The organism is Atlantibacter hermannii (genome assembly GCF_009907385.1).
In the GTDB taxonomy this organism is placed as follows: domain Bacteria; phylum Pseudomonadota; class Gammaproteobacteria; order Enterobacterales; family Enterobacteriaceae; genus Atlantibacter; species Atlantibacter hermannii_A.
In genome coordinates this window covers 57,672-173,014 of the sequence record NZ_JAAATR010000112.1, presented here as the reverse complement: position 1 = coordinate 173,014, position 115,343 = coordinate 57,672, and the positions used below count along the sequence as shown (strand labels likewise).

Genomic DNA, 115,343 nt, shown 5'->3' with positions numbered 1-115,343 from the left:
GGAATTTCCGCAGAGCATATTCCACGCCTCACCGAGCGTTTTTACCGGGTGGATAAAGCCCGTTCCCGCCAGACCGGCGGCAGCGGACTGGGGCTGGCGATTGTGAAGCACGCCCTCAGCCACCACGATGCGCGCCTTGAGATCGAGAGCCAACCCGGCAAAGGCACTACCTTTACGTTTGTGCTGCCGGAACGGCTTATCGCAAATCCTGCGCCGGTACGGCAAATCAGCTAATCCCGCTGTAAAACTTAGTTTCCATGGGCCAGTAAACTGGCCCTTTTGCCGTTTGGTTTCCTTAACGACTGTCTTATTTTTGACGTCTGTTTGTTTTTTGTTCGCATTAAAAGCCATAACATTTTTAAGATTCTGGTATGAATGTCTAACTCACTTCGCGAATGCGGAATAATCTACTGGTTTTTAGATCCCTTATTGCCTTCAAACGTTATAAGCGTTTAAATTGCGCACCTGATGTTGCCAGACTCACTGTAATTTCGTGGTAAACCAAAAAACTATTCTCCGCCACGGCATCAGGTAAGTGTTTTTCGCTGATTTATAACGAAACGACGCTATTTCGCTCATCGCTGGCAGCAAAAACGTCATTCTTTTCAACACCACATCCACAGGCAGTTAGACTTTATGACCCATCAATTGAAATCGCGTGACATCATCGCACTGGGCTTTATGACCTTTGCGCTGTTTGTTGGCGCTGGCAATATCATTTTTCCCCCTATGGTTGGCCTGCAGGCGGGCGAACACGTCTGGACGGCGGCGATCGGCTTTCTGATCACGGCGGTTGGTCTGCCTGTGTTGACCGTGGTGGCGCTGGCGAAAGTCGGCGGCGGCGTTGACAGCCTGAGCACGCCGATTGGCCGTGGCGCGGGCATTCTGCTGGCGACCGTGTGTTATCTGGCCGTGGGGCCGCTGTTCGCCACGCCGCGTACCGCCACCGTTTCGTTTGAAATGGGGATTGCGCCGCTGACCGGCGACGGCGCGATGCCGCTGTTCATCTACAGCCTGATCTACTTCGCATTGGTGATCCTGGTGTCGCTGTATCCGGGCAAACTGCTCGATACCGTGGGCAATTTCCTGGCGCCGCTGAAAATCATCGCGCTGACCGTGCTGGCGGTTGCCGCTCTGCTGTGGCCCGCGGGCGATATCAGCGTCGCTACCGACGCATACCAGAACGCGGCGTTTTCTAACGGCTTCGTTAACGGGTATCTGACTATGGATACTCTGGGCGCGATGGTGTTCGGTATTGTTATCGTTAATGCGGCGCGTTCACGTGGCGTCACCGAAGCGCGTCTGCTGACCCGCTACACCGTGTGGGCTGGCCTGATGGCGGGTATCGGTTTAACCCTGCTGTACCTGGCGCTGTTCCGTCTGGGTTCAGACAGCGCGACTCTGGTGGATCAGTCTGCTAACGGCGCGGCAATTCTTCACGCTTACGTACAGCACACCTTCGGCGGGGCAGGCAGCTTCCTGCTGGCGGCGTTGATTTTCATCGCCTGTATGGTGACCGCGGTGGGCCTGACCTGCGCCTGCGCCGAGTTCTTCGCACAGTATCTGCCGCTCTCTTACCGCTCGCTGGTGTTTATCCTCGGCGGCTTCTCCATGGTGGTGTCGAATCTGGGCCTGAGCCACCTGATCCAGATTTCCATTCCGGTGCTGACAGCCATTTATCCGCCATGCATCGTGCTGGTAGTGTTGAGCTTCACCCGCGGTTGGTGGCACAATTCCACCCGCGTTATCGCACCGGCGATGTTAATCAGCCTGCTGTTGGGCCTGATTGATGGCGTCAAAGCCTCGGCGCTGGGCGGCATGTTGCCGGCCTGGACGCAGAAAATGCCGCTGGCCGATCAAGGGCTGGCCTGGCTGATGCCGACGGTTGCGATGGTGGTGATTGCCGCTATTTGGGATCGCGCAGCGGGGCGTCAGGTGACCTCCACCGCGCACTAAAAAAGCCGGACAGTTTTTAACCACGGAGCCCGCTCCGTGGTTTTTTTATTGTGTAACCAGGTACTTAACAACATGGATAACGGGACTAAGCTCAAACGCGGTTTGAGTACGCGACATATTCGCTTTATGGCACTCGGCTCGGCGATTGGCACCGGGCTTTTTTACGGATCCGCCGACGCCATTAAAATGGCCGGTCCGAGCGTGCTGCTGGCGTATATCATCGGCGGCGTGGCGGCCTATATTATTATGCGCGCGCTGGGTGAAATGTCGGTACACAACCCTGCCGCCAGCTCGTTCTCCCGTTATGCCCAGGAAAACCTAGGCCCGCTGGCGGGCTACATCACTGGCTGGACCTACTGTTTTGAAATTCTGATCGTCGCCATCGCCGACGTGACCGCCTTCGGCATTTATATGGGCGTCTGGTTCCCTACTGTGCCGCACTGGGTGTGGGTGCTGAGCGTGGTGCTGATCATCTGCGCCATCAACCTGATGAGCGTTAAAGTGTTCGGCGAGATGGAGTTCTGGTTCTCGTTCTTCAAGGTCGCCACCATTATCATCATGATCGCCGCCGGTTTTGGCATCATTATCTGGGGCATCGGCAACGGCGGGCAGCCGACCGGCGTCAGCAACCTCTGGAGCCACGGCGGCTTCTTCGCCAACGGCTGGATTGGCACCGTGATGGCGCTGCAGATGGTGATGTTCGCTTACGGCGGCATCGAAATCATCGGCATTACCGCAGGCGAAGCCAAAAATCCGGAGAAGTCGATTCCGCGCGCCATTAATTCGGTGCCGCTGCGTATTCTGGTGTTCTACGTGGGTACGCTGTTCGTGATCATGTCTATCTATCCGTGGAACCAGGTCGGCACCCACGGCAGCCCGTTCGTTCTGACCTTCCAGCATATGGGCATCACTTTTGCCGCCGGTATTCTTAACTTTGTGGTGATCACCGCCTCCCTGTCGGCGATTAACAGTGACGTATTCGGCGTGGGCCGCATGCTGCACGGCATGGCGGAACAGGGCAGCGCGCCGAAAGTGTTCGCCCGAACCTCGCGTAACGGCGTGCCGTGGGTGACCGTGGTGGTGATGACCGCCGCGCTGCTGCTGGCGGTGTATCTCAACTACATCATGCCGGAAAACGTGTTCCTGGTGATTGCCTCGCTGGCGACTTTCGCCACCGTGTGGGTGTGGATCATGATTTTGCTGTCGCAAATCGGGTTCCGCCGTCGTTTATCCCCGGAGGACGTAAAGGCGCTGAAATTTAAAGTGCCGGGCGGCGTTACCACCACGGTGCTCGGTTTGATCTTCCTGGTGTTTATTATCGGTCTGATTGGCTACCACCCGGACACCCGTATCTCGCTCTACGTGGGCTTCGCGTGGATTGCCCTGCTGCTGGTGGGCTGGGTATTCAAGCGCCGCCACGACGCCCGCACGCGCTTAACCGCCTAATCTCTTCCCTCCCCGCCGCCTGGCGGGGAGGCTGTTTTCGCTCTACGCTCAGTGATCTCCACCTGTTAACTCCTCCCCGAAATAAACGCAAAATGAGGAAGGCGGCATGCTGCTGATATGGCATGGTGGCGTCAAAAATTGACCGAGGGGAAATACGATGTTGCAAGCCTGGCACCTTCCGGTGGCGCCTTTTATCAAACAAAACGCGCAGCGCCTGACCATCACGCTGTGGCTTTCCGGGGATGATTTGCCGCAGCGGGTCACGCTGCGCGCGGAACGCGATAACGAAGAGACCTCTGTTCCCATGACGCGCGTGCGCAAAGCGCCGCAGGAAGGCGTGACGGCCTGGCGGGCGACTCTCGCGCTGGACGAGGGGCAGCCGCGCCGCCGCTACAGCTTTAAACTGCTGTGGCCCAGCCGCCAGCGCTGGTTTACTCCGCAGGGGTTTAACGATTATCCCCCCGCGCGCCTGGAGCAGTTTGCGTTGGATGCGCCGGATAAGGGACCTTCATGGGTGGCGGACCAGATTTTTTATCAAATCTTCCCGGACCGTTTTGCCCGCAGCCTGCCGCGCGAGGCCGGGCAGGATAATGTTTACTATCATCACGCCGCCCATCGCGACATTATTCTGCGCGACTGGGACGAGCCGGTCACCGCTGAGGCGGGCGGCTCGACGTTTTACGGCGGCGATCTGGACGGCATCAGCGAAAAGCTGCCGTGGCTGCAAAAACTCGGCGTCACGGCGCTGTATCTCAACCCGGTGTTTACCGCGCCCAGCGTTCATAAATATGACACTCAGGATTACCGCCACGTCGACCCGCAGTTTGGCGGCGACCAGGCGCTGCTGCGCCTGCGCGATAACACCCGGCGCGCCGGGATGCGGCTGGTGCTGGATGGCGTATTTAACCACAGCGGCGATTCCCATCCGTGGTTCGACCGCCATAACGCCGCCACCGGCGGGGCGTGCCATAACCCGGAATCAACGTATCGCGACTGGTACAGCTTTTCTGAAGATGGCCGGGCGCTGGACTGGCTCGGCTACCCGAGCCTGCCAAAACTGGATTATCAGTCCCCGACGCTTATCGACGAAATCTACCAGGGTGAAGACAGCGTGGTGCGCCACTGGCTACGCGAGCCGTGGGGGATGGACGGCTGGCGGTTAGACGTCGTCCATATGCTCGGCGAAGCGGGCGGGGCGCAGAATAATCTGCAGCACGTGCGCGGTATTACCCAGGCGGCGAAACATGTCAACCCTGAAGCCTATATTGTCGGTGAGCACTTCGGCGATGCGCGTCAGTGGCTGCAGGCTGACGTGGAAGACGCGGCGATGAACTATCGCGGCTTTACGGTGCCGCTGTGGGGATTTTTAGCCAATACCGATATCTCCTACGACCCGCAGCATATCGACGCGGAAATCTGTATTCACTGGATGGAGCAGTACCGCGCCGGCCTTTCCCATCAGCAACAGCTGCGCATGTTCAACCAGCTCGACAGCCACGATACCGCACGGTTTAAAACCCTGCTGGGTAAAGACGTTGCCCGCCTGCCGCTGGGCGTGGTGTGGCTGTTCTGCTGGCCCGGCGTGCCGTGCATCTATTACGGCGATGAAGTGGGACTGGATGGCAATAACGATCCGTTTTGCCGTAAACCCTATCCGTGGGACCCTGAAAAACAGGACCGCGATCTGTTTGCGCTGTATCAGCGCCTGGCGCGGCTGCGTAAACAGCGGCGCGCATTACGCTATGGCGGCTGCAATGTGCTATACGCTAAAGGGGATGTGGTGGTGTTTATGCGTCTGTGGCGGCAGCAAAAAGTGCTGATTGCCATTAACCGGGGCGATGAAACGCGCATCGAGCTTCCCTGGTCGCCGTTAATGGCGGAAACCGAGTGGCGGCTGGAGGAAGGAAAGGCGCAGTTGACCGGACAATCGTTACTGATGCCTGCGATTTCCTGCGGGATCTGGCGTAACGATTAGCGGTAAATTCAGAAACGCCAGACTATTTCCAGAACGCGCTTTTTGAAAAAATAGACGGCAATCGCGTATGCCGATAACAAGGAAACGGGCATGGATGGACTGGTGTTTTGGGCGGGGCTGATACTTTTTTTGCTGGTGGTCGTCGCTCCAATCCTGTCAATAATGGCCTGGCGCAGAAGCCATGCCGCAATGGATGAACTGACGCGGCTGCGCCATCGCGTGACCGAACTGGAATCGAAACTGGCCGCCGCGCCGGTGCAGATTGCCGCGGTCGACGCGCCGGAGCCGCAGCGTGAGCCTGAGGACGATATTATCGCCCGGGTGCAGCGTTACCGGCAAAAACCGCCGCCTGTGGCGGAACAACCCTCTGCCTGGGCGCCTGCCCAGGCAGGGGGTGCTGAAACGCGCGCCGCCCCTGCGGCATCAGCGCCCGTTCAGGATCTCCCCCCTTCGCAGTTCGACGGCATGTTGAGTTCGCTGGCGCGCTGGTTTATGCAGGGCAATCCGCTGGCGAAACTGGGCGTACTGCTGCTGTTTCTCGGCCTCGCCTATCTGTTCCGCTATACCGTCGAGCGCGATATGTTCCCGCTGGAGCTGCGCCTGATGGCGGCAGCGGCGGGCTCAATGGGATTGCTGTTCTTTGGCTTTAAATTGCGCCACAAACAGCCGCTGTACGGCCTGATCTTGCAGGGCGGGGCCACCGGCGCGCTGTATCTCACCGTGTTCGGCGCTTTCCGGCTGTGGCAAATGCTGCCGATGACCCTGGCGTTTGGCCTGCTGCTGCTGATTTGCGCCGCCAGCGTCGGGCTGGCGGTGCTGCAAAAGGCGCTCAGCTTGGCCATGCTTGCCAGCATCGGCGGCTATCTCGCGCCGATCCTGCTGTCAACCGGTTCCGGCAACCACATTGCGCTGTTTTCCTTTTATCTGCTGCTCTCGGCGGGCATTCTGGCGATTAGCTGGTGGCAACACTGGCGGGTGCTGAATCTGCTGGGCATGGCGTTTACCTTTGGCGTCGCCGGGCTGTGGGGGCTAAACGGCTATCAACCGGAGATTTATCTCAGCAGCCAGCTGTTCCTGATCGCCAATATTCTGCTGTTCGGCGTGCTGTGCGTGGGGCTGTCGCTGCGTGCGCAGGCGAGTAAAGAAAAGATTATCGATGGAGTGCTGCTGTTCGCGCCGCCGCTGATCGGCTTTGGGATGCAATACGCCATTACCCGTCATTTTGAATACGGCCCGGCGCTGTCGGCGCTGGGGTTTGGTCTGGTCTATCTCGGCCTGGGCTGGGTCGTGCTGCGCCGCTATCCGGGGCAGGGGAAAATCCTGGTGCTGGCGGCGCTGGCGCTGGGCGGCGCGTTCACCACGCTGGCGATCCCGCTGGCGCTGTCGGCGCGCTGGACGGCGATGGCCTGGGCGCTGGAAGGGCTGGGGATCGTGTGGCTCGGTCTCCAGCAGCGCCAGCGGCGGATGAGCTACAGCGGCACCGGGTTACTGGTGCTGGCGCTGGGCAGTGCGGTTTACGCGCTGTCGCAGCACCTGACGCCGCTGTCGATGATGGTGATTTTCGCCGTTCTGAGCGCCGCCTGGCTGGCGGCGGCGTGGCTGTGGCGCGCCCATCAGTGGCTTATCAGTCATTTGTTGCTGGCGGGCGGGATTGCTTTCTGGATCGTCGCGCTGGTCGGTTTGGCCGACGCCATCAACCGTTCGCTGAGTCCCGAGGCTATCGTGCTGGCGCTGCTTTGCGCGTCGGTATGGGGATGGCGAGCCGCCAGCCAACGCCTGAACTGGCGGGAAATGGGCTATGCCCAGTGGCTGCTGTGGCCGGGGATCCTGCTGGCAATTCTGTTCACCGTGCAGCACGGCGATCGTTTGCTGAGCGCCGGCTGGACGGGGCCTGTCTGGATCGCGGCGTTTGCCTGTGCGGGCGTGCTGCTGCATAAAGACGGGGATTCGCTGATACCGCGGCTATCGCAGGCGGCGCATATCACACTGTTCTGGCTTCTGCTGCTGGTTATCGGGCTGGAAATTTACTGGTTTATCGATGGATTGCCGTGGGGCTCTGACGAATGGCAGGCGGGTATTGTGATGGCGAGCGCGGGGATGGCGATCCTGCTGGTTCACGGCGCGGTGCGTCGCGGCCTGTGGCCGGTGCGCGTCTGGCCGCAGTGGTACGCCAGCGTCGGCATCGCGCCGCTGATAGTGCTGGAACTCGCCATGTTGATTTTCAGTAACCTGCTGGATGGCGCGATGATCAACTGGCGTTGGGTGCCGCTGATAAACCCGCTGGACGTCGGCGCAGGGTATGGGCTGCTGGCGCTGTACGTCGCCGCCCGTTATCTCAATACCCATCGTCCGCCGGGCTGGAACACCCTTTCGCAGGGCGTGCCGTTAGCCATCGCCGGGCTGGCGTTCTGGTGGGCAAACGGCCTGCTGCTGCGCACCCTGGCTGGTTACGGTGACGTCGCGTGGCAGCCTGACGCGCTGTGGTCGTCTCGCCTGATCCAGACCAGCTTCGCGCTGTTCTGGATGCTGATCGCGCTGGTGGTGATGGTGAAAGCGACCCGCGCCGCCAGCCGGAATATCTGGATGGCGGGCGCGGCGCTGCTCGGCGTAGTGATCATCAAACTCATGCTGGTGGACAGCGCGGGCGGCGGCGGGCTGGCGCGGGCCATCGCGTTTATCGGCGTGGCGGTGCTGGTACTGATTGTCGGCTATTTTTCACCGCTGCCCCCGAAGGCGGCGGTTAACAAGGCGGAACCGGAATGAAGGGATTATTAAACGTTATCGTCATGGCTGCACTCTGGCTGCCGATGGCGGGATTCGCAAACGACACCGCGCCCGATGCGCCGCAGGATTACGCCTGGGGGATGCATCTCGAGAGCGAAAGCGCTTCACCGTTCTGGCAAATCGCGCTGCCGAGCCAGGTGTATGAGCAAACCGCCTGGCCCGATCTGCGCGACGTTCGGGTATTTAACAGCAAAGGCGAGGCCGTACCCTTTGCGTTGACGCCGCAGCGCCAGCCGCAGCGCGCGCCGCAGCCGGTGACGCTCAAAGTGTTCCCGCTGGATATCAAACACGTCAAAGAGGAAGGGCAGAACAGCCTGACGGTCAAAATGCCGGGCGGCGCGGAAGTGCATCTGGCGGGCGACGATGTGACGCGTATCAGCCAAAGTTTCCTGATGACGTTGCCCGACGGGCAGACAACGGCGCTGCCGGTGGGGCAACTGCGTCTTAACTGGTCGAAACCGGCGCAAAACTGGCAGGCGAAGGTCGATCTGTTTTACAGCGACAATTTAAAAGAGTGGTACAGATTGTCCGAAGATGCGCCTTTGATGGATCTGACCGCCGGCAGCGATCGGCTGAAGCTCAACACGTTACCGTCCAGCGTCACGCTCTCTGAAAAGGGCTATCGTTATCTGCTGATGACGGTTTCTGACGCGCCGCAGCCGCTCGCGCTGCAAAGCGTGGAAGCCCTCGCGCCAGTGGACGATTACAGCAATGTTTACGTGTATCTGCCAGCCCATAAAGAGAGCGGCGGGGCCAGTGAGGCGATTTACCGCTGGGCTAACCCGCAGCCGCTGGCGGGCCTGGCGATCAATCCAGGCGGTGAAAGCGCAGTGTTGCCGGTGGAAATCGACTATCGGCAGCGCGCAGAGGACCCCTGGCGACCTCTGGCGAAAACCGTGCTGTACCGGATTAACGATGCGCAGTCCGAGCCCACGCTGCTGAACGGCGAACACGTTCAGGCCATTCGGGTGAAGGGCATCAACGCCAGTTGGGGCGACACGCCGCCGGAGGTTCAGGGGCTGCGTGCCAGCCAGGCGCTGGTATTTATTTCACAGGGAACGGGGCCGTTTATGCTGGCCTGGGGCAACAAAGCCGCTAAACCGCAGGCGATGGCGCTGGATATGGTGATCCCCGAAAAGCTGCGCGGGCAATACACCCTGGATTCACTGCCGGTTGCCACTGAAGCCGACACCGTCACGCTGGGCGGCGAGGCGCGTTTAACGGCGGTCGATCCGGCGGAGCGCCGTAGCCAGTGGATGACAATGCTGATTTGGGGCGTGCTGGTGATTGGCGTACTGGCGCTGCTCGGCGTCGCGTACCGGCTGTGGCGGGAAGTGAAAACTAACGCCTGACGCCATAAAAAAAGGCCCGCATGCGGGCCTTTTCTCTGAATCTTTCATTACAGCTTAGCGACGTTCTCGCTCAGGTATTTTGCGACGCCGTCCGGAGAGGCGTTCATACCTTCTTTGCCTTTTTCCCACTGAGCCGGGCACACATCGCCATGCTCTTCGTGGAACTGCAGCGCGTCAACCATACGCAGCATTTCGTCGATGTTACGGCCCAGCGGCAGATCGTTAACCACCTGGTGGCGAACCACGCCCGCTTTGTCGATCAGGAAGGAGCCGCGCAGCGCAACGCCTGCGTCCGGATGCTCGATGCCGTAAGCCTGCTGGATTTCACGTTTGATATCGGCAACCATCGCGTACTGAACCGGGCCAATACCGCCTTTATCAACCGGGGTGTTACGCCATGCGTTGTGCACGAATTCAGAGTCGAAAGAAACGCCAACCACTTCCACGCCGCGTTTCTGGAACTCAGCGTAACGCTTGTCGAACGCGATCAGTTCAGACGGGCATACGAAGGTGAAGTCCATCGGCCAGAAAAACAGCACGGTCGCTTTACCGTTGATGTGTTGTTTAAAGTTGAAGTTTTCAACGATTTCGCCACTTCCCAGAACAGCTGCAGCGGTAAAATCCGGTGCCTGACGAGTTACCAGTACCATGAGGACTCCTTGGTGTTATTTAAGGTGAGTAGAACGCAACGCGGGCCAGTATAGAGACATCGCAGCGGTTCACAAAGATGAATAAACCGATTATTAAGATAGTTTTTGTCTATCAATAATTGGATTTACTGTGTGCAGCCCACAAGAATAGCCCTTTTTAGAAAAAGGGCAATGTTTACCTTAAGAGGTTGTGAGGGCTACAGGGTTTTCTGCTGCGCCATCGCCATCATGCGTGGATAGAACTGCCAGAACTGCTGCTCCAGCCGATCGTAATGGGCATCCAGGTCGCCCCAGCTTTGTTGCAGCGCCGCCAGTTTTGGTCTACGGCTTGCCATGCCGTTCAGGACGTTGCCGATAAACGCCATCTCGCTGTAGCGCTCAAGCCAGCGTTCGGACCACAGATACTGGTTCAGGTTGATAAAGCGCGGCGGCGTCAGCGGCAGATGCTGGCCGATTTCACGCTGGGCCTGGGCCACAAAGCGCGGCAGTTCAAGGTCGGGAGAGAGCGTATTCCAGTGGCGCGAGACAAAGTGATCCCACATCACATCCAGCGCAATGGGCGCGACGCGGCGGGTTTCCGGGCGAAACCAGGTTTTCGCCTCCAGGACTTCCGGCAGGCTGTCCGTCAACACATCCACCCGGCGATGCATATAAATGCCGGCCACCACGTCGGCCGTATAGTCGCCCGAGGGATCGCCGCGCACGAAGTCGGCCAGCAGATTGCCCAGCAGCGAGCTGTCTGAGAGCCGGGCGAGGTGAAGATGGGCGAGAAAATTCATGTATTGTCCCAATAAAAGCGTTAACAAGGTGAACGGGTTGCAGCTAAAGCGCCCCGGCACTAGACTATAGCGCCTGTTTTTTCGAGCCGGATTAACAGACTATTTTACTTGCTGGTGAGCAATAGCGCCTGTTCGCGCCCAAAACTCGCCAAGCGTTGACAAAAACCCCTGTTAAGCAGGCTCTACGTTTTAGTGTGAATTGCCATGCGCGTTGCCGATTTTTCCTTTGAATTACCTGAATCCCTGATTGCTCATTATCCGCTGCCAGGCCGGAGTTCCTGCCGTTTGCTGTCCCTTGACGGTCCCAGCGGCGCGCTGACGCATGGCACTTTCACCGATCTGCTGGAAAAGCTCAACCCGGGCGACCTGCTGGTCTTCAACAATACCCGGGTGATCCCGGCGCGCATGTTTGGCCGTAAAGCCAGCGGCGGAAAAATCGAAGTGCTGGTGGAACGCATGCTGGATGACAAACGCGTGCTGGCCCACGTTCGCGCCTCGAAAGCGCCGAAGCCGGGCGCGGAGCTGCTGTTGGGTGAAGACGAAAGCGTCAACGCCACCATGACGGCGCGCCACGACGCGCTGTTCGAAATTGAATTTCATGATGCGCGTCCGGTGCTGGATATTCTCAACGACATCGGCCACATGCCGCTGCCGCCGTACATCGATCGTCCGGACGAAGAGTCCGATCGCGAACTGTACCAGACGGTATACAGCGCCAAACCTGGCGCGGTCGCCGCACCGACTGCCGGGCTGCATTTCGATGAGCCGCTGCTGGAAAAACTGCGTCAGAAGGGCGTGGAGATGGCGTTTGTGACGCTGCACGTCGGCGCGGGGACGTTCCAGCCGGTGCGCGTCGACAGCATTGAAGATCACATCATGCATTCGGAGTATGCCGAAGTGCCGCAGGATGTGGTGGACGCGGTGCTGGCCTGCAAAGCGCGCGGCAACCGGGTGATCGCGGTGGGCACCACCTCGGTGCGTTCGCTGGAAAGCGCGGCCCAGGCGGCGAAAAATAACCTGATCGAACCTTTCTTTGACGATACCCAAATCTTTATCTATCCGGGCTACCAGTACAAAGTCATCGACGCGCTGGTGACCAATTTCCACCTGCCGGAATCCACGCTGATTATGCTGGTGTCCGCCTTTGCCGGGTATCGTCATACCATGAACGCCTACCAGCAGGCGGTAAATGCGCAGTATCGCTTTTTTAGTTACGGGGATGCGATGTTTATCACGTACAATCCGTCGGCGATGACTGAGCAAGTGGGTCAGGACCAATAAAAACTATTACCAAATAACGCCTTAACCGGGCGTTATTGATTTTCAGCGCGGAGCGAACGCCACGCTGTAAGCACAATCATCAGACTGTCTCTCTGATGCAGGAGATAACATGAACTTTGAATTACAGACCACCGATGGTCGCGCCCGTCGCGGTCGGCTGGTGTTTGAGCGCGGCGTGGTTGAAACGCCAGCGTTTATGCCCGTCGGCACCTACGGCACCGTTAAAGGCATGACGCCGGAAGAAGTCGAAGCCACCGGCGCGCAGATTATCCTGGGCAACACCTTCCACCTGTGGCTGCGTCCTGGCCAGGAAATCATGAAGCTGCACGGCGATTTGCATGATTTTATGCAGTGGAAAGGGCCGATCCTTACCGATTCCGGCGGTTTCCAGGTATTCAGCCTTGGTGATATTCGCAAAATCACCGAGCAGGGCGTGCACTTCCGCAACCCGATCAACGGCGACCCGATTTTCCTCGACCCGGAAAAATCCATGGAAATTCAGTACGATCTCGGTTCCGATATCGTGATGATTTTTGATGAGTGTACGCCGTACCCTGCCGACTGGGATTACGCCAAACGCTCGATGGAAATGTCGCTGCGCTGGGCGAAACGCAGCCGCGATCGCTTTGATTCGCTTGGCAATAAAAACGCGCTTTTCGGGATTATCCAGGGCAGCGTTTACGAAGATTTACGTGATATCTCCGTCAAAGGGCTAGTAGAGATTGGCTTTGATGGCTACGCTGTCGGCGGTTTGGCTGTGGGCGAGCCGAAAGAGGACATGCATCGCATCCTTGAGCACGTTTGCCCGCAGATCCCGGCAGATAAACCACGATACCTGATGGGCGTAGGTAAACCGGAAGATCTGGTGGAAGGGGTGCGTCGCGGCATCGATATGTTCGACTGCGTTATGCCTACGCGTAACGCCCGCAACGGTCACCTTTTTGTCACCAATGGCGTAGTGAAGATCCGCAATGCGAAGCACAAAAGCGACACATCGCCGCTGGATGAAGAGTGTGATTGCTACACCTGTCGCAATTATTCACGTGCTTACTTGCATCATCTCGATCGTTGCAACGAAATACTGGGTGCCCGTCTCAATACTATTCATAATCTTCGCTACTATCAGCGCTTAATGGCTGGTTTACGCAAGGCTATCGAAGAGGGTAAATTAGAGCACTTCGTTGCGGATTTTTACCAACGCCAGGATAGACCGGTTCCACCTTTGAATGTTGATTAATTAAATAATGAGGGAATTTTAATGAGCTTTTTCATTTCTGATGCGGTAGCGGCAACTGGTGCTCCGGCGCAGGGCAGCCCGATGTCACTGATTCTGATGCTGGTGGTGTTTGGTCTGATTTTCTATTTCATGATCCTGCGTCCGCAGCAAAAGCGCACCAAAGAGCATAAAAAGCTGATGGACTCCATCGCCAAAGGTGATGAAGTGCTGACTAACGGCGGTCTGGTTGGTCGTGTGACGAAAGTGGCTGAAAGCGGCTATATCGCTATCGCACTGAACGACACCACTGAAGTGGTCATCAAGCGTGACTTCGTCGCAGCCGTCCTGCCGAAAGGCACCATGAAGGCGCTGTAATCTTTCGTTTTCCCAAAGGGAACTGCCGTGTTAAACCGTTATCCTTTGTGGAAGTACATCATGCTGGTCGTCGTCATTGTCGTCGGCCTGCTTTATGCCCTTCCCAACCTGTATGGTGAGGATCCGGCTGTTCAGATCACTGGCGCGCGCGGCGTCGCCGCCAGTGAGCAAACGCTGAATCAGGTCCAGAACACCTTAAATCAACAAAAAATTACCGCGAAGTCTGTCGCGCTGGAGCAAGGCAGTATTCTTGCGCGCTTCGATTCCACGGACACCCAGCTACGCGCGCGTGAAGCGCTGATGGATGTACTGGGTGATAACTATGTCGTCGCACTTAACCTCGCGCCAGCAACGCCGCGTTGGTTAACGTCTATTAATGCTGAGCCGATGAAGCTGGGTCTCGACCTGCGCGGCGGCGTTCACTTCCTGATGGAAGTGGATATGGATACTGCGCTGGGCAAGCTCCAGGAGCAGAACATGGACAGCCTGCGTAGCGATCTGCGTGAAAAAGGCATCGCGTACACCAACGTGCGTAAAGCCGATAACTACGGTTTGAACATCGTCTTTCGCGACAGCAATGCGCGCAATGAAGCGATTTCTTATCTCTCGCCGCGCCATCGCGATCTGGTGATCTCCAGCCAGGGCGATAACGCGCTGCGTGCGGTGATGACCGACGAACGTCTGAAAGAAGCGCGTGAATACGCGGTGCAGCAGAACATCAACATTCTGCGTAATCGTGTTAACCAACTGGGCGTGGCGGAACCGCTGGTTCAACGCCAGGGCGCTGACCGTATCGTGGTCGAACTGCCGGGCATCCAGGACACGGCGCGCGCTAAAGAGATTCTGGGCGCTACCGCGACGCTGGAATTCCGTCTGGTTAATACCAACGTTGATCCATCCGCTGCGGCGGCTGGCCGCGTACCGGGCGATTCCGAAGTGAAGCAAACCCGTGAAGGGCAGCCGGTTGTGCTGTTCAAACGCGTGATCTTAACCGGCGACCATATCACCGACTCCACGTCCAGCACCGATGAATACAACCAGCCGCAGGTGAATATTTCACTGGATAGCGCGGGCGGTAACATCATGTCGAATTTCACCAAGGACAACATCGGTAAACCGATGGCGACCCTGTTTGTGGAATATAAAGACAGCGGTAAAAAAGACGCCAACGGTCGTGCGATTCTGGCTAAGCAGGAAGAAGTCATCAACGTGGCGAATATTCAGTCGCGTCTGGGCAACAGCTTCCGCATTACCGGCATCAACAACCCGAACGAAGCGCGCCAGCTTTCGCTGCTGCTGCGTGCCGGTGCGTTGATTGCGCCGATTCAGATTGTTGAAGAACGCACCATCGGCCCAACGCTGGGTATGCAGAACATCACCCAGGGTCTGGAAGCCTGTCTGGCGGGACTGGCGGTCTCCATCCTGTTTATGATCGTCTTCTACAAGAAGTTCGGTCTGATTGCCACCACGGCGCTGATTGCTAACCTGGTGCTGATTGTCGGGATTATGTCGCTGTTGCCGGGGGCAACGCTCACCATGCCGGGTATTGCGGGGATCGTGTTAACCCTTGCGGTCGCGGTGGATGCTAACGTACTGATCAACGAACGTATCAAAGAAGAGTTGAGCAACGGGCGTTCAGTGCAGCAGGCGATCGACGAAGGCTATAAAGGCGCATTCAGTTCCATCTTTGATGCGAACGTGACCACGCTGATTAAAGTGCTGATCCTGTACGCAGTGGGTACCGGGGCGATTAAAGGCTTTGCAATTACCACCGGCATTGGCGTGGCGACTTCGATGTTTACCGCAATTGTCGGTACTCGTGCCATCGTGAACCTGCTGTACGGCGGCAAACGCATCAAGAAGCTGTCTATTTGAGGAGTGCGTTGTGGCACAGGATTATACTGTTGAACAATTAAACCACGGCCGTAGAGTCTATGACTTTATGCGCTGGGATTACTGGGCCTTCGGCATCTCAGGTCTGCTGCTTGTCGCCTCGATGATTATCATTGGCGTGAAAGGTTTTAACTGGGGTCTCGATTTCACCGGCGGTACGGTCATTGAAATTTCGCTGGAAAAACCGGCGGATATGGATCTGATGCGTGAATCGCTGGTGAAAGCGGGCTTTGAAGATCCATTGCTGCAAAACTTTGGCAGCAGCCGCGACATCATGGTGCGTATGCCGCCTGCGGAAGGCGCCACCGGCGGCCAGGTGCTGGGTAGCAAAGTGGTGAGCGTGATTAACGACGCCACCAGCCAGAACGCCGTGGTGAAGCGTATTGAGTTCGTCGGCCCGAGCGTGGGCGCGGAACTGGCGCAAACCGGCGCGATGGCGCTGCTGGTGGCGCTGCTTTCCATCCTCGTGTACGTCGGGTTCCGCTTCGAGTGGCGTCTGGCTGCGGGCGTGGTTATCGCGCTGGCGCACGACGTGGTGATCACCATGGGCGTACTCTCGCTGTTCCATATTGAAGTGGATCTGACGATTGTCGCGTCGCTGATGTCGGTTATCGGTTACTCGCTGAACGACAGCATCGTGGTATCTGACCGTATTCGTGAAAACTTCCGCAAGATCCGTCGCGGGACGCCTTACGAAATCTTTAACGTGTCATTGACCCAGACGCTGCACCGTACCTTGATCACTTCCGGTACGACGCTGGTGGTGATCCTGATGCTGTACCTGTTTGGCGGCACCATGCTGCAGGGCTTCTCCCTCACCATGCTGATCGGTGTTTCCATCGGTACTGCGTCATCCATCTACGTGGCGTCCGCGCTGGCGTTGAAACTGGGTATGAAGCGCGAGCATCTGATCCAGCAGAAAGTGGAGAAAGAGGGCGCCGATCAGCCTTCGATTCTGCCTTAATGCTAAGCGCATGAAAAAATCCCGGCCAGCTGGTCGGGATTTTTTTTGCCTGTTGGCGGCGCAATGTTTACTGTGGAGCGGCCAGGATCATCAGACCCGATTACAAGGAGCGATTGCCATGACCGAACCACGCCGCATCGTTGTTAAAACACTTCCCCAGCCGGACTGCTGGCAGGGCGTGCCGTCCGTAACGCTGACGGATGCTACGCTGAAATTACGTAAAGCCCGGGTGCTGGCGCGTATGGCGCAGCTGTCGCTGGAGACGCTGATTGTCTATGCCGATAAAGAGCACGGGGCCAACTTCGAATACCTCACCGGGTTTATCCCGCGCTTTGAGGAGGCGCTGCTGGTGCTCCATCAGGATGGCGAGGCCGTGCTGGTGCTGGGTAATGAAAACCTTAAACTGGCGGCCCACGCCCGTCTGGAAAACCGTGTGGTGCATGCGCCGTGGTTCTCGTTGCCCAACCAGCCGATGACTAACGCCGTCTCGCTGCCGGACACGCTGCGTTTAGCGGGCCTGGCAGCTCAAAAGCGCATCGGCGTAGCGGGCTGGAAGCTGTTTACCAGCGAGCACGATGACAATACTCAGCTCTTTGATATGCCGTCATTTATTATTGATTCGCTGCGTGCGGCGGTGACGCCGGGTTGCGTGCTGACCAACGCCACCGGCGTGTTTATCTCCCCGGCCAACGGGGCGCGCATCATCAACAACGCCAATGAACTGGCGCATTATGAATACGGCGCAAACCTCGCCTCAACGGCTATCCTTCAGGCGCTCAACGCTATTGAACCGGGTAAAACCGAAAAGCAGATCGGCGCGCTGCTGGCGGCGGAAGGGCAGGCCAATAACGTGATTATGATCGCCGCCACGGGCGATCGCTTCGCCAGCGCCAACCTGTACCCGAGCGATAAAGTGATCCAGCGCGGGGATAAATTTTCCTTAACCACCAGCTATAAAGGCGGATTGAGCAGCCGCGCCGCTTACGTGGTCGCGAATGAAACCGAGCTCAATCCGGCCGTAGCGGACTATCTCGACGTGGTGGCGATCCCTTACTATCGCGCGGTGGTGGGCTGGCTTGAGGGGATGCGCGTTGGGATCACCGGTGGGGAAATTTATCAGCTAATCGAAACCCTGCTGCCGAAAAGCGAGTATCACTGGCACCTCAATCCCGGTCACTTAGTGGCGGATGAAGAGTGGATGTGTTCGCCGATAATGCCTGATTCCGCCATTCCTTTAGCCAGCGGGATGCTGCTGCAAATCGACATTATCCCGTCACGCGCAGGGTACGCCGGCGCCAGCATTGAAGATACCGTGGCGCTTGCCGATGCGGCGCTGCGCGAAGAGTTGGCAAGGGATTACCCGGTGATGTGGGCGCGCATTATCGCACGGCGTAATTACATCCAACGTAATCTGGGAATCAGGCTTTCTGAGGACGTTTTGCCGTTATCCAATACCGTCGGGTATTTGCGCCCTTGGCTGCTGGATCAAACGCTGGCGTTAGGCTGCGCAGAGTGAAGAAACGCCGGTCATAGTATGACCGGCGTAACAACTTAGAAGTTATAACCTACCACCAGGTAGCCACCCCAGCCGGTGGAACGGACGTTGTAGTTGGTAAAGGCTAACTCAGCATCATCCGCCCATTGACCGCCATTGTGCCAGTAACGCGCTACGAGCGCGTAGTGGAAGTGATCGTAGTTCAGCGACAGGACGTGGCTGGACGCAATCGAGTTGTTGGTACGGGCTTTGTTGCCGTTCAGATCGCGGAAATCTTTGTCGCCCAGATCGGAACCCCAGTCAAAGTTGGTGAAGCCGATATAGTTCAGGTTGCCGCCCCACAGCGGGGTGATTGGCACAAAGTATTTCACTTTGAAACGGTAGCCGTCCCACTCGTTTTCGTTCGCCGCGCCGTAGTTCTGCCACTGGTATTTAGCATACACGTTCATGGACAGGCTCATCGGCAGACCGGTATCGATATCGGTGCCTAAACCCATGTACCAGGTGCTCTGACGGCCAGAGGCGTTACGGCCCATATCGTAAATATAGTTGTTAGCGAAATACCACTCTTTAAACGGACCGAACGCCAGGCTGGTGTCGGTCAGTTTGTCGATGGAGAAGCGCGGTTCGATTTCCATAAACAGCGGAGAACCGTGGTTCCAGATACCTTTGGCGTCGGTGTTGCCGCCGAAGAATACCGGCGCATCCACATAACCGTAGAAATCAAACCAGTCTTTTTTGGCGAAAGCCTCGTATTCCAGGTAGGTATCGTTGCGGATCAGGGGTCCGAAACGGGTGTGATAGCTGCCCACCACGTTGACGCTCTGGTGCCACCAGTCGGACAGGTATTCAGGTTTATTGGTTTCTTCCGCGCTGGAAGAGAAAGAAGCGGAAAGCGCCAGTGCCGCACCGGCAGCTAAAACAATTTTTTTCATGGTTATTGCCACTTTTAGATGAAATCCCCAACGGGAGATAAGGTATGTCGTGCTCTCCCAACGGCCTGAAGGGGAGATGTTATTCTGGTCACTATTATAGAAATCATTGCTCACAAAAATATGTGTTGTTTCACATTCCTGTCTTATGCGTAAACGATTGCGTTCACGTTTATACACATTCGGCAATGGATTCTATCTGAACATCGTTGTGATGAATAATAAAAAGCGGTTTTACATGTGAAAAAAGTAACAAGGCCGGGGTGACCCGGCCTGAGGGTTATTGCATGGCGGGAGCGTGCAGCGGCTGGATGTCGTGAATCCGCACAAAGCCCAGTTGGTCAGGCGTAATGCCGTTCAGCTTGACGGGAACAGACACATCGCTCGGCGCCAGAATGCTGGCAGGCGCGCTGAACTGCTGATTCTGGACGTCCACTTCCTGATAGTTTTCCGTGGAGCCTTGTAGCTGGCCCCATTCGATGGTGCCGGTAAACGCCGGGAACGGCGTGCTGGATTCGCCCTGAATGCGCAGCGTGGCGAGGGTTCCGCTGGCATCTGCCGTCACGTTCGCCAGCGACATTTTCATCATCCCCAACTGGCTGTTTAGCCGCGCCGGAGTATTGGCGCCGGGTAATAGATAAACGCCGCTTTGCGAACGGGCATTGAGCGCGTTTTGCTGGGTGATCTTAATGGTTTCTTGTTGCAGCTTGCCCATCTCTTTATTGAGCGTGCTGACGCTGTTGTGCATTTGGCGAACTTCACTTTGCGGTGCGCAGGCGGCGAGTAAAAACGGCGTAACGAGGAACAAAGATTGGTAAGCGGTTCTCATAGTGACGATCCTGTGTGTTTTTAATGCATTAATGCTAGCGCGCACGCATAAAAATTCCTTCATCCCTTGTCTCAAAAGCGCTTCATCTTTGTTGTACTGCCAGTTCAGGTTACACTAACCCTCAGTTAAATTATCTGTCAGGACGCGCTATGCATTGCCCATTCTGTTTCGCTGTGGATACCAAAGTCATTGACTCTCGTCTGGTGGGAGAAGGCTCGTCGGTGCGCCGTCGCCGTCAGTGCCTGGTGTGCCATGAACGCTTCACGACCTTTGAAGTGGCGGAACTGGTGATGCCCCGCGTAATCAAAAGTAATGACGTCCGCGAGCCGTTTAACGAAGACAAACTGAGAAGCGGCTTTCAGAAAGCGCTGGAGAAACGCCCGGTCAGCGCCGATGACGTTGAAATGGCGGTCAACCACATTAAATCGCAGCTGCGCGCCACCGGGGAGCGTGAAATCCCCAGCAAAATGATCGGCAATCTGGTCATGGAGCAGCTGAAAAAGCTCGATAAGGTCGCCTACATTCGCTTCGCTTCTGTGTATCGCAGTTTCGAAGACATCCGTGAATTCGGCGAAGAGATCGCCCGCTTGCAGGATTAAGCCTAATGCAGGATGAGATTTTCATGGCGCGTGCGCTGAAACTGGCGCAACGCGGTCGTTTTACCACGTCCCCTAATCCCAACGTCGGCTGCGTGATTGTGCGCGATGGCGAAATCGTGGGCGAAGGCTTTCACTATCGTGCCGGGGAGCCCCACGCTGAAGTGCATGCGCTGCGCATGGCGGGCGAAAAAGCCCGTGGCGCGACCGCGTATGTGACGCTTGAGCCGTGCAGCCATCACGGGCGCACGCCGCCGTGCTGCGAGGCGTTAATCGCTGCGGGCGTGAGCCGCGTGGTCGCCGCGATGCAGGATCCGAATCCGCAGGTAGCCGGGCGCGGGCTGTATCGCCTGAAGCAGGAAGGTATTGAGGTCAGCCACGGCCTGATGATGAATGAAGCCGAAGTCCTGAATAAAGGCTTCCTGAAGCGGATGCGCACTGGCTTCCCGTTTGTGCAGCTTAAGCTCGGCGCCTCCCTGGATGGCCGTACCGCCATGGCGAGCGGCGAAAGCCAGTGGATCACCTCTGCCGAATCACGTCGCGACGTGCAGCGCTTCCGGGCGCAAAGTAGCGCTATCCTTACCAGTAGCGCCACGGTGCTGGCGGATAACCCGTCGCTGACCGTGCGCTGGAAGGAATTAGACGCCGACACCCGGGCGCGGTATCCCGAAGACCAACTGCGGATGCCGACCCGCATCGTCATCGACTCGCAGAACCGGGTAACGCCTGAGCATAAAATTATCCACCAGCCGGGAGAAACCTGGCTGGCGCGCACCCGTCCTGACGATGCGCAATGGCCGGAAGGCGTGACCCAACTTCCGGTGCCGGAGCACAACGGGCATCTCGATCTGGTGGTGTTGATGATGCAGTTAGGCAAACGCCAGGTGAACACCCTTTGGGTGGAAGCCGGGGCCGAACTCTCCGGCGCGCTGTTACAGGCGGGCGTGGTAGACGAAATTGTGCTGTATATCGCGCCGAAGCTGTTAGGCAGCGACGCGCGCGGTTTATTTACCCTGCCAGGCCTTGAAAAGCTGGCGGATGCGCCCGCATTAACTTTCAGCGAGATACGTCCGGTTGGCCCGGATTTGTGTCTCCGGCTTACGCTGCAATAATGCCGAGTTTTAAAACGTAAGCAGCCCATAAAAAAACATGATAGAATCCGCCCCCCTGCGGGGCCACATAATGAACCCGTTAAGGAAGAGTATGAACGTTATCGAAGCTACTGTTGCTACCCCGGACGCTCGCGTCGCCATCACCATTGCGCGTTTTAACAACTTCATCAACGACAGCCTGCTGGACGGCGCTATCGACGCGCTGAAGCGTATCGGCCAGGTTAAAGATGAAAACATCACCGTGGTTTGGGTTCCGGGCGCTTATGAACTGCCGCTGGCGGCGGGCGCACTGGCGAAAACCGGCAAATACGATGCGGTGATCGCGCTGGGTACGGTGATCCGTGGCGGTACTGCGCACTTCGAATACGTTGCCGGCGGCGCCAGCAACGGCCTGGCGCACGTTGCCCAGGACAGCGAAATCCCGGTAGCGTTCGGCGTACTCACCACTGAAAGTATTGAACAAGCCATCGAACGCGCTGGCACAAAAGCCGGTAACAAAGGTGCTGAAGCAGCCCTTACCGCGCTTGAAATGATTAATGTATTGAAAGCCATCAAGGCCTGATTTTAAGGGGAATTCCGTGAAACCTGCTGCTCGTCGCCGCGCCCGTGAATGTGCCGTCCAGGCACTTTACTCCTGGCAGTTGTCCCAGAACGACATCGCTGATGTTGAATACCAGTTCCTGGCGGAACAGGACGTCAAAGACGTGGACGTGCTGTACTTTCGTGAACTGCTGGCCGGAGTGGCGACCAACAGCGCGTATCTCGATGGCCTGATGCAACCTTACCTGTCGCGTCTGCTCGACGAGCTGGGCCAGGTGGAAAAAGCGGTACTGCGTATTGCGCTGTATGAGCTTTCCAAGCGTCAGGATGTGCCTTATAAAGTTGCCATCAACGAAGCGATTGAGCTGGCGAAAACCTTCGGTGCTGAAGACAGTCACAAGTTCGTCAACGGCGTGCTGGACAAAGCCGCTCCGCAAATCCGCCCTAATCGCAAGTAAGCCAATCCTCTGGCCGGATGTTTATCCGGCCATTCTCTTTTTCTGCGAGGCATAACGCATGGCATGCGGCGAGTTTTCCCTTATTGCCCGTTATTTTGATCGCGTGAGAAGCTCTCGACGTGATGTGGAAACCGGTATCGGTGACGATTGCGCACTGCTGACGGTTCCGGAAAAACAAACGCTGGCAATAAGCACCGACACGCTGGTTAGCGGCATCCATTTTCTGCCGGATATCGATCCGCGCGATTTGGGCTACAAAGCGCTGGCGGTCAACCTCAGTGATTTAGCCGCAATGGGCGCTGATCCCGCGTGGTTGACGCTGGCATTAACCCTGCCGGACGTCGACGAAGCGTGGCTGGAAGCCTTTAGCGACAGTCTGTTTGAACTGTTAAATTATTATGATATGCAGCTGATTGGCGGCGACACCACCCGTGGGCCGCTTTCCATGACGCTGGGTATCCACGGCTTTGTGCCGAACGGTCGCGCCCTGAAGCGCTCCGGGGCCAAACCGGGCGACTGGATCTACGTCACCGGTACGCCGGGCGACAGCGCGGCGGGCCTGGCAATATTGCAGCAGCGCTTAACGGTGAAGAACATTACTCAGGCGAATTATCTGTTACAGCGCCATTTACGCCCCACGCCGCGCATTTTGCAGGGCCAGGCGCTGCGCGATATCGCCAGCAGCGCGATCGATCTCTCCGATGGGTTGATCTCTGACCTGGCGCATATTCTCAAGGCCAGCGACTGCGGCGCGAAAGTGGCGCTGGACGCGCTGCCGTTCTCGGATGCGCTGCGTGAAAACGTCAGCCCTGAACAGGCCGAGCGTTTTGCGCTAACCGGCGGTGAAGATTACGAACTGTGCTTTACCGTGCCGGAACTCAATCGCGGCGTGATTGACGTGGCGCTGGGCAGGCTGGGCGTTCCCTTTACCTGCATCGGGCAGATCACGGCGGATGTGGAAGGGCTGCACTTCACCCGCGACGGCGAGCCGGTTGAAATCACCGGCAATGGTCACGACCACTTTATTCGCGGTTAATCCGTTGATTCCCTCTCCTTAAGTGCAAGGAGAGGGAACGGCGTTATTTAAATCCCACCACCGGATGCGGCTGATAAGGCGTTTCCAGTTCGGCGATTTCGACATCGCTAAGCGTTAAATCCACGGCGCCCAGCAAATCATCCAGCTGCTCTTCGCGGGATGCGCCAATAATCGGCGCGGCAATCGCCGGTTTACTCAGCACCCAGGCCAGCGCCACCTGCGCCCGCGACACGCCTTTATCTTCAGCGATGGCGGCAACGCGTTCGGCGATTTTGGCGTCGTTCTCTTCGGTTTGTTGATACAGCGTTTTGCCGAATTCATCGGACACCAGCCGCGCGGTGGTTTCGCCCCACGGGCGCGTTAAGCGTCCGCGCGCCAGCGGGCTCCACGGGATCACCGCCACGCCTTCCTGAAGGCACAGCGGCAGCATGCCTTGCTCTTCCTCGCGGTTAATCAGATTGTAGTGATCCTGCATGGTGACGAAGCGCGCCCAGCCGTGTTGATCCTGCAACGCCAGCGCCTGGGCAAACTGCTCGCTGTGCATCGAGGACGCGCCGATATAGCGCGCTTTGCCGGACTTCACCACCTCGTTGAGCGCGTCGAGGGTCTCTTCAATCGGGGTGTTGTAGTCCCAGCGATGGATTTGCAGCAGGTCGACGTAATCCATTCCCAGACGTTGCAGGCTGTCGTCGATTGAACGCAGGATTTGCGCTCTGGAGAGACCCTCCGGCAGATCGCCGACCTGATGAAAGACTTTGGTGGCGACCACCACTTCATCCCGGCGGGCGAAATCTTTCAGGGCGCGGCCAAGGATCTCTTCGCTGCTGCCGTCGGAATAGCTGTTGGCGGTGTCGAAAAAGTTGATGCCTTTCTCTACGGCGTGTTTGATGATCAGGCGGCTGCTCTCTTCCGGCAACGTCCAGGCGTGCTTGCCCCGGTCCGGTTCGCCAAACGTCATACAGCCCAGGCAAAGACGGGATACCCTGAGATCGGTTTTTCCTAAATTATTGTATTGCATGCTTCCTCTCCTGCTTGCGGGTAACAAAGGTCATCCTTTAAGCATAGCAGGAGAGAAAAGGGGAGGGTGCGGCGCTTATCCCAGCCAGGCGCGGATTTTCGCTTCCATGCCGGCGGCGTTGAGGCCGATTTCGCCACGGGCTTCATCCTGGGTGCCCTGAGGAATAAAGAAGTCCGGCAGGCCGATATTCAGTACCGGCACCACTTTACGATGCGCCATCAGCACTTCATTCACGCCGCTGCCCGCGCCGCCCATAATGGCGTTCTCTTCGATGGTCACCAGCGAGTCGTGGCTGGCGGCCAGTTCGAGGATCAGCGCTTCATCCAGCGGTTTCACAAAACGCATATCCACCAGCGTAGCGTTCAGCGATTCCGCTACCGCGGCGGCGTCTGGCATCAGGGTGCCAAAATTCAGGATCGCGATTTTCTCGCCCTGGCGTTTCACCACGCCTTTGCCAATCGGCAGCATCTCCAGCGGGGTGAGCTCTACGCCCACCGCGTTGCCGCGCGGATAACGCACCGCCGTCGGGCCATCGCTGTAGTGATAGCCGGTATACAGCATCTGGCGGCATTCATTTTCGTCGCTCGGCGTCATGATCACCATCTCCGGGATGCAGCGCAGGAACGACAGATCGAACGCGCCCTGGTGAGTCTGTCCGTCTGCGCCAACAATGCCCGCGCGGTCAATGGCGAACATCACCGGCAGCTTCTGGATCGCCACATCGTGGATCACCTGGTCATAGGCGCGTTGCAGGAAGGTCGAATAAATCGCCACGATCGGCTTATAACCGCCAATCGCCAGCCCCGCCGCCAGGGTGACCGCATGCTGCTCGGCGATCGCCACGTCAAAATAGCGGTCCGGGAATTTACGCGAGAATTCCACCATGCCAGAGCCTTCGCGCATCGCCGGGGTGATCGCCATCAGCTTGCTGTCTTTGGCGGCGGTTTCACACAGCCAGTCGCCAAAGATTTTGGAATAGCTCGGCAAACCGCCGCTGCTTTTCGGCAGGCAACCGCTTTGCGGATCGAATTTCGGCACCGCGTGGAAGGTGATCGGATCTTTTTCCGCCGGTTCGTACCCCCGGCCTTTCTTGGTCATGATGTGCAGGAACTGCGGGCCTTTCAGATCGCGCATGTTTTTCAGGGTGTGCACCAGGCCCAGCACATCGTGACCGTCCACCGGCCCGATATAGTTAAAGCCCAGCTCTTCAAACAGCGTTCCCGGCACCACCATGCCTTTGATGTGTTCTTCCGTTCGCTTGATCAGCTCTTTGATCGGCGGCACGCCGGACAGCACTTTTTTGCCGCCTTCGCGCAGCGTTGAATAGAGCTTCCCGGAGAGCAGCTGCGCCAGATGGTTATTCAGCGCGCCGACGTTTTCCGAGATCGACATTTCGTTGTCGTTAAGGATCACCAGCATGTCGGGTTTGATATCGCCCGCGTGGTTCATGGCTTCGAAAGACATCCCGGCGGTGATCGCGCCGTCGCCAATCACGCATACGGTACGGCGGCCTTTATTCTCTTTGGCGGCAGCCACGGCGATGCCGATCCCGGCGCTGATTGAGGTGGACGAGTGGCCGACGCTCAGCACGTCATATTCGCTCTCGCCGCGCCACGGGAACGGGTGCAGCCCGCCTTTCTGGCGAATGGTGCCGATTTTGTCGCGCCGTCCGGTAAGGATCTTATGCGGATAAGCCTGATGGCCCACGTCCCAGATCAATCTGTCGAATGGCGTGTTATAGACGTAGTGCAGCGCGACCGTTAACTCAACGGCTCCCAGCCCCGAGGCAAAATGCCCGCTGGAGCGGCTCACGCTATCAAGCAAATAACGACGCAGTTCGTCGCACAGCTTCGGCAGATTCTCTTTCGGCAACAGGCGCAACTCTTGGGTCGAGTCCACCAGCGCCAGGGTTGGGTACTTTGAGATATCAAAACTCATCAGAGGCTCGTGGTAATTATGTTATTTGTCACGTTGGATGATGTAAGTCGCTAACGCTTCCAGTGTGCGGGTATCCATCTGTTTTAATGACAGTTCCCGAAGTGCGGCAAGGGCATCGTCGCACAGCGCCTGCGCTTTTTCACGGGCTTGCTCAAGGCCCAGCAGCGCAGGATAGGTGCTTTTCCCCAGGTGCTGGTCAGCCCCCTGGCGTTTACCCAGCGTGGCAGTATCCCCCACCACATCCAGAATGTCATCCTGAACCTGGAACGCCAGGCCGATACTTTCTGCGTAGCGGTCGAGGATCGGCAGCACATCGCGGCCCGGTTCACCGGCACACAGCGCGCCCATACGTACGGCGGCACGAATTAACGCGCCGGTTTTGTGACGGTGAATGCGCGCCAGCGCTTCCAGCGACACCTGTTTACCTTCGGCTTCCAGATCCAGCGCCTGGCCGCCGCACATCCCTGCCACGCCGCTGGCCATCGCCAGTTCGGAGACCAGACTGAGGCGGTCGGCTAAAGCCACGCCGGGCATGGGGGCATCACTCAGTATAGAGAACGCCAGCGTTTGCAGGGCGTCTCCGGCTAAAATTGCGCTCGCTTCGCCATATTTAATGTGGCAGGTCGGCTGGCCGCGACGTAAATCGTCGTCATCCATCGCCGGGAGATCGTCATGCATTAGCGAATAGGCGTGAATACATTCAATGGCCGCAGCGGGGGCATCCAGCGCCTGTGGAGCGACGCCAAACATCTCGCCGGTGGCGTACACCAGAAACGGGCGTAACCGCTTGCCGCCTAATAGTGTGCCGTAGTGCATGGTCTCAACCAGCGGAGTGTTCTGAAACGGCAGCGCGCTAATAAACTGGCGCAGCGCGTCGGTGGCCCGTTCCGCCTGGGCCTTCATGGTGGCGTGAAAATCCATTTATTCCGCATCCGGTTTGAAAGGAGAGAGCGGGGCGTCTTCATTTTCGGACAGCAGGATCTGCACGCGCTGTTCCGCCTGTTGCAGTTTGACCTGCCCCTGGCGTGCCAGCTGCACGCCCCGTTCGAATTCGTTAAGCGCCTCTTCCAGCGGCAATGCGCCACTTTCCAGACGGCTGACAATCTGCTCAAGCTCCTGCAACGCCGTCTCAAAGCTGGCGGGGAGTTCGTTTTTCTTCGGCATAGTGAATGTCTGACTCTATCGTTATGGAATCATTTCCATGGTAGCGGACTCAAAATGATTAGCAAATGACGCTGAATGGGTTGGTTATGTGCGCAGTCTCACAGCGATGGTGATATACTCTCGCGCTCACGATGCAAGCGCGATTGTTGCCTTGCGGTACTTCTCTCAATGCCCTCGGGGCTTGCCAACGAACCATTGCCGCCATGAAGTTTATCATTAAATTGTTCCCGGAAATCACAATTAAAAGCCAATCTGTGCGTTTGCGCTTTATTAAAATCCTGACCGGAAACATCCGTAACGTACTCAAACATTACGACGAAAACCTCGCCGTTGTCCGCCACTGGGACCATATCGTGGTCCGCGCCAAAGATGAAAACCAGCGTATTGAGATCCGCGACGCGCTCACCCGCATCCCCGGTATTCACCATATTCTGGAAGTCGAAGATACGCCGTTCACCAGCCTGCACGATATTTTCGAGCAAACCCTGGCGGCATGGCGCGACCAGCTGGAAGGCAAAACGTTTTGCGTGCGCGTAAAACGCCGCGGCAAGCACGAGTTTAGCTCTATTGAGGTCGAGCGCTACGTCGGCGGCGGTCTGAATCAGCATATCGAATCCGCGAAAGTGAAGCTGACGCACCCGGACATCACCGTCAATCTGGAGATTGAAGACGATCGCCTGCTGCTGGTGAAAGGCCGTTACGAAGGCCAGGGCGGCTTCCCGATTGGCACCCAGGAAGACGTGCTGTCATTGATTTCCGGCGGGTTCGACTCCGGCGTTTCCAGCTATATGCTGATGCGTCGCGGCTGCCGCGTACACTACTGCTTCTTTAACCTCGGCGGCGCGGCGCATGAAATCGGCGTCCGCCAGGTGGCGCACTATTTGTGGAACCGTTTTGGCAGCTCGCACCGCGTGCGTTTCGTGGCGATTAACTTCGAACCGGTGGTGGGCGAAATTCTCGAAAAAGTTGATGACGGCCAGATGGGCGTGGTGCTGAAGCGCATGATGATCCGCGCGGCCTCCCGCGTCGCAGAGCGTTACGGCGTTCAGGCGCTGGTGACCGGCGAAGCGCTGGGCCAGGTCTCCAGCCAGACCCTGACCAACCTGCGGTTGATCGACAACGTCTCCGACACCCTGGTGCTGCGTCCGCTGATCGCCCATGACAAAGAGCACATTATCGATCTGGCGCGTAAAATCGGCACCGAAGACTTTGCCCGCACCATGCCGGAATACTGCGGCGTGATTTCGAAAAGCCCGACCGTGAAAGCGGTGAAGGCGAAGATCGAAGCGGAAGAAGCTAACTTTGACTTTACGATCCTCGACCAGGTGGTGGAAGCGGCGACTAACGTGGATATCCGCGACATCGCCACACAAACCCAGCAGGACGTGGTGGAAGTGGAAACCGTCACCGGGTTTGGCCCGAATGACGTGATCCTGGATATCCGTTCGGTTGATGAGCAGGACGACAAACCGCTGAAGGTAGAGGGTATCGACGTGGTGTCTTTGCCGTTCTACAAACTGAGCACCAAATTCGGCGATCTGGACCAGAACAAAACCTGGCTGCTGTGGTGCGAGCGCGGCGTGATGAGCCGCCTGCAGGCGCTGTATCTGCGTGAGCAGGGCTTTAACAACGTCAAAGTGTATCGCCCGTAATCCCGCCTCAATGAAAAATGCCGGTCATCACGACCGGCATTTTTTTATCTTTCGCGGAACGCCTCGGCGCGGGCGCGCAGAATCGGCTTCATCAGGTATTCAAGGATCGTTTTCTTACCGGTGATGATATCCACCGACGCCACCATGCCCGGAATAATCAGCAGCGGCTTTTCATTGCTGCCCAGATGGTTTTTATCGGTGCGCAGGCGGATCACGTAGAAGCTGTTGCCCTCTTTATCGGTCACCGTGTCCGGGCTGATCTGTTCCAGCTTGCCTTTCAGCCCGCCGTAGATGGTGTAGTCATAGGCAGAAAACTTCACCACCGCTTCCTGGCCCGGATGCAAAAACGCGATATCCTTCGGACGGATTTTCGCTTCCACCAGCAGGCTGTCATCCAGCGGAACGATCTCCACCAGGTCGTTGCCCGGCTGGATCACGCCGCCGATGGTGTTCACCAGCATCTGCTGGACGATGCCGCGCACCGGCGACGTCACCAGGGTACGGTTGACCCGGTCTTCAATCGCCTTGCCGGAGGCTTCCAGCTTGCTGAGATCGGTGCGCGCTTCGTTTAGCTGCGCCAGCGCTTCGCTGCGGTAGCGGCCACGGGTTTCCGCCACCTTGCTTTCAATCTCGTTGATCGCCGCCTGGGCGCGCGGAATGGCTAACGCCACCGAATCCAGCTGTCCACGGGTTTCCACCTCGGAGCGCCGCAAACGCAGCACTTCGACTTTGGATATCGCCCCTTTAGCCACCAGCGGTTCGGACATGTTGATCTCCTGCTGAAGCAGGCCAAGGCTGTTGCGGTACTGCACTTTCTTGGCTTCGAAATCCAGCAGCTCCTGTTTCTTCTGGATCAACTGCTCATCCAGCCCGGCGATTTCGCTCTGGATGCGCTTTTTCATACTGGCGAACAGCTCCAGTTCGCCCTGGGCGATATCCGGCGCGCGCTTCTGGATGTCGTCGGAAATCGTCAGGCTCTCGGCGTCGTTTAGCTGGGCGGTCAGCCGCTGAATACGGGCTTCCAGCGCCATGCGGTCGGCTTCGGTTTCGCCTGCGTTGGATTTAAAACGCGTATCGTCGAGACGCAGCAGCGGCGCGCCCGCCTGGACCACTTCGCCTTCGCGGGCATACACTTCCGCCACGATGCCGCCTTCCAGGTTCTGGATTTTTTGCAGGCGCGAGGAGGGGATAGCTTTGCCTTCGCCGCGCGTCACTTCGTCAATATCCGCCAGCGAGGCCCAGGTAATGGCGGCGATAAAAAACGCCAGAATCGCCCACAGCGTCAGGCGCACCACGCGCGGCGTGTCGTCCAGCAGCGCTTTGTTCACTTCGCTGGTGGTGAACTGATTGCTGTGTTTGTCGCCCAGCAGCCAGCGATTCAGGCGGCGTAACCCCTCAGCGATTCGCATGGATCTGCCCCTTTTTCAACGCACTCATCACGGTCTCTTTCGGGCCATCGGCAATGATTTTGCCGTTATCGAGAATAATTAACCGGTCCACCAGCGCCAGCATCGAGGCGCGGTGGGTCACCAGCAGCACGGTTTTATCACTGATGATGGGCGCAAGCGCCTTCTTGATCAGGTCTTCGCTGGTGTTGTCCATGGAGCTGGTTGGCTCGTCCATCAGTAACACCGGCGGATCGAGCAGCAGCGAGCGGGCGAGGGTGATCGCCTGGCGCTGGCCGCCGGAGAGATTCATCCCGCGTTCGCCCACCTGCATGTTGTAGCCGGAAGGGTGGCGGCGCGCGAATTCATGGACTCCGGTGGCTTCGGCGACCCGCAGCATGGTTTCGTCGTCCACGTAGCTGGCGCCGCACAGCAGGTTGTCGCGCAGCGTCCCGTTGAACAGGTGGATGTCCTGCGGGGCATAGCCGATGTTATGGCGTAAATCGTGCACATCGATCTGGCGCGCGTCGATGCCGTCGATCAGCACGCTGCCTTCGTCCGGCTGGTAAAAGCCCACCAGCAGCTTCGCCAGCGAGCTTTTACCGGAGCCGCTGCGGCCAATGATGCCGATTTTTTCGCCTGGCGTAACGGTCAGGGAAATCGTATTCAGCGACGCCTGCTGGCTTCCGGGGTAGCGGAACGTCACGTTGCGAAACTCAATCGCGCCGGTCAGGGTTTCGCGCTTCAGCGGCACTTCGCCCTGCTGCACTTCCTGCTCCAGCTCCATCATGCCGTCGATGGTGTGCTTAGTCATTTTGGCGCGCTGATAACGGGTGATCAGGCTGCACAGCTGGCCGACAGGCAACATGGCGCGGCGGTTAAGCAGGTAGCAGGCGATCAGCCCGCCCATGCTCAGATGGCTGTTGATAATCAGATACACGCCGCCGACGATCATTATCACGCCGCAGGCCTGTTGCAGCCAGTGGGTGAAATTCACCGCCACATAAGAGAGGGACTTTACCCGCAGCTCCAGCTTGCTGAGGCTGCCGATGATGTGTTCCCACTGGTACTGGCGTTCGCTCTGGGCGTTATTCAGCTTGATGGCGTCCAGCCCGCTCAGGGTTTCAACCAGCATCGCCTGGCGTTCGCTGGATAACGTAAAGGTTTTCTGGATGGTGGCGATCAGCGGGCGCTGGATCAGCCAGTTCACCAGCATGGCGACCGGATAAGCCAGCAGCGGGATAAACACCAGCGGCCCGCCGATAACCCCTACCACCGCCAGGATCAGCAGGGTAAACGGGAAGTCAATCAGCGCGGTCAGCGTCAGCGATGAGAGGAAATCGCGCAGCGACTGATAGTCCTGGAAATTCTGCGCGAAGCTGCCGACGCGCGGCGGGCGCAATTTCATCTTCATGCCCAACAACCGCTCAAACAGCGCCGCCGACACGATCAGATCGGTTTTCTTACCGGCAATATCCAGGCAGATGCTGCGCAAGATTTTCAGGATCAGATCGAACACGTAGGCGATGGTGATGCCGATCGCCAGCACCCACAGTGTGGCAGTGGCCTGATTAGGCACCACGCGATCGTAGACGTTCATGACAAACAGCGGCGAGCACAGGGCGATCAGGTTGATCAGGAAACTCGCGACCACCGCATCAAGATACAGGAATTTCGATAGCTTCAGGGTATCCTGGAACCAGGCTTTGGTGCGTGGAATCAATGCTGTCGGCTGGCTGTCGAATTCATGTTTCGGCTGAATAAAAACGGCTTTGCCTGCGTAGAGTTTTTCCAGCTCGGCAATCTCCAGCGTGATAGCGCCGCCTTGTTTCGCCAGGCATCAGCCGGGCCTTATCGCCCTCCAGCGCCGTCAGCACCGCCGCCTGGCCGTTATGTAATACCAGGATCGCGGGGAGCGACAGCGCCGTGATTTTCGTCACCGGGCGTTGGATCACCCGGGCTTTTAATCCGGCACGCTGCGCGGCGCGCGGCACGGTGCTCAGCGTCAGGCAACTGGACTGCAACGGCAGACCGGCGGTCAACACATTGCGGCTGGTAATAATACCGTGCAATTTGCAGACAACCATCAGGCAATCCAGCAGCGGATCGTCATGATTGAGTCTTGGGTCGTGACGGAACGTCTCGTCAGACGAGAGATCCTGAATATCAGTAATGTCGTTGATCAGTGCCATATATGCCGTACCTGATGACAGGCAAAGTAAGAAGCGCTATTTCATCCGCAACAGATGAAATAGCGCCTGGTTCAATGGGTTACCGGTTCGTCTTAATGAAGATCGGGTAAGTCCGCCTGGGTGGTTTGTTGTCCGTCCAGCGGCTGTGCGGCAGTCGGCGGTTGAATCGACATGGATTTCAACAGTTCGCCCATCCGCGCATTAATGCGGTAGGTCGAAAACATTTCAACAAACTGCAATTCTACATATCGGCGCTGGGCGCTGAAAACTTCATTTTCACTGTCCAGCATATCCAGCAGCGAGCGATCCCCCAGGCTGAACTGCTCCTGATAGGCGGTACGCACCGTCATACTGCGATCGGCGTATTCTTTGGCGATCGGCACCTGCTGTTCTGCATTGCGCAGGGCGTTCCATGACAGGCGCAGCTCTTCATTCAGCTGGCGCAGCGCATTGCGCTTCACGTCCTGGGCTTCTTTGGTGCGGTAAGCGTAAGAGGAAAGGGTGGCTTTATCGCTGCCGCCGTTGAACAGGTTGTAGCGCATACGCATCATCGCCTGCCACTCCTGGTTGTGGCCGCGCGTTCCGTCAATGTTGTTATCCATCGTGCGGCCCACTTCCACATTCACTTCCGGGTAAAAGCGGGATTTGGCCGCTTCGTACTGCTGACGGGTGGCTTCGATATCGGAATCCGCCAGTTTCAACAGCGGGCTATTATCCAGCGCGATTTTACGGGCGTCTTCCAGCGACGCGGGCACCGCGAATTTCGCCGGCAGGGAGAGGTTTTCCGCTTCCATGCCGGTGACGCTCTGGTAATTGGCGCGGGCGTCTTCCAGGTTAGTTTGTTCGGTCAGCAGGTTATTGCGCGCCTGTGCCAGACGCGCTTCCGCCTGTTCGTGATCCGCCAGACGGCCTACGCCCTGCTCGGTACGCAACGTGATCTGATCAAAAATGCGTTCGTGGTTGGTCAGGTTTTCCTGGGCCAGCGCCACCATTTTTTCGCGCATTAGTACATCGAGATAGCTCTGTACCACCTGCAATGCCGTGGTTTCGCTGGTGTCCATCACGTTATACGCGCGGGAGTTCACGGTGGCCTTCTGACGCGCCACTTCGCTGGTAGTGGCGAAACCGTTAAAAATATTCTGGCGCAGGTTAATACTCGATTCGCTGCGATTCAGATCGCGCTTGTGATCGCCTAACGCACGGGTCGTCGCGTTATCGGTTTGCTCCCAGCCGGTGCCTGCTTCAAGATTCAGCGTCGGCAAATAACCGCCTTTCGCCGCCTGCAATTCGTGTTCGGCGGAGTAACGGCTATTGGCGGAAGCGCTAATTTCAGGGTGGGAAGCCAGCGTTTGTTTAATCGCATTTTCAAGCGTGGTGGCATGAGCCAGGCTTAATGTCATCAGAGGCAGCGTAAGCCCTAACATTAAGTTCTTGCGGTAATTCATGATTCTTCCTTTGTGGTACTTATTCCCTGTTGTTGGATAAGCAATAACAGAGCGTTTTTATCTAAAAAGCCCTCCTCGCAGTTAACGTTTTGAAAATTAACTGAAGAAAAGAGGACGCTTTAAATAACGTTATATTCGATTATCAGGAAAACATCCCTCGCAGCGCGCCACGAGGGATGTCCATATTTACATTTACGACACAGGATCCGGTTTGGCGATCAGGCTGTCCATCAGCGACTCATCGCCGCCATGGTAGCTATCGGCCGCAGGATTGACCGGCGCGATTTCCGCAACTGGCGTGGCATGGCCCTGGGCCGCGTCATTGACGGTCTGGGTGCCGTTGCCCTGTTCAACCACCTTGATCAGCGAGCTCAGATCCTGGCTGCTACCGGTATCGGCCAGCACTTCGCTCAGCACGATAGGTTCCGCACTGCTGCTGGTTTCGGGCGCGGTCGCCGTGCTTGTTTGTGCCGGGGCCGTCTCCGCCGTCTCCGCATGCGTCTCTTCCATATCGCCCAGCAGATTGCTGAGTGAGGCGTCAGGCTGCGGTGTTAACGTAGTGGTCTGTGTACTGGTCTGGTCGCTGTCGATATGGCTGAGGTTGAACTCATCTTCCGCGACCAGCAACGTCGGGGCGGCATGATCATCGGCAACCGGCGTCGCGGCGTCATGCTGCACGTCGTGTTCCGTCGCGCTGTCATGGGTTTCGGCATCAGCACCGTCATGGTCCACCAACATCATCCGGCTGGACATCATCTCAGGCTCCGGCGCATTGGTCTGCTCGCCGGTTTCGCCATCAAAGGTGAAGTGGGTGTCGTGGTGTTCGCTGGCGGTAGAATCTACCTCCATCTTGATCTCGCCCAGATGATCGACGCCTTTTTCCAGCTCAACGGTGATGGTCCCTTTAAAGGTTGGGCTGTGCAGGTCGATGGTATAGGAGCCATCTTTATAACTCACCGTACTGCCATCGGAGACCACGACTTTCGCGCCTTCCGGAATACCGGTGAGCTTGATTTGCGTCAGCTGTTCGGCGTTATGGTCGCTGGACAGGTTAAGGTCAACATCCAGCGAAACCTGCTGAACTTTGGTTTCCACAACGGTGGTGGTCGTGCCGGGGTTGGTCGTAGAGCCGCCGTCGCCGAAGATCACGCCTTCTATCTGGTTAGAGTTGCCGTACAGCCCTTTGCCGTGGCTGTCGGTGACCTTTAACCCATCGTAGGTATTGTCCTGGCTATTGGCATTGTTATTGGAAGACGACGTGACTTTATAGTCAGTGCTGTCGCCTTTAACGAAGATATAATCTTTACCGACCTTACCCGCGTCACCCCGGTTACCGGTGATGCCGTTTAATGGCCTGAAATCCTCTTTGCCGCCGGTCCAGTCGCTCTGCTTATAGAAACCACCGGTTTTATCGCCAACCACAAAGATATCCGAGTATTTACTCGAATTGGAGTTCGCGTTGCCGGACTGATCGTAATACTTGATCTGGTTAGCGGGATCGGCGCATGTCGGCGGGGTATCGCCCACGATGCCGTTATACGGGCTATCAGGCGTTAACCACACGCGAACGTTGGAACCGATAGCAACGATCTTACCATCCTGAATATCGAAGCCATCCGGGTTACCGCTACCGCCGTTAACCTGAATAATTTTGCTGCCGGTAGTGACTTCGGTCTGAGAAACCGTGACGGAGACATCGAGTTTGATATTGGCGTCGGCGTCGGCATCCGAATCCGCGTCCGCATCGGCATCTGCGTCCGCATCGGCATCGGCATCTGCGTCTGCATCAGCGTCTGCGTCGGCATCCGCATCAGCGTCTGCATCGGCATCGGCGTCAGCATCTGCATCCGCATCAGCGTCTGCGTCGGAATCTGCATCGGCGTCCGCGTCAGCATCTGCATCGGCATCAGCGTCAGCGTCGGCATCGGCGTCGGCATCGGCGTCTGCATCGGCATCAGCATCCGCATCGGCATCTGCGTCGGCATCTGCATCCGCATCAGCGTCGGAATCTGCATCGGCGTCAGCATCTGCATCGGAATCCGCATCTGCGTCAGCGTCCGCGTCGGCATCGGCATCTGCGTCCGCATCCGCATCCGCGTCAGCGTCTGCGTCGGAATCTGCATCGGCGTCCGCGTCAGCGTCTGCATCAGCGTCAGCGTCAGCGTCTGCATCGGCGTCTGCATCTGCATCTGCATCGGCATCGGCATCCGCGTCTGCGTCCGCGTCTGCATCGGCATCGGCATCCGCGTCAGCGTCAGCATCAGCATCAGCATCGGCGTCTGCGTCGGAATCTGCATCGGCGTCGGAATCTGCATCTGCGTCCGCATCCGCGTCAGCGTCTGCGTCGGAATCTGCATCGGCGTCCGCGTCAGCATCTGCATCGGCATCGGCATCGGCATCGGCATCGGCGTCAGCGTCAGCATCGGCGTCTGCATCGGCATCGGCATCCGCATCTGCGTCCGCGTCTGCATCCGCATCAGCGTCTGCGTCGGAATCTGCATCGGCATCTGCGTCGGCATCCGCGTCAGCGTCTGCATCAGCATCAGCATCAGCATCGGCATCGGCGTCTGCGTCGGAATCTGCATCGGCGTCGGAATCTGCGTCCGCATCCGCGTCAGCGTCTGCGTCGGAATCTGCATCGGCGTCCGCGTCCGCGTCAGCATCTGCATCAGCATCGGCATCGGCATCGGCATCGGCGTCTGCATCGGCATCCGCGTCTGCATCAGCGTCTGCGTCGGAATCCGCGTCTGCGTCTGCGTCGGCATCCGCGTCGGCATCCGCGTCGGAATCTGCATCGGCGTCCGCATCGGAATCGGAATCGGCATCCGCATCTGCGTCCGCATCGGCATCCGCGTCTGCATCTGCATCAGCGTCTGCGTCAGCATCTGCGTCTGCGTCGGAATCCGCATCAGCATCCGCATCTGCGTCGGCATCCGCATCCGAATCCGAATCGGCATCCGCGTCGGCATCGGCGTCTGCATCTGAGTCCGCATCGGAATCGGCGTCGGCATCCGCATCCGCATCCGCATCGGCATCAGCGTCGGCATCCGCGTCAGCATCCGCGTCTGCATCGGCATCCGCGTCTGCATCCGCATCCGCATCGGCGTCGGCATCAGCGTCGGCATCGGAATCGGCGTCAGCGTCTGCGTCGGAATCTGCATCCGCATCAGCGTCTGCGTCGGCATCGGCATCGGCATCAGCGTCGGAATCTGCATCGGAGTCAGCATCTGCGTCTGCGTCTGCATCCGCATCAGCGTCAGCATCTGCATCTGCATCGGAATCCGCATCGGAATCCGCATCGGAATCCGCATCTGCGTCAGCATCTGCGTCTGCGTCAGCATCCGCATCTGCGTCCGCATCGGCATCCGCGTCCGAATCGGCATCCGCATCTGCGTCAGCGTCTGCATCGGCATCAGCGTCTGCGTCGGAATCTGCATCGGCATCGGCGTCAGCATCTGCGTCTGCGTCGGCATCAGCGTCCGCGTCCGAATCTGCATCGGCATCTGCGTCAGCGTCTGCATCGGCATCCGCGTCGGAGTCAGCGTCCGCATCACCATCGTCTGGGTCCGTCGGGTCCGTAGGATCGGTCGGGTCTGTTGGGTCCGTAGGATCGGTCGGGTCCGTAGGGTCCGTCGGGTCTGTTGGGTCCGTAGGATCTGTTGGGTCCGTAGGATCTGTTGGGTCCGTCGGGTCCGTAGGGTCGGTCGGATCCGTTGGGTCCGTCGGGTCCGTAGGAGCGGTCGGGTCTGTTGGGTCCGTCGGGTCCGTCGGGTCCGTCGGATCGGTCGGGTCCGTTGGGTCCGTTGGGTCCGTAGGGTCCGTCGGCTCTGTAGGATCGGTCGGCTCCGTACCCGCATTGTTATCCGGGTTTGCCGCGGGTTGTTCAGATGCACCAGCATCCAACAACGTAAGTTCTTCTACTGGCGCGTCGTCAGGCGAATCGAGGCCGATCGTAGGGTAGCCCGCGTTGGGATCAACCCTTTCGCCAGTCAGATCAAGCACAACATGAGTATGCGCGCCGCCCGCGCCAGGGGTGCCGCCGCCGCTTGCGCCTGCTTGCGGGCCTGCTGCGGTTGGGTCAAGGGTTTGTGTCGGGTCCATACCGTCGGCAATTGCTTGCTGCAGCGCGGCGACGTCGGATTGTTCACTGGCCGCAGGAAGGGTGATGCCATTCGCATCCCATACAGTATCGCGGCCAAGATCGAGGGTTTTACCATCAGCGAGAGAAAGTGTTACCGCGCCTGCTGCGCCGGTCAGAACTTGCTCGCCTTCAAATATTCTGTCGCCTTCAATTAACAGGCGTTGGCTTCCATCGGGGGAAACAACAAAAACTTGTCCTATGACTGCCTTAACCAGGCCAACTACTCCACTCATATGAACTTCCTTCGGTATTTTTTATTTTTGTTAGAGGGTCCCTTTATGCTGCGCGCGTGATTAATCTGAAGGGACATCAGTAAGCATTTCTTATGAAAATGACAATAATAATAAAATATGAAATTACGCTGTTTTGACCAGGATATTAAACCGCTTTTCGGGCGATATATTCAAGGGATAAATCATTTAGGAAAGGGAACGGATACGGGAAGGCCCAATGAATAAGGGCCAGGTGCGAATATATTTTAACCGCCCACCATAATTAGTAGTTTTGTGATAATTAATAAAAATTAATTAACAATATCCCTACAAGTCCCTAAGTTAAATTAACTGTTCATCATCGTCGTTAATTAATCCTTCCAGCCCGCTTAATTGACGACGCGCCTGGGCGCGATTCATTAACTTCGTCTGCGCGGCATGCGGCAGATCGGTAATACTGATAACACCTTTACTCATGAGGACTTCGATTAAGTCTTCCAGTACGCGGACCATTTCCAGGTCGCTGCGCTGGAGTTGCAGCAGCGTGGCGGTACGCGCGTCCTGCTTTTTAAGCCATTCGCTGATTTCCGGCGTGGTGTGTTGCTGCTCTTCCGTCATCCCAACGAAAGGCGTTGCCGCCACCCGAATGATCCGTCCTGTGGTATCCCGTTCGATATAGTGCATATTCGCTCCTTTCGTCGAGTGAGCCGGGCAACCCGTGTTGCCCGAGTGGGTTAAGGGCGCAGCGTGCTCGCGTCGCCAAAGAAACGTCCCATCGCGCCATAAAGGCCGATTTTTTCCAGTTCAGCCAGCTCGCCCATGGTTTCAACGCGCTCGGCGATCAGCGGTAAATTGATCTGCCGCGTGGCCCAATATATCGCCTGGATGAAAAGTTTCTTATCTTCTTCTTTGTTCAGATTGCGAATGTAGCTGCCGTCCACTTTAATCCACGCCAGCCCCCACTGCGGCAGATTGCCGATAAGATGGAAACGGCCGCCGAAATGCTGGATCCCCAGATTACAGCCCGCCTCTTTCAGCCGGGACATTATCGCGCTGACGCGTTCCGGGTCGGGCAGTTCATTTTCATCCAGTTCCAGCGTCAGCCGCGAAGCCAGCTGCGGCACGCTTTTTAACGGGCTGAGCAGCGCATCAAGGCTGACGTCGTCAGCCACGCTTTCGCCGCTGATGCTCAGAGCGACGTTATCCTGCGTCTTCGCCATTTCACGCAGCGTCTGTTTCAGCATCACCTGGTCCATGCGCTTGCCCAGGCCGAGACGGTGGATCCACGGCATAAAGCGCCCCGCCGGGATAATTTCGCCGTTTTCCGCTTTGATGCGCGCCAGGATTTTATGGTGCAGCACCACCTGCTGAGAGTTGCACTGGTAAACCGGCTGTGAATACAACGCGAAAGATTCCGACTGCATCACCGCCGCCAGACGGTTATACCAGGTGTGGTGATCGTCGCCGTTGATGACCGCCAGCGCCCGGGACTGGCTGGCGAAGTAACTCATCTCTGTCTCTGCCATCGCCAGCAGGTTATCGGCGCGGACCAATAACGTCTGTGAAGTGTCGCCATACCAGAAATCCGTCTGCGCAAAGTGGGCCACCGGGGTGACATCGCTCAGCCCGGTCTCATGCAGGGTTTTAAACTGTGAGGCCAGCACGGCCATCAGCGTTTCCATCTCCTGGGGAAGGATCGTTGGGGCGACGAGGGCAAACTCCCCACCACGCACCCGGGCGAGAAGCCCATCGCCGTGGAAAAAGCGTTGCTGAACGTTACGTAAAATTTTCGCCACGGCTTTAAGCAGCTCATCGGTCCTGGCTCCGCCCATGCGCTGGTTCAGGCCCATCAGATCCTGCAAGCGGATCAGAATCAGATGACCCGACGCGTTTTCTTCATCGCTAAGGCGCGATTGTAGATGAATATCAAAAGCGCGGCGGTTGCTCAGGCCGGTCAGGCTGTCGTGATAAGCCTCCTGGCGCAGGGCTTCGGTGCGCTGGGCTTGCTCGTTGAACAGCGCCTTCAGTTGAGTCACCATCATATTGATGGTTTCAATGACCCGGCGGAATTCCGGCGTTTTCGGCAGGGCAGGAAGATTAAGAAACTCGCGGCGGCTGATGGCGGTGGCCTGTTCGACGATATAGTTGAGCGGGCGCAGCTGTCGGCGCAGCAGCAGCATCGCGCCCAGCAGGCCAAGTACGCTACAGCTGATCAACCAGATCAGGCTGCCGATGGTGTTGTCCCACAATCGGCTCAGCGCGAACATCGGATGGCTGACCACTTCCACGCGCGCTACCTGCTCCCAACCGCGTGAAACGATGGCGTCGCCCTGGCCTGGGTTGATACGCACCAGGTCGGCGAACCAGCCCGGCACATCGGCGCTTTGCGGTGCGTCGCTGCGTTCCTGGATGACCTGACCGGTTTTAATATCGATAACCCGAATGCGGGAAAAATACCCGCTGTCGAAAATCGAACTCACCATCAGTTCCACCATGGTCGGGTCGTCGATATTGGCGGTTAACGAGACGCCCAACGCGGTGGCGGCATCCTGAGCATGAGCACTTAACTGGTTTCGGTATTGTTCACGCGAGCTTTCCAGCGAGACGAAGAAATTCCCACCAAAAATCACCAGCGTGAACAGGCAAATACCGATCAGTAGCTGTTTGTATAAGGACATGGCTACTTCCTATTCATTAATCACAAATCCTTCTGCACGCATTCGGGTCAGAAGATCTTGCCAACGGGAAAGACGCTTGCTGTCACCCACGCGTTTATTGCTGCCAGCCTGCGGCAGCCACATTCCTTCACCGTTGAAGGAATAAACCGGCAGCAGATCGGGGCGTTGGGTCGCGGGTAAGATGGCGTCTTTTAAATTATCAAGCACCAACGGAATGGCATTCGGGGTCGGATACCAGGTCAGTACCATATGCGCCTGATTTAATTGCAACGCTTTAACGTAGGTGATCCGCAACTGGCTCGCCGGGACCCCCATTTCGCGCAGAGTGATATATTTGGCGATGGCGTAATCTTCGCAATCGCCGGCTCCTTTACGCAAAAATTCGATGGGTGTCGCCCAGTAATCCTGCTGACGCCACACCACAATATCGTCCTTAAATTCCAGACGCTTATTAAAAAACTGATTCACCTGACGGAGCTTTTCCCGCACGTCGCCTGGCGGCGGGTTTTTCAGCAGGGCCGCCCAGTCGTCAATGCGCCGCTGGGCCTGCGGCGTGGCGACGCCGTACAGCCGTTGGGTGCTGTTATCAATCGCGATGAAATCCCAGTCGGCTTCCAGCCCCGGCGACAGCATCAGCAACAGGGCCAGCCAGCAGGGCAGGCCGTGTCGCCGCCAGCGGGCTCCGGGAAGCGCTGAGAAAATAGCGGTCATCACGTGATTAACCGTGACGTGGCGTCATAAGGTTATGCCGGTATTTGTAGTACGCGACATAGCCGGAAAGGTAATGCTCCACGTCATCGATCCGCACCCGGTAGCTGTGATGGCGAATGAAAAAGCTGCCGACGATGCGCGCCGGGTTCTTAAAGAACATCGCCAGTTCCGGCCAGAAAAAGCCGTTCGCCAGGTACCTGGCACGGGTTTCCAGCGCCAGATTGAATTTGTCGAGATCGAATCCCTCCAACAGGTGGCGATGCCCGGATTCAGCGAGCCGGGCAATCATATGCGATGCCGCCATCATCAGCTCCAGCAGCGTCGGATACGTCGTTACCCGGTTAAGCACAAAATCAAGGTGGTCGCGCACGTTATCCAGCCCGAACTGGTAATAGCGTTCCTGCGGGCGGTAGCGCGTCAGTTCATTAATGCAGTAGCTCAGCCAGTGGTCATGCGCCTGCCAGTGCATCTGTTCAATAAAATGATCCACCGCCTTTTCGACGATGCTGAGCCACTGCGGATCCTGAGTCAGTTCGTATAGCCGCATCAGGGCGAACGCGGCTTCGCCATCGTAATAGATAATCCGCTGTTCGGCTTTGAGGGAGAGATCCGCCGCGTGCAAAACATGTACAAACCCGCCAGTTTCCGGGCGCTGCATAAAAGCGATGCCGTTCGCCAGCCGGATCATTTGCTCCACATAACGCCGGTCTCCGGTGAGCTCGGTGTATTTTGCCATCGCCAGGATCGTTACCGCGTTGCCGCCGAGTTTGATCTCATCGCCGGTATCCACCAGGAAATCGGCCTCGCCGCCGCCCGGCAAGGGATACGTTTTTATCAGCTCGCCAGAGAGATCCTGTAGCGCTCGCTGAATGGCGTTGAAATGCGCGGCGTCGCGGGTCATTTCCCAGCCTTCCAGCAGCGCGTAGGTCGAGCTGGCGTGGCGCAGGGTGTTGTAAGTCGGGATCGCGCGGTCAAAACAGGGAAACCAGCCGTAATGGTAGCGGCCCGACGTTTTCACCTGGCGCGCCAGATAATCGGTGGCGCTGTGGATCATCGGCGCCAGCGACTGCTGCCAGCGCAGTAACTGGCGATAGCCGGAATGGCGGCCCTGGGGCGTCAGCGAATAGCATTTATCCCCTTCGCAAAATACGCCCTGGGTGGTAAAGCGCCACAGCACGTGCTCATCGCTTTGCGGCCAGTCGAGTTTTACGCCGTAGCGGTAGCGGGAATAGTGCGCCAGATTAGTGGCGTTGGGCGTAGCGACGCCTTCGGTTCCCTGATACAGCAGCGCGTTGGCGTTGATTTCCTGTTCGAGGATGGCGTGGGTAAACTCACTGTCAAAACTCAGGCCGAAGCGGAAATAGTTGCGCTTGGTTTTGCTGAGCTTTTCTTTTAATACATCCCAGCGCAGCGCTTCGGTTTTATTTACGGCGTCAATACGTAGCCAGATGTACTGTTTATTGCTTTTATGGCGCAGACGCTGTAAAGCCGCCGCGCCATCCAGCCAGGCTTCAGCAAACGTAGCGCCGCGCGCGATATGAATGTCTGCGCGCTCCTTCCCCGTGGAGGCGCTGAAAAACAGGACATAAGCGGGAAACGGCGCAGGCAGGGCGCGGGTGCACGGCTCAATTGCCGGACGCGCCTGTTCCAGTAATACACTTAATGACACGGTTACTCCTTGTCGCGCCGAAAGTCAGGGGAATGCGCCGCTGTATTACGGCATCTATTTTCATTAATTATTGATGGAGGTTATAACACAACGCGGTTTCTTCAAATATGTCCGCTATAAATGAATCTGGCTTAATGCGCTTTTTAATTCCCGGGCAACCCGGAAAATCTCGTCGTCATTATCAAAAAAGCCCATGGTGACGCCGATGGCGACCAGCGTCCCGCGGCTATCGCGGATAGGGCAGGCGATAGACTGCGCGCCGGGAATGCCGTGGGTGGGCTTGTAGCGCACCGCGTAGCCTTGCTGGCGCACCCGTTCAATCTGCACGCGCTCTTCAGCGCTGGGGGAGGGGTAAACGCCGTAGCTCTTAAAAATCAGCCCTGCGGCGCTGGCATCCAGCGGCACCGGGGTATTGTCGAGAAAATCGATATCCACGTTTTTAAAACTGCGGTGATAGTGACGCAGCACCAGGCCTTCTGATGTTGGAATAGCGACGCCGGTGGAGTAATTCATGCGATCGCGGAAATCGCACAGCACCGGGTTCACCACGCTGATGACATCCTGATGACCGGGCACCGCATCGGCCAGTTTGATTAATGTTTCGCCCAGGCAGTATTGACCATTTTCATCCTGGCGCAGCATGCCGGTACGCGACAGCGAAACCAGGTATTTATGTAAGCGACTCTTCGACAAATCGCAGCCGCTGGCGATGGCGCTGGCGCGAGCGCATCCACGTTGACTGGCGATGTAATTAAGAATGGCGACGGCGATATCAACGGAATTCACACCCTGTACATTATCTGTCATATAACGGCCTCTTAATTTTCGCACCGCAGTTTACCATCTTTCATTTGCGTTCAGGCGATGACGATGAAACAGAATATGCAGATACCCTAAAATGAGTATTCGTTGATAATCCTCAAGTACACCATTGGTGTACCGTGGTTCACTAATGGTGAACCACTGGAGGATTCATCATGGAAGCATTGAGTCAATATCGTTTAAAACGAAGAACCCTTTTAAAAGGGCTGGGTGTGGTTGGGCTTGCCTCGCTCAGCCCCTGTTTTTTTACCTCAGGCACCGCGCAGGCGGAACCGCTGCGCCGCGTCCCCCTGAAACTGTCTGATTACAAAACCTATCGCTCAACCTGCGCGATGGAGTGTTTGCACTGCAACCTGACGGCGTATGTCTGGCAAGATCGTCTGGTGAAGATCGAGGCAAGCAAAGACTTCAACGTGAAATGCTGTCTGCGCGGGATCAGCCGTACCAAATGGGTGTATCACCCCCAACGCCTGACTCAGCCGCTGCTGCGTACCGGTGAAAAAGGCGAAGGCAAATTTAAGCCGATTAGCTGGGATGAAGCCCTGGATCGCATCGAAAAAGAGATCCGCACCGTCATTGCCGAACAGGGCAACGAGGGGCTGCTGATCACCACCCATGCCGGGAATATGGACTCCATCAAGAACGATATGGGCAAGGCGTTTTTCGACTATCTCGGCGGCTCCACGAAGCAGATTGGCTCGCTGTGCTGCGCCGCGGTTACCGCGTCAATGACGCCGATGCTGGGGCTGCGCTACGCCGACACCCGGGATACGATTAAAGACAGCCGCTTTATCCTGTGCTGGGGCAACAACCCGGCGGTCACCATGCACGCTTACTGGAAAAACTACGCGCAGGCGCAGAAAAACGGCGCGCGGATCGTGGTGATCGACCCGCGCTTCAACGAAACCGCCGCCAAAGCGGACGAGTGGATCCCGATTGTGCCCGGCACCGATATCGCCCTGGCCTTGGGGATGATCAAAATCATCGTCGAGGAGCAGCGCTACGACGCGCCATTCCTGCGGGCCCATACCGGCGCGGTATATCTGGTGGATAACAATCAGAAGCTGATGCGCCAGTCTGCGGAGGATGTCGACAGTTATCTGGTGTTCGATACCCTCAGCAAAACCCTGGTGCGCCATGACGCCGAAGGGATTGTTCCGGCACTGTTCAATGAGGAGCTGCCGCCGGACAGCCCGTTCACCACGGTGATGAGCGAAATTTACCAGCAGGCGAAGCCCTGGACGCTGGAAAAGGTGAGCGCGGAAACCGAGATCCCCGGGCACACTATTATTCGGCTGACTCGCGACTACGCCAGCACCACGCCGTCGATGATTGTCCAGAACATGTCCGGCGCTCAGCGTACCGAATTTGGCACCTACGTTGCCGCCAGCCAGTTCTACCTGGCGCTGATCACCGGCAACATCGGCAAACGTGGGGCAGGGGTATGCGATGCCGGCGGCGCGCGCCAGATGGCGAAGTTCTCGCCGATTATTCCGCCTGCGCCGAACGCTAAAAAAATCCCGCCGATCCCGGTATCGAAGATCGGTGAATGGATTGTTCAGGGTAAGCCTAACCCGATTAAATTCTGGTGGAACATGACCATGGGGGCCATGACGCAGTTGCCCAACACCAATATGGTGCGCGAAGCGTTCAGGAAAGTGCCGTTTGTGGTGGTCGCCGATAACCTGATGACCTCTTCCGCGCTGTATGCCGACCTGGTACTGCCGGTGACCACGATTTTTGAAGACGTCAGCCTGATGGCCGGGGTGCGCAGCCACTACGTCCAACTGATGGAAAAAGCCGTCGAGCCGCCCGGAGAAGCCAAACCGGATTACTGGATTTTCGCCCGTCTGGCGGAGCGCTTTGGATTCGGCGAGGTGTTTAACCAGCCGATTGAGCACTACATCGACGCCTGCCTCAAAGGCTCCGGCATCACTCGCGAAATGCTGGCGAAAGGCCCGGTGCGCCCGGTAGAAGGGGACTGGATCCCGTTTAAAGACGGCGTGTTCCGCACTACCACCAAAAAAGCCAACCTGTTTATTGAGGAGTGGCAGCAGAAGAAATTCTCCCCGGTGGTGACCTGGATGCAGGTCAGCGAATCGGTGAAGGGCTCGCCGGAGCTGGCGCAGAAATATCCGTTGTTTGCGGTACAGCGCAAACTGGCGCGCAGCGTACACTCCAGCCACGGCATGAACCCCTGGATACTGGAAGTTCAGCGCGACAAGCCGAACGTGATGATCCATCCGGAAGATGCGCAGCGCCGGGGCATTCAGCACGGCGACTGGGTAACGGTGTTTAACCATCGCGGCGAGCACCGCGCCATTGCCGACGTGACCACCCATATCAAAAAAGGCGTGGTATCGCTGGAAAACGGCTGGTGGGAACAGCAGGGCGGCAGCAGCAGCCATGTGACCAACGATCAGGTGGATTTGCTCAGTAACGGGCACTGCTGCAACAGCACGCTGGTCGATGTGAAAAGGGAGGCTTAATCATGGCGAAACAATACGGATTTCTCATCGACATTAAAAATTGCTACGGCTGCAAGACCTGTAGCATGGCGTGTAAGTCGGAACACGATAACCCGCCCGGCGTGCTGTGGCGGCGGGTGCGCGAGTTCAACAGCGATAATCCCAATACGCAGGGATTTATCAGCATGTCCTGCAACCACTGCGACGATCCGCAGTGCATGAAAGTGTGCCCGGCAGGCACCTATACCAAGCGCCCGGACGGCATTGTGGTACAGGATCACGACCGCTGCATCGGCTGCCGCATGTGCATTATGGCCTGCCCGTACAACGCGCCGGTGTTCGATCCGGCAGAGGGCAAAACCAGCAAATGCAACATGTGCGCCGAGTATATCGATCAGGGGATGAAGCCGCGCTGCGTCGAATCCTGCCCGGGCGGCGTGCTGCGCTTTGGCGAGATCGAGCAGTTGCGCGCCGAGCATCAGACCGACTGGGCGCTGGTGGAAAAGCGCTATTACATGCCGGACCACAACATCAGCCACCCCAACGTGGTGATTATTCCGGCGGACGAGTAAGGAGGAGTTATGGAACATTTCGAACTGCCGCTGGTATTTTTCACGGTGCTGACCCAGTGGGGCATTGGCGCGCTGCTGGCCGTCGTGGCTGGACAGCAGCGCGCCGTGCCGGTATTCGCGCCGCAGGTGCTAAAGCGGGTCGCGCTGTTTGTCTGGCTGGTGACGGTCATCGGCTCGCTGGCGTCCATCGCGCACCTCGGCGCGCCGATGGGTGCGCCGCGCGCGCTGTATGGCCTCGGGCACTCCTGGCTGAGCCGCGAAGTGGTGGCGTTTTTCCTGCTCAACGTGCTGACGACGTTATGGCTGCTGATGGTATGGATAAATTTCAACGCCCGCGTCGCTACCCTGGTGGGGATGCTTGCCGTGCTGGCCGGGTTTGCCGCGATCCTGGTGAGCTCGCAGGTGTATTACCAGATGGTGCTGCACCCGCTGTGGCATAGCCCGGCGACGCAGCTGGCGTTTATCGGCTGCGCGTTGCTGCTGGGGTTTGTTTCGATTGCGGTCTTCGCCAGGCTGTGGGGCAGCGAAGTGGCGCGTCGGTTGCGGATTGGGGTGATTACTGGCGTGGCGGTGGTGGCCTGCGCGCTGGTCTTGCGCTATCGCATCGCCGGGGCAGATGCGGCCAGCCTGCTGCTGTGGTGGCAACTGCTGGCGAGCCTCGCCATCGGCGTGGCGGTGTTCGCCATGCTGCGCCACGGTAAGTTTGCCGCGTGGGCTGGCGTACTGGCCATTGCCCTGGTATTGACCGGCGAGATTGCCGGCAGGATGTTGTTTTACAGCAACGTGATGAGCGGTGCGCCCTGGTTTTAGGGCGCACGGCATTCAGTCGCGGTAGTTATAGATACCCGACGCCAGCACTAACTGAGCCGCCACTTCGGCGGCTTTTTCTTTGCCCACCAGCAGGTCGATGATCTTCAGCGCGAAATCTATCGAGGTGCCCGGCCCCTGGCTGGTCAGCAGTTTGACGCGGTCATCGTAATAGGCGCGTTTCTCCATCCATTTCTCTTCCGGGATAGTCTGCTTAAGACCCGGAAAACCGGTCATATTGCCGAGCGGAAACAGATCGTGCGGGATCAGCACCGTACCCGGCGAAGCGCACATCGCCGCCACCAGCCGTCCGGATAAATGGAACTGGCGCACTGTTTCCACCAGCAGCGGGCTGTCGCGAAAGCACTCCGCGCCTTTCAGGCCGCCGGGCAGCACAATCACGTCATAATCGCCGTCGGCCACTTCCACCAGCGGCGCGTCCGCCAGCAGCTTCACGCCGCGCGAACAGACAATCGTCAAGTCGCCATCGCTGGCGACGCTGGCGGTGGTCACGGCAATACCGGCGCGCACCAGTAAATCGATGGTGGTGACCGCTTCGGTCTCTTCAGTGCCAGGGGCGAGGCAGATCAGTGCCGATGCGCTCATATTCACTCTCCTTTCGCTTAACGCGTTCATAAAGCCGGTTGTTAACGGGGAGCGCCAGCCCGTGGGCGCGGGCGCGGCGCAGCAGGTAACCCGTGATGTAATCAATTTCAGTATGGCGCTGCATCCGGATGTCCTGCAGCATCGAGGAAATATTGTCTGCGGTGCTGTCGATCACCTGGTCGGCGAAATAGCGCAGGCTTTCCGGCGAGGTGTGATAACCCTCGCGCACCATGACCAGGGCGACCTCCTGGCAGATTTCGTCGATCCGATCCGGATGATGGCGCAGCTCGCCGTTCGGGCAGTCGAGCAGGGCGGTCAGCGGGTTGATCACGCAGTTCACCGCCAGCTTCTTCCAGCACGAGGCATTAATATCGTCATGCCACGCCACATCCGGCAAAGCCTGGTGCAACTGTTCCGCCAGGTCGCTGTAATCCTTGCCCTGCGGATTGGCCGGGCCGATATGGGTAATGCCGTTGGCGACGTGGGTGATCACGCTGCCGTCGCGCCGGGCGGCGTGGGTGGTGGCACCCATCAACAGCGGCTGCGCGATCCGCGCCAGTTCTTCACGCGTGCCCATGCCGTTATGCAGCAGCACAATGGGGCTGGTGGCGGGGAGGATTTTCGCCAGCGGGGCTACCGCGTCCGAGACTTGCCATGCTTTAAGCGTCACCAGCAGCAGATCGCTCTGCGCAAGGAAGTCAGGATCGTTGGCGATGATGGATTCGTTATAGATGGTTCCGTCGGTATCCTGGAGGTCTATACTGCAAAAAGGCTGGGGGATCCGCAACCAGCCCTGAAGCTCATGGCCCTGTCGTAACAGCGCGATTAACCAGAGTTGCCCTAATGCACCACATCCCAGTACGGTAATTTTCATGATTTCTCCTCACCTGCCGTCGTGCCAGGCGGTTTTGTCCTGGGGTTGATACGTGTTGTTTTATACAACGTTGCGGGTATTATGCAACGCACACAGAGAGAGGGAGAACAAAACATGCCATCTTTTGACATCGTATCTGAAGTCGATCTTCAGGAAGTTCGCAACGCAGTGGACAATGCGACTCGCGAAGTTGAGTCACGTTTCGATTTTCGCGGCGTGACGGCGGAATTCGAACTGAACGATAAAAACCAGACCATTAAGGTGCTGAGCGAGTCCGATTTCCAGGTTAATCAGCTGATCGATATTCTGCGCGCCAAGCTGCTGAAGCGCGGGATTGAAGGCAGTTCTATCGAGGTGCCGGAAGAGTTCGTGCACAGCGGTAAAAACTGGAGCGTGGACGCCAAACTGAAGCAGGGCATCGAATCCACCATTGCCAAGAAAATCGTTAAGCTGATTAAAGACAGCAAGCTGAAAGTGCAGGCGCAGATCCAGGGGGAAGAGATTCGCGTCACCGGTAAGTCGCGCGACGATCTGCAGGCCGTGATGGCGCTGGTGCGCGGCGGCGATTTAGGCCAGCCGTTCCAGTTTAAAAACTTCCGTGATTGATAAAAGGCCGGGTAACCGGCCTTTTTTATGCCAGCCCTTTAACGACCTGTTCAATTTCAAATCGGTTAGTGACTTTGCTGTCGATTTTGACGTAAGCGCTGTGCTCCTGCGGCACCACCACCGCTTCGCTGACCCCCGCTTTGGCTAACAGCCGCGCTTTCAGCGCTTCATCGGCCGGTACGTCTTCCGGCAGTTCGACGCGAATGCTGCTGACGTAAGGCGGTTCCTCCATGGTAAAGCCCACCATCAGCCACAGCGCCGCCAGCAGCGCGCCGGCTAAAAACACCGTTTGGGTATCGAAATACTGCGCCAGCCAGCCGCCGAGCGAGCCGCCAATCGCCACGCCTAAAAACTGGCTGGTGGAGTAAACGCCCATCGCCGTGCCTTTATAGCCCGCCGGGGATTCTTTACTGATCAGCGACGGCAGCAGCGCTTCCATTAAGTTAAACGCCACAAAGAACAGCTGGATGCCGAGGATTTGCTGCCACAATAACGGGCCTGCGCCCCACAGCACCACTTCGGCAATGGCGATGACCATGATGCAGAATACAAACACCCGCTTCATGCGGCGCTTCACTTCGGCGTAAATAATAAACGGCACCACCGACACAAAGGCGATCAGCATGGTGACCAGATAAATTTTCCAGTGCTCCGCAGCCGGATAACCTGCCGCTTCCAGCTGGTGGGGGAGGGCGACAAAGGTCGACATCAGCAGAATATGCAGGCACATAATGCCGATATTCAGCTTGAGCAATTTTTTGTTGGCCAGCACTTTGCTGAAGCAGCCTTTCACCATGCCCGATTCGCGGTTGAGCACGTGGTTTTCGCTGTTGGGAACCACCCACAGCGTCAGCAAAATCCCCAGCGTCGCCAGAATCGCGATCATCCAGAACAGCGCGTGCAGACCCAGCGCATGGGTAACAATCGGCCCAATCACCATGGCGATAGCAAAGGTGACGCCGAAACTTACGCCGATAAACGCCATCGCTTTGGTGCGGTTTTGCTCGCGGGTTAAATCAGACAGCAGCGCCATCACCGCAGCGGCAATCGCCCCGGAACCCTGTAGCGCACGGCCTAAAATGACACCCCAGATCGAGTCGGTCATCGCCGCAATCACGCTGCCCAGCACAAAGATCGCCAGCCCGCCGATGATTAACGGCTTACGGCCAATACGGTCGGATAGCAGGCCGAAAGGAATTTGAAACACCGCCTGCGCCAGGCCATAGATGCCAATCGCCAGGCCGATTAAGGCTTCGCTGGCGCCCTGAAGCGCCATGCCATACGTGGTGAGAACCGGCAACACCATAAACATGCCCAACATTCGGAGCGAAAAAACGGTTCCCAGGCCCCACGTTGCGCGTCGCTCAAGCGGGGTCATTTTATTGTCGTTCATTACCACCTCAGATGAAAAACCAGCACTCGTTCAGCAGAGCGAGAGGGGGGAGGGTAAATTACCGGATGTCGGGCGAATATTACAGGGATTAAGCGAGGAAGGCGTTATTAAAAAAGGGTGCCGTAGCACCCTTTTTGGAAATTACCAGACGTAAGTCAAAAGATTATGCGAGTCGGGCACCATAAAGTCGATGGACATCATAAAGCTCAACGAGGTAATCGCGACAATGGAGAACACGAACAGCTTACGCGCCCACACTCTGTCGTCTTCCACTTTGTAGCCTTTCAGCGCCATGCCCAGCCACCAGACGCTCACTGCCGCAGCCACCACCAGATATTTATATCCGGCATAACCGCCCAGCGAGAGCATCAGCGTGGCCACGGCGAACGCGATGATGTACAGCGTAATATGGTTTTTCGCGACCGAAATCCCTTTTACAACCGGCAGAACCGGGATGTTCGCCGCCTGGTAATCTTTGAAACGGAAGATAGCAATCGCATACGAATGCGGCATCTGCCAGAGACTAAAGATAGCCAGCAGGATCAGCGCGCCGGTATCAAACTCGTTGGTGACCGCGCAGTAGCCAATCACCGGCGGCGCAGCGCCGGAAAGGCTACCAATCAGCGTGCCGTAAACGGAGTTGCGCTTCATGTACAGGCTGTAAACGCCGACATAAACCACAAAGCCCATTACGGCCAGCCACATGGCGAGCGGATTCGCGCCAAACCACAGCAGCATGAAGCCAGCAATACCCAACAAGGTGGCGTAAACCAGCGTTACGTTCGGCGAAATCAGGCCTTTAACCAGCACCCGGTTTTTCGTCCTTTCCATCTTGCGGTCGATATCACGGTCAATGACATTGTTGTAAACACAACCCGAAGCCACTACCAGCGATACGCCTGACAGCGTGTAAATGAACAGGGGATAATCAATACTGCCCTTCGAGGCCAGCAAAAATCCCCCAATGACAGAAATTAAATTGCCGAAAATAATTCCTGGTTTCGTGACTTGCAGGTATTGCTTAATCATACGTGCCGCTCTTAGTGAACCATCATGTTCTCGTTAAGGCTCCACATGATCCAGATAGAACCTACCACTACGATTGCGATAATCAGCAACGTAAAGACAAAGGCCACCAGGTTCCAGCGCTCTTCAGAGGAGGCGTTCATGTGCAGGAAGCACACCAGGTGAACCAGAATCTGTACCACGGCTGTTGCCACAACCACACCGAGAAGCGTGCCCTGAGAGGCGGTGCCGCTCATCACCATCCAGAACGGGATCACGGTCAGAATCACTGACAGGATGAACCCGATAAGGTAGGTTTTGACGCCGCCGTGATGAGCGCCAGCGTGATCGGTAGAATGACTCATTACATCGCCCCCATCAGATAGACTACAGAGAATACGCAAATCCAGACCACGTCCAGGAAGTGCCAGAACATGCTCAGGCACATCAGGCGGGCGCGGTTGTTATGGGTCAGGCCGCGACGGGAGACGTGAATCATCATCACAGCCATCCAGATCAGACCGGAGGTCACGTGCAGACCGTGGGTGCCGACCAGCGCGAAGAAGCCGGACAGGAAGCCGCTGCGATCCGGGCCCCAGCCTTCTGCGATCAGGTGATGGAATTCATAGATTTCCATCCCAACGAAGCCTGCGCCAAACAGGAAGGTCAGGGCCAGCCACGACATGACCTGGCCCTGGTTGTTTTTGTTCATGGCGATCATCGCCATGCCATACGTGATGGAGGAGAACAGCAGCAGGAAAGTTTCAACCAGCACAAACGGCAGTTCGAAAATGTCCTTACCGGTCGGTCCCCCGGCAGTGCCGTTCACCAGAACGGCATAAGTCGCAAACAGACATGCAAAGAGAATGCAGTCGCTCATCAGGTAGATCCAGAAGCCGAATACTTTATTGGCTCCTGCATCGTGGTGGTGCCCATGTTCATGGTTGCCATGGGCCAGCGCGTCATTAATGGTCTCAGTTGACATTTTTCAGCCCTGCTTTGGTAATTTCGTCGAAATGCTGGTTTTCCAGTTTTTCGATGGTGGCAACGGGTACGTAGTAATCCACGTCTTCATCAAAGCTCTTCGCAATCCAGGTGATCACGATGCCGGCGAAGCCGATAATCGCCAGCCACCAGATATGCCAGATCATGGCGAAACCGAAGATGGTGCTGAACAGGCCGATATAGATACCCGCAGCGCTGTTTTTCGGCATATGAATTTCTTCATAGTGCGCAGGCTGCTTGTAGGCTTCACCTTTTTCTTTCATTTCCCAGAACGCGTCGCGCTCGTGAACTTCCGGCAGTACCGCGAAGTTATAGAACGGCGGCGGAGAAGCAATAGCCCACTCCAGGGTACGCGCGCCCCACGGGTCACCGGTCAGATCGCGGTTTTTGTTGCGGTCGCGGACGCTGACGAAAATCTGCATCACGATGCACAGGATACCGCAGGCAATCAGCAGCGCGCCGATTTCAGCGACAACCATCAGCGGCATAAACATCGGGTCGATGTCCTGGCTGACGCGACGGGTCATACCCATGAAGCCCATGGCGTACAGCGGCATAAAGGTCACGAAGAAGCCGATGATCCAGAACCAGAAAGCGCGTTTGCCCCAGGTTTCGTTCATGGTGTAACCGAAGGCTTTCGGCCACCAGTAGGTCATACCGGCAAAGCAACCGAATACCACACCGCCGATGATGACGTTATGGAAGTGCGCAATCAGGAACAGGCTGTTGTGCAGAACGAAGTCCGCGCCCGGTACCGCCAGCAGTACCCCGGTCATCCCACCGATAGAGAAGGTGATGATAAAGCCGATGGTCCACAGCATCGCGGAGTGGAACTGAATACGGCCCTGGTACATGGTGAACAGCCAGTTGAAGATCTTCACCCCGGTCGGGATGGCGATAATCATCGTGGTGATACCAAAGAAGGCGTTCACGTTCGCGCCGCTGCCCATGGTAAAGAAGTGGTGCAGCCAAACGATGAACGACAGAACGGTAATCGCAATCGTTGCCCATACCAGCGAGGTGTAACCGAACAGACGTTTTCTGGAGAAGGTCGAGGTGACTTCAGAGAACACGCCGAACACCGGCAGCACCAGGATATACACTTCCGGGTGGCCCCAGGCCCAGATCAGGTTCACGTACATCATCATGTTGCCGCCCATATCATTGGTAAAGAAATGGGTGCCCAGATAGCGGTCCAGGGTTAGCAACGCAATGGTGACGGTCAAAATCGGGAACGAGACGATAATCAGTACGTTAGTACACAGTGACGCCCAGGTGAAGACCGGCATTTTGAACATCGTCATGCCCGGGGTACGCATCTTCAGAATCGTCACGAAGAAGTTGATACCGGTCAGCGTCGTACCGATACCGGAAAGCTGGAGACTCCAGATCCAGTAATCGACCCCCACGCCGGGACTGTACTCTATGCCCGATAGCGGCGGATACGCCACCCAGCCGGTCTGGGCGAATTCGCCGACCCCCAGGGAGACGTTCACCAGGATGACCCCAACCACCGTGAACCAGAAGCTCAGGTTGTTCAGGAACGGGTAGGCCACGTCGCGTGCGCCGATCTGCAAGGGAACAACAATGTTCATCAGACCGATAACGAACGGCATCGCCACGAAGAAGATCATAATAACGCCGTGGGCGGTAAAGATCTGATCGTAGTGGTGCGGCGGCAGGAAGCCCGTTTCGCCGGCGGACACCAGCAACTGCTGGGTACGCATCATAATGGCGTCGGCGAAACCACGGACCAGCATCACAATCGCCACCAGGATATACATGATACCCAGACGTTTGTGGTCTACTGACGTAAGCCACTCATTCCATAAATATGACCACTTACCGAAGTAAGTGATGGCTGCCAGTAACGCCGCGCCTCCGACGATAATCGCAGCCACCGTAACCATGATAATCGGCTCATGGTACGGAATTGCATCCAGTGTAAGTTTTCCGAACATCGTATTATTCCTCGGCCCCTTAGTGAGAGGTTTCCGCGTGATTCATGTCCATGCCTTCGTGAGCGTTGTGCTCCCCTTCCGACTGAGTCACGTCCATGCTTTTCCCGTGTCCCATGAATTTGTTGATCACATCGACAAACAGATTCGGTTTAACACTGGAGAAGTATTCGACTTTGTTAAATTCGCTTGGGGCTGCCAGCTTCTCGTAGGTCGCCATATCGTTGATGACAGTTGGCGATTGCTTCGCTTTAGCCACCCACTGGTTGAAGGTTTCGTTGTCCGGCGTCGCGATAGCTTTGAACTTCATGCCGGAGAAACCTGCACCACTGTAGTTAGCGGAAAGGCCGTCGTAGGTGCCAGCTTCGTTGGCGATAAGATGCAGCTTGGTCTGCATGCCTGCCATCGCATAAATCTGGCTGCCCAGGCGCGGAATAAAGAAGGAGTTCATCACCGAGTTAGAGGTGATTTTGAATTCCACCGGGGTATTGGCCGGGAAAGCGATTTCATTCACCGTCGCGATACCCTGCTCCGGATAGATGAAGAACCATTTCCAGTCCATCGCGATCACTTCAATGGTCACCGGCTTCGCATCGTGCACCAGCGGTTTGCTGGGCTCAAGCGAGTGCGTGGTTTTCCAGGTCAGTACGGCGAGGAAGATAATGATAAGGATAGGAATGGTCCAGACAACCGCTTCGACCTTGTTAGAGTGTGACCAGTTGGGGCTGTATTTCGCATCCTTGTTGGTCGCCCGATATTTCCAGGCAAAGCCGATCGCCATCACAATGGCAGGGATAACGACGATCAACATCAGCCCGAGGGCGGTCAGTATCAACGAACGTTGCTCGAGTCCAATCTGTCCTTTTGGGTTGAGAAGCGCAGAATCACAGCCACTGAGTAATACAGTACCCGCGATTAATGACAACAATCCCAAACTTTTATTGTATTTCCTGAGTCTCATTTAACGACCTCAATTCAGGGGGGATTCTGGTGGCGGTTAAAGTGTGCCGGCATTTTACGGGAAGGTTACAACACTGTAAACATTAATGGCATAGTGTCAGCGAGGTGTTACCGGGTTCTGCCATGCCTATCACAGATGTTGCAACTTATTTCAAATATACAGCAAAAATGCGGGCTGGCGGCCGTTATAACAAATCAGGATTGTTAAATTTTTTATGCCGGATAATTGGTATAACCAATTCGAATGATATACAAAAACTTAACAAAAATATATCAAATATGGGACAATTAGTTCACGCAAAATTAATCTTGCAAGGGCTGAATCGATAAAGGGAAATTATTGCGCTTTTTTCGGTTTATAAATTCCAGAAGTTTAAGGGCACAAAAAAACAATTTTTTGCCGTTAATTTTCTGCCGGCTAACGTTATTTTCATTACCCTCCGTGATTACCACGGAAAATAACGAAAAATAACGTTCATTATTTAAGCGAAATTAGCGCTGCGCTGTTTTTTTGAGGGCCAGGAAATCCAACACTGCACCGGCAAGAATCCCGCTCAGCGCCAGCGCAATCCCCAGTTCAAACAGCGCCGTCTCAACCGGCAACCGGGTGAGGTGTAACGCATTGGCGATCAGCACGCCCAGCCACACCAGCAGGACAACGCCGCTGACCATCAGCACCTTTAGCGCCATCCGGTACGCGCCCGCATACACTGTGCGCGGCATAAAGGTTTCGGTTTGTTGGGTAAATTCCAGCGTCCTGCGGCACACCAGCAGCAGCAGGATGCCCGGCACTGCGGCGATCACCGAGAACAGGTAAAACGTCGGCCAGCCGTGGGCTTCCACAAACCAGCCCGCCACCGGCCCGACGTAAACGCGTCCTACCGCCGACAGAGCAGAGAGCAGCGCGAACTGGGTCGCCGAGAACGATTTATTACACAGCGTCATCAGCAGGGCGACGAACGCGGCCGTTCCCATCCCGCCGCACAGGTTTTCGAAAAACACCGCGCTGGCCATGGTCACCATATGCTTGTCGGTAATCGACAACAGCCAGTAACCGGCGTTAGAGGCCCCCTGCAAAATGCCGAAGATCAGCAGCGCGCGGAACAGCGTCAGGCGCTGCATCAGCACCCCGCCGTACAGCGCGCCAATAATCGTGGCCAGCAGGCCAAGCGATTTATTCACCACGCCGACTTCACCGGCATCAAACCCCACGCCGCGTATCAAAAACGTGGTGGTCAGGCTCATGGCGAAAGCGTCGCCCAGTTTGTACAGCACGATCAGCAGCAAAATCAGCCAGGCGTTGTTGCGGCCAAAAAAGTCATGCAGCGGTTCCACCACTGCTTGCTGGAGCGTTTTGGGCACCGGGATCGCGTCACTGGGTTCAGGGGCCAGCAGCGTCGCAATGATGCATGGGATCAGGAGCGCGGCCATCAGCCAGTAGGTGGCCTGCCAGCCGAGCCAGCGATCCGCCAGCCATAACGCCAGACCGCCGGAAACCAGCATCGCCAGGCGATACCCCAGCACGCTGATCGCCGCGCCCGCGCCGCGCTCTTGCGCCGACAGTACGTCCGTTTTCCAGGCGTCGAAAACAATATCCTGGGACGCGGAGCAGAACGCGATGATGACCGCCAGCGCCGCCATCCAGCGCAGCTGCGTGGAAGGCTCAAGAAAACCCATGGCCGCAATCGCGATCAGCAGCAGAACTTGAGTAATGACCAGCCAGCCGCGGCGGCGACCCAGCAGCGGCGGGGTATAGCGATCCATCGCCGGCGACCACAGAAACTTAAACACGTAGGCCTGGCCGACCAGCGAGAAAAAACCAATGGTTTTGAGATCGATATTGTCGACCGTCATCCAGGCCTGAAGCGTACCGGACGTCAGGGCGAGGGGGAGGCCGGAAGCGAAACCCAGCATCAGCAAAACGGCTGATTTAGGCTGTTGGAAAATACGCAGATAGTGATTGGGCATCGGGAAAATACAAGGCCCGGCAAGCCGGGCCTCTCAGTCCATTAGCGGGCGTTCTGCTTGATGAACTCATGAACGCTGGTGTCCTGCGCCATATCGGCGATGGTATCGGTCAGGACAGAGTTAACGGCGTTGGCGATATTTTTATTGGTCGCCTGGAATGCGCCTTCTACGTTGTAGTTTGCGCGATAGTTTTTGGTCATCTTGTTGCCGTTATTCGCAACCGCGACGATAGAAATATCGGCTTTAGTTGCGATGTTGTAACGCACGTTGCCCTGAGACACGTCGGCGTACAGCTGGTTAACAATGATCTGCAACTGAACCGCGCCGCTCGGGCCAATCATATAACCGCGTGCGGTCATCTGCTTCTCCAGCACTTCCTGCAACAGGAAACGCAGATCGCGGGAGGCGGTGAGGGTTACGATTTGATTATCGCGGGTCACTTTAGACAGCGCCTGGTCCGGACGCTGATCGGCACCGTTAATGCTGATGGTCACGCCCATCAAGCTCGGATCCTGCTGCGGCAGCGCGATATTCGGGGAAACGTCAATAGTGGTCGGCGGTGTTGCGCATCCAGCTAGCATAAACAGCGCCATCAGCGGAAAGAATAATTTTTTTAACATTTCAGGGTCTCAACGTGCATACAAGCAAATAGAAGAAAATTCTCGCCATCATAGCATCGCCATCAGCGAGGGGAAGTGGCAACGCATGTAAATTCATCGCGTTGTGTTTTTTATGACCTTTCACCAGGTTTTCTTTGCATTACAACCCTGGTATGGCCCTTGTTGCAGCCTGATTCACCCGTTACGATGAGAAAATGGGATAAAAGCTAAATATTTGTTGATAATCTGTTATGGAGCCAGTAAAGGCGACTAACATTTAAAGTGATGGATAGCATCGCAGCGTTGTCGGAGGAGTGAAATCATGATGATACGTGAGCAAATAGAAACAAAACTCAGGGCAGCGTTTGATCCCGTATTCCTCGAAGTTGTGGATGAAAGCTATCGCCATAATGTTCCGGCCGGCTCGGAAAGTCATTTCAAAGTCGTTCTGGTTAGCGATCGTTTTGTAGGGGAACGTTTTCTGAATCGCCACCGCCTGATCTACGGCACGTTGACGGAGGAATTGTCGACCACAGTGCATGCTTTAGCCCTGCATACTTACAGCGCTAAAGAGTGGGAAAGTCTGCAAGATACTATATTTGCGTCACCGCCATGTCGAGGTGCAGGAACCATAGCCTGAACATTGAATTTGCAACAGCAGGACTTTTTCCAGTATGTTGCGCCAGACAGAGTTTCTAAGAAACGGCCTGCGGGCCGTTTTGTTTTGTCTGAAAACCAGGCGAAACGGCAGATTTCAGGCGAAGCTCCGCCGGGAATTGTGAAAAAAGCCACAGAGTCGCGTGGTTGCTTTTCTCGACTCACCATAGTGATGCCGCTATAATGCTGCGTCTTATTTTTCGGAATGTCTTCGGGATGATTCTGACGACAGGGAATGTGATTCTGATTCAGAAAGCATCCTGGTTCTGCGAAGCGAATAATCAACGGCTTCCAGAGTTGACCGAGCACTGTGATTTTTTGAGGTAACAAGATGCAAGTTTCAGTTGAAACCACTCAGGGCCTTGGGCGCCGTGTAACGATTACTATCGCTGCTGACAGCATCGAAAACGCTGTGAAAAGCGAGCTGGTCAACGTGGCGAAGAAAGTCCGCATTGACGGCTTTCGTAAGGGCAAAGTACCGATGAACGTCGTTGCTCAGCGTTATGGCGCTTCCGTGCGTCAGGATGTGCTGGGCGATCTGATGAGCCGTCATTTCGTTGACGCTATCATTAAAGAAAAAATCAATCCGGCTGGCGCTCCGAACTACGTTCCGGGCGAATACAAGCTGGGCGAAGACTTCACCTACGCGGTTGAATTCGAAGTTTACCCGGAAGTTGAACTGAAAGATCTGGAATCCATCGAAGTCGTTAAGCCGGTTGTTGAAGTGACCGACGAAGACGTTGACGGCATGCTGGACACCCTGCGCAAGCAGCAGGCGACCTGGACCGAAACCACTGAAGCGGCTGGCGACGAAGATCGCGTCACCATCGACTTCACCGGTTCTGTTGACGGCGAAGAGTTCGAAGGCGGCAAAGCGTCTGACTTCGTACTGGCGATGGGCCAGGGCCGCATGATCCCGGGCTTCGAAGAAGGCGTTAAAGGCCACAAAGCCGGTGACGAATTCACCATCGACGTGACCTTCCCGGAAGAGTACCACGCTGAAAACCTGAAAGGGAAAGCCGCGAAGTTCGCGATTGTTCTGAAAAAAGTTGAACAGCGTGAACTGCCGGAACTGACCGAAGACTTCATCAAACGTTTCGGCGTTGAAGACGGTTCCGTTGCCGGTCTGCGTACTGAAGTGCGTAAAAACATGGATCGCGAGCTGAAAGGCGCGGTGCGTAACCGCATCAAGTCTCAGGCTATCGAAGGCCTGGTGAAAGCGAACGATATCGACGTTCCTGCTGCGCTGATTGACGGCGAAATCGACGTGCTGCGCCGCCAGGCTGCACAGCGTTTCGGCGGCAACGAGAAACAAGCGCTGGAACTGCCGCGTGAACTGTTCGAAGAGCAGGCAAAACGCCGCGTCGTTGTTGGTCTGCTGCTGGGCGAAGTGATTCGCACCAACGAGCTGAAAGCCGACGAAGACCGCGTTAAAGCGCTGATCGAAGAGATGGCTTCTGCGTACGAAGATCCGAGCGAAGTTATCGAGTTCTACAGCAAAAACAAAGAGCTGATGGACAACATGCGCAATGTCGCTCTGGAAGAGCAGGCGGTTGAAGCGGTTCTGGCGAAAGCTAAAGTGACCGAACAAGCCACCACCTTCAACGAGCTGATGAACCAGCAGGCGTAAGTCTCGCCAACGTTGTATCAGGCCCGTCCTACAGCGACGGGCTTTTTTTCGCCTGCAGTTAAGGCAAGGACGGATAAACCGCAGTTTCAATATTCGCGTAACATGAAAAGGTTGTTATGCTTGAAACTGAGGGCGATAAACCCCATAAACAAAGATATATCCGCATCAACAAACAGAAAATTTGATCTATTGTGGATAGGGACTCTGGCTGATAATCCGTCCTGAAGGGTGACAAGACCCGGTAGCGTGGTCATTCGTCACGGTCTCAAGTAAAATCAGTGCGACAGGTTACTTAATTTTTTCCAGGAGACGGAAATGTCATACAGCGGCGAACGAGAAGTCATGGCACCCCATATGGCCCTGGTGCCTATGGTTGTGGAACAAACCTCACGTGGTGAGCGTTCATACGATATTTTTTCCCGCCTGCTCAAGGAACGCGTTATCTTTTTGACCGGTCAGGTTGAAGATCACATGGCTAACCTGATTGTGGCGCAGATGCTGTTTCTGGAAGCAGAAAACCCGGAAAAAGATATTTACCTGTACATTAACTCGCCGGGCGGCGTGATTACTGCGGGCATGTCGATTTACGACACCATGCAGTTTATCAAACCGGACGTCAGCACCATTTGTATGGGCCAGGCGGCCTCTATGGGCGCGTTCCTGTTAACCGCCGGGGCGAAAGGCAAGCGTTTCTGCCTGCCGAACTCACGCGTGATGATCCACCAGCCGCTGGGCGGCTATCAGGGGCAGGCGACGGATATCGAAATCCATGCGCGTGAAATTTTGAAAGTAAAAGCGCGTATGAATGAACTTATGGCACAGCACACGGGTCAATCGCTGGAGCAGATCGAAAGAGATACCGAGCGCGACCGTTTCCTCTCAGCTGATCAGGCTGTAGAGTATGGATTGGTTGACTCCATTTTAACTCACCGTCAGTGATACCTGCGGCAATGGGCCGCTATACTATAGGGTGTCAGTAGGCGGCTCATTGTGCGCAAACGTTGGTTTGCGCCTGAGAATGGCATTGCGTCGTCGTGTGCGGCACAAAGAACAGAAAAGAGGTTTTGACTCATGACAGATAAGCGCAAAGACGGCTCAGGCAAACTGCTGTACTGCTCTTTTTGCGGCAAGAGCCAGCACGAAGTGCGTAAACTGATTGCTGGCCCGTCAGTGTATATCTGCGACGAGTGTGTCGATTTATGCAACGACATTATTCGCGAAGAGATTAAAGAAGTGGCGCCGCACCGCGAACGTAGCGCGCTGCCGACGCCACATGAAATCCGCAACCATCTGGACGATTACGTTATCGGTCAGGAACAGGCGAAAAAAGTGCTGGCGGTGGCGGTGTACAACCACTACAAGCGTCTGCGTAACGGCGATAGCTCCAACGGCGTAGAGCTGGGTAAAAGTAACATTCTGCTGATCGGCCCGACCGGTAGCGGTAAAACCCTGCTGGCCGAAACGCTGGCGCGTCTGCTGGACGTTCCGTTTACCATGGCGGACGCCACCACCCTGACCGAAGCCGGTTACGTGGGTGAAGACGTTGAAAATATCATTCAGAAACTGCTGCAGAAATGCGATTACGACGTGCAAAAAGCCCAGCGCGGCATTGTGTACATTGATGAAATCGATAAGATTTCCCGCAAGTCTGATAACCCGTCCATCACCCGCGATGTGTCCGGTGAAGGCGTACAGCAGGCGTTACTGAAATTAATTGAAGGCACCGTGGCTGCCGTTCCGCCGCAGGGTGGACGCAAGCATCCGCAGCAGGAATTCTTACAGGTCGATACCTCAAAAATCCTGTTTATCTGCGGCGGCGCATTCGCCGGTCTGGATAAAGTGATTGCTAATCGCGTAGAAACCGGCTCCGGCATTGGTTTTGGCGCGACGGTGAAAGGCAAATCCCAGAAGGCGACCGAAGGCGAACTGCTGACTCAGGTTGAACCGGAAGATTTGATCAAGTTCGGTCTGATCCCTGAATTCATTGGCCGTCTGCCGGTGGTTGCAACGCTAAGCGAACTGAGCGAAGAAGCGCTGATCCAGATCCTCAAAGAGCCGAAAAATGCCCTGACCAAGCAGTATCAGGCGTTGTTTAATCTGGAAGGCGTCGAGCTGGAATTCCGTGACGAAGCGCTGGAAGCCATCGCGAAAAAAGCCATGTCACGCAAAACCGGCGCGCGTGGTCTGCGTTCCATTGTGGAGGGCGCGCTGCTCGACACCATGTACGATTTGCCGTCCATGGAAGACGTTGAGAAAGTGGTGATTGACGAGTCCGTGATCGGCGGCCAGTCAGAACCGCTGTTAATTTACGGTAAGCCAGAAGCACAGCAGGCATCAGGCGAATAATTCGCCTGTCCTGACAATTAGTTATAAAATATAAGGGGGATTTGGTCCCCCTTTTATTTTTCCTGCATTCCTGACATTGAATGTCCGGGAAACATCCCCATATACTGTTCTACTTGTTGGTGATGCCGTGAATTTCACGTGCGCCCCATCGCCTGGCGGAAACTAAACTAAGAGAGAGCTCTATGAATCCTGAGCGTTCTGAACGCATTGAAATCCCCGTGTTGCCGTTGCGCGACGTGGTGGTTTATCCGCACATGGTTATCCCTTTGTTCGTGGGACGGGAGAAATCTATCCGCTGCCTGGAAGCCGCAATGGATCATGACAAAAAAGTCATGCTGGTTGCACAGAAAGAAGCGTCGACGGATGAGCCGGGTGTGAATGATTTGTTTACCGTGGGAACCGTAGCGTCAATTTTACAGATGCTGAAACTGCCGGACGGCACGGTAAAAGTACTGGTTGAAGGTTTACAGCGCGCACGCATTACCGCGCTCTCTGACGATGGCGAACACTTCTCTGCCCGGGCCGAGTATCTGGAATCCCCGGCGATTGATGAACGCGAGCAGGAAGTGCTGGTCCGCACCGCTATCAGCCAGTTCGAAGGCTACATCAAACTCAATAAAAAGATCCCGCCTGAAGTGCTGACGTCGCTGAACAGTATTGACGATCCCGCTCGTCTGGCAGATACCATCGGCGCGCATATGCCACTGAAACTGGACGATAAACAGTCGGTACTGGAGATGTCAGACGTTAACGAACGTCTCGAATATCTGATGGCGATGATGGAGTCAGAAATCGATCTGCTGCAGGTTGAGAAACGCATTCGCAACCGCGTGAAGAAGCAGATGGAGAAGAGCCAGCGCGAGTACTATCTGAATGAGCAAATGAAAGCCATCCAGAAAGAACTGGGCGAAATGGACGATGCGCCGGATGAAAACGAAGCCTTAAAACGCAAAATCGACGCGGCCAAAATGCCGAAAGAGGCTAAAGAAAAAGCCGATGCCGAGTTGATGAAGCTGAAAATGATGTCGCCCATGTCTGCGGAAGCGACCGTCGTGCGCAGCTATATCGACTGGATGGTTCAGGTTCCGTGGAACGCGCGCAGCAAAGTGAAAAAGGATCTGCGTCAGGCCCAGGAAATCCTCGATACCGATCATTACGGCTTAGGCCGTGTGAAAGACCGCATCCTTGAATACCTTGCGGTGCAGAGTCGCGTCAATAAAATCAAAGGCCCAATCCTGTGCCTGGTCGGACCGCCGGGGGTAGGTAAAACCTCGCTGGGCCAGTCCATTGCGCGGGCGACCGGACGTAAATACGTGCGTATGGCGTTGGGCGGGGTGCGGGATGAAGCGGAAATTCGCGGTCACCGCCGTACTTACATCGGGTCTATGCCGGGCAAACTGATCCAGAAAATGGCGAAAGTGGGCGTCAGAAACCCGCTGTTCCTGCTTGATGAGATCGACAAAATGTCGTCGGATATGCGTGGCGATCCGGCATCGGCGCTGCTTGAGGTGCTGGATCCGGAACAGAACGTGGCGTTTAACGACCATTATCTGGAAGTGGATTACGATCTCAGCGACGTGATGTTTGTGGCGACCTCGAACTCCATGAATATTCCGGCACCGCTGCTGGACCGTATGGAAGTGATTCGTCTGTCGGGTTATACCGAAGATGAAAAACTGAACATTGCCAAACGCCACCTGCTGCCGAAGCAGATTGAACGCAACGCCCTGAAAAAAGGCGAAATCACGGTGGATGACAGCGCGATTATCGGCATCATCCGTTACTACACCCGTGAAGCCGGGGTGCGTGGGCTGGAGCGTGAAATTTCGAAGCTGTGCCGTAAAGCGGTTAAACAGCTGCTGCTGGAGAAAGAACTCAAGCACATCGAAATTAACGGCGATAATCTGAAAGATTACCTCGGCGTTCAGCGCTTCGACTACGGTCGTGCGGACAATGAAAACCGCGTGGGCCAGGTGACCGGCCTGGCCTGGACCGAAGTGGGCGGCGATCTGCTGACCATCGAAACCGCCTGCGTACCGGGTAAAGGCAAACTGACGTATACCGGCTCGCTGGGCGAAGTGATGCAGGAATCCATTCAGGCGGCGCTGACCGTGGTGCGCGCGCGCGCGGAAAAATTGGGTATTAATTCTGATTTTTACGAAAAACGCGACATCCACGTTCACGTTCCGGAAGGGGCTACGCCGAAAGACGGCCCGAGTGCAGGTATCGCCATGTGTACCGCGCTGGTCTCCTGCCTGACGGGTAATCCGGTGCGCGCCGATGTCGCCATGACCGGTGAGATCACCCTGCGTGGACAGGTTCTGCCGATCGGCGGTTTGAAAGAAAAACTGCTGGCGGCGCATCGCGGCGGTATTAAAACGGTGTTAATTCCTTACGAAAATAAACGCGACCTGGAAGAGATTCCGGACAACGTTATTGCCGATCTGGACATCCATCCGGTGAAGCGTATTGAAGAGGTGTTAACCCTGGCGCTGCAGAATGAGCCCTCGGGAATGCAGGTTGTCACGGCAAAATAGTGACCTAACGCATACTGCATAGATAAAATCAGAGCTGGTAAGCCATTTGGTGCTTGCCAGCTTTTTTTTGTATCGCTAATTTAGATGGCTGACTGATTATGTCATCAACTAATGCTGTTGTAAGGGCATGACAGGCCTGATATAACTGCTGCGCGGTCGCCCCATGAAGGATTCAGGGGCGATATAAATAATAATGAGAGGAAGAGAAGCGTGAATAAATCTCAACTGATAGACAAAATTGCCGCCGATGCTGATATTTCTAAAGCCGCGGCTGGACGTGCGTTAGATGCTCTGATTGGCTCTGTTACCGAATCTCTGAAATCCGGAGATGACGTGGCGTTAGTTGGCTTTGGTACTTTCTCTGTCCGCGAGCGCGCTGCCCGTACTGGCCGCAACCCGCAAACTGGCAAAGAGATCACCATTGCAGCAGCAAAAGTACCGGGTTTCCGTGCAGGCAAGGCACTGAAAGACGCGGTAAACTGATTTTTCCCTCTACGGTTTCGATGGTAAAGGGCAAAGGGCGCATCGCGAGATGTGCCTTTTTTATTATCCGGGTGACTTTTTAATCCTGTGGGCTGACAACCGCCCCGGTTTCTTGTCACAATACGCCTTTGCGCGAAGCGGCACCTTCGGGTGAGCGCCAGCAGGATTTACTGTCATCTACAGCGGAGCGTTGTTACACCATGATGGACAACTTACGTACGGCCGCGAACAGCGTCGTACTCAAGATTATTTTCGGTATCATTATCGTGTCGTTCATTCTGACCGGCGTGAGTGGTTACCTGATTGGCGGTAACAATAATTACGCCGCGAAAGTGAACGGCCAGGAAATCGGCCGTGGCCAGTTTGAAAGTGCGGTCGCCAGCGAGCGCAATCGTCAACAGCAGCAGTTGGGCGATCAGTTTTCTGAACTGGCAGCCAATGAAAACTACATGAAAGCCATGCGTCAGCAGGTGCTGTCGCGCATGATTGATGAAGCGCTGCTCGACCAGTACGCGAAAAACCTCGGCCTTGGCATCAGCGACGAGCAAATTAAGCAGGCGATCTTTAAAGAGCCCGCTTTCCAGAACAACGGTAAGTTCGATAACGCCCGTTATACCGCCGTCATCAACAATATTGGTATGACGCCGGATCAGTACGCTCAGTCATTGCGTAACCAGCTGATGACTCAGCAGCTGATCAATGCCATCGTTGGCACCGATTTTATGCTGTCGAATGAGACCGATGAGCTGGCGGCGCTGGTCGCGCAGCAGCGTGTCGTGCGCGAAGCTACGATTGACGTCGCCGCGCTGGCTGCGAAACAAACCGTGACGGACGCTGAGATCAACGGCTTCTACGAGCAGAATAAAAACCGCTTTATCGCGCCGGAACAGTTCCGTGTCAGCTACATCAAAATGGATGCCGCTGCCATGAACGAAAGCGTCAGCGATGAAGAGATCCAGGCCTGGTACGACGAGCATCAGGATCAATACGGCCAGCCGCAGCGTAACCGTTACAGCATCATCCAGACCAAAACGGAAGATGAGGCCAAAGCGGTGCTGGATGCGCTGAAGACGGGTTCTGATTTCGCTACCCTCGCGAAAGAAAAATCTGCTGACATTATTTCTGCCCGTAACGGCGGCGATATGGGTTGGCTGGAAGACGCTACCACGCCGGATGAGCTGAAAACGGCTGGCCTGAAAGAAAAAGGGCAACTTTCCGGCGTGATCAAATCCTCCGTTGGTTTCCTGGTGGCGCGTCTTGATGACGTACAACCCGCGAAGGTTAAGCCGCTGTCTGAAGTGCGTGGCGCCATCGCCGAGAAAGTGAAGCAGGAGAAAGGCGTGACCGCGTTCTTCGCCCTGCAACAGAAAGTCAGTAATGCGGCGAGCAATGATAACGAATCGCTGGCAGGCGCAGAGCAGGTTGCCGGCGTGAAAGCGGTGGAAACCGGCTGGTTTAGCCGTGATTCCCTGCCGGAAGAGCTGAACTTCAAACCGGTTGCCGACGCAATCTTTAACGGTGCGCTGGTTGGCGAAAACGGCACGCCGGGCAGCAACTCCGACATCATTACCGTGGAAGGTGATCGCGCGTTTGTGCTGCGTGTCACCGAGCACAAAGCGGAAGCAGTGAAACCGCTGGCGGACGTGCGTGACCAGGTGGTTGCAGATATCAAAAATCAGAAAGCGGAACAGCAGGCAAAACTGGATGCCGATAAGCTGATCGGCGAACTGAAAGCGGGTAAAGGCGAGGATGCGTTGAAAGCGGCAGGCCTGAGCTTTGGCGCTGAAAAAACGCTGAGCCGTACCGGTCAGGACCCGATTTCCCAGGCTGCATTTGCGCTGCCGCTGCCATCTAAAGACAAACCGTCTTACGGCGTGGCTAACGATATGCAGGGCAACGTTGTGCTGGTGTCGCTGAATGAAGTGCGTAGCGGTACGCTGCCGGAAGAGCAGAAGAAAGCGATGACCCAGGGCATCACCCAGAATAATGCCCAAATCGCCTTCGACGCGCTGATGACTAATCTGCGTAAAGAAGCAAAAATCAAAATGGGCGACATCATCGAGCAGCAGCAATAATCGAGACGTCTCGCACATAATTGCAATTTTTTGCAAACATCAAAGGCCGCTTTCGCGGCCTTTTCCATTTCTGATATTCGCTGTTTGTGGTGTTTCTCCCGGCCCGATAAGGTGGCGTGGCTGTCAACAAACAAGGAGAAAACAGCATGAAACAAGGTGTTAAAGCATTCTGTCTGGCAATGGTTATAGCGTGCGGCCTCACCAGCTATCCCGCGCTGGCGGTGCAGTCAACGGCGAAGGCTGACGTGGCTGCGACGAAAACGGAAAATGCCGCGGCGGCTCAGGCCAAAGAAAAAGCCGTGAAGGCGGATGAGAGCGAAGAGCGTACCGTGAGCATTAACAATGCCAGCGCGGAAGAACTGGCTTCAGCGCTCAACGGCGTCGGGATGAAGAAAGCGCAGGCGATTATTAACTACCGTGACGAGAACGGCCCCTTTAAAAGCGTTGAGGACCTTAAACAGGTGCCCGGCATGGGGAACTCGCTGGTGGAACGTAATCTGGCGCGCATAAAACTGTAACTGCCAGTACCAGGACATTGCAGAGTTTTAAATCTTTGCCATGATAAGGAGGTCATACCAGTGGTGTGACCTCTTACTCTCATAAAATGACCGCAGCGTTTACGCTTCCGAAGCGAAACCCACGCGGCGATAACAAGGGCCTTGCGCTATGCAGACACACATTAAAGTTCGCGGTTATCACCTGGATGTTTATCAACACGTCAACAATGCCCGCTATCTCGAATTTCTTGAGGAAGCGCGCTGGGACGGGTTGGAACAGGAGGAAGGCTTTCAGTGGATGACGGCTAACCGTATCGCTTTTGTAGTGGTGAATATCAACATCAACTATCGGCGACCGGCAGTGCTGGGCGATTTACTGAAGGTGACCAGCCAGGTGCAGCAGTTAAATGGCAAAAGCGGCATCCTGAGCCAGGTGATTACGCTTGAACCGGAAGGGCAGGTGGTGGCGGACGCGCAAATCACTTTTGTCTGCATCGACCTGAGCACCCAGAAGGCATTGCCGCTGGAAGGTGAATTACGCGAACGTCTGGAGGCGATGGTCGGTAAGGCATAATAAACAGGGCGGGTACCCGCCCTGATCATCAGTTAAGCCCGGTTTTACGCTTCATTTGGGTCATCACGCCCACTTTATCTGCAAAGTATTGGTTCAGGCCGTTGGCGCGCAGATGGCAGGCCGCGCATTCGCCGCATCCGTCGCCTTTAACACCGTTATAGCAGGTCAGGGTTTCGTTACGCACCAGATCCAGTTTGCCCCAATAGTCCGCCAGCGCCCAGGTTTCGGCTTTATTCAGCCACATCAACGGCGTTTCAAAACGGATATTGCTGGCCATACCTAAATTCACCGCCTGGTGAAGCGCCTTCAAGAATTCGTCGCGGCAATCCGGATAGCCTTAAAAATCCGTCTCGCACACGCCAGTAATGATCGCCTCCGCCTGCACCTGATAGGCATAGATCGCCGTCAGGGTCAGAAACAAAATATTGCGGCCAGGCACAAAAGTGCTGGGAATGCCGCTGGCGTCAGGATCGTAATCCGGCACCGGGATGCTGTCGCGAGTCAGGCTGCTGACCGCCAGTTCGTTGAGCAATCCGACATCGAGAGTTTTATGCGCGCGGGCGCCCAGTTTTACCGCCAGTTGCCGGGCAATGTCGATTTCAGCACGATGGCGTTGTCCATAATCGAATGTGACGCAATGCACCTCGTCATATTGATGCAGCGCCTGAATCAGGCAGGTGGTGGAGTCTTGTCCACCGCTAAAAACCACAACGGCACGTTTCATCGTCAACCTTTCGTTCTCTTGTGTAGATGGCGCATAGGGTAGCGCCGTTGGCGTAGCGCCACCAGCTTCTTCACTGTGTACCCGGTGGCGGGAGCCAGGCGCGGGTAAAATCGAACCAGCCGCGGGCATTCATGCAAATACCGTTGACGCCCGGTGGCGCGCTGACCTGATAGCGATAATTAAACAGCGGGGTGATCGCGGCATCCTGCATCAGCGTGGTATAAACCTCGCGCATTCCTTCCCGGCGCTGGGTTTCATCCGGTTGACGCTGTACCGCGTCGAGCGTTCCCTGTAAATGCGCGAACTGGCGAGCGGTGAGCACGTGCGGCCAGAGATTATCGCAGCGTAGCCACTGCTCAAGCGTGAAGGCCGGGGACTCGCCGATTAGCCGGTCGCCCATGACTAAATCCGCTTCGCCCAGTTGCTGGCAGCCGTGCCAGGTTTTCGCCGGATGAAAATGTACCGTCAGTTCGCAGCCTTTCTCCGCCAGATAGCGCTTAAGCTGTTCCGCCATGGCATGCAATTCCACCGGCAGGTGATACACCAGGGTTAGCGAAGCGGGCAGCGCTGTTTCATCAGCATCCCATTCGGGAAGCCGCCAGCCGGGCAGCATCTCGCTGCTGGGGGTGATCAGTCCTTCATCCAGCGGCAGCGTATCCAGCATGCCGCTGCGATGGATCAGGTTAATCAGGTAACGGGATTGCGCCAGCGACAGTTTCCCCTCCCGACGCAGCGCCAGATAGCAAAATCCGAGGCTGATGCTGTTGCTGACCGGCCTCAAATGTACCAGTTCATCCTCCTGGCCAATGGCGATCTGCACCGGATGACGACAGCTGTTGCCCATTTCCCGATCGAACAGTTGCGGCGTGATCCAGAACTCCACCGCCTTCAGCAGCGGATGGCTGAGATGCCAGAACTCGTGGCTTTCCAGGCGCACTAAATCCGCTTCAAAACGCGCCAGCCGAAACGGCCCGCAGCCGATATCCGGTTCGTCCGGATGCGCCAGACGGCTGCAATACAGTGCTAAACGGTGCGCCAGCCAGTAATCCGGGCGGTGCAATCTAATCCGCAGGCACTGGGCATGAACTACTTCCAGGTGGGCCACGCTGGCAAACAACCGGGCGATTTCACGATCCGTCAGCAGCGACTGCAGCGCGCGCTGTAGCTGCTGAGTTTCCACCGGTTTGCCGTTGTGCCAGTGCAGCGTGGAGCGCAGATAAAAATCCCAGCACAGCCCGTCTTGCGAAATGCGCCAGTGGTGCGCCAAATCACCGACGGGCAATTCGCCGTCATCATCGAAACGCGTCAGCCCTGAATGGATTTGCCCGGCCAGATGTTGTTCAGCGCGGCCCGGCAAAAAGCCTGGCGTTAGCGGCTCCAGAGGGCGGTAATAGGGAATACGCAGCGTGGGCGTATCGTTTTGCCATTGGCCGCCGAGAAACGGTTGTAAAAGATGACGTAGCTGATCCGGCGCCAGCTGCGCCAGCTCCAGCGCATTTTTATGCTGGCCTCGATTGAGCACCTGCTCCATCATCCCGGCGCGTACCTGGCCGGGCGTCACCTGGAAGGTTAAATTGCCGCGTTTTCCACGCCCCGCCTGGGCCTGCCAGCGCAGCCAGCCTGCCGACTCCAGCTGGCGCAACAGGGTACGGATATGCCGTTCGCTGCAAAAACAGCGTTCAGCCAGTTCCGCCACGGTCACCCGCTGGGGTTCGCCTGCGGAAGGTTGCCAGAGGCGCTGAAACTGATTAAGCCGATTAACGAGTCGCATAATAAATCCGGAACAAATTTTGGAAAGTATTCACTATTTGTTCCGTATATGCCAGGCGATACTTCAGGCTGTGTAAGGTTATGTGAGAGCGGACAACCATGGCGCGACTGGCTGCATTTGATATGGACGGCACCCTGCTGATGCCGGACCATTTGCTGGGTGAACAAACCCTGAAAACCCTGAATCGCCTGCGCGAACGCGACATTACTTTAGCCTTTGCCACCGGGCGTCATGCCCTGGAAATGCGCCATTTGCTCACCGATCTCTCCCTTGACGCGTTTCTGATTACCGGCAACGGCACCCGCATCCATACCTGTCAGGGTGAATTGCTGCATCACGCCGACCTGGCGCCGGAAGTGGCGGAAATCGTGATCCACAGCCGCTGGGAAACCGAATCGTCGATGCATGTGTTTAACGATGATGGCTGGTTCACGCAAAATGATTTGCCGGAACTTCTTCATGCGCACTTGTTTACCGGCTTTCGCTACCAGGTTTGCGATGTCAAACGCATTCCGGCGCATCAGGTCACCAAAATTTGCTTCTGCGGCGAGCATGATGATCTCTGCCGCCTGCGCATTCAGCTTAATGACGCCCTCGGCGATAAAGCGCATCTCTGTTTCTCAGCGCATCACTGCCTGGAGGTTCTGCCGGTAGGATGCAATAAAGGGGCCGCGCTGGCGGTATTGAGCCAGCACCTCGGCTACGGCCTGGAGGATTGTATGGCGTTTGGCGATGCCATGAACGATCGCGAAATGCTCGAAGCCGTCGGTTACGGCTTCATCATGGGTAACGCTATGGCGCAGTTAAAAGCCGCGCTGCCGCATTTGCCGGTGATCGGTCATTGCAGCAGCCAGGCGGTTTCACACTATTTGACTCATTGGCTGGACTTTCCAAACCTGACTTATTCCCCCGAATGACGAGGCCATTCCAGCAAGCCGGGTATTCTCCGGCTTTTTTTATGCCGTCAGCCGGGCGATCTCCGCCTGCCAGGGCGTTAAGTCGCCAATATTCTGCGCGACCCACTGCGGATTGAAGTACGTCTCCAGATAGCGCTCGCCGCTGTCGCACAGCAGGGTAACAATCGCACCTTTACGCCCTTCGTCGCGCATTCTTGCCGCCAGTTGAAGCGCGCCCCAGACGTTAGTGCCGGTGGATGCGCCGACTTTGCGGCCCAGAACGGTCTCCAGCCAGTGGCTGGTCGCCACGCTTGCCGCGTCGGGTACGCGCAGCATGTCATCAATCACTGTCGGGATAAACGACGGTTCGACGCGCGGGCGGCCAATGCCTTCAATTTTACTGCCGACCGGGCTTTTCAGGGAGGCGTCGCGGCTCTGCCAGAAATCGAAGAATACCGAGTTTTGCGGATCGACTACCACCAGCTGCGTGGAATGGCCCTGATAGCGCAGATAGCGACCAATGGTCGCGGAAGTCCCGCCGGTCCCGGCGCTCATCACGACATAGTCGGGCACCGGGTAAGGTTCGCTCGCCATCTGGCGGAAAATACTGTCGGCGATGTTGTTATTGCCGCGCCAGTCGGTGGCGCGCTCGGCACAGGTAAACTGATCCATATAGTGGCCGTTCAGCTCTTTCGCCAGCATTTCTGAGGCGTCATAAATCTCACACGCGCTCTCGACGAAATGGCAGCGGCCGCCGTAAAAGGCGATTTGTTCTACCTTACGCTTCGCGGTGCAGGCGGGCATCACGGCAATAAACGGCAATCCCAGTAGCCGGGCGAAGTAAGCTTCCGAGACGGCGGTAGAACCGGATGACGCCTCAATGATCGGTGTGCCTTCTTTGATCCAACCATTACACAGCCCGTACAGGAATAATGAGCGCGCCAGGCGGTGCTTCAGGCTGCCGGTCGGATGGGTGCTTTCATCTTTCAGATACAGATAAATGCCCGGAAACGCGGGCAGAGAAAGGCGGATCAAATGGGTGTCGGCGGAACGCTGAAAGTCGGCGTTGATTTCGCTGATGGCGTGATTTACCCAGGTGCTGGTCATGAGGCGTATCCATTTATCAATTTGTGCCTAGCGTAAAACAAACTCCGGGAAAAAGAGTTGCTATTTCGCCCATGATTTGGCGCAATAAGAGAAATTCTTTCTATGTATCTCGCAAATGATAGATAAAATTGACCGCAAACTGCTTTCTCTGTTGCAGAATGACTGCACGCTCTCTTTGCAGGCGTTGGCGGATGCCGTTAATCTGACAACCACGCCCTGCTGGAAACGCCTCAAGCGCCTGGAAGATGAGGGCATTATTCAGGGGCGGGTGGCGCTGCTCGATCCGGAAAAGCTTAATCTGGGACTCACGGCGTTCGTGCTGATTAAGACCCAGCACCACAGCAGCGAATGGTACAGCCAGTTTGTCGCCGTGGTTTCCCGGATGCCCGAAGTGCTCGGTTTCTGGCGGATGGCAGGGGAATACGATTATCTGATGCGCGTTCAGGTCGCGGATATGAAGCGCTTCGATGATTTTTATAAGCGTCTGGTGAACCAGGCTCCCGGCTTATCGGATGTCACCTCCAGTTTTGCCATGGAACAGATAAAATATACTACTGCCTTGCCGTTAGACGGTTAACGCCACCATCACGTCAATTACCTGCAATCAACCGAACAGCAAGCCAATCAGGAATTTATTACGTGCGATTATTTGCTCAGTTACGCTGGTATTTCACCCGGGAGTGGCGACGCTATCTCGGCGCGGTGTGCCTGCTGATTATCATCGCGATCCTGCAACTGATCCCACCGCGTGTTGTGGGCATCATCGTGGATGGCGTCACCCGAAACCATTTCACCGCCAGCCAGATCTTTCAGTGGCTGGGGCTGATGGTGACCGTCGCGGTGATTGTTTATCTGCTGCGCTATGTCTGGCGCGTGCTGCTGTTCGGGGCGTCTTACCAGCTGGCGGTCGAACTGCGCGAAGATTTTTATCGTCAATTGAGCCGCCAGCATCCCGAGTTTTACCTGCGTCATCGCACCGGGGACTTAATGGCGCGCGCCACTAACGATGTCGACCGGGTGGTGTTCGCCGCCGGGGAGGGGGTGCTGACGCTGGTGGATTCGCTGGTGATGGGCTGCGTGGTGCTGGTGGTCATGAGCACCCAAATCAGCTGGCAACTGACGCTGCTGGCGCTGCTGCCGATGCCGATAATGGCGCTGGTGATCAAACGCTACGGCGACCAGCTGCATAGCCGCTTTAAAGCGGCGCAGGCGGCGTTCTCAACGCTCAATGACCGCACCCAGGAGAGCTTAACCAGCATCCGGATGATCAAAGCCTTCGGGCTGGAAGACCGCCAGTCAGGATTGTTTGCTGAAGATGCCCGCGACACAGGGCAAAAAAACCTGCGCGTCGCCAGGGTGGATGCGCGTTTCGATCCCACCATTTATATCGCCATCGGCATGGCGAATCTGCTGGCGATTGGCGGGGGAAGCTGGATGGTGATCAACGGCTCGCTCACGCTGGGGCAGCTCACCAGCTTTATGATGTACCTCGGTTTGATGATTTGGCCGATGCTGGCGCTGGCCTGGATGTTCAACATTGTCGAACGCGGCAGTGCGGCGTACAGCCGTATTCGGGCTATGCTGGCGGAAGCGCCGGTGGTGAACGACGGCGATCGCGACGTCCCGGCAGGGCGCGGCGTGTTGGAGGTGGCGATCCGTGAATTTACTTATCCGCAGGCGTCGAAACCGACGCTGAACCACATCAACCTGACGCTCAGATCCGGCCAGATGCTGGGGATTTGCGGCCCGACCGGCGCGGGGAAAAGCACCGTGCTGTCGCTGATCCAGCGCCATTTCGATGTCGACCAGGGTGAAATCCGCTTCCATGATATTCCCCTCACCGCATTGCAGCTTGATGCCTGGCGCAGCCGGCTGGCGGTGGTCAATCAAACGCCGTTTTTATTCTCTGACAGCGTGGCGAGCAATATCGCGCTGGGTCATCCCGGCGCTACCCAGCAGGAGATTGAGCACGTGGCGAAGCTGGCCTGCGTGCATGACGATATTCTGCGTCTGCCTCAGGGCTATGACACTGAGGTGGGGGAGCGGGGCGTGATGCTGTCCGGCGGGCAGAAACAGCGGATTTCCATTGCCCGCGCGCTGCTGCTGAACGCCGAAATTCTGATTTTAGATGACGCGCTCTCGGCGGTGGACGGGCGCACCGAGCATCAAATTCTTCATAATCTGCATCACTGGGGAGAAGGTCGGACGGTGATCATCAGCGCGCATCGCCTGTCGGCGTTAACCGAGGCGGATGAAATTGTCGTGCTGCAACAGGGCCATATCGCCCAGCGCGGCGAGCACGATGCGCTGGCGGCTCAGCCCGGCTGGTATCGCGATATGTATCGTTATCAGCAAATAGAAGCGGCGCTGGACGACGAGCCGGAACGCGAGGAGGCCGTGAATGGATAAGCCTGCACAATTGTGGCCGACCTTAAAACGCCTGCTGGCCTACGGCAGCCCGTGGCGCAAACCGCTCTCGATGGCCGTGGTGATGCTGTGGATCGCCGCCGCGGCGGAAGTGAGCGGCCCGGCGTTAATCAGCTATTTCATCGATAACATGGTGGCGAAAAACAGTTTGCCGCTGGGTCTGGTGGCCGGGCTTGCTGCTGTCTATATCCTGCTGCAACTACTGGCGGCGGGGCTGCACTACTGGCAATCGATCCTGTTTAACCAGGCTGCCGTTGGGGTGGTACAACAGTTGCGCGCCGACGTGATGGACGCCGCGCTGCGCCAGCCGCTTAGTGAGTTTGATACCCAACCGGTCGGCCAGCTTATCTCGCGGGTCACTAACGATACCGAAGTGATCCGCGATTTGTACGTTACCGTGGTCGCGACGGTGCTGCGCAGCGCGGCGCTGATTGGCGCGATGCTGGTAGCGATGTTCAGCCTTGACTGGCGTATGGCGCTGGTCGCAATGGCGATCTTCCCGGCGGTGCTGATTGTTATGGTGATATACCAGCGCTTCAGCACGCCAATTGTACGTCGGGTGCGTACCTATCTCGCGGACATCAATGACGGCTTTAACGAAGTGATCATGGGCATGAGCGTGATCCAGCAGTTCCGCCAGCAGGCGCGTTTCGGCGAGCGGATGGGGGAAGCCAGCCGTTCGCACTATACGGCGCGTATGCAAACGCTGCGCCTCGATGGATTCCTGCTGCGTCCGCTGTTGAGTCTGTTTTCAGCGCTGGTACTGTGCGGGCTGCTGATGCTGTTTGGTTTCAGTTCAGTGGGCACGATTGAGGTCGGGGTGCTGTACGCGTTTATCAGCTATCTGGGCCGTTTAAATGAACCGTTGATTGAACTGACCACGCAACAATCCATGCTTCAGCAGGCAGTGGTAGCGGGAGAGCGCGTATTCGAACTGATGGACCGACCACGCCAGACCTACGGTAGCGATGTGCGCCCGCTGCAAAGCGGGGCGATTGCGATTGACGATGTTTCGTTTGCCTATCGCGGCGACCGGTTAGTGCTCCAGGATATTTCACTGGATATTGCTCCGCGCAGCTTTGTGGCGCTGGTGGGCCATACCGGCAGCGGTAAAAGCACCCTGGCGAACCTGTTGATGGGCTATTACCCGCTGACGCGCGGCGAGATCCGCCTCGACGGGCGTCCGCTCTCTACGCTCAGCCATAGCGTACTGCGCAAGGGCGTCGCGATGGTTCAGCAGGATCCGGTGGTGCTGGCCGATTCGTTTTTCGCTAACGTTACCCTGGGGCGAGATATCAGCGAAGCGCAGGTATGGCAGGCGCTGGAAACGGTACAGCTGGCTGAACTGGCGCGCACTTTGCCCGACGGAATTTATACCCGGCTTGGCGAACAGGGTAACAACCTGTCGGTAGGGCAGAAGCAGTTGCTGGCGCTGGCGCGGGTGCTGGTCGAAACGCCGCAAATTCTGATCCTCGATGAGGCGACCGCGAATATCGACTCCGGCACCGAGCAGGCTATCCAGCAGGCGCTGTCGGCGTTCCGCCAGCACACCACGCTGGTGGTGATCGCTCACCGGCTCTCCACCATTGTTGATGCTGACACTATTCTGGTCCTTCATCGCGGCCAGGCGGTGGAGCGAGGCACCCATCAGCAACTGCTGGCGCAGCAAGGGCGCTACTGGCAAATGTACCAGCTGCAACTGGCAGGCGAAGAGTTGGCCGCCGGGCAGGAAGAAACGTTAAGCGCCTGACGCACCAAAATAACGCACCCGGGTTTTCGCTTACGGCCCTGGTGCAAATCCGCAACGCACCCTGCACTGGCATGGTGCGTTTTTTTTGATTACAGAACATTCTGAATCCCGGTCACACTTTTATTTTCTGCTGTTGCTGTAACGAACCCACGTCAAATGCCGTTCTCCGGTGCTTTTTCAAATCTGGCACGTCCCTTGCTTTAGTGAATATGTGCTCACTCAGGCTGTTACCCAATTCGACAGGAGGGGATTTATGAAACTGGTTACCGTGGTAATCAAACCATTCAAACTTGAAGACGTGCGTGAGGCGCTCTCTTCCATTGGTATTCAGGGGCTTACTGTCACTGAGGTAAAAGGCTTTGGGCGTCAGAAAGGGCATGCCGAGCTGTACCGCGGTGCGGAATACAGCGTCAATTTTCTGCCGAAAGTGAAAATCGACGTCGCCATCGCGGATGACCAACTCGAAGAGGTGATCGAGGTCATCAGCAAAGCGGCGTGGACCGGAAAAATCGGCGACGGAAAAATCTTTGTTGCCGAACTGCAACGCGTCATTCGTATTCGTACCGGCGAAGCCGACGAAGCGGCACTGTAATCTGGCGAACCTGACAGGGTTGAAAATGATGAAAAAACTTACAATGAAATCGGCGCTTGCAGCTTGCGCGCTGTTGCCTGGCCTGGCGATGGCCGCACCGGCGGTTGCCGATAAAGCCGATAACGCCTTTATGATGATTTGCACTGCCCTGGTGCTTTTTATGACCATTCCCGGCCTGGCGCTGTTTTATGGTGGGCTGATCCGCTCTAAAAACGTGCTGTCGATGCTGACCCAGGTATCCGTTTCATTCGCCCTGGTTTGCGTACTGTGGGTGGTTTACGGCTACTCACTGGCGTTCGGCACCGGCGGCTCTTTCTTCGGCAACTTCGACTGGATCATGCTGAAAGGTATTGCGATCACTGACGTGATGGGCTCGTTCTATCAGTACATCCATGTGGCGTTCCAGGGCTCCTTCGCCTGTATCACCGTGGGGCTGATCGTGGGGGCAATTGCTGAACGTATTCGCTTCTCCGCCGTGGTGATTTTCGTGGTGGTGTGGCTGACTCTCTCTTACATTCCGATTGCCCATATGGTGTGGGGCGGTGGTTTGCTGGGTACCCATGGCGCGCTGGACTTCGCAGGTGGCACGGTTGTGCATATCAACGCCGCAGTCGCTGGCCTGGTGGGAGCTTATCTGGTGGGCAAACGCGTCGGCTTCGGCAAAGAGGCGTTCAAACCGCATAACCTGCCGATGGTGTTTACCGGTACGGCGATCCTTTACTTCGGCTGGTTCGGCTTTAACGCCGGTTCCGCCAGCGCCGCCAACGAAATCGCGGGCCTGGCGTTTGTGAATACCGTGGTGGCTACCGCCGCGGCGATTCTGGCCTGGGTGTTCGGTGAGTGGGCGGTGCGCGGTAAGCCTTCTCTGCTGGGTGCATGCTCCGGTGCGATTGCTGGCCTGGTTGGCGTGACGCCTGCCTGTGGTTTCATCGGCGTCGGCGGTGCGTTGATCGTCGGTATCGCGGCGGGGCTGGCCGGTCTGTGGGGCGTGACCATGCTGAAACGCTGGCTGCGGGTAGATGACCCCTGTGACGTGTTCGGCGTGCACGGCGTGTGCGGCATCGTAGGCTGCATCCTGACAGGTATCTTCGCCTCAACCTCGCTGGGCGGCGTGGGTTATGCGGAAGGCGTGACCATGGGCCATCAGGTGCTGGTGCAACTGGAAAGCATCGCGGTGACGGTGGTGTGGTCGGGCGTTGTGGCTTTCGTCGCCTATAAGCTGGCCGATCTGACCGTTGGTCTGCGCGTACCGGAAGATCAGGAGCGTGAAGGCCTTGACGTGAACAGCCATGGCGAGAACGCCTATAACTCATAATCTCCAGGCAATAAAAAGGGCAGGTCTCCGCGAGGAGCCTGCCCATTTTTTTGCCTGATTAACTGCGCTTGCGCATCACGCCTTCCTGCACCGTCGAGGCCACAAGAACGCCATCCTGCGTGTAAAATTCGCCGCGTACAAAGCCGCGCGCGCTGGACGCCGAGGTGCTCTCCACGCTGTAAAGCAGCCAGTCGTTGAGATCGAACGGGCGATGGAACCACATGGAATGGTCGATAGTCGCCACCTGCATGCCCGGCTCCAGGAAGCCGACGCCGTGCGGCTGGAGCGCCACGGGCAGGAAGTTAAAATCGGAGGCGTAGCCCAGCAGGTACTGATGCACCCGTAAATCCGCGGGCAGAGTGCCGTTAGCCCGGAACCACACCAGACGCGACGGCTCCGCCACATGGCCCTTCAGCGGATTATGGAACTCGACAGGGCGGATCTCCAGCGGCTTGTCGCAGAGGAATTTTTCCCGCACCGGCGGCGGCAGGAAGTTTTCAAATTCACGGGCGATATCGGTTTCCGATTTTAAGCTCTCCGGACCGGGTGCGGCGGGCATGGTTTTCTGATGCTCAAACCCGGATTCCGGAGCCTGGAACGAGGCGGTCATATAAAAAATCGGTTTGCCGTTTTGAACGGCGGCAACGCGGCGGGCGCTGAAGCTGTTGCCGTCGCGCAGCACTTCGACATCGTAAATAATCGGTTTCTGGCTGTCGCCCGGGCGGAGGAAATAGCTGTGAAAAGAGTGAACCAGTCGCTCTGAAGGCACCGTTTCTTTTGCCGCATACAGAGCCTGACCCACGACCTGGCCGCCGAACACCTGACGTAGCCCGAGATCTTCGCTCTGTCCGCGAAACAGCCCTTCTTCAATTTTTTCCAGATTTAACAGTGCCAGTAAATTGCTAAGCGCCTGACTCATAAAGGATCCTCAACGGAGAAGAGAAATTCAGTGATGCTTTATGGGCGTTGCGCCGCATCAGGCCATAAAAGCCGATAACGCGCGCAATACGCAGCCATAAACGCTGAGTATAACGCAGTTTCTCAACTGGTCAGAGGGGTTCAATTATCTGAATACTGGCCCATTTTCAGGCGATTCCCGGCAGAGTGTGCCAGGCTTAGCACGATAGATGAGTTTTAACCACTCACTCTGGTGGAGCGTCAGGCCCGACCACCGGGTCTTTCATTTTGCTGGTGCATAGAAGATAAGGAGAACTTTAATGAAACTCGTGCACATGTTAAGTGGTTTAGCGGTTGCGGTTGCTCTTGCAGGTTGCGCACAGCAAAAGAGCGCAGATATTGCTGTTCCGGCGCCAGGCCCTAATACTTCCGCGGTCAGCGCTCAACCTGTAATTCAGCAGCCTAACGTCTCCGGTACGGTGTGGATCCGTCAGAAAGTGGCGCTGCCGCCGCAATCGGTGCTGACCGTCACGCTGGCTGATGCCTCAATTGCCGATGCGCCTTCCAAAGTCATTGCTCAGAAAGCGGTGCGCACTGAAGGTAAACAGCCGCCGTTCAGCTTCGTACTGCCGTTTGACCCGGCTCAGATCCAGCCAAACGCACGTATTCTGCTGAGCGCCGCGATTACCGTAGATAATAAACTGATGTTTGTCACCGATACGGTGAAACCGGCAGTGAATCAGGGCGGGACCAAAATCGACCTGACGCTGGTACCGGTGGAAGGCACTGCGATCCCACTGTCTGAGCACGGAGGCGCGGCAACCACCGTCCCTTCGACATCGCCGACTCAGGTGACGCCTTCGTCCGCTGTTCCCGCACCGACAACTTACTAAGCCTGCGATAGCGCCTCTTCGGAGGCGTTTTTTATGGCCGATCGTAATCCCAGCGGTAGCGCGCCATATCGATATGCCCATCGCCTGAAACCATAACGCCTTCGCTGAGCAGAGCCTGCCGTTGACGCTGTAAATCCGGGCCGGTCAGTGAAATCGCGCCGTGGCGGTTTACCACCCGATGCCAGGGGATGCGGCTGCCTTCCGGCAAACGTTTCAGGACGCCGCCCACCTGACGCGCGGCGCGCGGCGAGCCCGCCAGCATTGCCACATCCCCATAGGTGGTGACATGGCCTTCGGGAATAGAAGCGACGATAAGAAAAACGCGCTGAGGGAAACTGTCGTGGTTGTTCATATTGGCTCCGTTGCTCTTTGGACTCAGCATAATCAACCCGCCGCCCCCGGAAAAGGCTTGATTGCGCAAGAAACCGGCATCCGGTCGCGGCTTACTTGCATTTATCCAGGACAACAATGATAATGCCCTGCGCGTTGAAAAACGCTCTCAATGGGGGCTCTGTTGGTTCTCCCGCAACACTACTTTGTTTACCTGGTCAGATCCGGAAGGAAGCAGCCAAAGCAGATGACGTGTGTGCCGGGATGTAGCTGGCAGGGCCCCCACCCATTTCTGCTGCCGACCTGTTTTACGTTTCCTGGCTCAACGCAATCCGCATCACGTCACGTTTTTTCCCCTTGCTTCACAGATGTCACAAATACGTCATTTTTTTGTCACATTAATTCTGCATTATTCTGCTACTCAATAATAATGATTCCCCTGCTGCTTTATCATTAATTCTATTAAGGGATTTTCTATGAGCACCGCGGTTCTTAATGTCAAAATTAACAGTGAATTGAAAGAACGTATTCGTCACTATGCCGAAGATAATAGTGAAACCTTGTCTTCCGTAACCGAAAAACTGCTGCTTAATGCGCTGAACGCACAAGATAATCTTGATGTTGATGAGCAGGATATCGACAGTCAGCACACTCAGGAAGAGAACACTCCAGCATTAACAGATAAAGAAATCAAAGCATTACGTAAACTGCTGAAGAAAAGAAAATGATTAAAGAACCTATCTGTAATGCAGAAAACTATTCTCAGGCCTGTGAGTTACTTCGTTCAGGACGGGTAAAACACGTGCGTTTGGGATGGCAAATCGGCGGGGATGAATTTTTCAAAATCGCCTCCGACTGGTGTGATGCAGGGGCGAAAATTAAAAAACATGACGATTGCTTTGTTATTTCGCTAAAAGGGTTTCCGATACCACGTCAGGCTTAAATCTTAACGAATAGCTATAATAATAAACCTGCTGGCGAGCAAGGGCTTGCCGTGTAGGTGCGTCTCTCCACCTCCCGTATCATGGACGGTACGTTACGACGAGCTGCCTGCTCGTCTTTTTGTTTTCCTCCGCTAAACGCATCCAACCGCTACACTTATCTACGCACGATCATCGCTGCTCATGTGGAGGTAGGCGTTATGAACTATGTCGATGGTTTTGTCGTTGCTGTTCCCCGGGATAAAAAAGCTGCTTATCAGGCGATGGCCGCCAAAGCGGCGCCGCTGTTCAAAGAGTTTGGCGCGTTGCGTATTGTTGAATGCTGGGCTGATGATGTTCCTGACGGAAAACTCACCGATTTTCGGATGGCGGTAAAAGCCACCGATGACGAAGAGGTGGTGTTTAGCTGGATAGAATATCCCTCCAGAGAAGCCCGCGATGCCGCGAACAAAAAAATGATGGAAGATCCGCGAATGAAGGCATTCGGCGACGAAATGCCCTTCGATGGCAAGAGGATGATTTACGGCGGATTTGCGCCAATACTGGATGAGTAGCACTACGCTACCGGGTAGTGCGGGCGACCGTGCTGCCCGGGTCATTCTCGCACCATAATTGCAGGTCATTTCCCCGTAAAGCCTTACTGTATAACCATCCCTGCCCGTACTGGACGCCATGCTCACACAACCATTGGGCCTGACGCGTGGTTTCAATCCCCTCAGCCACAAGCTCAAGCTGGAGATGTTTAGCCATATCAATGATATGGGGCGCAACGGTGTTGTATTCCAGGCTATCTCCAAAGGACTTATCAATTTTCAGCACATCGACAGCCAGATTTTGCAGATAACTGAGGCTTGAGTAGCCGGTACCAAAATCATCAATGTATATCGGGTGCCCGGCGCGGTGAAACTGCTCCACGATCGGAGCGGTGCGCTGCGGATCGGCAAAGCCGCGCTCGGTGATCTCAAGGGCAATCTGCCGTGGGCTGACCTGATAGCGCTGGCAGCGCGCTGTTAACAGCGCCAGTAGCGCGCTATCAGCGATATCGTCTGCGGCCAGATTAATCGACACGTGATAGTCAGGATGTTGATGCAGCCAGTTGCCCATCTCGCTAAATACGTTCTCAACCACCAGCCGCGTGATTTCACGAATAAGTCCGTTCTGCTCCGCGAGCGGAATAAAAATATCTGGCGTGAGCAGGCTACCATCCGCTTGCGGCCAGCGAACCAGGGCTTCTGCGCCGACAAATTTGTTGTCGCTAAGACGCACAATGGGTTGGTAACACACCGTGAATTCCCGGGAATGGATGGCGTCTAACAATCTTGCGCGCGGCGACTGCAGGCGCTTAAGAATCCGTAGCATCAGCGCCGCTGCTAACAGACTGATGAGAATCCCCACCGGCAGCCACAGCAAGAGTTGCTGGTTACTGGCGGCTTTCATGGGATGACTGGATGCCCATACCACAACGGCAAAATTTGTCCGGGTATTACGGAACATGGAATACACGGTCCCGGCATCTTCATACTGCGTGAGATTATGGTCATGCATGTGACGCCAGACGGCTAAAGAGAGTAGGGCGCTGGATATGATGACCCGGTTTCGCGTTAAGCCAATGATGGCAGAGTCAATCGACCAGGTTGCAAGCGGCACGACATCAATAAAAGAACGCGGATCAAGAACTACCATATGATCGCGGTGGCTCATGGCGATCATGTAGTGGTTAATACCCAGGTCGTTGCTGGGCGTAAACCAGAATCGGTATCCCTCATTATTTACCCGCTCGGGTTCTGGAAACGGCGAGATATGACTTTCCTGCTCCAGTGAAGAACAGAGCGCCTGCGAACCTTTTATAAAAATTACTTCCTGTACAAAGCGATAGGTAAACGCCACGCGCCTCATAGCCTGCAAATGGCTCGGCTCACAGGTCTGGCTGTCGATACGGTTGATCTCATTTAATGCAGCTTTGGATTCGTCGATCACCACATTGGCAAGCTGGTTAATGCTTTGGGTATAGGAGGCCAGTTCACGATGAAAACGCTGCTCGGCCTGATACCGGGCCAGCCAAATACTCAGCAAAATGGGTAACAACACCGCCACAACCAGCGTACCTGTTACCAGGCTGACCATGCGTCTTGATGTCAACGTGCGTTCCTTTAATGAGCAGATAAGAACCGTGTATCACTTGTCCGGCGAGATTAACGGTGAGCCACTTTTTTTTCGATAGCCATTATGAATGATGACGCTATTTCAGAAACTGGCCATGCACCGAATAGTGTTACGCAGCTTCAGGAAATACAGGCTAACGCGTACAAATGATAATCGCTTGCAACAGCTGACGTAACGCCGTAAGATTATATTATGTTATAACGTAACAATTAAGGTGAGTATGAAAGCGAATATCCATCCCCATTACCGCACGGTAGTTTTTCACGATACCAGCGCGGATGAATATTTTATGGTGGGTTCAACCATTAAAACCGATCGCGAGATTGAGCGCGATGGGGTGGTCTATCCGTATGTGACGCTTGATGTGTCGTCAGCCTCCCATCCTTATTACACCGGGAAGCAAAAGAGCTTTACGACGGAAGGCAGCGCAGCGCGCTTCCAGCAACGTTTTGGCCGATTCTTCAAAAATAATAAGGAGTGAATATGCAGGTGTTGAATTCGTTAAAAAGTGCGAAGCAGCGTCATCCTGACTGCCAGATCGTCAAGCGTAAGGGCCGTCTGTATGTTATCTGCAAATCGAATCCGCGTTTTAAAGCCGTACAGGGCGGGAAGAAGAAGCGCTGAAACAATAAGAGCCTGCAGATTGCAGGCTCTATACATTCAGGAAGCTTTAACACCCTTATCGAGTGAAAACACATCATAAAATGACAGGTTGCCTTTGCGGCTCACCATCGCATTCAACTGCGATTTTTTATCCGCGTCTACGCGCGGCGAACGAAGAATAGCATCGATTAACGACGCCGGTACGTAGCGGGTGTTGTACCATTCTCCGTTGTAGCAGACGCGTAAATCCAGCACGTCGATATCTTCATATTTGTAGCGCGGATGCACATCAAAAAAGAAAAAACCGTTCATCAGGACAAATAATACCACCAGTAACCACACGGAATCTGCCAGGGTTTCCGATTGCAGCATGACGAGCAGCGTCGCGAACCAGCCGATGTACATAGCGATAAACAATCCGGGATGATTACGAATGAAGCTGATGCTGAAGCGCGGGCGATTGTCGCGTTTTTCTTCGCGATTTAATGTATCGATGGTTTCGGTGAGCAGGTGCTGTATTTCCGTCATTCTGAACCTACAAAATAGTAACGGGAAGGAAGACGATTGTATTGTAGTGAGACGCTAAAGTGGAAAACAGTAACAGACAGCGCCAAAAAAAGTATAACAGTTTACCTTTTGTTGACACGCTTTTAATGGTGAAAGCTCATTGACTCCCCGAGGGTAGCGCTGCGTGTCGCCAGGCGCGCTATGTGCGTTCGTCATTGAGCATGGGGTATCCCTGTCAGTCTGGACAACATGATCCTGCGGCATTTATCCCGGTAAATGTTCACTCATGCCATATTCCCTTCAGGATCACGAGTGAACACAAACGGCAGCGTAGCACGGTGGGAATCATTCCCTATGCCTGGCTGGACGACAGAGGATTCGGGACAATAATCACGCGTTAGAATTACATGTTTTTAAGGCTTGCGACGTTAATAGTCAGGAATCTACTGGAATATTAACGGATAAATTTCCACACAGAAGACGGTATTTTATCGTAAAGCTTATTCATCGTCAGTTCGGCGAGACGGTGGTCGGCTGCTGAATAAAATACCGCCAGTTCGTTATCTGATAATTCGTATTTATTTTTCTCAATTACACGTTCAAGCGTATCAATCGTCTGGCAGCGTCGTAGACGCATTAAATAATCAATTTTTGTTAAAGGCTTTTCTGACATAGTTTCACCGTAAGTGATTGTAATAATTTTAAAAAGAAAGGCTCACTGGGTTGGCCTTACTAACGTTGACAAAACATTTGAACAGGCGATTGCCCGATTTACGCCATTTCTGTAAGTCCTGAGCGCTTATACCGTAGTTGCTAAACAACATGAAGGTATCATCGAGGTATTCGTCAATCTGTTCAATCAACGCATTGTCTTCGTCATACTTAATTTTGTAATTAAGCGCAAAACTCGCAATATGTTCAATCAATTCATTTAACTGTAGGTTGATGGCCGAGGTTGGATCGTTGACCCAGCCGTGGTTGCTATCACCAAGCGTAGCCAGGCAGTCATGATACAGATTTTCGCACAGGAATTTTAGCTGCGCTATATCATGCCGTTTTGGTGAGTATTCGTCCATAACGCATCCCCCTTTTTAACAAAAAAATTTTATGAACTTAACATAACAGGGGTAACACTCTGAGATAAATGGGGGTCAGACACACCGATTTCAATGTAATTTAACTATAAATCACACTCGCGCCTTTTACCTTCTTCTATTACGAAAAATTACAATTAATGCAGTTTGTTACAGGAGCGGCAAAAAAGGTAATACTTTCAGGTGAGATTAAAAGCAACTTCTCTGATTATAGCGCATAAAAAGAAACGTCAATATAGTCTGCCGGCACCGGTAAAATTTATCTTAATTCCAGGAATATTCCTTAGTAAATGACTAATACCCAGGACTTATCTTAATAAATGCGCCCAATATGCGTCTCTATTTACTCTTGCTGTTTGTTCTCAATAGTGATATCGACGCGTAATGGCCGTTTTATCGTGCTCAAATTCGGATGAGATAAATAAAAAAGGCCGCTTGCGCGGCCTTTTATCAGGAGTGTTTCACGGTATGGCTATGTTCAATATCTTCGTTTTTTCGGTTAAAACGTCGACGAACCACCACGAAGAACACCGGCACGAAGAAGATCGCCAGCACGGTCGCTGTAATCATCCCGCCCATTACGCCAGTACCCACCGCGTTCTGCGCACCGGAACCCGCGCCGGAGCTGATGACCAGCGGCATTACCCCGAGGATAAACGCCAGCGAGGTCATCAGGATTGGACGCAGACGCATACGCACCGCCTCCAGTGTGGCCTCAATCAGACCTTTGCCTTCTTTATCCATCAGATCTTTGGCGAATTCCACAATCAGTATTGCGTTCTTCGCCGACAAGCCAATGGTTGTCAGCAGGCCCACCTGGAAGTACACGTCGTTATTCAGGCCGCGGAACGTTGCTGCCAGCAGCGCGCCGATAACCCCCAGCGGTACGACCAGCATAACCGAGAACGGAATGGACCAGCTTTCATACAGCGCCGCCAGACACAGGAATACCACGATTAACGAGATGGCATACAGCGCAGGCGCCTGGTTGCCGGACAGACGTTCCTGATAGGACATCCCCGTCCAGTCATAACCGATACCGGTCGGCAGTTTGCTGGCCAGCTCTTCCATCATGTTCATCGCTTCACCGGTACTCTTGCCCGGAACCGCTTCACCGAGGATTTCCATGGACGGCAGGCCGTTATAACGTTCCAGACGCGGCGAACCGTACTCCCAGTGGGCACTGGAGAAGGCCGAGAACGGTACCATTTGACCGGAAGTATTACGCACGTACCAGTTATTGATATCTTCCGGCAGCATGCGATATTCCGCTTCGGACATGATGTACACTTTCTTCACGCGGCCACGGTCGATAAAGTCGTTCACATAGCTACCGCCCCAGGCCGCGCCCAGCGTGGTATTAATGTCGGAGATTGAGACGCCCAGCGCCTGCGCTTTCTCCTGATCGATATCGATTTTGTACTGCGGCGTATCTTCAAGGCCGTTAGGACGCACGCCCGCCAGCAGATCCGGATGTTTCGCCACTTCGCCCAGCAGCTGGTTACGCGCCTGGGTGAGTTTTTCGTGGCCCAGGTTAGCCTGGTCGATCAGCTGGAAGTCAAAGCCGGTCGCCGTACCCAGTTCGACAATCGCCGGGAGGTTAAACGCGAACACCATCGCATCTTTAATTTGCGAGAAACGGCCCATGGCGCGACCGGTGATCGCTTCCACTTTGTTTTCATCGCCCGGACGTTCATCCCAGTTTTTCAGGGAAACGAACGCCAGACCGGTGTTCTGCCCACGACCGGAGAAGCCGAAGCCGTTAACGGTAAATACCGAGTTAACGTTGGCTTTTTCCTTGGTCAGGTAGTAGTCGGTCACCTCATCCAGCACTTTCTGAGTACGTTCCTGGGTAGCACCCGCCGGCAGCTGCGCCATGGTCAGGAACACGCCCTGGTCTTCTTCCGGCAGGAACGAGCTGGGCAGTTTGATGAACAGGAACGCCATGCCGCCAACAATCAGCAGATACAGCAGCAGATAGCGGCCAGTGCTACGCAGGATGTTGCCTACGCTGTCGGTATAGTGATGGGTGCTCTTATCGAACATCCGGTTGAACCAACCGAAGAAGCCTTTTTTTCCTTCGCCGTGATCGCCTTTGGCGATCGGTTTCAGCATGGTAGCGCACAGGGCAGGGGTGAGGATCAATGCCACCAGCACGGACAGCACCATCGCGGATACGATTGTGATGGAGAACTGACGATATATCGCCCCGGTAGAGCCGCCGAAGAACGCCATCGGGATAAACACCGCCGACAGCACCATGGCGATACCCACCAGCGCGCCCTGAATCTGGCCCATGGATTTACGCGTCGCTTCTTTTGGCGGCAAACCTTCTTCCGCCATAACACGCTCAACGTTTTCTACCACCACGATGGCATCATCCACCAGCAGGCCTATCGCCAGCACCATACCGAACATCGTCAGGGTGTTTATCGAGTACCCGAACACGGCAAGGATGGCGAAGGTCCCCAGCAGTACCACCGGAACCGCAATGGTTGGGATCAGCGTGGCGCGGAAGTTCTGCAGGAACAGATACATCACCAGGAACACCAGTACGATGGCTTCCACCAGCGTTTTCACTACTTCGTTAATGGAGATCTTAACGAACGGGGTAGTGTCGTACGGGTAAACCACTTCCAGACCGTGTGGGAAGAACGGCTTCATCTTCTCGATGGATTCACGCACCGCCGCAGCGGTATCCAGCGCGTTGGCGCCGGTTGCCAGTTTAATCCCCAGACCGGATGCCGGCTGGCCGTTATAACGGGCAATAACGTCATAGCTTTCACCGCCCAGCTCCACCTTAGCAACATCCCTGAGGCGAACCTGAGAACCATCCTGGTTCACTTTCAGCAGGATCTTACTGAACTCTTCCGCCGACGTCAGACGCGTCTGCGCGATGATCGAGGCGTTCAACTGCTGGCCTTTCACCGGCGGCGTACCGCCGAGCTGGCCTGCGGCAACCTGGGCGTTTTGCGCTTTGATTGCATTGATCACGTCAACCGGCGTGAGCTGGAAGTTGGTCAGTTTATTAGGGTCCATCCAGATACGCATCGCATACTGCGCACCGAACAGCTGCACGTCACCGACACCCGTGGTACGGCTGATCGGATCTTTCACCGTCGCACCCACGTAGTCGGCAATATCTTCCTGGGTCATTGAGCCGTCGGTCGAGATCATCCCGACAACCATCAGGAAGCTGCTTGATGATTTCTCAACGCTCACGCCTTGCTGTTGCACTTCCTGCGGCAGCAATGGCATCGCCAGCTGCAGTTTGTTCTGCACCTGGACCTGGGCGATATCGGCATCTGTACCGGAATCGAAGGTAATGGTGATTTGCACCGAACCCGACGAGTCGCTGGTAGAGGACATATACAGCAGGTTATCGATACCGTTCATGTTCTGTTCGATAACTTGCGTCACCGTATCCTGTACGGTTTTCGCATCGGCGCCCGGGTACATGGCGGAGATCTGGATAGCCGGCGGCGCGATCGTGGGATACTGCGCCACAGGCAGTTTCATGATCGCAAGGCCCCCCGCCAGCATAATAATGATGGCGATTACCCACGCGAAGATTGGGCGATCGATAAAAAACTTAGCCATGTCTTAACGGCTCCTGTTTAAGTTAAGACTTCGGTTGTTCTGGCGCGGCATTGGCTGCGGTGGATTGTTTATCCGCATCAGCCGTAACTTCTTGTGCTTTAACCTGGACGCCAGGACGAACTTTTTGCAAACCGGTAATAATCACGCGATCGCCTGTTTTGAGGCCGTCAGTCACCAGCCACTTGTCCCCGATAGCCTGGGATGCCGTGATCTGACGCACTTCGACTTTATCGCCTTCGCCCACCACCATCGCAGACGCATCGCCGCGCGGTGTGCGGGTCACGCCCTGTTGCGGCACCAGAATCGCGTCAGGATTCACGCCTTCTTCCAGACGCGCACGCACGAACATGCCGGGCAGTAACGTGTGATTCGGGTTAGGGAACAGCGCGCGTAAGGTAATCGAACCGGTGGTCTGATCGACGGTCACGTCAGAGAATTCCAGCGTGCCTTCCTGATCGAACTTAATCCCGTCCGAGGTCACCAGTTGTACTTTCGCTTTACCGTTTTCCTGTTTCAGCGCGCCGCTGGCCAGCTCCTGCTTCAAACGCAGGAAGTCATTGCTGGACTGGGTCACATCCACATAGATCGGGTCGAGCTGCTGTACCGTTGCCAGCGCGTTGGCCTGGCCGTTCTGCACCAGCGCGCCTTCGGTGACGCTGGATTTACCAATGCGTCCACTGATAGGGGAGGTCACTTTGGTGTAGGCGAGGTTAATACGTGCGGTTTCTACCGCTGCCTTAGCGGCCACAACGGCGGCATTCGCCTCCTGGGCGGTCGCCTGAGCGTTATCGTAATCCTGTTTACTGATGTAGTTAGTACCAATCAGTTTCTGGTAACGGCGCAGCGTGACCTGCGCGATATTGGCACTGGCCTGAGCGCGCGCCAGATCGCCTTTCGCGCTCTCATAAGAGGCCTGGTAGGTCGCTGGATCAATCTGATAAAGGGAGACACCCGCCTCGATATCACTGCCTTCCACGAAATTACGCTTCAGAATAATACCGCTCACCTGAGGACGAACTTCCGCCACGCGATACGCGCTGGTGCGGCCCGGAAGCTCGGTTGTGATCGGTAGAGGTTCGCTTTTCAGCGTGACCACGCCGACTTCCGGCGTATGCTGCGCCTGCTGTTGCTGCTGTTTGTCGTCACATCCTGTAAGCGCTAAGCTGCCTGAGAGCATCAGAACGACCGCCAGAGGCGTTAACCCTCTGTTTTTGTTCATAGGTAAACCTCGAGTGTCCGATTTCAAAATTGATTGATGGATCAAACGTCCACAAACCCATTGCTGCGTTTAAATTATGGTCGTGATATGGTACATACATTCATAAATGTATGTAAATCTGACCCTTGTAAATTCACAAACATATGGCACGAAAAACCAAACAACAGGCACTGGAAACGCGAAACCACATCCTTGATGTGGCGATTCATTTGTTTTCCCGGCAGGGTGTTTCGGCCACGTCACTGGCAGATATTGCCCAGGCTGCTGGGGTGACACGCGGTGCCATCTATTGGCACTTCAGAAACAAGACCGATTTGTTTAGTGAAATCTGGGAGTTGTCAGAGTCCAGTATTGGGGATCTTGAAACTGAGTATCAGGCAAAATATCCCGGCGATCCACTGTCAGTTTTAAGAGAGATCCTGGTTTATGTTCTTGAAGCTACCGTTTCAGAGGAGCGCCGCCGGTTGATGATGGAAATTATCTTCCATAAATGTGAGTTTGTTGGCGAAATGGCTCGGGTTCAACAGCTTCATCGCGAGTATTGTCTGGCCAGCCATGAACGTATCGAACAGGCGTTAAGCCGCTGTATCGCTGCCAGTATGCTCCCCGCGACCCTGAACATTCGCCGCGCGACACTTCTGATGCGCAGTTATATCACCGGCTTAATGGAAAATTGGTTATTCGCCCCACAAACCTTCGATTTGAAATCCGAAGCGCGCGCCTTCGTTGAAATCCTGCTTGAAATGTATCAGTTCTGCCCGACGCTCCAAAAAAACGCAGTGACTTAACCACACCCGTTATAGTCAGATTTCTCTCTATCCCCACGGCCTTGCTATTCTGCGTCCCTGTCCCGTGGTATTCTGCGCCTCACCAACTTTCTCCGATATATTCTCGGCCCGTTAATCACTCATTCAAAGACTATGCAGCACGATCTTCACTTTCGCAAAATTACCTGCGTCCTGGCGCTGGTGTGGCTTCTTCTGGCTGGATTACTGCTTTCCACAGGCGTAGCGAATGCCGCATCTAACGGCGAATTGCCCGCGCGTGCTGATATTCAAAGCCAGCTTGATGCGCTGAGTAAACAAAAAAACCTGTCTGCGCAGGATAAACTGATCCAGCAGGATCTGACCCAAACGCTGGAAACCCTCGACAAAATCGAAAGGGTGAAGCAGGAGACGACGCAGTTGCGTCAGCGCGTCGCACAGGCACCGGAGAAAATGCGTCAGGCCACCGAGGCGCTTAACGCGTTAAGTACGCCGGAAAGCGATGACAGCCTGCGACAAACTTTTAAGGCCATGTCATTGCGGCAGCTTGAAGCGCGCACCAGCAGCATGGTGGATGAACTCCAGAGCGCGCAAAACGATCTTTCCACCTTTAATAGCCAACTGGTATCGCTGCAGACTCAACCGGAGCGGGTGCAAAACGCCATGTACACCGCCTCGCAGGAGTTACAACAGATTAGAAACCGCCTGAACGGCACCACGCCGGGCGAGACGGCGCTGCGTCCATCCCAACAGACGCTGATGATGGTGCAGCAGATATTGCTGAACGCACAAATCGATCAGCAGCGTAAGAGCCTCGAGGGAAACACGGTCTTACAGGACAGCCTGCAAAAGCAGCGCGATTACACCACCGCCCATATTAACCTGCTGGAGCATCAGCTGCAGTTATTGCAGGAAGCGGCTAATACCAAGCGGCTGTCGCTTACGGAGAAAACCGCTCAGGAAGCGGTAGCGCCAGATGATTCCTCCAGCCTGCAAAATAATCCGCTGATTAAACAGGAGCTGGACGTCAACCATCAACTGAGCCAGCGACTCATTTCCGCCACGGAAAACGGCAACGCGCTGGTGCAGCAGAACATCAAGGTCAAAAACTGGCTTGATCGCGCCCTGCAGTCAGAGCGCAACCTGAAAGAACAGATTTCGGTATTAAAAGGCAGCTTACTGCTGTCGCGTATCCTTTATCAGCAGCAGCAAACGCTGCCGTCAGCCGATGAACTTGAGGATATGACTAACCGCATCGCCGACCTGCGTCTTGAGCAATTCGACCTGAACCAGCAGCGCGACGCGCTGTTCCAGAACGAGGCCTTTGTGGCGAAGCTGGAAGAGGGGCACCAGGGCGAAGTGAACGCTGAGGTTCACGAAACACTGTTGCAAATGGTGGATATGCGCCGAGAACTGCTCGATCAGTTGAATAAGCAGCTCGGCAACCAGCTGATGATGGCGATTAACCTGCAAATCAACCAGCAGCAGTTGATGAGCGTCAGTAAAAATCTTGAGCAGATGCTGACCCAGCAAATCTTCTGGGTAAACAGCAACCGTCCGATGGACTGGGACTGGATTAAGTCGTTCCCGGGCGCTATCCACGATCAGGTTAAAGCCATGAAAATCACGGTGAACTGGAAGAAAGCCTGGCCGTCGGTGGCCGTGGCGTTTCTTGCCGGTTTGCCGCTGTTGCTGATTGCCGGGCTGATCCGCTGGCGCTTTGGCTGGCTGAAGCAGTATCTGGCGAAGCTGGCCTCTGAAGTGGGGCAGTTGCGTAACGACAGCCAGTTACATACGCCGAAAGCCATCCTGATTAACTTTATCCGCGCCTTACCGGTGTGCCTGATTATCCTGGCGTGTGGTCTGATCCTGCTGTTTATGCAAATTAACATCAGCGATTTGCTGTGGGAGTTCAGTAAAAAACTCGCCATGTTCTGGCTGGTGTTCGGCGTGTGCTGGCGGGTACTGGAAAAAGACGGCATGGCGGTGAGCCATTTCAATATGCCTGCGCAGCTCACCAGCCACTGGCGTCGCCAGATTGTACGTGTAAGCCTGGCGCTGTTGCCGCTGCTGTTCTGGTCGGTCATGGCGGAGCTGTCACCGCTGAATCTGATGGATGACGTGCTGGGCCAGGCGATAATTTTCATCAACCTGCTGGTGATTGCCGCGTTGATTTGGCCTATGTGCCGGGAAAGCTGGCACGACAAAGAGTCGCACACCATGCGTCTGGTCACCATCACCGTGCTGGCGATCGTGCCGATTATGCTGCTGGTGCTGACGGCGACAGGATACTTCTATACCACGCTGCGCCTGGCCGGGCGCTGGATTGATACTGTCTATCTGGTGATTATCTGGAACCTGCTGTACCAGACCGTGCTGCGCGGGTTAAGCGTGGCGGCGCGCCGTATCGCCTATCGCCGCGCCATTGCCCGTCGCCAGAATCTGGTGAAAGAGGGCGCAGAGGGCGCTGAGCCGGTAGAAGAGCCGCCGTTGGGCCTCGATCAGGTTAACCAGCAGACGTTGCGGCTGACGATGCTGACCCTGTTCGCCCTGTTCGGCGTGGTGTTCTGGGCGATTTGGTCAGATTTGATCACCGTATTCGCCTATCTCGACAGCGTGGTGTTATGGAATTACAACGGTACCGAAGCGGGCGCCGCGGTAATCAAACACGTCACAATGGGCAGCCTGCTGTTCGCGCTGGCGGCGTTCGCGGTCGCATGGGCGCTGATCCGCAACTTGCCCGGCCTGCTGGAAGTGCTGGTGCTGTCGCGTCTGAATATGCGGCAGGGCACCTCGTATGCCATCACGACAATCTTAAACTATGTGATTATCGGCGTCGGGGCGATGGTGGTCTTTGGCGCGCTCGGGGTTTCATGGGACAAACTGCAGTGGCTGGCGGCGGCGCTGTCGGTGGGTCTGGGCTTCGGCTTGCAGGAGATTTTCGGTAACTTTGTTTCCGGTATCATCATCCTGTTTGAACGTCCGGTGCGTATCGGCGATACCGTTACCATTGGCACCTTCTCGGGAACGGTCAGCAAAATCCGTATCCGCGCAACCACCATCACCGACTTTGACCGCAAAGAGGTGATCATCCCGAACAAGGCGTTTGTCACCGAGCGGCTGATCAACTGGTCGTTGACGGATACCATCACGCGCGTGGTGATCCGCCTGGGCGTGGCTTACGGATCGGATCTGGATAAGGTGAAAGCGATCCTGTTGAAGGCAGCGATGGAGCATCCGAAAGTGATGCACGATCCGGAACCGTCGGTGTTTTTCACGACCTTCGGGCCGAGCACGCTGGATCATGAACTGCGCTTGTACGTTCGTGAACTGCGCGACCGCAGCTACACCGTGGATGAGCTGAACCGCACCATCGATCGTCTGTGCCGTGAAAACGACATCAACATCGCGTTCAACCAACTTGAAGTACATCTGCATAACAAGAACGGCGAGCAGTTTACCGAAGTAAAGCGCGATCTGAACAACGGCCCGGCACCGTCTGCGGCATAAAAAAGGCGAGGGCGCAAAACGCCCTCACCTGAGAAGATCTTACAGGGGGTAATCATCCCCCTTTTTATTACAGGACCTTGTGCGGGCCGAAGCATTCGTAATGAATGTTCGCCGGGTCGATACCCAGGCTCACCAGCTGTTTGGCCGCAAACTGCATAAAGGCCACCGGGCCGCACAGGAAGAACGTCATACCGGGAACCTTCAGCGCGCCTTCCTGCTTCAACAGATCCATCAACCCTTCGCTGTGGAAGCGTCCGTTATCGCGATCGTGCTGTGACGGCACGCGATACCAGATATGGTAATCAAAATGCTTCAGCAACTTACCGTGCAGGGCAATTTCATCTGCAAACGCATGGACATCGCCATTTTCAGCGGCATGCAGCCAGTTGACCTGCGCGTCATGATGACTGGCGGCCAGGTTATCCAGCATCGCCAGCATCGGGGTCTGGCCGACGCCTGCGGAAATCAGCGTGACAGGCGTCGTCGGCGGCACATCCATAAAGAAATCGCCCGCCGGAGCCACCAGATTAATCACATCGCCCACTTTAGCGTGAGCGTGCAGCCAGTTTGACACCACGCCTTCGCCTTCGCGCTTCACCGCAATGCGGTAGCTTTTGCCGTTTGGTTTGCGGGTCAGGGAGTACTGGCGAATCTCCTGATACTCGAAGTTTTCCGGTTTGATCCACACGCCTAAATACTGGCCTGGCTTATAATCCGCCACCGGGCCGCCGTCTACGGGCGTAAATTCAAAACTGGTGATCAGCGCGCTTTGCTGTTTGACTTCCGTGATGCGGAACGGACGCGTCCCTTCCCAGCCGCCGGTTTTGCCCGCGTTTTCCTGATAGATTTCCGCCTCGCGGTTAATAAACACCTGCGCCAGTACGCCATAGGCTTTACCCCAGGCGTCCAGTACTTCCTGACCGGGGCTGAACATCTCATCCAGGGTCGCTAACAGATGAGTACCGACAATGTTGTATTGTTCCGGCTTGATATGGAAGCTGGTGTGCTTCTGGGCGATTTTCTCCACTGCCGGCAACAGCGCCGCCAGGTTCTCAATATTAGTGGCATAAGCGCAAATAGCGTTGAACAGCGCTTCACGCTGATCGCCGTTGCGCTGATTGCTCATATTAAAAATGTCTTTCAGTTCCGGGTTATGGGCAAACATCCGGTCATAAAAGTGGGCAGTGAGTTTTGGGCCGGTTGCTGCCAGTAGCGGAATGGTGGACTTCACAGTCGCGATAGTTTGAGCGTCTAACATCAGGGTGTTCCTTTGCAGGTGTCTATAATATGTATTTTTAATGCATCTTATAAATTAATCCCTGTGCTGTAAAGGGTCTCTGTTGAGATTTTGTTATTGAGTGTTAATGAAAAACCTGCATCACGATCCTGAAAAGAATTCCGCCAGGCGTGCCGTTTGTGAATGGCGTTGAAGCCTTGTACCGCCTGAAGCCAATCGTTTGCGTAAAAACCTTTGTCAAGACCTATCTTCACACTGTTAATCGGTTTACACTGTTGCCCGTTGCCCAAAAAGGGCCCCTAATTGCCGTAAAAAGTTTACCGTTAGCTGAGTCAGGAGATGCGGATGTTAAAGCGTGAAATGAACATTGCCGATTATGATGCCGAACTGTGGCAGGCTATGGAGCAGGAGAAGGTTCGTCAGGAAGAACATATTGAACTTATCGCCTCCGAAAACTACACCAGCCCGCGTGTTATGCAGGCTCAGGGTTCTCAGCTGACCAACAAATATGCTGAAGGTTATCCTGGCAAACGCTACTACGGCGGTTGCGAATACGTGGATATCGTTGAGCAACTGGCGATCGACCGCGCAAAAGCCCTGTTTGGCGCGGACTACGCCAACGTACAGCCGCACTCCGGCTCCCAGGCTAACTTTGCGGTCTACACCGCGCTGCTGCAACCGGGCGACACCGTTCTGGGTATGAACCTGGCGCAAGGTGGTCACCTGACTCACGGTTCTCCGGTTAACTTCTCTGGCAAACTGTACAACATCATCCCTTACGGCATTGATGAGTCCGGTAAAATTGACTACGAAGACATGGCGAAGCAGGCCAAAGAGCACAAACCGAAGATGATTATCGGCGGCTTCTCTGCTTACTCTGGCGTGGTTGACTGGGCCAAAATGCGTGAAATCGCAGACAGCATCGGTGCGTACCTGTTCGTTGATATGGCGCACGTCGCCGGCCTGATTGCCGCAGACGTTTACCCGAACCCGGTTCCACATGCGCACGTTGTGACCACAACGACTCACAAAACCCTGGCAGGCCCGCGCGGTGGTTTGATCCTCGCTAAAGGCGGCGACGAAGAGCTGTACAAAAAACTGAACTCTGCCGTATTCCCGAGCGCGCAGGGCGGCCCGCTGATGCACGTGATCGCGGCGAAAGCCGTCGCGCTGAAAGAAGCGATGGAGCCTGAGTTCAAAGTTTACCAGCAGCAGGTTGCCAAAAACGCCAAAGCGATGGTGGAAGTGTTCCTGAACCGTGGCTACAAAGTGGTATCTGGCGGCACGGAAAACCATCTGTTCCTGCTGGACCTGGTTGATAAAAACCTGACCGGTAAAGAAGCTGACGCTGCCCTGGGCCGCGCCAACATCACCGTTAACAAAAACAGCGTACCGAACGATCCGAAGAGCCCGTTTGTGACCTCCGGTATCCGTATCGGCTCCCCGGCTATCACCCGCCGCGGCTTTAAAGAAGCGGAAGCGAAGGAGCTGGCTGGCTGGATGTGTGACGTGCTGGATAATATCAACGACGAAGCGACCATTGAGCGCGTGAAGCAGAAAGTGCTGGATATCTGCGCCCGCTTCCCGGTCTATGCGTAATTCCCGATTGACCGAAAAGGCCGCCTTGTGCGGCCTTTTTTATCTGTCCAGGAGCTCAAAGGGGGAGTAATGAAGTTAACACCGATGACATCCGTGGAATTCCCTGCCTACCGGGCTTTTTTTGTCGAAGAATATGCGCAGGACCTGGCCGTAACGCGCCATATCACCCTTGAGGCGGCTCGCCGTGATGCTGCGCAGAGTATTGATAATTTTCTGCCCCAGGGGCCTGGATCAGAAGGCGGTCGGCTGTGGTGTATTGTGACATCCGATACAGAGGAAACTATCGGTTATATTTGGGTTGGCCTGAACGGACATGTCGCCTGGATTTATGATTTTTGCCTGCTCGCTGCATGGCGTGGTAAAGGGCATGGGCGCGGCGCGATGATGCTCCTTAAACAAACGCTGAGCGCGATGGGTATGCATGAGATTGGCTTGCGGGTCGCATCAAATAACCCTGCGGCGAAAGCCCTGTATGAGCAAAGTGGTTTTGCCGTCACGGGCTATAATATGTCGCTGCGTCTTATCTAGCGAATTCTGCTTGTTAAGCCATTGTTACATCTTGCGCCCGGCGCAATAACCCGCCAGACTATCGCCTCCAAAACGGGAGGGATTCATGGTTTTGCACTCTACGCGCTGGCTGGCGCTCAGTTACTTCACCTACTTCTTTAGCTACGGCATTTTCTTACCTTTCTGGAGCGTCTGGCTCAAAGGCATCGGCTTAGCGCCGGAAACCATCGGCCTGCTGCTTGGCGCAGGGCTTATCGCCCGTTTCCTTGGCAGCCTGCTACTGGCACCGCGCGTAACTGATCCCTCCCGGCTGGTATTTGCGCTGCGCGTGTTAGCGCTGCTGACGCTGATTTTCGCCGTCGCGTTCTGGCTCGGCACTACGACCGCCTGGCTGCTGATTGTGATGGTCGGCTTCAACCTGTTTTTCTCGCCGCTGGTGCCGTTAACCGATGCGCTGGCGGGAACCTGGCAAAAGCAAATCACCCTCGATTACGGCAAAGTACGGGTCTGGGGATCGCTGGCATTTGTGATTGGATCGGCGCTCACCGGTAAACTGATCAGCATTTTCGATTATCAGGCGATTCTGGTGATGCTGAGCATTGGCGTGGCCTCGATGCTGCTCGGCATGATGTTACGTCCTTCGGTCATGCCGCAAGGGCAGACGCGCCAGAACGAAAGCGCCGGCTGGCCCGCGTGGCGCAAGCTGGTGTTCGGAAGCTGGCGCTTTCTGGCCTGCGTCTCGCTGTTGCAGGGCGCGCATGCCGCCTATTACGGCTTTAGCGCCATCTACTGGCAGGACGCCGGTTATTCCGCTTCGGTGGTGGGCTATTTATGGTCGCTGGGGGTGGTCGCGGAAATCGTGGTCTTTACCCTCAGCAATAAACTGTTCCGCCGCTGGAGCGCCCGCGATTTACTGCTGCTCTCGGCGCTGAGCGGGATTGTGCGCTGGTCGCTGATGGCCTGGACCACCGATCTGCCGTGGCTGATCCTGGCGCAAATTCTGCACTGCGGCAGCTTCACGGTCTGCCACCTCGCCGCCATGCGATATATCTCGGCGCGGCAGGGCAGCGAAGTGATTCGCCTGCAGGCCGTCTATTCCGCCGTCGCCATGGGGGGCGGTATCGCCATCATGACCATGTTCGCGGGCTTCCTGTTCCAGCATCTGCACGGCGGAATGTTCTGGGTCATGGCGCTGCTGGCGGTGCCGGCAATCGCGCTGCGCCCCGCCGTGGTGGCGCGTTAATTTTCCAGAATTTCACGAATACGCTGCTGCTGGTTTTCCCCCAGCGGCAGCGTGGCGTGGATCAGCGGCGCGGAGAAGAGCGGTAGCGAAGTATGGTAAGGGGTAATAATCAACGCCACCTCCTTCGATGCGCCTTCTTTCTGAAACGTATGTACCGACAGGTATTTGATATTCAGCGGCAGCAGCGTTAATTCCCGTAGCTGATGCTCAATCTGCTCCTCCAGCTGTCGGTCATTGCCGGTCAGCAGCAATACCTGCTTCTCCTGGATATCGCTCTCCTGCATCAGCCATGCGCCAAAAATAATGGCGATCAAGCCAATCTCTTCATCAGAAAACTGGATGCCATAGTGCGTTTCAAGCCGGGCGCAGGCCTCGCGGGTGGTGCGCATCAGGCGCGGATACAGCCGGGTAATCTCCTCCGGAAGCGCGTTATCAATGCCGATACCGAACAGGCAGCGGTCCAACGCCTGGGCGAGATGGACATACAGCTGCGCCGCCAGGCCGGTTTCATCGCTGAAAGCCATGCCGGAAAGATTGCGAAACGCGTTAATCAGCTCCGCCACCGCCAGCCGCAGCTGAATATCCTGCGGCTGATTGTCTTTCAGCGGGTCCGGCACGCGCAGCATCATAAACATCAGCGCCAGAAATAACTGTTCATCCTGATGCGGCGGCACCGGCACCCGGCGCTGCCAGTGGCGCATAATCTCCTGCGCCGCCAGATATTCCGCTCGCTGGGCGGTCCAGACATTTTGCACTTCGTTAAAGCCCGGCGACTGACCGGCATGCTGCTCCATCAGGCAATATTGCAGGAACAGCCGCAGGAATTGGGTATCGCGCGATTCAAACTGTCGGTTAAGCCGACGTCCGCAAAGGTTGACCAGCGCGTGTAAATTCGTATCGTCATAGCACGCGACGGGAATGCCGCGCTGCCGGAGTTCGGTTTTCAGCGTCGGGGTAAAATGCTGTTGCACAAAATGGGGGCACAAGCGCATAGCGCGACGCAGCCAGTGGAGCAGGCAAAGCCGGCGATCGAGTGGCGCGCCTTCAATCCGGTAGCTGCCGTCGGGGTGGGTCATAATTGAAAGCCGGTGGTAGCGCTGGATCTCAGAACTGGTTTCAACGATATCCTGACGGGCGATGCCACCATCAACGCCGTTGAGTTGCCCGATTAATTCCGGCGTCACGGTGCCGGGTAAATAGAGCATCAACAGCATCTGGCAGCGGCGCTGCGGACTGGAAAGCACGGATGGCGGCGAACAAATCTGTGTCATCATCCAAAAGTTCCAGTTAGGTTAATCAAAGCTAAGCGTAGTTAAAGTATGAGCTATCGTTAGAACGGGTCTGGACTTTCATTTGTTAATCCTGTCTGGCTCACAGATTTTTTATACGGAAGAGATAATGCGCCCAACGATGTTAAGGATATTGCCCGCTTTGCCGCTGCTGACGCTCGTTTGCGCGGCGCCGGGCTTTGCGCATCCCCACAGTTTTATTACCCTGAAAACGCAAATTATCGAAAGGGACGGCCAATTCACCGGTCTGCATATGCGCTGGGTGATGGATGAGATCACATCAGCCGACCTGTTGTATGACGCCGGGGACGCCAAACCCGGATCGGAGATCTGGAAAAAGCTGGCGGCGGAGGTCATGGCGAATGTTATTGGGCAGCACTACTTCACCGAAGTGTGGCACGACGGCAAAAAGGTGACCTTTTTGCCGGTGCCCCCGGAATACGGCATGGCGCGGGAGGGGCATCAGGCGGTACTGACGTTTATCCTGCCGCTGACAACGCCGCAGCCGCTGGCCGGGCAGCGCTACAGCATCTCGACCTTTGACCCGACTTATTATGTCGACATGAGCTACGAAGCGACCCGTGACGTCACGCTGCCCGCCGCACTCGCCGGTCAGTGTAAACTCACGATGACCACCCCGACGCCCACGGCGGATACTCAGGCCTTCGCGCTGTCGCTTGATAAAGAAGACGCGCCGCCGGAGGATATGGAGTTGGGGAAACAATTTGCCCAGAAGGTTGAGTTGCAATGTCAGTAGTGTTTTCAACGCCGAAACCCGCGCGACGCTGGTTACAGTTATGGCCGCTGGGCCTGTTTTCTCTGCTGGCGAGCGTTGGCGGGCTACTGCTCTGGCAACACTGGCCGCGCCTGATGATGCAAAGCATCCTCTGGCAGCGCAGCGTTAATCTGGAACTGAGCGCGCTGCTGAAACGCGTCGCGGAAAATCCCAGCCAGGCGGGTGGGGCGCTACTGTTGTTTAGTTTTGTGTATGGCGTACTTCATGCCCTGGGGCCGGGCCACGGTAAAGTGGTGATTACCACCTGGCTGGCGACTCATCCGTCAAAACTTAAATCCAGCTTAGGGCTGACGTTTGCCTCATCGCTCCTGCAAGGGCTGGTGGCGATTGGTCTGGTGGTCGTGGTGCTGTCGCTGCTGGCTTTGCCCGCCCGGCAGTTGCACCTGAGCAGTTTCTGGCTGGAGAAGGGCAGTTTTCTGCTGGTGGGCGTACTGGGCATCATGCTGTGCTGGCGGGCGGTTAACCGACTGCGCGGATTACTGCGCCGCCCCAAATTCAGCGCCTTCACTCCGCATCACGTTCACAGTGAACACTGCGGCTGCGGGCATCAGCATCTCCCCAGCCCGCAGCAACTGGAGCAGGGCGACGACTGGCGCGCGCGCCTGATGATTATTCTCTCTATGGGGATGCGCCCCTGTTCCGGGGCGATTATGGTACTGCTGTTCAGCAAAGTGATTGGCGTGTTCGGCTGGGGGATTGCATCGGCGCTGGCGATGGCGGCAGGGACCTCATTAACCCTTTCCTCGCTGGCGCTGCTGGTGCACAGCTTCCGAACCCTGGCAATCCGGTTGAGCGGCAATAAACCCCCCGCGCTCTGGCGGCAGGTGGGCTGGACCACGCTGGCGTTAGCAGGCGGGGCGATCCTGATTCTGGCGGCAGTAATTATGTGGCTCAGCGCCCAGCCGCCGGGCGGCGGACTCCGGCCCTTCTAAACAAAAATGCCCTGTCGGGACAGGGCATTTTTTTATTCGGCAAACCGATTAACGCTTCAGGGCGTCGCTCAGTTCTTCACGCATGGTGGCCAGCATGGCTTTCACCACGCGTGGATTACCCGCCACCAGGTTGCCGGTCATGATGTAGTTGTGGCCGCCGGTGAAATCACACACCAGACCGCCCGCTTCACGCACCAGCAGTTCGCCGCCGGCGAAGTCCCACGGCTTCAGGTTGATTTCGAAGAAACCGTCAACGCGGCCCGCCGCCACATAGGCCAGGTCCAGCGCAGCGGAACCGGTGCGGCGGAAGTCGGCGCACTGGGTAAACAGTTTGCCGACGATATTGATATAGGCGGCGGAGTGCTGTTTGGCTTTGAACGGGAAGCCGGTCGCCAGAATGGTGCCATCCAGATCGCGAGCGTTGCTGCCGCGCAGACGATACCCGTTGAGCTGTGCGCCCTGGCCGCGGGTTGCGGTGAACAGTTCATTGCGCATCGGATCGTAAACCACAGCCACTTCAGTACGGCCTTTCACGCGTACGGCAATGGAAACGGAAAAATGGGGGAGGCGTTTAACGAAGTTGGTGGTGCCATCCAGCGGATCGATAACCCATTGTACATCCTGGTCGGTGCCTTCGTGTTCGCCGCTTTCTTCGGTAATGATGGTGTGTTGCGGGTAAGACTGGCGGATGGTGTCGATGATAATGCGCTCAGCGCCTTTATCCACGTTAGTCACAAAATCGTTGCTGCCTTTCTGGCTGGTTTCTACGGCGTCCGGCGTTTCGTAGTTTTTGGCGATAAAGTTTCCGGCCTTGCGCGCAGCACGCACGGCGATGTTGAGCATCGGATGCATCAGGTATCTCTCACTGGATGTTAAAGAACGGGGAAATCGGCGCGCAGTATAGCAGGGAGATCGGATTATGTCTCAGGTTTATGATAGGATAGCGACATATTATTACATCGTGTCGGTTCGCTATGCTGCAAAACATTCGTATCGTGCTGGTGGAGACCTCTCACACCGGCAACATGGGCTCTGTCGCCCGCGCCATGAAAACCATGGGCCTTACCAATCTCTGGCTGGTTAACCCGCTGGTAAAACCCGACTCTCAGGCCATTGCCCTGGCGGCCGGTGCCAGTGATGTGATCGGCAACGCCACTATCGTTGATACGCTCGATGAAGCGCTGTCCGGTTGTAGCCTGGTGGTTGGCACCAGCGCCCGTTCTCGAACGCTCCCGTGGCCCATGCTCGATCCGCGCGAATGCGGTTTGAAAAGCGTTTCTGAAGCCGCCCACGCGCCGGTCGCGCTGGTGTTTGGCCGCGAGCGTGTTGGCTTAACCAATGACGAACTGCAAAAGTGCCATTATCACGTGGCGATTGCCGCCAATCCCGAATACAGCTCGCTGAACCTGGCGATGGCGGTACAGGTGATCGCCTATGAAGTTCGGATGGCCTGGCTGGCAGTTGAGCAGCAACAAACCGCAGCGATTGAAAGCGAAGAGGCGCCGTATCCGCTGGTGGATGATTTAGAGCGTTTTTACGGTCATTTGGAGCAGGTATTGCTCAACACCGGCTTTATCCGCGCCAACCATCCCGGCCAGGTGATGAACAAATTACGCCGCCTGTTTACCCGCGCACGCCCGGAAAGTCAGGAACTTAACATCCTGCGCGGCATGCTGGCGTCCATTGACAGTACGCATAAAAAAGACCCGAATACTTGAGTAAATTACTCAGGTAAATAGTTGACCAATTTACTCAGGAATGTCAGACTTGCGCCTGCTATGCAACACCCCACTTTAAAAATAAACACCCCCGCTTCGAGGGGCGACGTTGAGGTTAAGTAAGACATGAGACTGACATCAAAAGGGCGTTATGCCGTGACCGCAATGCTGGACGTTGCACTTAACTCCGAAGCGGGTCCGGTACCGTTGGCTGATATCTCAGAACGACAGGGTATTTCACTCTCCTATCTGGAGCAACTCTTCTCCCGTCTGCGCAAAAACGGACTGGTGTCGAGCGTGCGTGGTCCAGGCGGCGGCTACCTGTTAGGTAAAGATCCCAGCGCCATCGCGGTAGGTGAAGTGATCAGTGCTGTTGACGAGTCGGTTGACGCGACCCGTTGTCAGGGCAAAGGCGGCTGTCAGGGCGGCGACAAGTGCTTAACACACGCACTGTGGCGCGACCTGAGCGATCGTCTGACCGATTTTCTGAACAACATTACTTTGGGTGAACTGGTTAACAACCAGGAAGTACTCGACGTGTCAGGCCGGCAACATACCGAAGCGCATCGCCCGGCCCGCGCACAGGATGCCATTAACGTAAAACTGCGCGCATAACTAAAAAAGTTTTATCGGAATCAGGCCAGGGTGGATTCATTTCCCCCTGCCGCCTTCGGCATACATCCCGCCGGTTGCCTGATTCAGAGCATTTGAGATGTACGGAGCTTAAGAGCAATGAAATTACCGATTTACCTCGACTACTCTGCGACTACACCGGTAGACCCGCGCGTCGCCGAGAAAATGCTGCAACATATGACTATGGATGGGATCTTCGGTAACCCGGCGTCCCGTTCACACCGTTTCGGCTGGCAGGCGGAAGAGGCGGTAGACGTCGCCCGCAATCATATTGCGGACCTGCTGGGCGCGGACCCGCGTGAAATTGTTTTCACCTCCGGCGCGACCGAATCCGATAACCTGGCGATCAAAGGTGCGGCCAACTTCTATCAGAAAAAAGGCAAGCACATCATCACCTGTAAAACCGAACACAAAGCGGTGCTGGATACCTGCCGTCAGCTCGAGCGCGAAGGCTTCGAGGTGACCTATCTGTCTCCGCAGAGCAACGGCATTATCGACCTGAAAGCGCTTGAAGCCGCGATGCGTGACGACACCATCCTGGTGTCCATCATGCACGTGAACAACGAAATCGGCGTAGTGCAGGATATCGACACCATCGGCGAACTGTGCCGTGCGCGCGGGATTATTTTCCACGTAGACGCCACCCAGAGCGTCGGCAAACTGCCTGTCGACCTGAGCAAGCTGAAAGTCGACCTGATGTCCTTCTCCGGTCATAAAATCTACGGTCCGAAAGGCATCGGCGGCCTGTACGTGCGTCGTAAACCGCGTATCCGTATCGAAGCGCAGATGCACGGCGGCGGTCACGAGCGCGGCATGCGGTCCGGTACGCTGCCGGTTCACCAGATCGTCGGTATGGGCGAAGCCTACCGCATCGCCAAAGAAGAGATGGCGAGCGAAATGGAACGCCTGCGCGGCCTGCGTCTGCGTCTGTGGAACGGCATCAAAGATATCGAAGAAGTGTATCTGAATGGCGATCTGGAGCAGGGCGTTCCGACCATTCTGAACGTGAGCTTTAACTATGTTGAGGGCGAGTCGCTGATTATGGCGCTCAAGGATCTGGCGGTATCGTCCGGTTCAGCCTGCACCTCTGCAAGCCTTGAACCGTCTTATGTGCTGCGCGCGCTGGGGATGAACGACGAACTGGCGCACAGCTCGATCCGTTTCTCTCTGGGACGTTTCACTACGGTCGAAGAGATCGACTACACCATCGAGCTGGTTCGCAAATCGATTGGCCGTCTGCGCGACCTTTCTCCGCTGTGGGAAATGTTCAAGCAGGGCGTGGATCTGAACAGCATCGAGTGGGCGCACCACTAATTCGACAAGATTTCTGGAGAACATCAACATGGCATACAGCGAAAAAGTTATCGATCATTACGAAAATCCGCGCAACGTCGGCTCCTTCGACAACAGCGACGACTCAGTCGGCAGCGGCATGGTTGGCGCCCCGGCCTGTGGCGACGTCATGAAGTTGCAGATTAAAGTCAACAATGACGGTATTATCGAAGACGCGCGTTTCAAAACCTACGGCTGCGGTTCCGCCATCGCCTCCAGCTCCCTGATCACCGAGTGGGTGAAAGGCAAGAGCCTGGACGAAGCCCAGGCGATCAAGAACACCGATATCGCCGAGGAGCTGGAACTGCCGCCGGTTAAAATTCACTGCTCAATCCTGGCAGAAGACGCTATCAAAGCGGCCATTGCGGATTACAAAAGCAAACGTGAAGCTAAATAATCATTGATGAATTGAGGTTGTTGTATGTCGATTACCCTTAGCGAAAGCGCTGCTGCGCGCGTGAATACTTTTCTGACCAACCGGGGTAAAGGCTTTGGCCTGCGTCTCGGCGTTCGGACCTCCGGCTGCTCCGGCATGGCGTATGTGCTGGAATTCGTGGATGCGCCTCAGGCGGAAGACACCGTGTTCGAAGACAAAGGCGTTAAAGTGGTGATCGACGGCAAGAGCCTGCAATTCCTGGATGGTACGCAGTTAGATTTCGTCAAAGAAGGCCTTAACGAAGGGTTTAAATTCACCAACCCGAACGTCAAAGACGAGTGTGGCTGCGGCGAAAGCTTCAACGTGTAGTTCCCGCAATGACCTTCCGCGTCCGGCTGGGCGCGGAAGAGTAGAAAACCATGCCATACCTGCTTTCTCAATAACGCGCGCCGGGGCAGTTCATTGAACCGGGTTGTCGCGTTATTGCGTATGTGGGTATTACCCTGAGAACGTTATGGATTACTTCACCCTCTTTGGTTTGCCGGTTGGCTACGCGATTGATATGACTGCGCTGTCAGCGCGCTACCAGGATCTGCAACGCCAGTTCCATCCCGATAAATTCGCCAGCCACCCTCAGGCCGACCAACTGGCCGCGCTCCAGCAATCCGCGACCATCAATCAGGCCTGGCAAACGCTGCGCCATCCGCTTAACCGCGCGGAATACATGCTTTCGCTGCACGGTTTCGATCTGGCCAATGAACAGCACACGGTGCGCGATACCGCGTTTTTGATGGAACAGCTGGAGCTGCGTGAAGAGCTCGACGAGATTGAACGCGCCGGCGATGAAAACCGCCTGGCGGGTTTTACCACGCGCATTCAGGCGCTGTACCGTGCGCGTCATCAGCAAATGGTGGCGGAACTGGACAGCCAGGCGTGGGAAAAGGCGGCGGATACCGTTCGCAAACTCCGTTTTCTTGATAAATTGCAGCACCAGACAGAACAACTCGAAGAAAAGCTGCTTGGTTTTTAATTCTGGAAGCTAAACATGGCCTTATTACAAATTAGCGAGCCTGGGCTGAGCGCCGCGCCGCACCAGCGCAGACTGGCGGCAGGCATCGACTTAGGCACCACCAATTCCCTGGTCGCCACCGTGCGCAGTGGGCAGGCGGAAACCCTGCCGGATCACGAAGGGCGTCACTTGCTGCCCTCCGTGGTGAATTATCAGGCGTCGGGCCAGACGATTGGCTTCGACGCGCGCGCCATGGCGGCCGCCGATCCGGTGAATACCATCAGCTCGGTAAAACGACTGATGGGCCGATCTCTTGCCGATATCCAGGCGCGCTACCCCCATCTTCCGTACAATTTGCAGCCCAGCGCCAACGGCCTGCCGCAGATTGATACCCCGGCTGGCCTGCTGAACCCGATCCGCGTCTCCGCCGATATCCTGAAAGCGCTGGCCGCACGCGCCAGTGAAGCGCTGGCAGGCGATCTGGACGGCGTGGTGATCACCGTTCCGGCTTACTTCGACGACGCCCAGCGTCAGGGCACCAAAGACGCCGCGCGTCTGGCGGGCCTGCACGTGCTGCGTCTGCTGAACGAACCGACCGCAGCGGCGATTGCTTACGGCCTCGATTCCGGCCAGGAAGGCGTGATCGCCGTGTACGATCTCGGCGGCGGCACCTTTGATATTTCCGTGCTGCGCCTGAGCCGCGGCGTGTTTGAAGTGCTCTCCACCGGCGGCGACTCCGCGCTGGGCGGCGACGACTTCGACCATCTGTTAGCCGACTGGCTGCGCGAGCAGGCTGGCTTCAGCGATCGCAGCGACAACCGTCTGCAACGTGAGCTGCTGGACGCCGCCATCGCCGCCAAAATCGCCCTGAGCGATGCCGACAGCGTGGCCGTCAGCGTCGGCGGCTGGCAGGGCAACGTGACCCGCGCGCAGTTCGATGCGCTGATCGCGCCGCTGGTCAAGCGCACTCTGCTGGCCTGCCGTCGCGCCCTGAAAGATGCGGGCGTTGAGGCGAGCGACGTGTTAGATGTGGTAATGGTCGGCGGATCGACTCGCGTTCCGCTGGTGCGCGAGCGCGTGGGCGAATTCTTTGGCCGCACGCCGCTGACCTCCATCGACCCGGACAAAGTGGTGGCGATTGGCGCCGCGGTGCAGGCCGATATCCTGGTGGGCAACAAGCCGGACAGCGAAATGCTGCTGCTGGACGTGATCCCGCTGTCGCTGGGCCTGGAAACCATGGGCGGTCTGGTGGAGAAAGTCATCCCCCGCAACACCACCATTCCGGTGGCCCGCGCCCAGGAGTTCACCACCTTTAAAGACGGGCAAACCGCCATGTCAATCCACGTGATGCAGGGCGAGCGCGAGCTGGTACAGGATTGCCGTTCGCTGGCGCGCTTCGCGCTGCGCGGTATCCCGGCGATGCCGGCAGGCGGCGCGCATATCCGCGTCACCTTCCAGGTGGACGCCGACGGTCTGCTGAGCGTCTCCGCGATGGAAAAATCCACCGGCGTGGAAGCGTCGATCCAGGTCAAACCGTCCTACGGGCTGACCGACGATGAAATCGCCACCATGATTAAAGATTCAATGAGTTTCGCCGAGCAGGACGTCAAAGCGCGTATGCTGGCGGAACAAAAAGTGGAAGCCGCCCGGGTGCTGGAAAGCCTCGCGGGCGCGCTGGCGACCGATGCCGCGCTGCTCAGCGCCGCAGAGCGTCAGGTTATCGATGAGGCCGCTGCCGTTCTGGCGCAGGCGGCGCAAGGCGATGACGTTGACGCCATTGAAAACGCGATTAAAAACGTAGATAAACAAACCCAGGAGTTTGCCGCTCGCCGTATGGACGCCTCCGTGCGCCAGGCGCTGAAAGGCCACTCCGTCGACGAGGTTTAATATGCCTAAGATTGTTTTTCTGCCTCATCAGGATCTTTGTCCGGATGGCGCAGTTCTGGAAGCGAAGAGCGGTGAAACTATTCTTGACGTTGCGCTGCGCAACGGTATTGAAATTGAACACGCCTGCGAAAAATCCTGTGCCTGCACCACCTGCCACTGCATCGTGCGTGAAGGTTTTGATTCACTGCCGGAAAGCACCGAAGACGAAGACGACATGCTGGATAAAGCCTGGGGTCTGGAGCCGGAAAGCCGCCTGAGCTGTCAGGCGCGTGTGACTGATGAAGATTTAGTGGTCGAAATGCCGCGTTACACCATTAACCATGCGCGCGAGCACTAACAGGGGGTAAATGATGGGCCTGAAATGGACCGACAGCCGTGAAATCGGCGAGGCGCTGTACGACAGCCGCCCGGATCTCGATCCGAAAACCGTCCGCTTCACCGACATGCATCAGTGGATCTGCGAGCTGGAAGAGTTTGATGACGATCCGGCTGCGTCTAACGAGAAGATCCTTGAGGCAATCTTGTTAGTGTGGCTTGACGAAGCTGAATAAAAAACGGGCTGCCTTCGGGCGGCCCTTTTATGTCTAAGAGCGATAAAAAAAGGGATAACAGAATGACTGACGCCATGAAAATCACGCTCTCCACCCAGCCTGCTGACGCCCGCTGGGGAGAAAAAGCGACATACAGCATCAATAACGACGGCATTACCCTGCACCTGAACAACAAAGACGACCTGGGGATTATCCAGCGCGCCGCCCGTAAAATCGACGGGCTGGGCATTAAGCACGTGGCGCTGTCCGGCGAAGGCTGGGATGCGGATCGCAGCTGGGCCTTCTGGCAGGGTTACAAAGGGCCGAAAGGCAGCCGGAAAGTCGAGTGGGCGACCCTCGATGAAGCCCAGCAGAAAGAGCTGGACAGCCGCCTGAAGATTATCGACTGGGTGCGCGACACCATCAACGCCCCGGCGGAAGAGCTGGGACCGGAACAGCTGGCCCAGCGCGCGGTGGATCTGCTGAGCGGCATCGCCGGCGATAACATGAAATATCGCATCACCAAGGGCGAAGATCTGCGTGAGCAAAACTACATGGGGCTCCACACCGTGGGGCGCGGATCGGATCGCGCGCCGGTGTTGCTGGCGCTGGACTACAACCCCACCGGCAACCCGGATGCTCCGGTATACGCCTGCCTGGTCGGTAAGGGCATCACTTTCGATACCGGCGGCTACAGCCTCAAGCAAAGCACCTTCATGGATTCGATGAAATCCGATATGGGCGGGGCGGCGCTGGTGACCGGCGCGCTGGCGTTCGCCATCACCCGTCGTCTGGAGAAACGCGTCAAACTGTACCTGTGCTGCGCCGATAACATGGTCAGCGGCAACGCGTTCAAACTGGGCGATATCATCCGCTACCGCAACGGCAAAACCGTGGAAGTGATGAACACCGACGCCGAAGGCCGCCTGGTGCTGGCGGACGGGCTGATCGACGCCTGCGCCCAGAAACCGGAACTGCTGATTGACGCCGCCACCCTGACCGGTGCCGCGAAAACCGCGCTCGGCAACGATTATCATGCGCTGTTCAGCTTTGACGATGCCCTGGCGAACCGCCTGCTGGCGAGCGCCAGCGCGGAAAACGAGCCGTTCTGGCGTCTGCCGCTGGCGGAATTCCACCGCAACCAGCTGCCGTCGAATTTCGCGGAACTCAACAACACCGCCAGCGCGGCGTATCCGGCGGGTGCCAGCACCGCAGCGGGCTTCCTGTCGCACTTTGTTGAAAACTACCAGCAGGGCTGGCTGCATATCGACTGTTCCGCTACCTACCGTAAAGGCGCGGTAGAGCAGTGGGCGGCGGGCGCGACCGGTCTTGGCGTGCGTACCTTAGCTAACCTGCTGACGGCGAAATAAGAGCGTTATGTCTGAAACTAAAAATGAGTTAGAAACCCTGCTGGAGAAGGCCGCCACTGAACCGGCGCACCGCCCGGCGTTTTTCCGCACCTTGCTGGAGTCTACCGTATGGGTGCCCGGCGCTTCCGCCAGCGGTGATGCCGTGGACGCAGACAGCGCGCTGGATTTACAGCACTGGGAAAAAGACGACGGCACCTCGGTGATCCCGTTTTTCTCCTCGCTGGAAGCATTGCAGCAGGCGATGGGGGAAGAAGAGCAGGCATTCGTCGTCATGCCGGTGCGCACCCTGTTCGAGATGACGCTGGGCGAGACGCTGTTTCTGAATGCCAAATTACCTACCGGTAAAGAGTTCACCCCGCGTGAAATCAGCCATCTGATCGGCGATGAAGGCAACCCGCTCAGCACTCAGGAAGTGATTGAGGGCGGCCAGACGCTGCTGCTCTCTGAAGTGGCCGAACCGCCCGCACAGATGGTCGACTCCCTGACCACGCTGTTCAAAACCCTGAAAACGGTCAAGCGCGCCTGGCTGTGCTCGATCAAAGAGCGCGCGGACGCTGAGCCTAATCTGCTGATCGGCATTGAAGCCATCGGGGATATCGACGCCATTGTGCAGGCGGCGGGCAGCGTTGCCACCGATACGTTGCCAGGAGATGAACCGATTGATATTTGTCTGGTCACGGAAGGGGAGAAGGGCGTCAGCCATTTTATTATGGCCCACGTCACGCCCTTCTATGAACGCCGCTGGGGAAGTTTCCTGCGCGATTTCAAAACCAATCGCATTATCTGAATGCAGGGCCGCGTTTGCGGCCCTTGTTGTTATTGCGCAGGTTCGACAGGTAAATCCTGGCGCGCCCCCCATTCGCTCCACGCCCCGTCATACAGCGCCACGCCGTTGACATCCAGGGTGGCGAGCGCCAGCACCAGCACCGCCGCCGTCACGCCGGACCCGCAGCTGGCGATGATCGGCCGCTCAAAATCCACGCCGCGCTGGAAGAAGATATCGTGCAACGTAGCCGGGTCTTTGAGCTCGCCGTTGTGCACCACTTCGCCCCAGGGCACATTTAATGCGCCGGGGATATGTCCGCGCTTGAGGCCAGGGCGCGGTTCATCCGCTTCGCCATGAAAACGCGCTGCCGGACGGGCATCGATAATCTGCGCGCTGCCCTCGTGGCTCGCCAGCAGCACGTCGGTCAGGCGTTTCACTGCTTCAGGATTGAGTCTGGCTTCAAATTCCCCTTCCTCATGGGCGACGTCGCCCGATTCCACCGGACGCCCTTCCTGCTGCCAGCGATCCAGCCCGCCCGCCAGTATCGACACGTTTTCCACGCCGAAACTGCGCAGCATCCACCACGCGCGCGGCGCGGAGAATAAATCGCCCTCGTCATACACCACCAGATGTTTATCGCTGCTGACGCCCAGCTCACGCATCGCCACCGCGAACGCTTCCGGGCGCGGCATCATGTGCG

The 115,343-nt window shown here is 56.2% G+C and carries 101 protein-coding genes, 1 other RNA gene and 2 pseudogenes (2 of these 104 cut by a window edge); 62 read left to right on the top strand and 42 right to left on the bottom strand.

Annotated features, from left to right (window positions below; genetic code table 11):
• From phoR to GV764_RS21075, 6 genes are all read left to right on the top strand, one after another.
• Positions 1-234, top strand: the end of a protein-coding gene (gene phoR, locus GV764_RS21100; RefSeq protein WP_161661987.1) for a phosphate regulon sensor histidine kinase PhoR. The gene continues 1,077 nt to the left of window position 1, outside the view; only the last 234 of its 1,311 coding nucleotides appear in the window; the start codon falls outside the window, past its left edge; its stop codon occupies positions 232-234.
• A 402-nt stretch (positions 235-636) separates the two neighbouring features.
• Complete coding sequence (gene brnQ / locus GV764_RS21095) at positions 637-1,956, top strand: branched-chain amino acid transporter carrier protein BrnQ (RefSeq protein WP_161661985.1); 1,320 nt, start codon at positions 637-639, stop codon at positions 1,954-1,956.
• A gap of 72 nt (positions 1,957-2,028) precedes the next feature.
• Complete coding sequence (gene proY / locus GV764_RS21090) at positions 2,029-3,402, top strand: proline-specific permease ProY (protein ID WP_161661983.1); 1,374 nt, start codon at positions 2,029-2,031, stop codon at positions 3,400-3,402.
• A 157-nt stretch (positions 3,403-3,559) separates the two neighbouring features.
• The gene (malZ, locus tag GV764_RS21085) at positions 3,560-5,377 is read left to right on the top strand and encodes a maltodextrin glucosidase (protein WP_161661981.1); all 1,818 of its coding nucleotides are present in this window, start codon (positions 3,560-3,562) and stop codon (positions 5,375-5,377) included.
• A gap of 90 nt (positions 5,378-5,467) precedes the next feature.
• On the top strand, positions 5,468-8,140 hold the full coding sequence (locus tag GV764_RS21080) for a DUF2339 domain-containing protein (RefSeq protein ID WP_161661980.1): 2,673 nt from the start codon (positions 5,468-5,470) through the stop codon (positions 8,138-8,140).
• Positions 8,137-9,513 carry a DUF3999 domain-containing protein gene (locus GV764_RS21075; protein ID WP_161661978.1) on the top strand — a complete coding sequence of 459 codons (1,377 nt, stop codon included), beginning with the start codon at positions 8,137-8,139 and terminating at the stop codon, positions 9,511-9,513. Before GV764_RS21080 ends, GV764_RS21075 begins: the two co-directional genes overlap by 4 nt.
• 47 nt (positions 9,514-9,560) lie before the next feature.
• Here GV764_RS21075 and GV764_RS21070 read toward each other — a convergent pair whose 3' ends face one another.
• Together GV764_RS21070 and acpH are read right to left on the bottom strand one after the other, a co-directional pair.
• Positions 9,561-10,163 carry a peroxiredoxin C gene (locus GV764_RS21070; RefSeq protein WP_161661976.1) on the bottom strand — a complete coding sequence of 201 codons (603 nt, stop codon included), beginning with the start codon at positions 10,161-10,163 and terminating at the stop codon, positions 9,561-9,563.
• 197 nt (positions 10,164-10,360) lie between these two features.
• Positions 10,361-10,942: an ACP phosphodiesterase gene (acpH, locus tag GV764_RS21065; protein WP_161661973.1), complete on the bottom strand. Its 582-nt coding sequence runs from the start codon at positions 10,940-10,942 to the stop codon at positions 10,361-10,363.
• 204 nt (positions 10,943-11,146) lie between these two features.
• On the opposite strand from acpH, the gene queA reads away from it, so the two are divergent.
• From queA to GV764_RS21035, 6 genes are all read left to right on the top strand, one after another.
• On the top strand, positions 11,147-12,223 hold the full coding sequence (gene queA, locus GV764_RS21060; protein WP_161661971.1) for a tRNA preQ1(34) S-adenosylmethionine ribosyltransferase-isomerase QueA: 1,077 nt from the start codon (positions 11,147-11,149) through the stop codon (positions 12,221-12,223).
• A gap of 109 nt (positions 12,224-12,332) precedes the next feature.
• On the top strand, positions 12,333-13,460 hold the full coding sequence (gene tgt / locus GV764_RS21055) for a tRNA guanosine(34) transglycosylase Tgt (RefSeq protein ID WP_144130074.1): 1,128 nt from the start codon (positions 12,333-12,335) through the stop codon (positions 13,458-13,460).
• A gap of 21 nt (positions 13,461-13,481) precedes the next feature.
• Positions 13,482-13,814: a preprotein translocase subunit YajC gene (yajC, locus tag GV764_RS21050; protein WP_000007630.1), complete on the top strand. Its 333-nt coding sequence runs from the start codon at positions 13,482-13,484 to the stop codon at positions 13,812-13,814.
• A gap of 27 nt (positions 13,815-13,841) precedes the next feature.
• The gene (secD, locus tag GV764_RS21045) at positions 13,842-15,689 is read left to right on the top strand and encodes a protein translocase subunit SecD (RefSeq protein ID WP_161661969.1); all 1,848 of its coding nucleotides are present in this window, start codon (positions 13,842-13,844) and stop codon (positions 15,687-15,689) included.
• Positions 15,690-15,699: 10 nt separating this feature from the next.
• A complete protein-coding gene (gene secF / locus GV764_RS21040; RefSeq protein WP_161661967.1) occupies positions 15,700-16,671 on the top strand; it encodes a protein translocase subunit SecF in 972 nt (323 codons plus the stop codon).
• Positions 16,672-16,789: 118 nt separating this feature from the next.
• The gene (locus GV764_RS21035; RefSeq protein WP_161661965.1) at positions 16,790-18,187 is read left to right on the top strand and encodes a M24 family metallopeptidase; all 1,398 of its coding nucleotides are present in this window, start codon (positions 16,790-16,792) and stop codon (positions 18,185-18,187) included.
• Positions 18,188-18,222: 35 nt separating this feature from the next.
• On the opposite strand, the gene GV764_RS21030 is transcribed toward GV764_RS21035, so the two are convergent.
• On the bottom strand, positions 18,223-19,101 hold the full coding sequence (locus GV764_RS21030; protein WP_161661963.1) for a nucleoside-specific channel-forming protein Tsx: 879 nt from the start codon (positions 19,099-19,101) through the stop codon (positions 18,223-18,225).
• A gap of 277 nt (positions 19,102-19,378) precedes the next feature.
• A complete protein-coding gene (locus tag GV764_RS21025) occupies positions 19,379-19,927 on the bottom strand; it encodes a SadB/YajI family lipoprotein (RefSeq protein ID WP_161661961.1) in 549 nt (182 codons plus the stop codon).
• Between the two features lie 149 nt (positions 19,928-20,076).
• Between GV764_RS21025 and nrdR the strand changes: the two genes are divergently transcribed.
• From nrdR to thiL, 5 genes are all read left to right on the top strand, one after another.
• Positions 20,077-20,526 (top strand): transcriptional regulator NrdR, encoded by a 450-nt coding sequence (gene nrdR, locus GV764_RS21020; RefSeq protein ID WP_125294040.1) that lies wholly within the window; start codon positions 20,077-20,079, stop codon positions 20,524-20,526.
• 5 nt (positions 20,527-20,531) lie between these two features.
• Positions 20,532-21,635 (top strand): bifunctional diaminohydroxyphosphoribosylaminopyrimidine deaminase/5-amino-6-(5-phosphoribosylamino)uracil reductase RibD, encoded by a 1,104-nt coding sequence (gene ribD, locus GV764_RS21015; RefSeq protein WP_161661959.1) that lies wholly within the window; start codon positions 20,532-20,534, stop codon positions 21,633-21,635.
• A gap of 91 nt (positions 21,636-21,726) precedes the next feature.
• Positions 21,727-22,197, top strand: a complete 471-nt coding sequence (gene ribH / locus GV764_RS21010; RefSeq protein WP_161661957.1) for a 6,7-dimethyl-8-ribityllumazine synthase — start codon at positions 21,727-21,729, stop codon at positions 22,195-22,197.
• Between the two features lie 16 nt (positions 22,198-22,213).
• Positions 22,214-22,633 carry a transcription antitermination factor NusB gene (nusB, locus tag GV764_RS21005; protein ID WP_161661955.1) on the top strand — a complete coding sequence of 140 codons (420 nt, stop codon included), beginning with the start codon at positions 22,214-22,216 and terminating at the stop codon, positions 22,631-22,633.
• A gap of 58 nt (positions 22,634-22,691) precedes the next feature.
• Positions 22,692-23,669, top strand: a complete 978-nt coding sequence (thiL, locus tag GV764_RS21000) for a thiamine-phosphate kinase (RefSeq protein WP_161661953.1) — start codon at positions 22,692-22,694, stop codon at positions 23,667-23,669.
• Positions 23,670-23,712: 43 nt separating this feature from the next.
• On the opposite strand, the gene GV764_RS20995 is transcribed toward thiL, so the two are convergent.
• The 4 genes from GV764_RS20995 to xseB form a co-directional block, all read right to left on the bottom strand.
• Positions 23,713-24,687: an aldo/keto reductase gene (locus GV764_RS20995; RefSeq protein WP_144130084.1), complete on the bottom strand. Its 975-nt coding sequence runs from the start codon at positions 24,685-24,687 to the stop codon at positions 23,713-23,715.
• Positions 24,688-24,762: 75 nt separating this feature from the next.
• Positions 24,763-26,625, bottom strand: a complete 1,863-nt coding sequence (gene dxs, locus GV764_RS20990) for a 1-deoxy-D-xylulose-5-phosphate synthase (protein ID WP_161661951.1) — start codon at positions 26,623-26,625, stop codon at positions 24,763-24,765.
• Between the two features lie 21 nt (positions 26,626-26,646).
• Entirely contained in the window at positions 26,647-27,546 is a 900-nt protein-coding gene (gene ispA / locus GV764_RS20985; protein ID WP_161661949.1) for a (2E,6E)-farnesyl diphosphate synthase, read from the bottom strand.
• Positions 27,547-27,789 (bottom strand): exodeoxyribonuclease VII small subunit, encoded by a 243-nt coding sequence (gene xseB, locus GV764_RS20980; RefSeq protein ID WP_125294048.1) that lies wholly within the window; start codon positions 27,787-27,789, stop codon positions 27,547-27,549. It lies immediately after the preceding gene.
• 203 nt (positions 27,790-27,992) lie between these two features.
• Between xseB and thiI the strand changes: the two genes are divergently transcribed.
• Entirely contained in the window at positions 27,993-29,441 is a 1,449-nt protein-coding gene (gene thiI / locus GV764_RS20975; protein ID WP_161661947.1) for a tRNA uracil 4-sulfurtransferase ThiI, read from the top strand.
• A gap of 44 nt (positions 29,442-29,485) precedes the next feature.
• Here thiI and GV764_RS20970 read toward each other — a convergent pair whose 3' ends face one another.
• The 9 genes and pseudogenes from GV764_RS20970 to GV764_RS20925 form a co-directional block, all read right to left on the bottom strand.
• On the bottom strand, positions 29,486-30,850 hold the full coding sequence (locus GV764_RS20970; RefSeq protein ID WP_161661946.1) for an HlyD family type I secretion periplasmic adaptor subunit: 1,365 nt from the start codon (positions 30,848-30,850) through the stop codon (positions 29,486-29,488).
• A pseudogene (locus tag GV764_RS20965) lies at positions 30,837-33,018 on the bottom strand (type I secretion system permease/ATPase). The gene GV764_RS20970 and the pseudogene GV764_RS20965 overlap by 14 nt, the downstream one beginning before the upstream one ends.
• A gap of 92 nt (positions 33,019-33,110) precedes the next feature.
• Positions 33,111-34,463, bottom strand: coding sequence for a TolC family outer membrane protein (locus tag GV764_RS20960; RefSeq protein ID WP_161661944.1), 1,353 nt, complete (start codon positions 34,461-34,463; stop codon positions 33,111-33,113).
• Between the two features lie 192 nt (positions 34,464-34,655).
• Entirely contained in the window at positions 34,656-38,837 is a 4,182-nt protein-coding gene (locus GV764_RS22305) for a retention module-containing protein (protein ID WP_201743290.1), read from the bottom strand.
• A gap of 321 nt (positions 38,838-39,158) precedes the next feature.
• On the bottom strand, positions 39,159-39,500 hold the full coding sequence (locus tag GV764_RS20945; protein ID WP_161661942.1) for a tryptophan synthase subunit beta: 342 nt from the start codon (positions 39,498-39,500) through the stop codon (positions 39,159-39,161).
• Positions 39,501-39,550: 50 nt separating this feature from the next.
• Complete coding sequence (locus tag GV764_RS20940) at positions 39,551-41,494, bottom strand: LapD/MoxY N-terminal periplasmic domain-containing protein (protein ID WP_161661940.1); 1,944 nt, start codon at positions 41,492-41,494, stop codon at positions 39,551-39,553.
• Between the two features lie 9 nt (positions 41,495-41,503).
• Complete coding sequence (gene lapG / locus GV764_RS20935) at positions 41,504-42,205, bottom strand: cysteine protease LapG (protein ID WP_476561229.1); 702 nt, start codon at positions 42,203-42,205, stop codon at positions 41,504-41,506.
• A gap of 7 nt (positions 42,206-42,212) precedes the next feature.
• Positions 42,213-43,874 carry a Mur ligase gene (locus GV764_RS20930; RefSeq protein WP_161661938.1) on the bottom strand — a complete coding sequence of 554 codons (1,662 nt, stop codon included), beginning with the start codon at positions 43,872-43,874 and terminating at the stop codon, positions 42,213-42,215.
• Positions 43,875-43,988: 114 nt separating this feature from the next.
• On the bottom strand, positions 43,989-44,681 hold the full coding sequence (locus GV764_RS20925; protein ID WP_161661936.1) for an IclR family transcriptional regulator: 693 nt from the start codon (positions 44,679-44,681) through the stop codon (positions 43,989-43,991).
• A 170-nt stretch (positions 44,682-44,851) separates the two neighbouring features.
• On the opposite strand from GV764_RS20925, the gene GV764_RS20920 reads away from it, so the two are divergent.
• From GV764_RS20920 to GV764_RS20910, 3 genes are read left to right on the top strand one after another with little or no spacing between them, the layout of a single operon-like run.
• Positions 44,852-47,185, top strand: a complete 2,334-nt coding sequence (locus tag GV764_RS20920) for a molybdopterin-containing oxidoreductase family protein (RefSeq protein WP_161661934.1) — start codon at positions 44,852-44,854, stop codon at positions 47,183-47,185.
• 2 nt (positions 47,186-47,187) lie between these two features.
• On the top strand, positions 47,188-47,736 hold the full coding sequence (locus GV764_RS20915; RefSeq protein ID WP_201743289.1) for a 4Fe-4S dicluster domain-containing protein: 549 nt from the start codon (positions 47,188-47,190) through the stop codon (positions 47,734-47,736).
• Positions 47,737-47,745: 9 nt separating this feature from the next.
• Positions 47,746-48,546, top strand: coding sequence for a DmsC/YnfH family molybdoenzyme membrane anchor subunit (locus GV764_RS20910; protein WP_161661932.1), 801 nt, complete (start codon positions 47,746-47,748; stop codon positions 48,544-48,546).
• Between the two features lie 12 nt (positions 48,547-48,558).
• Here the strand turns inward: GV764_RS20910 and yajL are convergent, their stop codons facing one another.
• Positions 48,559-49,149, bottom strand: coding sequence for a protein deglycase YajL (yajL, locus tag GV764_RS20905; protein WP_161661930.1), 591 nt, complete (start codon positions 49,147-49,149; stop codon positions 48,559-48,561).
• On the bottom strand, positions 49,109-50,023 hold the full coding sequence (gene panE, locus GV764_RS20900; RefSeq protein WP_161661929.1) for a 2-dehydropantoate 2-reductase: 915 nt from the start codon (positions 50,021-50,023) through the stop codon (positions 49,109-49,111). The genes yajL and panE overlap by 41 nt, the downstream gene beginning before the upstream one ends.
• Before the next feature lie 114 nt (positions 50,024-50,137).
• Between panE and GV764_RS20895 the strand changes: the two genes are divergently transcribed.
• Positions 50,138-50,629, top strand: coding sequence for a YajQ family cyclic di-GMP-binding protein (locus tag GV764_RS20895; RefSeq protein ID WP_161661927.1), 492 nt, complete (start codon positions 50,138-50,140; stop codon positions 50,627-50,629).
• Between the two features lie 25 nt (positions 50,630-50,654).
• On the opposite strand, the gene GV764_RS20890 is transcribed toward GV764_RS20895, so the two are convergent.
• The 8 genes from GV764_RS20890 to GV764_RS20855 form a co-directional block, all read right to left on the bottom strand.
• Positions 50,655-52,022, bottom strand: a complete 1,368-nt coding sequence (locus GV764_RS20890) for an MFS transporter (RefSeq protein ID WP_161661925.1) — start codon at positions 52,020-52,022, stop codon at positions 50,655-50,657.
• A gap of 141 nt (positions 52,023-52,163) precedes the next feature.
• Positions 52,164-53,051, bottom strand: coding sequence for a heme o synthase (gene cyoE / locus GV764_RS20885; RefSeq protein WP_161661923.1), 888 nt, complete (start codon positions 53,049-53,051; stop codon positions 52,164-52,166).
• Between the two features lie 11 nt (positions 53,052-53,062).
• Positions 53,063-53,392, bottom strand: coding sequence for a cytochrome o ubiquinol oxidase subunit IV (locus tag GV764_RS20880; protein WP_125294066.1), 330 nt, complete (start codon positions 53,390-53,392; stop codon positions 53,063-53,065).
• On the bottom strand, positions 53,392-54,012 hold the full coding sequence (locus GV764_RS20875) for a cytochrome o ubiquinol oxidase subunit III (protein WP_161661921.1): 621 nt from the start codon (positions 54,010-54,012) through the stop codon (positions 53,392-53,394). The genes GV764_RS20880 and GV764_RS20875 overlap by 1 nt, the downstream gene beginning before the upstream one ends.
• Positions 54,002-55,993: a cytochrome o ubiquinol oxidase subunit I gene (cyoB, locus tag GV764_RS20870; RefSeq protein WP_125294068.1), complete on the bottom strand. Its 1,992-nt coding sequence runs from the start codon at positions 55,991-55,993 to the stop codon at positions 54,002-54,004. Before cyoB ends, GV764_RS20875 begins: the two co-directional genes overlap by 11 nt.
• Before the next feature lie 19 nt (positions 55,994-56,012).
• Positions 56,013-56,951 carry a cytochrome o ubiquinol oxidase subunit II gene (gene cyoA, locus GV764_RS20865; protein ID WP_161661919.1) on the bottom strand — a complete coding sequence of 313 codons (939 nt, stop codon included), beginning with the start codon at positions 56,949-56,951 and terminating at the stop codon, positions 56,013-56,015.
• Positions 56,952-57,442: 491 nt separating this feature from the next.
• Entirely contained in the window at positions 57,443-58,918 is a 1,476-nt protein-coding gene (gene ampG / locus GV764_RS20860; RefSeq protein ID WP_161661917.1) for a muropeptide MFS transporter AmpG, read from the bottom strand.
• A gap of 41 nt (positions 58,919-58,959) precedes the next feature.
• On the bottom strand, positions 58,960-59,538 hold the full coding sequence (locus GV764_RS20855; RefSeq protein ID WP_161661915.1) for a lipoprotein: 579 nt from the start codon (positions 59,536-59,538) through the stop codon (positions 58,960-58,962).
• A gap of 301 nt (positions 59,539-59,839) precedes the next feature.
• Here GV764_RS20855 and bolA point away from each other — a divergent pair, with 301 nt between their 5' ends.
• The 9 genes from bolA (at position 59,840) to GV764_RS20810 (ending at position 70,316) form a co-directional block, all read left to right on the top strand.
• Entirely contained in the window at positions 59,840-60,157 is a 318-nt protein-coding gene (gene bolA, locus GV764_RS20850; protein WP_125294072.1) for a transcriptional regulator BolA, read from the top strand.
• A gap of 348 nt (positions 60,158-60,505) precedes the next feature.
• Positions 60,506-61,804, top strand: a complete 1,299-nt coding sequence (gene tig, locus GV764_RS20845) for a trigger factor (RefSeq protein WP_144130114.1) — start codon at positions 60,506-60,508, stop codon at positions 61,802-61,804.
• 315 nt (positions 61,805-62,119) lie between these two features.
• Positions 62,120-62,743, top strand: a complete 624-nt coding sequence (clpP, locus tag GV764_RS20840) for an ATP-dependent Clp endopeptidase proteolytic subunit ClpP (RefSeq protein WP_125294074.1) — start codon at positions 62,120-62,122, stop codon at positions 62,741-62,743.
• A gap of 132 nt (positions 62,744-62,875) precedes the next feature.
• Positions 62,876-64,150: an ATP-dependent protease ATP-binding subunit ClpX gene (clpX, locus tag GV764_RS20835; RefSeq protein ID WP_002463766.1), complete on the top strand. Its 1,275-nt coding sequence runs from the start codon at positions 62,876-62,878 to the stop codon at positions 64,148-64,150.
• A gap of 182 nt (positions 64,151-64,332) precedes the next feature.
• The gene (lon, locus tag GV764_RS20830; RefSeq protein ID WP_161661913.1) at positions 64,333-66,687 is read left to right on the top strand and encodes an endopeptidase La; all 2,355 of its coding nucleotides are present in this window, start codon (positions 64,333-64,335) and stop codon (positions 66,685-66,687) included.
• 210 nt (positions 66,688-66,897) lie between these two features.
• Positions 66,898-67,170 carry a nucleoid-associated protein HU-beta gene (gene hupB / locus GV764_RS20825; RefSeq protein ID WP_125294077.1) on the top strand — a complete coding sequence of 91 codons (273 nt, stop codon included), beginning with the start codon at positions 66,898-66,900 and terminating at the stop codon, positions 67,168-67,170.
• A 200-nt stretch (positions 67,171-67,370) separates the two neighbouring features.
• Complete coding sequence (gene ppiD / locus GV764_RS20820) at positions 67,371-69,245, top strand: peptidylprolyl isomerase (protein WP_161661911.1); 1,875 nt, start codon at positions 67,371-67,373, stop codon at positions 69,243-69,245.
• Between the two features lie 146 nt (positions 69,246-69,391).
• Positions 69,392-69,763 carry a ComEA family DNA-binding protein gene (locus tag GV764_RS20815; protein ID WP_161661910.1) on the top strand — a complete coding sequence of 124 codons (372 nt, stop codon included), beginning with the start codon at positions 69,392-69,394 and terminating at the stop codon, positions 69,761-69,763.
• A 148-nt stretch (positions 69,764-69,911) separates the two neighbouring features.
• Positions 69,912-70,316: a YbgC/FadM family acyl-CoA thioesterase gene (locus GV764_RS20810; protein ID WP_125294080.1), complete on the top strand. Its 405-nt coding sequence runs from the start codon at positions 69,912-69,914 to the stop codon at positions 70,314-70,316.
• 28 nt (positions 70,317-70,344) lie between these two features.
• Here GV764_RS20810 and queC read toward each other — a convergent pair.
• A pseudogene (queC, locus tag GV764_RS20805) lies at positions 70,345-71,040 on the bottom strand (7-cyano-7-deazaguanine synthase QueC).
• Positions 71,041-71,110: 70 nt separating this feature from the next.
• The gene (locus tag GV764_RS20800) at positions 71,111-72,811 is read right to left on the bottom strand and encodes an SgrR family transcriptional regulator (protein ID WP_161661907.1); all 1,701 of its coding nucleotides are present in this window, start codon (positions 72,809-72,811) and stop codon (positions 71,111-71,113) included.
• A gap of 98 nt (positions 72,812-72,909) precedes the next feature.
• Between GV764_RS20800 and cof the strand changes: the two genes are divergently transcribed.
• Entirely contained in the window at positions 72,910-73,728 is an 819-nt protein-coding gene (cof, locus tag GV764_RS20795) for an HMP-PP phosphatase (protein ID WP_161661905.1), read from the top strand.
• A 39-nt stretch (positions 73,729-73,767) separates the two neighbouring features.
• Here the strand turns inward: cof and GV764_RS20790 are convergent, their stop codons facing one another.
• Positions 73,768-74,814, bottom strand: a complete 1,047-nt coding sequence (locus tag GV764_RS20790) for a PLP-dependent cysteine synthase family protein (protein WP_161661903.1) — start codon at positions 74,812-74,814, stop codon at positions 73,768-73,770.
• Between the two features lie 115 nt (positions 74,815-74,929).
• On the opposite strand from GV764_RS20790, the gene GV764_RS20785 reads away from it, so the two are divergent.
• From GV764_RS20785 to amtB, 5 genes are all read left to right on the top strand, one after another.
• Positions 74,930-75,391, top strand: a complete 462-nt coding sequence (locus tag GV764_RS20785; protein WP_161661901.1) for an Lrp/AsnC family transcriptional regulator — start codon at positions 74,930-74,932, stop codon at positions 75,389-75,391.
• Between the two features lie 62 nt (positions 75,392-75,453).
• Positions 75,454-77,223, top strand: a complete 1,770-nt coding sequence (locus GV764_RS20780) for a SmdA family multidrug ABC transporter permease/ATP-binding protein (RefSeq protein WP_161661899.1) — start codon at positions 75,454-75,456, stop codon at positions 77,221-77,223.
• Complete coding sequence (locus GV764_RS20775; protein ID WP_161661897.1) at positions 77,216-78,991, top strand: SmdB family multidrug efflux ABC transporter permease/ATP-binding protein; 1,776 nt, start codon at positions 77,216-77,218, stop codon at positions 78,989-78,991. Before GV764_RS20780 ends, GV764_RS20775 begins: the two co-directional genes overlap by 8 nt.
• Before the next feature lie 253 nt (positions 78,992-79,244).
• The gene (glnK, locus tag GV764_RS20770) at positions 79,245-79,583 is read left to right on the top strand and encodes a P-II family nitrogen regulator (protein ID WP_125294088.1); all 339 of its coding nucleotides are present in this window, start codon (positions 79,245-79,247) and stop codon (positions 79,581-79,583) included.
• A 28-nt stretch (positions 79,584-79,611) separates the two neighbouring features.
• Positions 79,612-80,898, top strand: coding sequence for an ammonium transporter AmtB (gene amtB / locus GV764_RS20765; protein ID WP_161662044.1), 1,287 nt, complete (start codon positions 79,612-79,614; stop codon positions 80,896-80,898).
• A 58-nt stretch (positions 80,899-80,956) separates the two neighbouring features.
• On the opposite strand, the gene tesB is transcribed toward amtB, so the two are convergent.
• Complete coding sequence (gene tesB, locus GV764_RS20760; protein ID WP_161661895.1) at positions 80,957-81,817, bottom strand: acyl-CoA thioesterase II; 861 nt, start codon at positions 81,815-81,817, stop codon at positions 80,957-80,959.
• A 298-nt stretch (positions 81,818-82,115) separates the two neighbouring features.
• Between tesB and GV764_RS20755 the strand changes: the two genes are divergently transcribed.
• On the top strand, positions 82,116-82,688 hold the full coding sequence (locus GV764_RS20755) for a YbaY family lipoprotein (RefSeq protein ID WP_161661893.1): 573 nt from the start codon (positions 82,116-82,118) through the stop codon (positions 82,686-82,688).
• Positions 82,689-82,719: 31 nt separating this feature from the next.
• On the opposite strand, the gene GV764_RS20750 is transcribed toward GV764_RS20755, so the two are convergent.
• Complete coding sequence (locus GV764_RS20750) at positions 82,720-83,040, bottom strand: MGMT family protein (protein WP_161661891.1); 321 nt, start codon at positions 83,038-83,040, stop codon at positions 82,720-82,722.
• A 160-nt stretch (positions 83,041-83,200) separates the two neighbouring features.
• Here GV764_RS20750 and ffs point away from each other — a divergent pair.
• From ffs to GV764_RS20730, 4 genes are all read left to right on the top strand, one after another.
• An RNA gene (ffs, locus tag GV764_RS20745) (signal recognition particle sRNA small type) lies at positions 83,201-83,297 on the top strand.
• A 197-nt stretch (positions 83,298-83,494) separates the two neighbouring features.
• Positions 83,495-83,746, top strand: coding sequence for a hypothetical protein (locus tag GV764_RS20740; protein ID WP_161661889.1), 252 nt, complete (start codon positions 83,495-83,497; stop codon positions 83,744-83,746).
• Positions 83,743-83,961: a hypothetical protein gene (locus GV764_RS20735; RefSeq protein ID WP_125294093.1), complete on the top strand. Its 219-nt coding sequence runs from the start codon at positions 83,743-83,745 to the stop codon at positions 83,959-83,961. Before GV764_RS20740 ends, GV764_RS20735 begins: the two co-directional genes overlap by 4 nt.
• A gap of 198 nt (positions 83,962-84,159) precedes the next feature.
• Positions 84,160-84,513, top strand: a complete 354-nt coding sequence (locus GV764_RS20730) for a DUF1428 domain-containing protein (RefSeq protein WP_125294094.1) — start codon at positions 84,160-84,162, stop codon at positions 84,511-84,513.
• Positions 84,514-84,520: 7 nt separating this feature from the next.
• On the opposite strand, the gene GV764_RS20725 is transcribed toward GV764_RS20730, so the two are convergent.
• A complete protein-coding gene (locus GV764_RS20725; RefSeq protein WP_161661887.1) occupies positions 84,521-86,098 on the bottom strand; it encodes an EAL domain-containing protein in 1,578 nt (525 codons plus the stop codon).
• Between the two features lie 244 nt (positions 86,099-86,342).
• On the opposite strand from GV764_RS20725, the gene GV764_RS20720 reads away from it, so the two are divergent.
• Positions 86,343-86,603, top strand: coding sequence for a type B 50S ribosomal protein L31 (locus GV764_RS20720; protein WP_125294095.1), 261 nt, complete (start codon positions 86,343-86,345; stop codon positions 86,601-86,603).
• A gap of 2 nt (positions 86,604-86,605) precedes the next feature.
• Positions 86,606-86,746, top strand: coding sequence for a type B 50S ribosomal protein L36 (gene ykgO, locus GV764_RS20715; protein ID WP_125294096.1), 141 nt, complete (start codon positions 86,606-86,608; stop codon positions 86,744-86,746).
• A gap of 36 nt (positions 86,747-86,782) precedes the next feature.
• On the opposite strand, the gene GV764_RS20710 is transcribed toward ykgO, so the two are convergent.
• The 5 genes from GV764_RS20710 to acrA form a co-directional block, all read right to left on the bottom strand.
• Positions 86,783-87,253, bottom strand: a complete 471-nt coding sequence (locus GV764_RS20710) for a YlaC family protein (protein ID WP_161661886.1) — start codon at positions 87,251-87,253, stop codon at positions 86,783-86,785.
• Positions 87,254-87,686: 433 nt separating this feature from the next.
• Positions 87,687-87,905, bottom strand: a complete 219-nt coding sequence (locus GV764_RS20705; protein WP_059040068.1) for an HHA domain-containing protein — start codon at positions 87,903-87,905, stop codon at positions 87,687-87,689.
• A gap of 28 nt (positions 87,906-87,933) precedes the next feature.
• The gene (tomB, locus tag GV764_RS20700) at positions 87,934-88,308 is read right to left on the bottom strand and encodes an Hha toxicity modulator TomB (protein WP_125294098.1); all 375 of its coding nucleotides are present in this window, start codon (positions 88,306-88,308) and stop codon (positions 87,934-87,936) included.
• A gap of 468 nt (positions 88,309-88,776) precedes the next feature.
• Entirely contained in the window at positions 88,777-91,926 is a 3,150-nt protein-coding gene (acrB, locus tag GV764_RS20695) for a multidrug efflux RND transporter permease subunit AcrB (protein WP_161661884.1), read from the bottom strand.
• A 22-nt stretch (positions 91,927-91,948) separates the two neighbouring features.
• Complete coding sequence (gene acrA, locus GV764_RS20690) at positions 91,949-93,145, bottom strand: multidrug efflux RND transporter periplasmic adaptor subunit AcrA (RefSeq protein ID WP_161661882.1); 1,197 nt, start codon at positions 93,143-93,145, stop codon at positions 91,949-91,951.
• Positions 93,146-93,288: 143 nt separating this feature from the next.
• Here acrA and acrR point away from each other — a divergent pair, with 143 nt between their 5' ends.
• Both acrR and mscK read left to right on the top strand, forming a co-directional pair.
• Positions 93,289-93,933, top strand: a complete 645-nt coding sequence (acrR, locus tag GV764_RS20685; protein ID WP_161661880.1) for a multidrug efflux transporter transcriptional repressor AcrR — start codon at positions 93,289-93,291, stop codon at positions 93,931-93,933.
• 132 nt (positions 93,934-94,065) lie between these two features.
• Positions 94,066-97,419, top strand: a complete 3,354-nt coding sequence (gene mscK / locus GV764_RS20680; RefSeq protein WP_161661878.1) for a mechanosensitive channel MscK — start codon at positions 94,066-94,068, stop codon at positions 97,417-97,419.
• Positions 97,420-97,486: 67 nt separating this feature from the next.
• Here mscK and hmpA read toward each other — a convergent pair whose 3' ends face one another.
• Entirely contained in the window at positions 97,487-98,695 is a 1,209-nt protein-coding gene (gene hmpA / locus GV764_RS20675) for an NO-inducible flavohemoprotein (RefSeq protein WP_476561228.1), read from the bottom strand.
• Between the two features lie 306 nt (positions 98,696-99,001).
• Here hmpA and glyA point away from each other — a divergent pair, with 306 nt between their 5' ends.
• The 3 genes from glyA (at position 99,002) to GV764_RS20660 (ending at position 102,005) form a co-directional block, all read left to right on the top strand.
• Positions 99,002-100,255, top strand: coding sequence for a serine hydroxymethyltransferase (gene glyA / locus GV764_RS20670; RefSeq protein ID WP_161661874.1), 1,254 nt, complete (start codon positions 99,002-99,004; stop codon positions 100,253-100,255).
• A 69-nt stretch (positions 100,256-100,324) separates the two neighbouring features.
• Positions 100,325-100,783: a GNAT family N-acetyltransferase gene (locus tag GV764_RS20665; protein WP_161661872.1), complete on the top strand. Its 459-nt coding sequence runs from the start codon at positions 100,325-100,327 to the stop codon at positions 100,781-100,783.
• An 85-nt stretch (positions 100,784-100,868) separates the two neighbouring features.
• Positions 100,869-102,005 (top strand): 3-phenylpropionate MFS transporter, encoded by a 1,137-nt coding sequence (locus GV764_RS20660; RefSeq protein WP_161661871.1) that lies wholly within the window; start codon positions 100,869-100,871, stop codon positions 102,003-102,005.
• Here the strand turns inward: GV764_RS20660 and csiE are convergent.
• Entirely contained in the window at positions 102,002-103,279 is a 1,278-nt protein-coding gene (csiE, locus tag GV764_RS20655) for a stationary phase inducible protein CsiE (RefSeq protein WP_161661869.1), read from the bottom strand. The two genes, GV764_RS20660 and csiE, sit on opposite strands and share 4 nt — an antisense overlap.
• Before the next feature lie 124 nt (positions 103,280-103,403).
• On the opposite strand from csiE, the gene GV764_RS20650 reads away from it, so the two are divergent.
• Positions 103,404-104,051 carry a DUF1007 family protein gene (locus GV764_RS20650; RefSeq protein ID WP_161661867.1) on the top strand — a complete coding sequence of 216 codons (648 nt, stop codon included), beginning with the start codon at positions 103,404-103,406 and terminating at the stop codon, positions 104,049-104,051.
• Positions 104,042-105,022 (top strand): nickel/cobalt transporter, encoded by a 981-nt coding sequence (locus GV764_RS20645; RefSeq protein WP_161661865.1) that lies wholly within the window; start codon positions 104,042-104,044, stop codon positions 105,020-105,022. Before GV764_RS20650 ends, GV764_RS20645 begins: the two co-directional genes overlap by 10 nt.
• 48 nt (positions 105,023-105,070) lie before the next feature.
• Here GV764_RS20645 and suhB read toward each other — a convergent pair whose 3' ends face one another.
• Positions 105,071-105,874: an inositol-1-monophosphatase gene (suhB, locus tag GV764_RS20640; RefSeq protein ID WP_161661863.1), complete on the bottom strand. Its 804-nt coding sequence runs from the start codon at positions 105,872-105,874 to the stop codon at positions 105,071-105,073.
• Between the two features lie 122 nt (positions 105,875-105,996).
• Here suhB and trmJ point away from each other — a divergent pair, with 122 nt between their 5' ends.
• From trmJ to sseB, 11 genes are all read left to right on the top strand, one after another.
• Positions 105,997-106,740 carry a tRNA (cytosine(32)/uridine(32)-2'-O)-methyltransferase TrmJ gene (gene trmJ, locus GV764_RS20635; RefSeq protein WP_161661861.1) on the top strand — a complete coding sequence of 248 codons (744 nt, stop codon included), beginning with the start codon at positions 105,997-105,999 and terminating at the stop codon, positions 106,738-106,740.
• 126 nt (positions 106,741-106,866) lie between these two features.
• Positions 106,867-107,355 (top strand): Fe-S cluster assembly transcriptional regulator IscR, encoded by a 489-nt coding sequence (gene iscR / locus GV764_RS20630; RefSeq protein ID WP_002463697.1) that lies wholly within the window; start codon positions 106,867-106,869, stop codon positions 107,353-107,355.
• A 117-nt stretch (positions 107,356-107,472) separates the two neighbouring features.
• Positions 107,473-108,687: an IscS subfamily cysteine desulfurase gene (locus tag GV764_RS20625; RefSeq protein ID WP_161661859.1), complete on the top strand. Its 1,215-nt coding sequence runs from the start codon at positions 107,473-107,475 to the stop codon at positions 108,685-108,687.
• Between the two features lie 28 nt (positions 108,688-108,715).
• Positions 108,716-109,102 carry a Fe-S cluster assembly scaffold IscU gene (gene iscU / locus GV764_RS20620; RefSeq protein ID WP_002463695.1) on the top strand — a complete coding sequence of 129 codons (387 nt, stop codon included), beginning with the start codon at positions 108,716-108,718 and terminating at the stop codon, positions 109,100-109,102.
• A 24-nt stretch (positions 109,103-109,126) separates the two neighbouring features.
• Positions 109,127-109,450: an iron-sulfur cluster assembly protein IscA gene (gene iscA / locus GV764_RS20615; protein ID WP_161661857.1), complete on the top strand. Its 324-nt coding sequence runs from the start codon at positions 109,127-109,129 to the stop codon at positions 109,448-109,450.
• A 145-nt stretch (positions 109,451-109,595) separates the two neighbouring features.
• On the top strand, positions 109,596-110,111 hold the full coding sequence (gene hscB, locus GV764_RS20610) for a co-chaperone HscB (protein ID WP_161661856.1): 516 nt from the start codon (positions 109,596-109,598) through the stop codon (positions 110,109-110,111).
• 15 nt (positions 110,112-110,126) lie between these two features.
• Positions 110,127-111,977, top strand: a complete 1,851-nt coding sequence (gene hscA, locus GV764_RS20605) for a Fe-S protein assembly chaperone HscA (RefSeq protein WP_161661854.1) — start codon at positions 110,127-110,129, stop codon at positions 111,975-111,977.
• Between the two features lies 1 nt (position 111,978).
• Positions 111,979-112,314 carry an ISC system 2Fe-2S type ferredoxin gene (fdx, locus tag GV764_RS20600; RefSeq protein ID WP_002463685.1) on the top strand — a complete coding sequence of 112 codons (336 nt, stop codon included), beginning with the start codon at positions 111,979-111,981 and terminating at the stop codon, positions 112,312-112,314.
• Positions 112,315-112,327: 13 nt separating this feature from the next.
• On the top strand, positions 112,328-112,528 hold the full coding sequence (gene iscX / locus GV764_RS20595; RefSeq protein ID WP_002463684.1) for a Fe-S cluster assembly protein IscX: 201 nt from the start codon (positions 112,328-112,330) through the stop codon (positions 112,526-112,528).
• Between the two features lie 62 nt (positions 112,529-112,590).
• Positions 112,591-113,877, top strand: a complete 1,287-nt coding sequence (pepB, locus tag GV764_RS20590) for an aminopeptidase PepB (protein WP_161661852.1) — start codon at positions 112,591-112,593, stop codon at positions 113,875-113,877.
• Positions 113,878-113,884: 7 nt separating this feature from the next.
• Entirely contained in the window at positions 113,885-114,664 is a 780-nt protein-coding gene (gene sseB, locus GV764_RS20585; protein ID WP_161661850.1) for an enhanced serine sensitivity protein SseB, read from the top strand.
• A gap of 29 nt (positions 114,665-114,693) precedes the next feature.
• Here the strand turns inward: sseB and sseA are convergent, their stop codons facing one another.
• Positions 114,694-115,343, bottom strand: partial view of a 3-mercaptopyruvate sulfurtransferase gene (gene sseA / locus GV764_RS20580; protein ID WP_161661848.1) — the 3' portion only. The gene runs 196 nt beyond the window's last position; 650 of the gene's 846 nt are visible here — the last part of the coding sequence; its start codon lies off the right edge, out of view; its stop codon occupies positions 114,694-114,696.

Coding starts and splice junctions, on each gene's coding strand:
- brnQ (WP_161661985.1), top strand. CDS start 637: ATGACCCATCAATTGAAATCGCGTGACATCATCGCACTGGGCTTTATG.
- proY (WP_161661983.1), top strand. CDS start 2,029: ATGGATAACGGGACTAAGCTCAAACGCGGTTTGAGTACGCGACATATT.
- malZ (WP_161661981.1), top strand. CDS start 3,560: ATGTTGCAAGCCTGGCACCTTCCGGTGGCGCCTTTTATCAAACAAAAC.
- GV764_RS21080 (WP_161661980.1), top strand. CDS start 5,468: ATGGATGGACTGGTGTTTTGGGCGGGGCTGATACTTTTTTTGCTGGTG.
- GV764_RS21075 (WP_161661978.1), top strand. CDS start 8,137: ATGAAGGGATTATTAAACGTTATCGTCATGGCTGCACTCTGGCTGCCG.
- GV764_RS21070 (WP_161661976.1), bottom strand. CDS start 10,163: ATGGTACTGGTAACTCGTCAGGCACCGGATTTTACCGCTGCAGCTGTT.
- acpH (WP_161661973.1), bottom strand. CDS start 10,942: ATGAATTTTCTCGCCCATCTTCACCTCGCCCGGCTCTCAGACAGCTCG.
- queA (WP_161661971.1), top strand. CDS start 11,147: ATGCGCGTTGCCGATTTTTCCTTTGAATTACCTGAATCCCTGATTGCT.
- tgt (WP_144130074.1), top strand. CDS start 12,333: ATGAACTTTGAATTACAGACCACCGATGGTCGCGCCCGTCGCGGTCGG.
- yajC (WP_000007630.1), top strand. CDS start 13,482: ATGAGCTTTTTCATTTCTGATGCGGTAGCGGCAACTGGTGCTCCGGCG.
- GV764_RS21035 (WP_161661965.1), top strand. CDS start 16,790: ATGACCGAACCACGCCGCATCGTTGTTAAAACACTTCCCCAGCCGGAC.
- GV764_RS21030 (WP_161661963.1), bottom strand. CDS start 19,101: ATGAAAAAAATTGTTTTAGCTGCCGGTGCGGCACTGGCGCTTTCCGCT.
- GV764_RS21025 (WP_161661961.1), bottom strand. CDS start 19,927: ATGAGAACCGCTTACCAATCTTTGTTCCTCGTTACGCCGTTTTTACTC.
- nrdR (WP_125294040.1), top strand. CDS start 20,077: ATGCATTGCCCATTCTGTTTCGCTGTGGATACCAAAGTCATTGACTCT.
- ribD (WP_161661959.1), top strand. CDS start 20,532: ATGCAGGATGAGATTTTCATGGCGCGTGCGCTGAAACTGGCGCAACGC.
- ribH (WP_161661957.1), top strand. CDS start 21,727: ATGAACGTTATCGAAGCTACTGTTGCTACCCCGGACGCTCGCGTCGCC.
- thiL (WP_161661953.1), top strand. CDS start 22,692: ATGGCATGCGGCGAGTTTTCCCTTATTGCCCGTTATTTTGATCGCGTG.
- GV764_RS20995 (WP_144130084.1), bottom strand. CDS start 24,687: ATGCAATACAATAATTTAGGAAAAACCGATCTCAGGGTATCCCGTCTT.
- dxs (WP_161661951.1), bottom strand. CDS start 26,625: ATGAGTTTTGATATCTCAAAGTACCCAACCCTGGCGCTGGTGGACTCG.
- ispA (WP_161661949.1), bottom strand. CDS start 27,546: ATGGATTTTCACGCCACCATGAAGGCCCAGGCGGAACGGGCCACCGAC.
- xseB (WP_125294048.1), bottom strand. CDS start 27,789: ATGCCGAAGAAAAACGAACTCCCCGCCAGCTTTGAGACGGCGTTGCAG.
- thiI (WP_161661947.1), top strand. CDS start 27,993: ATGAAGTTTATCATTAAATTGTTCCCGGAAATCACAATTAAAAGCCAA.
- GV764_RS20970 (WP_161661946.1), bottom strand. CDS start 30,850: ATGCGAATCGCTGAGGGGTTACGCCGCCTGAATCGCTGGCTGCTGGGC.
- GV764_RS20960 (WP_161661944.1), bottom strand. CDS start 34,463: ATGAATTACCGCAAGAACTTAATGTTAGGGCTTACGCTGCCTCTGATG.
- GV764_RS22305 (WP_201743290.1), bottom strand. CDS start 38,837: ATGAGTGGAGTAGTTGGCCTGGTTAAGGCAGTCATAGGACAAGTTTTT.
- GV764_RS20945 (WP_161661942.1), bottom strand. CDS start 39,500: ATGCACTATATCGAACGGGATACCACAGGACGGATCATTCGGGTGGCG.
- GV764_RS20940 (WP_161661940.1), bottom strand. CDS start 41,494: ATGTCCTTATACAAACAGCTACTGATCGGTATTTGCCTGTTCACGCTG.
- lapG (WP_476561229.1), bottom strand. CDS start 42,205: ATGACCGCTATTTTCTCAGCGCTTCCCGGAGCCCGCTGGCGGCGACAC.
- GV764_RS20925 (WP_161661936.1), bottom strand. CDS start 44,681: ATGACAGATAATGTACAGGGTGTGAATTCCGTTGATATCGCCGTCGCC.
- GV764_RS20920 (WP_161661934.1), top strand. CDS start 44,852: ATGGAAGCATTGAGTCAATATCGTTTAAAACGAAGAACCCTTTTAAAA.
- GV764_RS20915 (WP_201743289.1), top strand. CDS start 47,188: ATGGCGAAACAATACGGATTTCTCATCGACATTAAAAATTGCTACGGC.
- GV764_RS20910 (WP_161661932.1), top strand. CDS start 47,746: ATGGAACATTTCGAACTGCCGCTGGTATTTTTCACGGTGCTGACCCAG.
- yajL (WP_161661930.1), bottom strand. CDS start 49,149: ATGAGCGCATCGGCACTGATCTGCCTCGCCCCTGGCACTGAAGAGACC.
- panE (WP_161661929.1), bottom strand. CDS start 50,023: ATGAAAATTACCGTACTGGGATGTGGTGCATTAGGGCAACTCTGGTTA.
- GV764_RS20895 (WP_161661927.1), top strand. CDS start 50,138: ATGCCATCTTTTGACATCGTATCTGAAGTCGATCTTCAGGAAGTTCGC.
- GV764_RS20890 (WP_161661925.1), bottom strand. CDS start 52,022: ATGAACGACAATAAAATGACCCCGCTTGAGCGACGCGCAACGTGGGGC.
- cyoE (WP_161661923.1), bottom strand. CDS start 53,051: ATGATTAAGCAATACCTGCAAGTCACGAAACCAGGAATTATTTTCGGC.
- GV764_RS20880 (WP_125294066.1), bottom strand. CDS start 53,392: ATGAGTCATTCTACCGATCACGCTGGCGCTCATCACGGCGGCGTCAAA.
- GV764_RS20875 (WP_161661921.1), bottom strand. CDS start 54,012: ATGTCAACTGAGACCATTAATGACGCGCTGGCCCATGGCAACCATGAA.
- cyoB (WP_125294068.1), bottom strand. CDS start 55,993: ATGTTCGGAAAACTTACACTGGATGCAATTCCGTACCATGAGCCGATT.
- cyoA (WP_161661919.1), bottom strand. CDS start 56,951: ATGAGACTCAGGAAATACAATAAAAGTTTGGGATTGTTGTCATTAATC.
- ampG (WP_161661917.1), bottom strand. CDS start 58,918: ATGCCCAATCACTATCTGCGTATTTTCCAACAGCCTAAATCAGCCGTT.
- GV764_RS20855 (WP_161661915.1), bottom strand. CDS start 59,538: ATGTTAAAAAAATTATTCTTTCCGCTGATGGCGCTGTTTATGCTAGCT.
- bolA (WP_125294072.1), top strand. CDS start 59,840: ATGATGATACGTGAGCAAATAGAAACAAAACTCAGGGCAGCGTTTGAT.
- tig (WP_144130114.1), top strand. CDS start 60,506: ATGCAAGTTTCAGTTGAAACCACTCAGGGCCTTGGGCGCCGTGTAACG.
- clpP (WP_125294074.1), top strand. CDS start 62,120: ATGTCATACAGCGGCGAACGAGAAGTCATGGCACCCCATATGGCCCTG.
- clpX (WP_002463766.1), top strand. CDS start 62,876: ATGACAGATAAGCGCAAAGACGGCTCAGGCAAACTGCTGTACTGCTCT.
- lon (WP_161661913.1), top strand. CDS start 64,333: ATGAATCCTGAGCGTTCTGAACGCATTGAAATCCCCGTGTTGCCGTTG.
- ppiD (WP_161661911.1), top strand. CDS start 67,371: ATGATGGACAACTTACGTACGGCCGCGAACAGCGTCGTACTCAAGATT.
- GV764_RS20815 (WP_161661910.1), top strand. CDS start 69,392: ATGAAACAAGGTGTTAAAGCATTCTGTCTGGCAATGGTTATAGCGTGC.
- GV764_RS20810 (WP_125294080.1), top strand. CDS start 69,912: ATGCAGACACACATTAAAGTTCGCGGTTATCACCTGGATGTTTATCAA.
- GV764_RS20800 (WP_161661907.1), bottom strand. CDS start 72,811: ATGCGACTCGTTAATCGGCTTAATCAGTTTCAGCGCCTCTGGCAACCT.
- cof (WP_161661905.1), top strand. CDS start 72,910: ATGGCGCGACTGGCTGCATTTGATATGGACGGCACCCTGCTGATGCCG.
- GV764_RS20790 (WP_161661903.1), bottom strand. CDS start 74,814: ATGACCAGCACCTGGGTAAATCACGCCATCAGCGAAATCAACGCCGAC.
- GV764_RS20785 (WP_161661901.1), top strand. CDS start 74,930: ATGATAGATAAAATTGACCGCAAACTGCTTTCTCTGTTGCAGAATGAC.
- GV764_RS20775 (WP_161661897.1), top strand. CDS start 77,216: ATGGATAAGCCTGCACAATTGTGGCCGACCTTAAAACGCCTGCTGGCC.
- glnK (WP_125294088.1), top strand. CDS start 79,245: ATGAAACTGGTTACCGTGGTAATCAAACCATTCAAACTTGAAGACGTG.
- amtB (WP_161662044.1), top strand. CDS start 79,612: ATGAAAAAACTTACAATGAAATCGGCGCTTGCAGCTTGCGCGCTGTTG.
- tesB (WP_161661895.1), bottom strand. CDS start 81,817: ATGAGTCAGGCGCTTAGCAATTTACTGGCACTGTTAAATCTGGAAAAA.
- GV764_RS20755 (WP_161661893.1), top strand. CDS start 82,116: ATGAAACTCGTGCACATGTTAAGTGGTTTAGCGGTTGCGGTTGCTCTT.
- GV764_RS20750 (WP_161661891.1), bottom strand. CDS start 83,040: ATGAACAACCACGACAGTTTCCCTCAGCGCGTTTTTCTTATCGTCGCT.
- GV764_RS20740 (WP_161661889.1), top strand. CDS start 83,495: ATGAGCACCGCGGTTCTTAATGTCAAAATTAACAGTGAATTGAAAGAA.
- GV764_RS20735 (WP_125294093.1), top strand. CDS start 83,743: ATGATTAAAGAACCTATCTGTAATGCAGAAAACTATTCTCAGGCCTGT.
- GV764_RS20730 (WP_125294094.1), top strand. CDS start 84,160: ATGAACTATGTCGATGGTTTTGTCGTTGCTGTTCCCCGGGATAAAAAA.
- GV764_RS20720 (WP_125294095.1), top strand. CDS start 86,343: ATGAAAGCGAATATCCATCCCCATTACCGCACGGTAGTTTTTCACGAT.
- ykgO (WP_125294096.1), top strand. CDS start 86,606: ATGCAGGTGTTGAATTCGTTAAAAAGTGCGAAGCAGCGTCATCCTGAC.
- GV764_RS20710 (WP_161661886.1), bottom strand. CDS start 87,253: ATGACGGAAATACAGCACCTGCTCACCGAAACCATCGATACATTAAAT.
- GV764_RS20705 (WP_059040068.1), bottom strand. CDS start 87,905: ATGTCAGAAAAGCCTTTAACAAAAATTGATTATTTAATGCGTCTACGA.
- tomB (WP_125294098.1), bottom strand. CDS start 88,308: ATGGACGAATACTCACCAAAACGGCATGATATAGCGCAGCTAAAATTC.
- acrB (WP_161661884.1), bottom strand. CDS start 91,926: ATGGCTAAGTTTTTTATCGATCGCCCAATCTTCGCGTGGGTAATCGCC.
- acrA (WP_161661882.1), bottom strand. CDS start 93,145: ATGAACAAAAACAGAGGGTTAACGCCTCTGGCGGTCGTTCTGATGCTC.
- acrR (WP_161661880.1), top strand. CDS start 93,289: ATGGCACGAAAAACCAAACAACAGGCACTGGAAACGCGAAACCACATC.
- mscK (WP_161661878.1), top strand. CDS start 94,066: ATGCAGCACGATCTTCACTTTCGCAAAATTACCTGCGTCCTGGCGCTG.
- glyA (WP_161661874.1), top strand. CDS start 99,002: ATGTTAAAGCGTGAAATGAACATTGCCGATTATGATGCCGAACTGTGG.
- GV764_RS20665 (WP_161661872.1), top strand. CDS start 100,325: ATGAAGTTAACACCGATGACATCCGTGGAATTCCCTGCCTACCGGGCT.
- GV764_RS20660 (WP_161661871.1), top strand. CDS start 100,869: ATGGTTTTGCACTCTACGCGCTGGCTGGCGCTCAGTTACTTCACCTAC.
- csiE (WP_161661869.1), bottom strand. CDS start 103,279: ATGATGACACAGATTTGTTCGCCGCCATCCGTGCTTTCCAGTCCGCAG.
- GV764_RS20650 (WP_161661867.1), top strand. CDS start 103,404: ATGCGCCCAACGATGTTAAGGATATTGCCCGCTTTGCCGCTGCTGACG.
- GV764_RS20645 (WP_161661865.1), top strand. CDS start 104,042: ATGTCAGTAGTGTTTTCAACGCCGAAACCCGCGCGACGCTGGTTACAG.
- suhB (WP_161661863.1), bottom strand. CDS start 105,874: ATGCATCCGATGCTCAACATCGCCGTGCGTGCTGCGCGCAAGGCCGGA.
- trmJ (WP_161661861.1), top strand. CDS start 105,997: ATGCTGCAAAACATTCGTATCGTGCTGGTGGAGACCTCTCACACCGGC.
- iscR (WP_002463697.1), top strand. CDS start 106,867: ATGAGACTGACATCAAAAGGGCGTTATGCCGTGACCGCAATGCTGGAC.
- GV764_RS20625 (WP_161661859.1), top strand. CDS start 107,473: ATGAAATTACCGATTTACCTCGACTACTCTGCGACTACACCGGTAGAC.
- iscU (WP_002463695.1), top strand. CDS start 108,716: ATGGCATACAGCGAAAAAGTTATCGATCATTACGAAAATCCGCGCAAC.
- iscA (WP_161661857.1), top strand. CDS start 109,127: ATGTCGATTACCCTTAGCGAAAGCGCTGCTGCGCGCGTGAATACTTTT.
- hscB (WP_161661856.1), top strand. CDS start 109,596: ATGGATTACTTCACCCTCTTTGGTTTGCCGGTTGGCTACGCGATTGAT.
- hscA (WP_161661854.1), top strand. CDS start 110,127: ATGGCCTTATTACAAATTAGCGAGCCTGGGCTGAGCGCCGCGCCGCAC.
- fdx (WP_002463685.1), top strand. CDS start 111,979: ATGCCTAAGATTGTTTTTCTGCCTCATCAGGATCTTTGTCCGGATGGC.
- iscX (WP_002463684.1), top strand. CDS start 112,328: ATGGGCCTGAAATGGACCGACAGCCGTGAAATCGGCGAGGCGCTGTAC.
- pepB (WP_161661852.1), top strand. CDS start 112,591: ATGACTGACGCCATGAAAATCACGCTCTCCACCCAGCCTGCTGACGCC.
- sseB (WP_161661850.1), top strand. CDS start 113,885: ATGTCTGAAACTAAAAATGAGTTAGAAACCCTGCTGGAGAAGGCCGCC.